A 107,730-nucleotide genomic window follows, 5' to 3' on the forward strand; every position below is an offset into this window, starting at 1 on the left:
CTGACGGGCAAGGCAGAGCCGCTGGCGATGATGAATGTGCCGGTATGGAAAGTGCGCTCCCCCAGCCAGGTGATCGAGGTGCCCGAGCACATCCGCCTGACCATCAAGGGCAAAGAGCGGGCCTGGCGAGTGCCCCCTGTTAACCGGCGGGAGGTTCTGCGGCGGGATCACCACACCTGTCAGTACTGTGGCAGCACCCACAACCTAACCCTGGATCATGTCGTGCCTCTTTCTCGCGGGGGATCCCACACTTGGGACAATGTGGTGACTGCCTGCGAGCGCTGCAACCAGCGCAAGGGCAACCGCACGCCCGAAGAGGCGGGCATGGTTCTGCGCAGCAAACCCCGCGCCCCCCTCCACCCGACGGTGGCTTTTGCCGAGCAGTTTTGGCGCGAACAGCAGAGCCGGCAAGAGCCAATCTACGGCTACAGCGCAAGTTAGAATCGGCAAATTTCGGTTGTTATCGAGGAGGATCCGCGTCGGCCATGATGACCGTAATGGAGTTTTTTGCCCTCAGCGCTGGCGAGTGGATGTGTCAGCGTACCAGCCATCACTTGGCCTTTCGCCGCTCTGAGGGGGGGAGATCGCGGATGCAAATTGCTACCCTTTCGCCCGCCGATCCGGCAGTTATCCAGGTTTGTGAGCTGTTCAAGGTGGATCCACGGCGGGCCGTGGGGGCGGCGCGAGTGCAGTGGAATGGGGAGCAGGAGTGGGACAACGAAGAGTACAAAGGCGATGTGGTGCTGGTTCCCATTCCCGATCCCGACAACCCCATGCGGGGGCAACTGTTGCGGGATCAGGGCTATGCCGAGAAAGTGCCGGTGGCCGGCACCTACGTCATGGGATCGGACGGCGCCCTCACCCTCTACACCGAGTACGAGATGACCGAGTCGGAGGAGCGCATCTGGTTTGCCAGCCCCAACCTGCGCCTGCGGGCCAGCACCGTCAAGCGCTTCGGCGGCTTCAGCATGGCCTCTTTCTGCTCCGAGGTGCGCAAGCTCTCCGCCAGCCCTTCCCCCATCTCGGCTGTGGCTGAATCCCGCTCTCTCTAGGCTGTGGGCTGACCAGAAAGCTTGCCGGCGCCGGATCCCTGGCTTACTGGGGAGAGCCTCAGCCGGCAAGGGATGGGCTAAAACCTCTGTTGGTGGGTCATTTGTAGACGGAAAACCCGGGCTGTGGCGGATCTAAGCGACTTTATCCAGGGTATTGAGCAGCTCATCGAGCTAGCCCAGAAGCTGGACGAGAAAAAAAACACGGGGGGGCTGCGAACCGAAGTGCGCATCCAGGCCCGATCCCTGGGCAGCTCCATCCCCCCTTCTGGTTCTATCCCCCGCCGCCGCAGTGCCCAGACGGGGGATCCCTCCTGGAGCAGCGAGCCTCAGGTGATGTCCACGTCAGGCTGGCGCGAGCCGCCCAAGGCTGACCCTACGCCTGAGGCCACTGTCGCCGACCCCCCCGGCAGCCCAGACACCTGGCCGGGACCGCGCCTCAAGGATGTGGGGGGGTTGAAGGAACAACTGCAAGCTTTGCGGGAGCTGGTGGAGATCCCCCTCAAGCGGCCCGATCTGCTGGCCAAGTTGGGTTTGGAGCCGCCCCGTGGCGTGCTGTTGGTTGGCCCCCCTGGCACTGGCAAGACCCTGACGGCCCGCGCTTTGGCCGAGAGCCTGGGGGTGAACTACATTGCCCTCGTCGGCCCGGAGCTGATCGGCAAGTACTATGGGGAGGCGGAGGCGCGCCTGCGGCAGGTATTTGAAAAGGCGGCCAAGTCGGCCCCCTGTCTGGTGTTCATCGACGAAATCGACGCCCTTGTGCCCAACCGCGCCGCCGTCGAGGGAGAGGTGGAAAAGCGCCTGGTGGCTCAAATGCTGGGGCTGATGGACGGCTTTGTGGCCCAAAAAGGTGTTGTGGTGCTGGCGGCCACCAACCGGCCCGAGGCCCTGGATCCGGCGCTACGGCGACCGGGCCGCTTCGACCGCGAGGTCATTTTCAAGGTGCCGGATCGGGAGGGGCGGCGGGAGATCTTGGCCATCCACACCCGCGGCATGCCGCTGGCAGAAGATGTGGACTTGGACAGCCTGGCGGATCAGACGCTGGGCTTTGTGGGGGCAGATCTGCGCGGCCTGTGCCAGGCGGCAGCCTATGCGGCCTTGCGGCGGCAGGTGCCGGATCTGGGATCCCCCATCCCCGACTCCTTGACAGTTTCGGCGGCGGACTTTCAGCAGGCCCTGCAACAGGTGAAGCCGGCGGTGTTGCGCTCAGTGGAAATCGAGTCGCCCCAGGTGAGCTGGGATCAGATCGGCGGCCTGGAGCAGGCCAAGCAGGTTCTGCAGGAGGCCATCGAGGGATCCCTGCTGCACCCGGAGCTGTACGAGCAGGCCCAGGCGCAAGCGCCCAAAGGGATCCTCCTCAGCGGCCCTCCCGGCACCGGCAAGACCCTGCTGGCCAAGGCCATTGCCTCCCAGGCCAAGGCCAACTTCATTGCCGTCTCCGGCCCAGAGCTCTTGAGCAAGTGGGTGGGATCCTCCGAGCAGGCGGTGCGGGAACTCTTTGCCCGTGCCCGCCAGTGCGCTCCTTGCGTGATTTTCATCGACGAGATCGACACCCTGGCGCCGGCGCGGGGCAGTTACTCCGGGGATAGCGGCGTCAGCGACCGCGTCCTGGGCCAACTGCTGGCCGAACTGGATGGGATCCGCCCCAGCCAGGGAGTCTTGGTGGTGGCTGCCACCAATCGCAAAGCCAGTTTGGATCCCGCCCTCACCCGCGCTGGCCGGCTGGAGCTGCACCTAAGCGTGGAACTGCCGGACCGCGCCGCACGGCGGGAAATCCTGGCCGTGCACAACCGCAGGCGGCCCCTAGGGCCAGATGTGGATCTGGAGGTGTGGGCCGAGCGCACGGAAGGCTGGAGTGGGGCCGATCTGGCCCTGCTAAGTAACCGTGCTGCCATTGCTGCCATTCGCCGCCACCGCGCCACTGCCGCGGCAGTGGATCCCAAGGCTCTGGTCATCCGCCAGGAAGACTTTGCCCAGGCCTTTGCCGAGCTGCAGCAGCAGCGCCAGGCCACCTAGAAGACCGGGATCCCTTGCCATTCCGGCTGCCGGTGGGCGTGGGCCGCCTCGCCGCAGGTGCGGGGAGTGGGAAGGATCTTGTCGGGGTTGGCGAGGCGCTGCGGGTCGAACACCTGCCGCACCCACTGCATGCTCTCCAAGTCTGTGGGCGTAAACATCTCCAGCATGTAGCAGCGCTTGTCGGCCCCGATGCCGTGCTCGCCAGAAATGCTGCCCCCCAGACGCACGCAGAGCTTGAGGATCTCGCCCCCCAGCTTCTCCACCTGCTCCAGGGATCCCGGCACCGACTCGTCGTAGAGAATCAGCGGATGGAGGTTGCCGTCGCCGGCGTGGAACACATTGGCCACCGGGTAGCCGTACTGGCGGCTGAGGCGCTCGATTTCTTTGAGGACATAGGCTAGCTGGCTGCGGGGGATCACCCCATCCTGGACGTAGTAGTTGGGGCTGAGCTTGCCCATGGCGGCAAAGGCCGCCTTGCGCCCCTTCCACAGACGCGCCCGCTCTTCTGGGCTGGAGGCAACTTGCACCTGGCGCGCCCCGTTTTTCAGGCACAGGGCCTTTACCTGCTGGCTGGCTTCCTCCACCTCCAGCTCCAGGCCGTCCACCTCCACCAGCAAGATGGCCGCCGCATCCCGTGGGTAGCAGCCCAACTGCACCACATCCTCCACAGCATTGATGCTGAAGTTGTCCATGATCTCCAGGCCGGCGGGGATGATCCCGGCGGCGATGATGTCGGAAACGGTGGCTCCTGCCGCCTCGACGCTGTCAAAATCCGCCAGCAAAACCTGCACCTGGGCCGGCGCCTTGAGCAAGCGCAGGGTAATCTCGGTAGCAATGCCCAGAGTGCCCTCGGAGCCGACGAACAGGCCCACCCAGTCGTAGCCGGGCATCTCCGGGATCTTGCCCCCCCAGCGCACCACTTCCCCATCCGGCAGCACCACCGTCAGGCCGAGGATGTGGTTGGCCGTCACCCCGTACTTGAGACAGTGGACGCCGCCGGAGTTTTCCGCCACATTGCCGCCGATGGAGCAAACCGACTGGCTGGAGGGATCCGGCGCATAAAAGTAGCCCTGGGCGGCCACCGCTTGGGTAATCCAGGCGTTGATTACTCCCGGCTGCACCACCATGCAGCGGTTGTCTAGGTCAATCTCCAGGATCTGTTTCATCAGGGTGGTGGCGATGACGACGCTATTTTCCAGCGGCAGCGCCCCTCCCGAAAGGCCGGTGCCGGATCCCCGCGCCACGAAGGGCACCTGGTAGCGGCTGCACAGCTTCACCACCTGCGCCACCTCCTCCGTGGTGCGCGGCAACACCACCAGAGCCGGCCTTTGCCGGTAGCTGGTCAGCCCGTCGCACTCGTAAACCAGCAGCTCCTCCGGCCTGCTGATCACCCGCCGGGGATCGAGAATTTTTTTGAGCTCAGCCCTCAGTTTGAGCCAATCGAAGGTGAGGCCAGCTTGCAACGGGTGAGAGGAGCGAACAGCCATAGGGGGCGGCAGAACATCTCGTGAGGGGGATATCGTCACTATAGTCTGGATAGTCTGGCCGGAGAGCCTATGCAGTCCCGCAACGCCGAACAGATCCTTGAGCAAGTGCGGCAGCTCTACGACCTCTACCCCTTCCCACCACAGCCCATCGGCACCGTTCCCCCGCCGGGGTGGAACTGGCGCTGGAGCTGGCCCCAGGCCTATGCTTTTTGCACCGGATCCCATCCGGGCCGGCGCAAGGTGCGCATCCTGGATGCCGGCTGCGGCTCTGGGGTAGGGACAGAATACATCGCCCACCAAAACCCGGAAGCGGAGATCTGGGCCTTTGACCTAAGCGGCCGCGCCCTGGAGATTGCCAAGGCCCGCTGCCGGGCTTCCCAGGCGCCGCCGGTGCAGTTTTGCCAGCTCAACGTTTACGACATCGACCAACTGCCGGGGCAGTTCGACTTCATCAACTGCGTGGGCATGCTCCACCACCTGCCGGATCCGCTGGCGGGGCTGCAGGCGCTGGCGAGCAAATTGGCCCCTGGCGGGATCCTGCATTTGTTTGTCTATGGCGAGCTGGGCCGCCACGAAATTCGCTTGATGCAAAAGGCCATCCGCCTACTGGTCGCCGGCTCCGAACACCAGCCCCTGGCTTCCGCAGAACACCTGCAACAAGGGCTACAGGTAGGCCGCCGCCTCTTCCGGATTTTGCCGGAGAGCAACCGCATCCAGCAGCAGGAACGCGCCCGCTGGGCCGTTGAGAACGTGGACGACGAATGCTTTGCCGACATGTACCTGCACCCGCAGGAAGTGGACTACAACATTGAGACCCTGTTTGAGCTGATCCGCGCCTCCGGGCTGCAGTTTTTGCGCTTTTCCAACCCGGAGTTCTGGCGGCTGGAACGGGTGTTGGGCCAGGATGAGGCCCTGCTGGCCCAGGCGGCTCAACTGCCAGAGCCGGAGCGCTACCGCCTGATCGAGCTGCTGGATCCGGTGGTGGCCCACTACGAGCTCTTCCTCGGCAAGCCTCCCCTCCCCCGCTGGGAATGGACTAGTCCGGAGGCGGTGGCCTCGGCTGTTGCCCACCTCAGCCCATGTCTAGGCCTGTGGCCGGGCCGGAGCATCTTCAACTACGCCTACGAGGCAATCTCCCTCAGCGAGGAAGCCTTCGCCTTCCTGCAGCAGGTGGACGGGATCCGCACCGTCCAAGCCCTTCAAGACAGCCTGGAGTCTCCCCTGGGCTGGCCGCAGTTGCAGCAGTTGCTGCGCTGGCAAGTGCTGCTCTTGGAGCCACGGGAGGGCTGTCTTTGAGTGCCTCTGAGCAAATGTGGGCAGCCAAGACCGGTGGCAGCATTTGCCTTCTTGGACTTTCCTGCTCTATGCTGGGAGGCTGTGACCTTTTCTCCAGCCCCACCCATTCTGGGGGTACTGCCATGCCCAAAATCAAAACTCGCAAGGCAGCCGCCAAGCGCTTTCGCCTCACCGGCAGCGGCAAGTTTATGCGCCGCCGGGCCGGGCACAACCACCTACTTGAGCACAAAACCAGCAACCGTAAGCGCAAGCTGGCGGGTGTAGCCCTGGTAAGCAAGCAGGATCTGGCCAATGTGCGCCTGATGCTGCCCAACACCCACTAGCTGGGTCCTGTTCGCGCTACGCGCCGCTTCCCCGACGCCTCGGCACGTTGGGGACGGGTTGAAGTCTCAAGGTTTGCCGGGGGCTCGCCAACTTCTATATCCGTCTGTATTGGGTTACTGCCATGAGAGTCAAACGCGGCAATGTTGCCCGCAAGCGTCGTAAGAAGATCCTCAAGCTAGCCAAAGGCTTCCGCGGAGCCGGCTCCAAGCTGTTCCGCACTGCCAACCAGCAGGTGATGAAGGCTCTGCGCAGCGCCTACCGGGATCGCCGGCGCAAGAAGCGGGATTTTCGCCGCCTGTGGATTGCCCGCATCAACGCGGCCACCCGCGCCCAGGGCCTGCGCTACAGCGAGTTCATCGACGGCCTCAAAAAAGGCAATATCCAACTGAACCGCAAAATGCTGGCCCGCTTGGCCTTCCTGGATCCAGAAGCCTTTACCCAAGTGGTGGAAGCAGCTCGCCAGGCCCGCGCCTCCTAAAGAGATGGGGTCTCGGTCTCCGTTGGCCGCAGCAATCCAGAGGTCTTGCATGGCAGCCGGCCTGGCCTTGGCTTGCTTGGGGAGGGGGATCCCTGCGGCTGCCCGCCCCTGGCCAGAGATTGTGCGTTCGGGTCAGGTGCGAATTGCGGTCAAAGACAACCTGAGGCCGTTGGGCTTTCGCGATCCCATGGGCAAGCTGCAGGGGTTTGAGATCGAGCTGGCCCGCGAGCTGGGATCCCGGCTCTTGGGATCCGCGGAGGCGGTGGAGCTGGTGCCGGTAGCCAACGTGAAGCGGCTGCAGGCAGTGGCCGCTGGGGAGGTAGATCTGGCTATTGCCCAGCTTGGCATTACGCCGGATCGGGCGCGACAAGTGGAGTTTACCTCGCCCTACTATCAGGATGGCCCCAGCTTGGTTGTGGCCCGTTCCCACAACTGGGAAAGGTGGTCGGATGTGGGCGGCGCGCGGATTGCCGTCCTGCGCGGATCGGCTGCTATTCCTTACCTCCAGCGCTACCTCCCAGGGGTTGAGTTGGTGGCGGTGGATTCCTACCGGGAAGGGGCGGAATTGCTCCTAAAGGGAGCGGTGCAGGCCTGGGCAGCGGATCGCTCGGTGCTGGCCGGGTGGCTGGCGGAGCACCCCCAGTTTCAGTTTTTGGGATCCCCGTTGGCGGCGGTGGGGCTGGGCATTGCCCTGCCCAAGGGGCTGGAGCATGCTGAATTGCGGCTGCGGGTGCGCCGCGAGCTGGAGAACCTGCGCGCTGAGGGCTGGCTGGCGGAGCGGGCCAGAGCCTGGGGTCTGCCCTAGTGCAAAAAGTGACGGATGCCAGTGCAGACCATGGCGATCCCAGCAGCATTGGCAGCAGCAATGGAATCGGCATCGCGGAGACTGCCTCCCGGCTGGATGATGGCGCGGATCCCAGCACGGGCTGCCGCCTCCACACTGTCGGCAAAGGGGAAAAAGCCGTCGCTGGCCAAAACCGCTCCTGCTGCCTGCGAGCCGGCCTGGCGAAGGGCAATCTCGACGGCGCCTACCCGGTTCATCTGGCCTGCGCCAATGCCGAGGGTCTGCCCCTGCCGGGCAACGACGATGGCGTTGGATTTCACGTGTTTGCAGACCGTCCAGGCAAACTCCAGATCCGCCCACTCTTCCGGTGTCGGCTGGCGCTCGCTCACCACCCGCCAGGACGGGCGGCGGTCGGATCCCTGGGCCAAGTCAGCCTCCTGCACCAGGAAGCCCCCAGCCAGGGTGCGAACGGTTTGGGCCGGCCCAACCGCAAAGTCCGGCAGAACCAAAAGCCGCAAGTTCTTTTTGGCTGCCAGTTGCTCAGCCGCCTCGGGGGTGCAGTCCGGGACAACCACGCATTCCAAAAAGGGCTCCGCCAGCCGCCGGGCAGCCTCCCCATCCAAGGTTTGGTTGAGGGCGACAATGCCCCCGAAGGCGGAAACGGGATCGGCGGCCAAAGCCGCCTCAAAAGCGGCAGCCAGAGTTGGGCGAACGGCTACCCCACAGGGGTTGTTGTGCTTGACAATCACCGCCACCGCTGGCCTAGGGCCGTTGGCCAGCCCTAGGCTCAGTTCTGCCGCCAGGGCGCGGGCCGCCTCTAGATCCAGCAGGTTGTTGTAGCTGAGCTCCTTCCCCTGCAACTGTTTGGCCCGATGCCAGCCGGGAGCAGCCGCATCCACCACATACCAGGTGGCGGCTTGGTGGGGATTTTCCCCGTAGCGCAGGCGTTGCCAAGGGATCCCTTGCAGTTGAAAAACCTGCTCGGCAGCGGTTGCAGGAGCTGGAGCTTGAGAGGGGCGGGACAGCTCTGAGCGAGTTAGGTAGTCGACAATGGCGCGGTCGTAGGCCAGTACCTGCTCGAAGGCGCGGCGGGCACACTGGAAGCGAAAGGCCAGCCGCTCCGCCTCGCTGGAGGGGCTAGAGAGCAATTGCAAATACTGAGGGTACTGGCTGGGATCGGTGAGCACGGTAACGTGGGGATAATTCTTGGCTGCCGCCCGCGCCAGCGTCGGCCCGCCGATGTCGATCTGTTCAAAAGCCTCCTCCAGCGACACCCCTGCCCGGGCCACCGTCTGCTCGAAAGGATAGAAATTGACCACCACCAACTGGATGGGAGGGATCCCCAGCGCCTCCAGATCCGCCCGGTCTTCGCGGCGCTCCAGGCGGGCCAGAATGCCCCCGTGAATGCGGGGGTGCAGCGTTTTTACCCGTCCCCCCAAGATCTCCGGCGCGCCGGTATGCTCCGAAACAGGGGTGACCGGGATCCCAGCTTCTGACAGCGCCTTGGCTGTGCCTCCGCTGCTGAGCAGCTGAAAGCCGTGCTCCTGCACGAGGGCCTGGGCCAGCGGGATCAGGCCGGTCTTATCGGAGACACTTAGGAGAGCCAAAGGTGGGAAGGGCTGAGCAGACATCGGTTGTTAGCGATCTCAAGAGAGCAGAGTTGCCTAGGAGATCCCAACAGGTGGAGATCCCACGCCCCAGCATAGCGCCCCTGCCGGGAGGGGGATAGGACTACTGAGAGGTCGGAGAGGTGGCTGGGGTTCACGTGGGATGATCCAGGATGCCAGAAGGTGCAATTCCAGCCACTCAAAAGGGATCCCAGCCCTGCCGAGAAAGTGCTATGACAAGATGAGCGTGAATTGCCGCTAGAAGGGGGTAACTAGGATCGTATGGATAGAGTCTTGCAGCTCCTGATCCAGGGTTGGTACTATTCCATCCCCCTGTTGACGTTCTCAGTCTTCTCGGTGGCCTGTTGCATCGAGCGGGCCTTGTTTTGGTGGAAAGTCACCCACCGGCAGGAGGAGGTGGTGCGGCAAGCCCTGAGCCAGTACCGCCGCAACCCACGCGCTGCCCAGTACCTGCTGGAGCAAAATGCGGATCTCCCCATTGCCCGCATCTTTTTGGCCGGCCTGGAGCTGAACGAAGCCAGCCCCGAAGATTTTAAGCTGGCCCTGGAGACAGCCTTGGCGGCAGAGGTGCCCCTGCTGAAGCGCTTCAATACGGTCTTCGACACCGTCATTACCGTTGCCCCCTTCCTGGGCCTGCTGGGCACCGTTACCGGCATCATCCAGATCCTCAGCTCCATCCAACTGGGGGATATCGGCGGCACCGATACGCAAGGGGTAGGGCAGGGGATCGCCGAAGCCCTCTACTCGACCGCTTTTGGGCTGATCGTGGCCATTCCCACTTTGCTAATCTCCAACGTCTTCCGCTCTCTGTACCTGCGGCAGCTCTCCAAGATCCAGGAGTACGGCGGCGAGCTGGAGTTGCTGCATCGCCAGCGGCAAGAGATGCAAGCCCAACAGCTTTCCCAGTATTCTTACGCCAAGCCCAGCCCCAGCGGCAGCTCCACTCTTCCTCCCTACTCCCCCCTTGAGCCCTCCTAGCCTATGCGCATCCCCGAAGAAAACTTTCGATCCGGCGAGATCAACATCGTGCCCCTGATCGATGTCATCTTCTCGATCTTGGTGTTTTTCGTCATCGCCAGCCTGGTGCTTACCCGCTCGGAGGCCCTCGATGTCAATTTGCCAGAGGCCTCCACAGCCGAAGCCCGCCGCCAGCCAGACGTTACGGTGAGCATCACCGCTGAAGGCCAAATTGCCGTCAACCGCAAGGCGATTGCCAATCTTGCCGCCCTGATCCCAGAGGTGGAACGCGTCCTGGCCGAGAAGCCGGCTGAAGGGCGCCGCCTGGTGGTGATCAACGCCGATTTGGCTCTCTCCCACGGCAAGGTGGTGGAGGTGATGGATACCCTGCAGCGACTGCCCAACGTCAGCCTGGCCATCGCTGCCCGCCGCCCTGCCAATAACCGTTGACAGGCTCCCCTCTGGGGCCGGGGGTGAGGGCCATCACCCTGCCCCCAGCAGTTGGATCAGGAGCGCTTTTTGCACGTGGAGGCGATTTTCTGCTTGATCCCACACCCGGGACTGGGATCCCTCCAAGACCTCGGCGGTGATCTCCTCTTCCCGGTGCGCGGGCAGGCAGTGGAGCACAATGGCCTCGCGAGCCGCCTGTTTCAGCAGCTTAGCATTGACCTGGTAGGGCAGGAAGTCGGCTTTGCGCGCCTCGGCCTGGTCTTCTTGGCCCATGCTGGCCCACACGTCGGTATAGACCACCTGGGCTCCGGCGACCGCTTCGTAGGGATCCCGCAACACCCACACCTGCGATCCCTGGGCCAAGGCTTGCGCTTCTGCTACTACTGCCGCATCTGGCTCGTAGCCGGGGGGGGTGGCGACGCGGATGTGGATCCCGCTCATGGCACAGCCCAGCAGCAGGGAATGGGCAACATTATTGCCGTCGCCGCAATAGGCCAAGGTCAGGCCCGCCAGTTGGCCGAAGTTCTCCTGGATGGTAAGCAGATCGGCCAAAACTTGGCAGGGGTGAAACTGATCCGTGAGGGCGTTGATCACGGGGATCTCGGCATATTCGGCAAAGATTTCCAGCTCCCGCTGGTTGTAGGTGCGAATGGCAATGGCGTCCAGGTAGCGGGAGAGAACGCGGGCCGTATCCTGCAGAGGCTCGCCGCGGCTCATCTGCATCGCCGTCGGCACCAGATCTAGGGTGCTGCCCCCGCACTGGGCCATGGCAGCGGTAAAGCTGACACGGGTGCGGGTAGAAGCCTTCTGAAACAACAGCCCCAGCACCCGGCCGCGCAGATCCACCCGATAGGGATCCCGCTTCAGTTGCGCCGCTTGGACCAGCAAGGCCGCTAGCTCCGCCGGGCTCAGGTCGCTGAGTTTGAGCAGATCCCGCCCGGCTAAGTTGATGGATCCTACAGCTTGCAACCCCGCCATCGCGCTTCACCGCCTCCGCAAACAACTTCCGGCCCGCGCTGCTGCCTGCTCGCCAGCGCAAGGCCGCTACTCAGCAAGGTCTCGCAGCCTGGGCCCCAACGCTGGCTAGAGGGAAGAGGAACGCATTGGCTCCTTGGCCTGTTGCTGGCGGGCCGAGATCTGCGCCTGGAGGGCCTGGATAGCGGCGGCATATTGCGGGTCGGCGGGAGTCGCCACCAACTCGCGATCCCGGCTGAGGCGATTGAGATCTTCTTCGGACAGTTCCACGACAATGTCAGGGGTGATGCCTTTGTGATCGATATCGGTGCCTTTGGGGGTGCGATAGCGGGCGATGGTCACCGCCAGGCCCGACCCATCGGAGAGGGGATGCACCGACTGCACTAGGCCCTTGCCAAAGGTTTGCGTGCCCACGATCACGGCGCGCCGGTTATCCTGCAAAGCCCCCGACAAGATCTCGCTGGCGCTGGCGGATCCTCCATCCACCAAGACAGCCAAAGGCTTGTCGGTGAGGGCGCTGTTGTTGGCCGTGAGGCGATCCTGCTCCCCTTGCCGGTTCACCGTCGAGACAATGCTGCCCCGGTCGATCCACATGCGGGCGATCTCGGCGCTGGAGTAGAGCAGCCCCCCCGGATTGGCCCTCAGATCCAGCACATAGGCGGCCACTCCTTGTTTCTCCAGCTCGCGAATGGCCTGGCGCACCTTGTCGGCGGCATTGCCGGAAAACTGGGTGATGCGGATGTAGCCAATGGGCAGGCCATTTTCCTGGTGAACCGCATAGCGCACGGTGGCCAGCTCAATTCTCTCCCGCACCAGGTCGAACACCTTCAGCCCTTCCCCCTCGCGGCGGATGGTCAGCCGCACCCGTGTGCCCGGCTCGCCGCGAATGAGGCTGACGGCGGTGTTGGTGTCCATCCCTTCGGTGGATTTGTCGTCGATGCGCACGATTACATCTTTGGACTTGATCCCGGCCCGGTCGGCGGGGGATCCTTCGATGGGGGAGATCACCACCAGCTCGTTGGTCTCTTGATCCATGCCCAGCGTGATCCCCACCCCGGTCAGCTCACCGGATGTGTCAATTTGCATGCTGGCGAACTGGTCGGGATCCAAGAAGCGGGTGTAGGGATCGTTCAGTTTCTTCAGGGCTTCGCGAATGGCTGCATAGGCATCTTCTCGGGTGGCATATTCTCGGCTGAGCAGATCCCGCCGCACCGCCTCCCAGTCGACGGAGTTGAAGGAAGGGTCGACGTATTCGCGATTAACAATCTGCCAAACTTCGTCCACCACTTCCTTGGGATCCCGGCGAAACCCTGCCCAACCCGGCATGGATAGCTGCACCCCGACAAGCGACACGGCTGTGACCACTGCAGCCGTTGCACTCACCACAAACCCACGCTTTCTCATTGGCTCTCCTGGAAGACAAGGTCTAAAAGTCGAGATTAATCTCCAGCTTTTGGGGGTTTCGCCCAGAGGCTCTTCCCTGCCCCAACCTTATCTCAGGGACAAAGCAGTGCTGCCTGCCCCAGCCGGTGGTATCCAAAGTTTGGTAGGCTGCAAATGGTACAGCCCAACTGTGCCCAACGTAGCACAGGGATCCCTGCAAAGGTGCTCTCGCGATCACATTTGCAAAGGCGCTTTTTCTTCTGGAGTCCATGTCTCTTGTAACCGACTCTCCCAGCCTGCCGGAAGCTGCTGCTGACTCGCCCCTGCTGGCCCAGGTGCAGTTGGCTCGCGCTGCCGCTCGATGCACGGCTACCTTGCCCACTGCCATTAAAAATGCCGCCCTAGAGGCCATGGCCACCGCTTTGCTGGAACACCAAGAGGCCATCTTGGCAGCCAACCAGGCGGATTTGGAGCAGGCAGCGGAGCAGGTCAAGGCCGGTGAGCTGTCCGCCTCGGCCTACGCCCGCTTGAAGTTGGACGCCCAGAAATTGGCCGACGCGGTGGCCGGGGTGCGGCAGGTGCTGCGGCTGCCGGATCCGGTGGGGCAGGCCTTGCTGATCCGGGAACTGGATGAGGGGCTGGTGCTGGAGCGGCGCACCTACCCTCTGGGAGTGCTGGGGGTGATCTTCGAGTCGCGGCCCGATGCTCTGGTGCAAATTGCCGCCCTGGCGGTGAAAACCGGCAACAGCGTCCTGCTCAAGGGTGGCTCGGAGGGGCTCTGCTCCTGCCAGGCATTGATGGCGGCCATCCAGGCGGGGCTGCAGCAGATCCCCGAGTTTCCCCAGGGATCTTTGCAGTTGCTCACCAGCCGTGCCGAGGTCAAGGCCCTGCTGCAACTGGAAGGGCTGGTGGATCTCATCATCCCCCGCGGCTCCAGCAGCTTTGTCCGCTACATCATGGAAAATACCCGCATCCCGGTGCTGGGCCATGCCGATGGCCTCTGCCACTTGTACGTAGATCGGGCTGCCGATGTGGACATGGCGGTGAGGCTAACCCTGGACAGCAAAACCCAGTACCCCGCCGCCTGCAACGCCATCGAAACCCTGCTGGTGCACGCAGAGATCGCCCCCCGGTTTTTGCCCCTGGCCGTGCAGGCGCTGCGCGAGAAGGGGGTGGAGTTGCGCGGGGATCCCCGCTGCCGCCAACTGGTGCCCGATCTGATCCCGGCCACCGAGGACGACTGGAGCACCGAGTATGCCGATTTGATCCTCTCTATTAAAGTGGTGGGCTCCCTTGACGAGGCCATTGCCCACATCGAGCGGTACGGATCCCGCCATACCGAGGCCATCGTGACCGAAGATGCCGCCGCTGCCCAGCGCTTCCTCGACGAAGTGGACGCAGCAGGGGTCTTTCACAATGCCTCCACCCGCTTTGCCGATGGCTTTCGCTACGGCTTGGGGGCAGAAGTGGGCATCAGCACCCAAAAGCTGCCGCCGCGCGGCCCGGTGGGTTTGGAGGGCTTGGTGACCTACCGCTACCAACTGCGAGGGCGAGGCCATCTTGTAGCCGACTATACAGGCCCCCAGGCCCGACCTTTTCAACATCGAGATCGCCTGAACACCACCGGTTTGTCTTAGGGATCAGGGCCTGCTGCAGCGGCCGACTGTACAAAGCAATCCATGACGGAAACCGTTCTGCTCGTCTGGGTGGCTCCAAGTTAAGGTAAATTAGAAGATAGCCTTGTGATTTGCAAAGGTTGTGCTTTGTGCCCCGCTGTGGTGCAACAATAGACCACCGAAGGCTACTGGGTTTTGAAATTTGCTGTCGGCTTGAGCGCCTTTGACCTAGCACCTTGCTTTTTGGCTGCCTTTTGTTATTTCGATAGGAGCTTCGCTGCATCATGCCCGTTCGTCTGTATGTCGGAAATCTGCCGGAAGAGGTGGATCGTCAGGCATTGGAGAAGCTCTTTAGCTCTGCAGGTGAGGTCATTTCCACCAAGGTGATTCGGGATCGGCGGACAGGCAAATGTCGCGGCTTCGGGTTTGTAACCGTGAGCACCGAAGAGCAGGCGCAGCAGTACATCGAAAAGTTCAACGGCCACAGCTTTGGCGATGTCAACCTGCGCATCGAGATTGCCCAGCGGCGGGAGAAACGGGAAGACGCCGAAGCCAGGGCAGCAGCCTCCAGCTCCCCAGCTAAGGAGTCTGCCAAAGATGCTGGCAAGGATTCTAGGGCGCCCGGGGATCCTGAGCCCCGAGGTTCTTCCAAAGGCTCCAAAGAGTCTGGGGAAAAGTCCGCTCCCAGCAAAAAGCAACGCCAGCGGGGCAACAAAGGGAGTGGAGGCAATGTCGTTGCCGAGACTGAAGGGGCCTTTGAGCCGGATCCCCGTTGGGCCAGTCAGTTGCAGCGGATTAAGGAGCAGCTTCTCCAAGCGACCAACTCCTGATCCCCCCAAAAGCGTGGTGGACATCGCCGCCATCTGGCGTTAGCCTGGTTGAGCTGTACAGCTCTGGGCATACTCGAGAGGGGGTTTTGGGATGGATAGTCTGGCAAGGGTTTTTCGCGCGTGGGGACAGTGCTTGGCCAAAGCTGGGTTCCTCGGCGCGCTGCTGGTTTGGCTGGGGATGAGCAGCGTTGTCCAAGTTGCCCTCGCAGCTCCAGCCGATTTGGAGGAGCAGGTGCTGCAGATCATTCGCAAGCACCCCCAGGTGATCCTGGAGGCGGTGCAGGAGTACCAGCAGCGGCAGTACCAAGAGCAGCAGCAACAACAGCAGAAGTTGGCGGAAGAATTTGGCCGGCAGTTGCGGGAGAACCCGCGTGCCGTCATCGGAGACTCTCCTCAACTGGGATCCGACGCTTTGCGGTTGGTGTTGGTGGAGTTTTCCGATTTTCAATGTCCCTTCTGCGCCCGCGCCCACGACACCCTCAAACAGTTCATGGCCGAGCACGGGAATGAGGTGACCTTGGTGTACAAGCACCTGCCCTTGACCAGCATCCACCCGGAGGCGATGGCGGCGGCTCGCGCGGCCTGGGCTGCCCACCGTCAGGGCAAGTTCTGGGAGTTCCACGACGAGCTGTTTGCCAACCAATCCCAGCTTGGGGATGAATTTTATGTAGCTACCGCCGAGAAGTTGGGCCTAAATGTGGAGAAATTCAATCGGGATCGGCGCAGCCGGGCGGCGGAGCGCGCCATTCAGCGAGATATGGATCTGGCCTCTCAACTGGGCATCGGCGGCACCCCTCATTTCATCTTGAACGGCCTTTCTTTTTCGGGGGCGCAGCCTTTGGAGGTGTTTGAGCAGACGCTGCAACAGGCCAAGCAAGCCCTCTAGCCCGGTTAGAGCCTCAAGTCCAGATGTCGAGTCCCTATCGTTGCCCAGAGTGCGGAGATAGTTTCCTGTTTCGGCCGGATCCCTGCCCCACCTGTGCCAGCCGAAAACGCCAGAAACAGAAGGCTGCCCGCGCCAGGGAAAAACGGGGCAGCTACGACCTGACGGGCCAGGTGGCCGCCGCCGAGTTCTGGCAACTGTTGCGTTGGTACCCCTGCTGCCCTTGCTGTGGCAAGCCCTGGCCGGAGGTGGGATCCGCCCCTGTCCAGGATCACATCATCCCCCTTAGCCGTGGGGGGCCCAACACGGCTGCCAACCTGCAGCCTCTTTGTCCAGCCTGCAACGGCTGGAAGGCGGATTTTCTCATTTGTTTTGACAGAGCCGTGCCGGGGCGGGTGCGACCCTTGCCTCAGCACCTTTGGCCCAGCTTTCGGCGTTGGCTCGGCCTCGGCGGCGTCGAGGAAAAGCAAGCCCGCGAGCGGCAGTTGGATTGGTTGGATCCCGGCCTAGATCTTGGCGGCGGGGATCGCCCCCAACTGGTGCAACAGTTGGCCTATCCCTTGGCCAGCCCAGCCCAATTGCAGGCGGAAACCTTGCGCCTCACGCTGGCGGCGATCTCACTGGAAGAAGGATCCCTGGCGATTCCAACCAGTGGTGCAAAGGGCAGCGAGGCCCAAGCAGCCCGATGGAGCTATTCCCAACAGCCGCGAAACGGTTCCTAATCTCCCCTCTCCCTGAGGGAGAGGGGCTGGGGGTGAGGGAATCCCTGAGGGAGAGGGGCTGAATCCGGCTGCCGCTACTCGACGGGCAGGATGCGGGCGTCAAACCCTGCTTCAGCCAGAGCACGCCGCGCCTGTTCGGCATTGGCCCGTTGCCGGTAGGTGCCCACCTGAATCACTGAGCCGCGCACAAAAGCGTCAGGGGCAAACTGCTGGAGCTTGGGCAGCGCCTCTGCCCCGGCGGATACCACCACCCAAAATCCGCCCGTGCCTTCTGCGCGCAGGGATGCGGCAGAGGGGGTGGGATCCTGAACCAGAAGCGGTCGAGAGCGGCGCAGATCGGCGGGGAAGATCCCGGCTTCGTAGCCTTGGTCGGCCAAGTACCGCACCTGTTCGGCGGCAGCAGCGGGGTCGGCAAACCCGCCGGTGCGCACCACCCGCAGGTCGTCGTAGATCAAGGGCAGGGATCCCTCTAGCAGTTGTTGGAGTGCAGGCCATTTTTCACCGCTGGGATCGGCCACCAACACCCAGTAGCGCTCCCCCTGAGGTGGGTTGGAGTCGGGATCCCCCACAGCTTCCTCTCCTGCCAACGACACCGCCACCGCCGGCAGGCCCTGGGCGGTCAGCCAGCGGGCCTGATCCTGCGCCAGCGACAGGCGGGAGAAGGTGCCCGTCTGCAAAGCCGCCTGGCCGCGGTATTGCACCACAGCAGCCCCTGGAAAGAAGCGGCGCACCCGCTCTTCCAGCCGGGGATCCCCAGTAGGGTTGGGCACTTGGGTGGCAAAGGGCCGCTGCGGATCGAAGGGGGGAGCCGTTGGCGCTGGCGGGGCAGGACTGGGGGAGGGAGCGGGAAAAGCGGGCGGCAGGGGCGGATCCGTCTCTTGGCGGCTCACCACCCGCACCGGCAACCCCAGCCGTTCCAATTCCGCTTGGCGGCGTTGGGCGTGGTTGCGGTTGATGAACGTCCCCGCTAAGATGAACACTTGTCCATCCCCTTGCACGAAATAGGCGTCCGGCACCTGGGCGCGCACCTTGGCCAGCTCGGCTGCCCCATCGGCCAACACGTGAACTTGGTAACGCGTCAGCGCCAGAGCAGCAGGCAGGGCGAGGGCAAAAGCTGCCAGAGATCCGGCCACGAGCGCCGTCGCCATCGCCGGTCGCAGCCAAGGGACGCATGGAAGGAGGCCTGTACAAGTCGTCCCCCCTGAGGCAAGCCACAGGCGAGCAATCCATCTGCGGCGGTTACGCAGCCCAGCGTTCACGGGAGAAGCGCAGATTTAGTGTACCTCTAGTAGCGCAGATTTAGTGTACCTCTAGTATAGACACGCCGCTGGCCGAGGAGGGTTTGACAACCCCTGTCACCTGCGGTCTTCAGAAGCGACGGCGACGATAGCGCTGGCGACTCGGTCGGCGGAGGGCCGGGGATCCCCCCAGAGCAAAGCGGATGATCTCCGTCTTGTACTGCTGTGAGCCCTCCGTGTAGCGGGCAAGCTGGATGGCGGATCCCTGGCCGGAGGGGAGGGCTGGCAGAGACTGCTCCGGCGTTGCGGCTTCGATGGCGATGAAAAACCGCAAGCGCAGCAGCACCTCCAATTTAGACAGTCGCTCGGTCTGTTCGGGCACGAGGCGGCCCAGAGAGATTTGGAGGCGCGGCCCGCGTCGCCGGGATCCGGGGCGGCTCCAGAGCTGTTGGGCCAACGTCCACAGAGAGGCCTGCTCAGGAGATTTGACCAACAGCTTCAGTCCCGCCAAGGGGTTGAGGCCATAGGTAAGCAGCAGAGAATACATGGGCAGCGGACTGAGGAGCAGAGAGGCGTTTTTGGGTTAGGGTCAAAAGATAGCTCATAGGCCAACTGTAGCACTGCTACCCGCTATCTGAAGACCGATGGCCATGGCCGGGATCCCTGACCAACGCTGGCTGTTTCAGCCTGTGAACCCACTGGCTGCCCAGAGCTTGGCTGAGGCGGTGGGGGTCTCGCCCGTCTTGGCTCAGATCTTGCTCAATCGCGGCCTCTCCAGCCCTGCTGCCGTGCAGCAGTATTTGCAGCCGGATCCCGTCCACCTGCCCCCGCCCAGCCAAGATTTTGCCGATTTGCCGCTGGCGGTGGAATTGCTGGAGGGGGCGATTCGCCGACAAGAGCCCATTGCCATCTGCGGCGATTACGATGCCGACGGCATGACCAGCACGGCTCTGCTGCTGCGGGCGCTGCGGGGCGCTCCAGTGTATTACCGCATCCCCAGCCGCCTCAGGGAGGGCTATGGCCTCAACAACCGCATGGTGCAGGAGCTGCACCGCGAGGGGGTACGCCTCATCCTCACCGTGGACAACGGCATTGCCGCCCATGCGCCCATCCAACTGGCCAAAGAGCTGGGCTTGACGGTGATCGTGACGGATCACCACGACTTGCCCCCCCAGTTGCCCCCTGCCGACGCCATCCTCAATCCCAAACAGCTCCCCCTCTCTTCTCCCTATCGGGGGATGGCCGGGGTGGGGGTGGCCTACCTCCTGGCCCAGGCCTTGGCAGAGCGCCGCGGGGACGAACATTTGGAGCGGGTGGCGCTGGAACTGTTTACGGTGGGCACCATTGCCGATTTGGCGCCGCTGACGGGAGTTAACCGCCTTTGGGTGCGGCAGGGGCTGGCTCTCTTGCCCACTTCCCAGGTGGCCGGGATCCGCGCCCTCTTGGCGGTGATGGGAATGACGGGATCCCCAGAGGAGCTGCGGCCAGAGTGGGTAGGGTTTGGCCTGGGGCCGCGCATCAACGCCATTGGGCGGATTGGCCGACCGGAGCTGGGGATCCAGTTGCTGACCACCGACGATCCGCAGCAGGCAGAAAAACTGGCCCGCCGCTGCGAACGCCTCAACCAGGTGCGGCAGCAGATGTGTGGGCGCATCGAGGCGGAGGCCCTGGAGCAAATCGCCCGGCAAGGGCGGGATCTGCAGCAAGAGCGAGTGTTGACGATTTTGGGATCCCCGCAGCAGCGCTGGCACAAAGGGGTAATTGGCCTGGTGGCCTCGCGGCTGGCGGAGCGTTTTGGCTGTCCGGTGTTTATCGGCAGCCAGTCGCCCCAGGGGGAGATTACCGGCTCGGCGCGGCAGGGGATCCCGGAGTTCGACGTGTTTCAGGCGTTGGAGTTTTGCAAAGATTTGTTCAGCAAACACGGCGGCCACCCGGCGGCGGGGGGATTTAGCCTGAGGGCGGAAAACTGGCCTCTTTTGGAAGAGCGGCTTCGGCAATTTGCCCAACAGCGGTTGCAGCCGGAACAAATCCGTCCCCTGGTGCAGATCGACGCGGAGGTGGCACTGGCGGATCTCACCTTCGACCTCTACCGCGAGCTGCAGCGGTTGCAGCCCTGTGGCATCGGCAATCCGGAGCCGGTCTTTTGCAGCCGCAACCTGCAGGTGTTGCAACAGCAGCGATTTTGCCCACAGCCTGCCCAAAGGGGGGAGGATACCCCCGGCCACCTGAGGCTGCTGCTCCGGGATCCCGTCAGCCGGGGCCTAGACGGGGCAGGATCCTCACTTGCTGCCCCAGCCAAAGCCCGCAGCCGTCCCCTGTGGGCCATTTGGTGGGGAGGGGCCGCCGCCTATCCCCTGCCGGCGCAGATTGACATCGCCTACACCCTCAAGGCCAAAAGGTGGGGGGAAGAAACCCAACTGGAGCTGGAGATTCTTGGGATCCGGCCTGCCGCAGAAGCCAGCTCTGCCGATCTTTCGCCCGCCGCCGTCGCTCCCACCCTCTCCGATGCCAAAGCTGGCGCCCAGGCAGCACCCTCCCCCCTGCTGATCTACCGCCCTGCCCCCCAGCCCACCCAACCGCTGCGTTGGCAGGCTGTATCTCGATTTTCTGCCCTCCTGCCCCAGGCGCGGGGAACGATCCTCCTCTACGGCTTCCGGCGCCCTACGTTTGTCCTGCCACCGAAGCAGCATCCCTCCCTGACCCTCCACTACGACCGCCCCCAAGCTGGCCATCGCTACAACCAACTGTGGCTGTGGAGTTGGCCTCCCTCTTTGGATCACCTCAAGTGGTTGCTCTCCTGCACTCCCGGCGACGCGCTGCTGATTGTCCTGCACCACCAGGCGGTGCCTCTGCCCTCCGCCGCTGCCTTACAACGGCAATTGCGCCACTACCTGCAAAACCAAGCCCAGGTGGATCTGTTACGCTTGGCCCAGCAATGGTGGCTGTCGCCAGCGCTGTTAGTGGCCGGCCTGCGCTCCCTGGGGTATGCCTGTCCAGAGTTTGGCCCGACAGGATCTTTGGAAGAGGAGCTGGAGGCCCAGCGGGCCTGGTACCGCAGCTCTTGGCAACAAGTGGCTGCCCTGCTGCAGGGATCTCGTCCGCAATAGACCCCTCGCTTCCCGCCAGCCTATGGGAATTAAACTGCTCCTCGGCTCCGACTACCACGGCAACGACCGGCTGATCCGGCAGGCCCTTGACCATCTGCCCCAAGTGGATGCTTACATCAACTGCGGCGATTTCTGTTCCAAGGCCGGCAAGCCCTCCTGCAAAGCCACTCAAGGCTTTCACCCCACAGCCCAAGCCGAGGTGGCCCAGTTGCAATCTTTTCTGGCGGCGGTGGACAGTCTGGGCAAGCCCTGGCTCTTTTTGCCCGGCAACCACGATCCGGCAGCCTCTGTTCTGGAGCCGCTGGCTGGCAGTTGGGGGCGGGCGATTACCCAGTCCTGTTGCTTTGAGTGGCTGGGGCTCCAAGTGCTGGCGGTGCCCTGGACTCCCCCCTGTGGTTGGAGCTGGACCCTCACCCGCAGCCATCTGCAGGAGCTGCTCACCCTCTACGGTCAACCTCCTCGCCCCATTGACCTGTTGCTCAGCCACGCGCCGCCGCGGGGCCTGTTGGACGAAGGCGGAAAATGGTACCACCGCCGCATGCCCACCTTGCGCCCCTTGGTGGATCACCTGCAGCCGCGCTACTACATCTGCGGCCACATGCACTGGGACGGGGGCAAGGTGGAGCGGTGCGGATCCACCCTGGTGATCAACACGGCGCTGCACAACATGGTTCTGGAAATCCCCTGAGCCCCTGGGCAGCCCCCCCACTGTCTGCTGGTTTCCCCTAAGATACCCTTATGGCACGCCCCTTGATCTTGGCCAGCAGCAACTCCGGCAAATGGCGGGAGTTCAGCACCTTTTTTCAGCTCCATGCCCCTGCCTGGGAGCTGCGCCCCCTGCCTGCCGAGCTGACTGTGGAAGAGAGCGGCAGCACCTTTGCCGAAAATGCCCTTCTCAAGGCCAAGGCCGTGGCAGAATCGCTGGGGGAGTGGGCCATTGCTGATGACTCCGGCCTGGCGGTGGCAGCCCTTGGCGGCGCCCCCGGGATCCACTCCGCTCGCTATGCCCCCGACGATGCCGCCCGCATCCAGCGGCTGCTGCGGGAGATGGAAGGGATCCCCAACCGCCAAGCCAGCTTTCACTGCGCCATTGCCCTTGTCGATCCCCAGGGCCAGGTGCGGGCCTTGGTGGAGGGCATCTGCCACGGGGAGATCCTGGCTCAGCCGCGGGGCAAGGGAGGGTTTGGCTACGACCCCCTCTTTTGGGTGCCCGAAGTGGGGCTGACCTTCGCCGAGATGAGCCCGGCGCAAAAAGAAGCGGTCGGCCACCGCGGCCAGGCCCTGAGAGCCCTGAAAGAACAGCTCCTCATCTTGGAGCGCAGTCTAGGCTAGCTTGAAGGTACGGCTGCATTCTCCACGAGGGGGGCCGAGACAATGGCAGCAGCCTGGGCCAGAAAAGGTTTCACGAGGCCGCGGGGGGGATCCCTTGAACCCTAAGGCTGCAGCTCTGTGGATCCTACCTGTCAAAAGGTTTCCTCGGTACAGGAAGATGGGAGTGCCAGTTTTGCGTTGGGAGCCTGAAGAATGACCTTCTCTGAGGAGCGCGATCCAAGCCGGGATCCAAACCGTATTCCAGACTCAACGGCTGCTGCCGGCGAGGGAAGCCGCGGCCAAGCTCCCAACAGCCCAGAGTCCCAAGGCCGGCGTTCCCCGCCCCCCTTGCCGGAGGACGGCTCTACTCCCTCCACTGGAGGTGCCGAAGACTGGCTAGAGGATGAGGAGAGGCAAAACGATGGCAAGACGTCCGCTGCTCGTCTCTCTGGGCGCGGAGGACAGAGGGCCAGCTCAGCCCGAGAAGCTGCCGCCGGATCTTCGCGGGGTGCCGAGACGGAGTCCTCTCGGCCCCGGCCCAGCCGTGCCGGACAAGCCTTGGTTCCCCGGCGCCCTATCTCCAGCAACTGGGGTTACGACGGATCCGCCCGCTCTGCCGCCTATGCCGGCTCCTACCGGAGCGACTCCAGCCGTTCTGCAGCTTACGGCTACACCCCCAGCTACGGGGGCAGGGGGGGATATGGAGGGGGAGGACGCAGCAGCAGCTCTTCAGGGGGAGTCTCCTCCTCAGATCTGACCATCCTGCTGGTGGTGGCCCTGCTGGCCTTCTTCGGCGGGTTTGCCATCCGCAACATCTTTGCCGAGTCGGGCGGCTTTGACGATGAGCGCCCCATCCGCGCTGCCAATGTGCCGGCGGCCTTCCGGGATTTTTGCTTTGCCTACAACGGCACGGCTTCCTTTACCGTGGTGCAACTGACCAGCGTCTCTGCCCTCACCATGGCTTCGGTGCCCATTTACAAGATGGACACCTGCACCATCCCTGTCAGCCAAACGGCCAATGCCCTCCAAGCTTTGGGCATCCGCGGGCGGGCAAACACCTTGGGCCCGCAACTGGGCGGATCCAACCTCACCCTGATCCAGCTCCCCTTGGCCAGCAGCTTGGCCCGCGCCGTCTACAACCAGTTTCCCAGCTTAGCCACTCAGGGTAATGAGGCCCAGGTTTTGTCCCAACTGGAAACCGCCGTCAACAACGCGCTCCGCTCCAACGTGGAGGGGCTGGCCCTGCAAAACCTGGAGCCCACCAACATCCCCGACGTGTACGTGATGGTGCCGGGCCACTCCTTTGATTTGCAACCGCAGCTTAATCTGCGCTAGCCCCCTGACGGCGCCGTGTTCATTACTCTAGAAGGCGGGGAGGGGGTGGGCAAAACCACCCAGCAAGCCCTCTTGGCCGAGCGGCTGCAACGAGAAGGCTACGCCTGCGTGTCTACCCGCGAGCCGGGAGGGACGGCGCTGGGCGAAGCGCTGCGGGAGCTGCTGTTGCACGGGGATCCCTTGACGCCGCTGGCCGAGCTGCTCCTGTACGCTGCGGATCGGGCTGAACACGTGAACAAGGTCATCGCGCCGGCTCTCGCGGTGGGACAAGTGGTGATCTGTGATCGCTTCACCGATTCCACCTTGGCCTACCAGGGCTACGGTCGAGGCCTGAACTTGGAGCAGATCCGCCAGCTCAACCACTTGGCCACCGGCGGGCTGCAGCCGCAGCTTACCCTGTGGCTGGATCTTGCTCCCGAAGTGGGGCTGGCGCGCTCCCGTCTTGGCGACAAGCTCGAACAGGAGCACCTGGAGTTCCACCGCCGGGTTTACCGCGGATTTCAAGCTCTAGCCGCCGCAGAGCCGCAGCGGATTGTCCGCATTGACGCCGGGGGATCCCCCCTGGAGGTGGCTGCCCGCATCTGGTCGGTGGTCAAGCCTCGCCTGCTGGCAGCAGTCCCAAGGCCCTAGACGAAAGGTTAAGATTTGGTTAAAAAGGGGGGAGCAGGGGGCGGCTCAAGCTAGCCTGGGTAGGCTAGGGCAAGGGGGTCTGCCGCTCTTTGGAGTGGTTGTCGTGGGTAGAAGAGACTTGCGGTGGACATCATTGCTGCTGAATCGAAAACTGAGAGCCTCGGCAAGGCGGAGTCCTCGGAGTCACTCTTGCTCTCGTCTTCAAGCTTGCCCCCGCTAGCTGCTTTGGCCCACCAACTGCTGAGCCAGCAATGGCAGCGGCTGCAGAAGCATGTGGGGAGAGTGCTCAAGCACCACCCGGAGGCGGCAGAATCCCTTCATCAGATCCGGGTGAGCTTGCGCCGCATCGGCACCTGGGCGGAAGTGTTTCAGGGATCCCTGCGCCTGCCCAAGCCGCTCAGGCCCAAACGTTTGCGAAAGTTGATCAAGACGCTGGGCCAGCAGCGGGATCTGGACGTGTTGCTAGAAATCCTCCGCGAACCCTGTTGGCAAGGGATCCCGGCAGACCAGCAGGCGGAGCTAGAGGAGCTGAAGGAAAAGCTGCAGCGGCGCCAAGCTCAAGCCGAGAAACACTCCCGCCGCATTCTGGCAGAGGAGGACTTCCTGAAGTTCCAGGCTGCTTGCGAAGAGTGGCTGGTTTCTCCTCGCTACTGGCCTGCGGCCCAGCTTCCTGTGCAGGAGAGCTTGCCCCATCTTTTGGCGCCGCTAGTAGCGGCGTGGTTCCTGCAGCCGGGTTGGCGGATCCCGGCCTTCCCCGAAACCGAAGCTCAGGCTGAACAACTGCATGACCTGCGCAAAGCCACCAAACGCCTGCGCTACCAGCTAGAGTTTTTTGCCCCCTTCTACGGAGAGACCCTCCAAAGCTGGGTGAAGGCCCTCAAGCGTCTGCAGGAACAGTTGGGCCGCTTTAACGACTTGCAAGTTCTCCAGGCCCAGCTACCTGCCGACTCAAGCTTGCAGAACTGGCTGCAGGAACAACAGAAGCTGGCTCTCCAAGATTGGCCCACGCAGCAACAGCGTTACTGTAACCCTGCCGAGCAGCAGCGGCTATATCAGTTGCTCTTCTTGGTTGGGGAGAACAGCAACGGGGAAGTCCAGGTGGTAGGCTAGAGCAGGGGTTTGAACCGCAGTTGGCTGAACAGGATCGCTCCAGATCCACGGCTAGGTGTAAGGGCGACGTCCAGCTCCACTAGGTTTGAAAATGCCCATGAAAAAGAGAATTGCCACGGCCGTTGCTTTGCTCTGCTGTCTACTGGCCCTACTTTTCTTTTGGCGCTTAGGAACTGCTGCCCGAAAACAAACCCTCCAACTCTACATCTGGTCGGAATACATTGACCCAGCCATTCTCACGGCCTTTGAGAAAGCCACTAACAGCCGCGTAGTGGTAAGTGTGTACGAGTCCAACGAGGACATGATTGCCAAGCTGCGGGGGGGCGGCGTCAGCCAGTACGACATTGTCGTGCCCACCGACTACGTTGTGCCCAACATGGTGGAGCTGGGCCTGCTGCAGCCTCTCAACAAAAACCTCATTCCCAATCTCCGCAACCTGGACGAGAAGTTTGTCGGCTTGCCCTTTGACCCAGAAAACACCTACACCGTTCCCTACCAGTGGGGCACCACCGGCATTGGCTACCGCAAAGACCGCCTGCCGGAAAACTTTGAGCGTTCCTGGGGGCTGATCTTTGATCCTAAGCAGCAGTACGGCCCCTTTGTGATGATCGACGAGATGCGCTCTATGCTTGCGGCTGCCGCCTTCTACCTGGGCTTTGACCCCAGTACTACCGTTCCCGCAGAGCTGCAGCAGATTCAGGAGCTGTTGATTCAAGCCAAACGCCGCAGCGCCGGTCTCATTGGCGGGGTGGGCGGCAAAAATCAACTGGTCTCCGGGACAGCCAATGTGGCGGTTGTCTACAGCGGTGATGCCCTGCAAGCTGCCGAAGAAAATCCCAACATTGGCTACTTTGTCCCCCGCGAGGGCGCTCACATTTGGCTGGACGTGATGGCCATCCCTGCCAAAGCCCCCAACCCTGAGCTGGCCAATCGCTTCATCAACTTCATTTTGGATGCCGAGGTCGGCGCTCAACTGAGCAACTACAACCGCTTCGCCACCCCCAACGCTGCTGCCCTACCCAGGATCAACCCCCGGGATCGCCAAAACCCAGCTATCTATCCCGATGAGACGACCTTTGCCAGGCTAAAGTACCTCAAAGTGCTGTCGCAGGAGCAGCTACGTCTGGTTGACGCTGTCTGGACTGCCGTCAAAAGCAGCTAGGGATCCACTGCCTGCGGCTTGTTAGCTCTCGACACAAAACTTGACAGTTTTTAATACTTGAGCCACATTGGAGATGTCACCCACTGATGGAGTTAAAACCATGGAGAACCAAGAAGCTAAGTTTGGCTTTACCCCCTTTGCCGAAAAATGGAATGGCCGTCTGGCGATGTTGGGCTTTGTGATTGGCGTGGCCACCGAGTTGCTGACCGGCCAAGGGATCCTCTCTCAAATTGGCCTGATGTAAGCCCAACCCGCCCGATCGATCGGGTTGAAGCACTAGCTAGATACTGTCTGCCCGGCTGTCCTCTCCCAGATTGATCAAGCAGCCGGGCTTTTGCCGCAATTTCGAGCCAGAACGAGGCCCAAACAGCTGCACCAATTTGCTCCTCTTGATCCCCATCTCCCCTCTTCCTTTGGGAGAGGGGCTGGGGGTGAGGGCGACAAGTCTAAGAAGCCCTAGGCCTCCAAATCCTGCAAGTACTGGCGAATGTCGGCCAAGATCCGCTCCAGCTCCTCCAGCTTCTGGGAAGCGCTGGCCCAGGCTAGCTCATCAGCCTGGGATCCCGGCTGGGCCAATCCCACCCCTAGGTGCTCCAGCTCGCGGGCTGCTTGAGAAAAGGCATGGGCCCCCACGTTGGCGCTAGCCCCTTTGAGGCGGTGGGCAACTTTCCGCAGCTCTTCAGGGTCACCTTTCGTAACCGCTTGGCGCAGGTGCGGCAACTGGTTCTGGCAATCTTGGACAAACACCTGCAGCAGCTCCCGCTGAAACTGGCGGTCTCCGCCGGTAACTCGATCCAAGTAGGCGGCGTCGATGGGGTAGGGCAGCGTGGGAGCAGAGTTGCCGTTGGCGCCCTCAGCAGAAGGGGGATCGGGCGAGGCAGGCCCATTGGCTGCTCCTGTTGCGGAGGGAGCGATCCTTTGGCTCCAGTGGTTGAGCACTCTTTCCAGATCCTCCTTCAGCACCGGTTTACTGAGATAGTCGTCCATGCCAGCTTGCAAGCAGCGCTCCCGATCCTCCTGCATGGCGTTGGCTGTAATGGCGATCACCACGGTGCGGTGGCCGGATCCCCGCTCCTGCTGGCGTAGGCGGCGGGTGGCCTCGTAGCCATCCATCACCGGCATTTGGCAATCCATGAGGATGAGGTCGTACTGGACTCGCTGCAACAGATCCAGCACCTCCTGTCCGTTGGCCACCACATCCGCCATATAGCCCAGGCTCTGGAGCTGGCGCAGGGCCACCTTCTGGTTGACGGGGTTGTCTTCGGCCAAGAGAATGCGCAAAGGTTGCTGGGGGCGGCTGGCCGAGGGCGCACTTTGCGAAAGGGGTGGGCCCATGCCCAGCAGCGAGGTGGCCAGGCCGGAAGACTTGCCCAGGGCCATGACCAGAGCTTCTTGCAACCGCGTTTGTTTGACCGGCTTGGTCAGGTAGGCGGCAAAGCCGATTTCGGCGGCGCGGCGGGAGTGTTCTCCCAACCCCAGCGAGGTCATCATCACCAGTTGCGTCTGGGACAATTCGGGATCCGCCTTGATCCAGCGGCCCAGGGTCTCCCCATCCACCTCCGGCATCTGCATGTCCAAAACCGCCAAGGGGAAAGGGATCCCTTCCCGCGCAGCCTGGCGCAGCTTGTCCAGAGCTTGATAGGCGTTCTCGGCCTCTTCCACCACCATGCCCCAAGCGGTGGCCTGGTAGCGGACAATCTTGCGGTTGGTGGCGTTGTCATCGACTACCAACAGCCGCTTGCCCTGGAGATCGACAGGGATGCGGGCGGGCTGCTGGGAGATCTGTCGGGCGTAGGGCTGTCTTTCCAGGGTGAGTTCGAGGCTGAAGGTGCTGCCGCGGCCCTCCTCGCTCTCCAGGAAGATCCGACCTCCCATCAGCTCTGTCAGTTGCTTGCAAATGGCCAGGCCCAGCCCTGTGCCCCCGTATTTGCGGGTGGTGGAAGCATCCACCTGGGTAAAGGGCTGAAATAGCTTGGTTTGAGCATCCTTGGGGATCCCGATCCCTGTATCCCTTACCGAAAGCCGGAGCTGGACGTGGGTGGCTGTTTCCTGCATCAGCTCGGCCTGGATGACCACCTCCCCCTGATGGGTAAACTTAATGGCATTGCTTACCAAATTGTTGAGGATTTGCCGCAGGCGCGACGCATCCCCCCGCAGATAGCGCGGCACTTCCGGCGGCACGAGCACCGCCAGCTCCAGGCCCTTGGCATGGGCAGTGGGGGCAAACAGATCCGCCACCTCTTCCAGACACGAGCGGAGATCGAAATCCAGGATCTCCAGCTCCATTTCCCCGACCTCCAATTTGGAGAAGTCCAGGATGTCGTTGATGAGGGTGAGCAGCGCATCGCCGCTGACGCGGATTGTCTCTACAAAGTCTCGCTGTTCTGCATTGAGGGGGGTCTCCAGCAGCAGGCCCGTCATCCCCAACACCGCGTTCATGGGGGTGCGGATCTCGTGGCTCATGGTGGCCAAGAAGCTGCTTTTGGCCTGGGCAGCCTGCTCTGCTGCTTTGCGGGCTTGTTCCAGCTCCAGGCTGCGCTTTCTCTCCCGCTCCAAAAGGGCTGCCTGGGTGAGGGCAATGCCAATTTGGTTGGCCAACTGCGACAGCAGCTCCATCTCAAACGGCTGCCACTGACGCGGGCCAGAGCACTGGTGGGCCAGCAACAACCCCCACAACTGCTGCTCCAAAAACAGCGGCACCACCATGTTGGCCCTGACCTGCATTTTTTGCAGCAGCTCTAGGTAACAAGGCTCCAGTCCTTCACTTTCCACATCGCTAACAACACGAACGCGGCCCTGGCTGTAGAGCTGGGCGTATTTCTCCTGAAAACAGGGATCCTCGATCACCTCTCCTGCCAGCGAGGGGATCCCCGGCTGAGTTTTCTCGTTGGAGATGATCCCAGAACCATCCGGCTGGAAGCGGTAGACCAAGACTCGGTCGGCTTTGAGCAGGGCTTGGATTTCTGTTACCGCCGTCTCTAGGATCTCGGCGATATCCAAAGATTCGCGGATCTTCAAGCTGAGATTGGCTAGCAACTGAGCCCGGCGGTTTTGCCGCTCCAATTCCTCTGCCGCTTTCTTCTGCTCGGTAATGTTGCGGAAGATGCCCCGCGTAGCCACCATTACCCCATCTTCAAAGCGGCAGTTGACATTGCCCTCCACCCAAACGGTTTCACCGCTGGCCGTGAGGAAAGCTGTCTCTACCCTCTCCAGTTTCTCCCCTGCTAGAAGCTTCTGGAAAAGAGCCTGGCAGTGCTCCCGGCAGTCGGGATGGAGAATGTCGAAGAGGGTCATTTGATAAACTTGAGCTTCGTCATAGCCCAAGGTCTCTTTCCAAGCGCGGTTGACATATAAAAAGTGCCCTTCAGCATCCACGCTTTGGATGAGGTCAGTGGCATTTTCAAAGAGATCCCGGTAGCGCTCTTCGCTTTCTCTCAAGGCCAGCTCCGCCAGCTTGCGGTCGGTGATGTCGATGCCGGTGCCCATGACAAACTCCACCTCGCCGGCAGCGTTGATTAGGGCGGTGTTAGACCAAGAAATAAGCCGCAGTGCCCCTTGCTTGGTGCGCCAAAAATTCTCATGGCGATTCAAAAAGAGGGAATGATTGCCCTTGAGCTGTTCAAAAGCTTGCTTCACACCAGGCACATCTTCCGGCGGGATCAAACCCAAATCCCATAGCAGCCGGCCCTTGACCTCTGCCAGCGAGTAGCCAGAAAGCTGCTCGGCAGCGCGGTTGAAGCGCAGGATACGCCCTTCTGGATCCATGACCACCACCAGCGCCCCTGCTGTATCAATAACCGCGTTGGTAAAATCCCGCTCTTGCTTGAGGGATCGTTCTGCCTCTTCTCGCTCGGCAGTCTCCCGGCGGATGAGGAAGTAAACCGAGGCCAAAACCAGGTAAGTAAAAATGAGCCCGCCAAAAGCAATGAGATTGGTTCTAACCCAGGCAAACTGAAATTCCTGGCTGCGTTGCTGCAGAAGGCGATTCTCCTCCTGCTGCAGCACCCGAATCAACTCGACAATTTGCTCCATTAACCTTGGCCCTTCGCTGCTTTCCAGGGCTTCCTGGGTGGCGAGTAGCCCCTCTTGCTCCCTCAGCCGGATCAAGTCTTGGATGACTCGTAGCCGTTGCTCCAGCAGCAGCTCTAGGCGCTTCAGGCGCTCTTGCTGCAGGGGGTTGTCAGCAGTGAGCTCTTTCAACAAGCGCAGATGGGTGGAGGTGGCTTCAAGGCTGGCTTGGTACTCACTGAGATAGCGAGGATTATTGGTCAGAAGATAACCATATTGACCGGCCTCGGCGGCGCCGGTTTCCGCCAGCAATCCTTCCAAGTTTTGGATCACTTTTAGAGTGTGGGCCACTCGTTCTGTAAGCTGCGGCAGTTGAGAGGCATTCCGCTGAGCTGAGTAGGTGATCCCGCCCAAAAGCAAGGCAGCCAGGCCAAAACCGGCGGTAACTTTGAGGAGAAAGCGGTTTTTGCGGGCAGGTTTAGTATCCCCCGACTTAGGCAGCAGAGGCGTCTGAGCCAGTTCCCTCAAAGTACGGCGCAGCTCCAGTTGGGCCACCACCTGATGGGCCAGGGCTTGTAATTGCTCCAGTTGTTCTGGGGTCAGGTGCCGAGGCTGATAATCGACAACGCAAAGCGTGCCCAGGGCCTGCCCTTCTGGAGTTACCAAGGGAATGCCAGCATAGAAGCGGATGTGGGGCTCTTGCGTAACAAACGGGTTGTCGGCAAAGCGGGGATCCTGAGTGGCATCGGGCACCACCAGCGGCTCTTGGGGAGACAAGATGGCGTGGGCGCAGAAGGCCACATCCCGTGGGGTCTCCTGCACATCGACGCCGAATTTGGCTTTAAACCACTGGCGGTGTTCGTCGATAAGGCTGACCAGAGCTATGGGCGTGCCGCAGATGTAGGCGGCAAGGCGGACGATCTCGTCAAAGGCAGTTTCAGGCGCCGTATCGAGAATCTGATACTGCCGCAGGGCAGCCAGCCGCTCTTTTTCGTTGGGAGGGAGGGGGGCTTTGGGCATAGGTCAAGCCGAAGAGACGGGATCCCGCGCCGCTGTTGGGGAAGTTCAGCAGCCTGGTAAAAGAGACAACCCCAGCATAACTCCCAGGCCGCCTTGTCGGAATCCGTTCCTCAGGACAACTTTCTCCTCAGGAGGATCTTCTCCAACGCTGAGCATCGGATCCCGCTTATAAAAGTACAGCTTTGTCTAGTTTTGTTCAATATATCGGAGTGGACTGCTTCAACCTCGCCCAACTGAGGGTATGTTAAGCTAACTCTCTGGATTGGGGTTGACAAAAAAGAGGTCTATTAACTAAAACACAGGGCGGGCATGATACTTCCAGGAAGAATCTGTAGAAACTCCTGCATGCATCCTGTTGGGGAGGGTTTCAGTGCAAAAAGTTCAAGAAAGTTTGGTCGCTGCCTTAGCCATTGATGGGGCCATAGGCGTTGCGCTCGGCGACTGGAAGAGCGGCATGTGCCTGGGGTTTAAGGGTACCAACGCCCCTGCTTTTCCTGAACGAAACTTGGAGTTAGCCGTAGCAGGCATGACCGAGGTTATTCGGTCTAAGTTTCGAGTTTTGGAGTCTGTAGGCGTTAAGGAGGATCTGGAAGAGATTCTCATTGTTCTAAAGGCGCAATACCATCTTGTCCGAGTAGTGAGGTCTGTCCGAGGGCTGTTTTTCTATCTTGTTATGGATCGAGAGAAGGGTAACCTGGCTCTTGCCCGCATCAAGCTAGACCAGATTGCAGAGCAGCTATCAATCTAGTCCAGGTCAAGGCTCTTGTAAGTAAAGGCAGAGCTGAAAAAGGCTCTGCTCTTTTTTGCCCAAGCAGTTAAATCTCTCCTATCTAGTTCTGCCCAGCCTTGCGGCGTAGCTCCTGCTTCTCGCCTTGCTTCTTTCTTTTCTAGCAAGCGTGAATTACGATATAGCTGGGTTAAGTGTGGAACACTGCTGGCCTCATGTCAAGTTATCTAGATAGCTGTGACAACAATGCTGGCAAGTAGTCAAGTAGTAAGGTAGGAAATGGGGAATACACCTATGGCTACGCTGGAGGAGATTTTTCTGGAGGCTCTTGCTATCGGCGGAGCGCTGGGTGTTGCCCTGGGAGATTGGAGAAGCGGCGCCTGCTTGGGAGCTAAGTCTGCAGATGCCTCTGCTTTTCCTGAGCGCGATCTATCGCTGGCCATAGCCGGCAACTCGGAAGTGCTGCGCAGCAAACTCAGGGTTGCAGAGGCTCTGAACCAGCGGTTACAGGAGATCATTATAGTTTCCCAAGAACAGTATCATTTGATCCGTTTAGTCAACAGCCGCGGGCTGTTCATCTACCTGGCCTTGGATCTAGAAAAGGCCAACTTGGCCTTGGCTCGTATCAAGTTGGAGCAGCTTGCAGAGCAGTTGGGCCAGTTGCCGCTCAAAACTTCAAGGATAATCTAAAAGCTTTTCTCTCCGTAAGCCCCTGGCTGAAGAAATCCAGGATGCTCAGCCCTCTAGATTTAAAGTTTAAAGATATTGTTAACCCTCCTGGGTGCGTGTTAAGCTTTGCAGAAGAGCAGGAGGGCTTTAGGCTGTGCAAAACATTCAGAATGCTCTAGTGAAAGCCTTTCCATCGACGGAGTCTTGGGAGCTGCTTTTGCAGACTGGAGAAGAGGTGAATGCTTAGCCTATCAACTCAGCACGGACGCCAGTGGTTTTTCGCAGGCTGAAATGATGTTGCTGGTAGCCAGCAGCTCAGAAGTGATTAGAAACAAAGCTACGCAAAGTGAAAAATCTGGGGAAAAAATTGCGGAAATAATTTTCGTTTACGAAGAGTTCTTTTACATCATCCGAGTGGCTAACGCCATAACTGGCCTGTTCTTCCTTCTAGTTTTAGAACAAGACAAGGCCAACCTAGCCCATGCTCGCCTGAAGCTTGCTCAAATAGCCTCTGAGAAAAAACTAGGCCCATTGTCTGCTCAGAAGCCCGCTTGCTGCCCAAACCCTCAATGCGGAACCGGGGACTTGAACCCCGATGGCATTGCTGCCACTAGAACCTGAATCTAGCGCGTCTACCATTCCGCCAGTTCCGCAGGGATCTATAAGTCTGCCCAAGAAAAGGGATCCCTGTCAAGGGCAGAGGCAGGTTCTGCAAAGGGATCCTACTCTTATGCTAAGCTCGGCTGCGCACGCAATGGATCCAGAGCGCTAACTTTGGCGGCTTTTACTTTTGTTTGCGAGGGCACCTGCCCCAACACGCAGGCGCGGGCGGGATATTTCATCACCCCCCACGGCGAAATTCCCACCCCTTGCTTCATGCCGGTGGGAACTCTGGCCAACGTGAAGACCCTCACCCCTGCCCAGCTTAAGGAAACCGGTGCCCCCATCCTTCTCTGCAACACCTACCACCTCCACCTGCAGCCTGGCGAGAGCATCATCCAAGAAGCAGGGGGGCTACACCACTTTATGGGCTGGCCGGGCCCCATCCTCACCGACTCGGGGGGTTTCCAGGTCTTCAGCCTCAGCGCCATTCGCAAAATTGACGAGGAAGGGGTGACCTTCCGCTCCCCCTACGACGGGCGTCTGGTTCGCTTTACCCCTGAGCTTGCCATTCAAATCCAAAATGCCTTGGGCGCGGACATCATCATGGCTTTTGATGAGTGTCCCCCCTACCCTGCTAGTCCAGAAGCGGTAGCTGCAGCGGTGCGGCGAACCAATCAGTGGCTGAAGCGCTGTGTAGAGGCCCATCGCCGTTCAGATCAAGCCTTGTTTGGCATTGTCCAGGGAGGGGTTTACCCAGAGCTGCGCCACCAGGCGGTGGAAGAGGTCTGTCGGTTGGATCTGCCGGGGTATGCCATTGGCGGGGTGAGTGTAGGAGAGCCAGTGGAGCTGATGCACGCGGTGGTACGACAAACAGCTCCTCTGTTGCCGGCGGATCGCCCCCGTTATCTTATGGGGGTAGGCACCTATGCCGAGATGCGGGCGGCAGTGGCTGCTGGAGTGGATTTGTTTGACTGCGTGATCCCCACCCGTTATGCTCGCCATGGTACGGTAATCAGCCGGGGCAAACGCTGGAACATCAAGAATGCCGAACACCGCCGCAGCCTAGATCCCATTGATCCCGACTGTCCCTGCTACACCTGCCGCCACTTTAGCCGCGCCTACCTGTGTCACCTCATCCGCGCAGGGGAGCTTCTGGGCTACACTCTGCTTTCTATCCACAACATCACTGAGCTAGTGCGCTACATGCAGAAAATGCGCCAGGCCATCCTGGAAGGTAAGTTTCATGAGAACTGGGATCCGTGGCGCGAGGGCTGAGCCTCCTCGGAAAGCTTCGTCAATATCAGTAAATGTTCGTGGGTTAGGCTTCCTAATCGCTACAATGAGCGAAGAACCTAGTCTTAACCTCGGAGAGGAGCATGGCTATTCGCACCCTGCAAAGTGTAATTGAGCAGCATATTCCTGGGCTCCCTGGCCTCATCGCCGTCTTGGTAGGGCGGGTCACGGATGGCAAAACGGTAGCCAAAGTAACTTACGCCCGCGATGCCCAGGAAGAACAGGCGCTGGAACTTTTGGGCACCTACGCCAGCGATTTGCTCCAAGCCAACAACCGCCTTTGCCAAACGGTCAGCCCTGAGGAGGAGACGGATTACCTCACAACGGGCTCATCTCATGTGCGGGTGATCCTGAAGTCTTTCCCCAAAAGTCACTACTTTGTTTTGTTTTTGACCCGCTCCATCACCGACCTCAAAGCAATTTCAGAGCGGATCAAAGCTATCCTCATCGACGGCAAACCGCTGCTGCCTCCTGTTCAAGACGGCACCCTATCCACTGCTCAGGCTTTGATTAGCTACGCCAAGCGCTACGCTCCGGATCCCAACTTTGTCATGCTGCGCTTGTCCCTAAAAACGGGCATTGACCGCATCCGCCTAGAAAAAGGCACCCTAAACCCCCAGGAGCTCCGCATTCTCCACAAAGCGGTATCTGAGGTATTGGGGGTAGAGCGCTTGCCTATTGCCTTGCCTAGCTAAAGGCTAAGGTTGTAGAAGTCGTCAACTGTTGCCCCTTCCTATCGCCTCGAGCTCAAGCCACCTATGTTGGAGCATCTACGCCTTGACCGCGAGCGCAAGCTCATTTCTCTCTTTGGCGAGCCGGTGATTTTCCACTGCCACCACTACAACCTATTCCTGCAGCAGACCATTGAGGATCCCGACTGGATTGACGGGGTGAGCATCCTGCGCAAGGCAGCTCAGGAGATCTTCTACAGCTTGCTCCAAGGTGCTTTTAAGACTTTGGGAGTGCAGCAGGCAGCAGAGCGGCTGGCGGTGGCATCCCAGGTGTTCAGCTTTCTCGGCTTGGGGCGACTGGAGCTGCAGGCCAGCCCCAGCGGCGGCGAAGCCCAGCTCACCCACTCCCACTACGCAGAAGGCTGGCTGAGCAAGTACGGGGATCAGCTCAACCGCACCCGCCCTATCGACCACTTGGCCGTGGGCTATGTGGCAGCGGCGCTGGATGCCACTTTTGCCGAGCTGGGCAGCTACACGGCAGAGGAAACGGAGTGCATGGCGGTTACGCGCAAGGATTGCTGCGTGATCCAGGCTACTCGGCTGTCGCGGCCTCAATCTTTGATCCCTAGCCCCGGCATGGGCAAGCTCATCGAACGTCCCGCCGATCTGCCCAAGCCGATAACAGCAGTGGACTACGACGCAGTCAACGAGGCCTTATGGAGCTTGCCTTTAGCTGGGGATGAACGAGGCCAGATTCGCGCCTTTAACGTGCTGCTCACGCGCATGCCCGCCAACTACTACAACCGCATCCAGTACCGCTTTTTGGAAGAGCTGAAAGCAGTGCAACCCGGTCTGCAGCAGGTGGCAGAGGATCTGATCCGCGAATCGGGCCATGTCTGTATGTTCTACACCTTTGGCAACCTCATGGAGTCGCTGGAGTGGGAGACTCTTGTGGGGCCAATGCTGGAAAAGGATACCGACTGGATCCACGGGGCCTATGCCGTAGCCAGCAGTTTGGGCTGGGGGCGCTGGCAGGCGCTGGAGGTGGTGAGCAATCATTCCTGCCGGGTAGCGATTGACGGCAACTACGAGACCAACTACTTTTTGGCTTCCCACCCACGGGCAGATTATCCGACCTGCTATTTTGCCCAAGGGGCGGTGCCGGCGCTGATGAATCTGGTCTACAACGGCAACATTCAGCAGAAGCCGATTCTGGATCAAGTCTTCTACAACCGCCTCTTCCAGCGAGGTGGGCTGTTTTGCGGGAAGGAGACCAAAGCCAGAGAGAAAGGGGATCCCTGGTGTGAGTTCTACGCTGAGCGGATTTAGGGATCCATGCAGGTGCGCATCCTCAGGCGGCGGGAGTGTGGAACGGGCTGGGCCACAGACCTGCTGCTGCCGCGCTGCCTGAGCTGGCCGGAGGTGGAAGAGCTGGCCCGGGAGATAGGGGCCACCTGCCGCTGCTTTCAAAAGCAACTGGTGTGGTTGGATCTGCCGGCAGGACGGATTACGGCTTCTTTGCGGGTGCCTCGCCTAACTTTGCGGCTCTACGACGCCGCTGTTGAGGCCCAGATCCTAAACCACTTGCAGCAGTTGGTGAAGTCGGTTGATCCTAAGATCCAGGGGCCATAGCAAGCCCTCTACAGTACTCTCTCGATACAGCTTGTTAAAGAATTAAGGGGTATAGAACGTAATCCCGGCGCCTAGACAGGTACAGCCTTTTAATTTAAAATAGGGTACAGGTATTCAAGAGGAAGGAGAGAAAGGAATGCCGACTCATTCTTTGGATTTGCGGCAAAGAGTTGTAGCAGCCTATCAGGCAGGTAACACCTCCATCCGCCAGGTAGCTAAACGCTTCATGGTGACCAAAAGAACAGTACACCGCTGGGTGCGTCAGTACCAACAAACTCAAGATTTAGCTCCTAAGAAAGCAGGCACCAAGCGAGTGGGCATTTTGGAACAACATCGGCAGGAAGTGATGGCAATTATTACAGAACACCCAGACTTCTACCTGTGGCAGTATCAAGAACTGTTGCGCGAGCGCTTAGGAATCAATGTAAGCATCGTCACGATACATAATTTCTTGAAAAAGCAAGGAATGGCTCTAAAAAAAAGACCTACCGCAGTGCAAAAGTCAAATAAGAGGAGGTGCAAAGGGAACGACTAGCTTATAGTTAAGAAGTCAGGAATATTCCAGCAGAGGATTTGATTGCCATCGACCAGACGGCAGTCTGGGAGGGAATGGAGCGGAGAGTATCTCGGAGTTTACGTGGTCAACGGGCTTATCATTATCGTCAGAGATACAAGGGTGAAAAGTATACAGTTATTGGAGCTATTTCCTTGAGAGGTGTAGTTGGCTGTCGTGTCATCAAGGGTGGGATGAAGAAAGGAGATTTTTTGGAGTTTTTGAGAAGCGAGCTATGTCTGAAGCTAGATGCGAGGAAGGTTGTGATTATGGACAATTTAAATATCCACAAGAGTCGGGAAGTTGAGGAATTGATTAGGGGGACAGGAGCACGAATCCTATACCTGCCTGTGTATGCGCCGGAGTTGAATCCCATTGAGATGATGTGGTCGGTGTTGAAGCATTTTATTCGGCAGCTTTGCAGAATTGGGAAATATAGCATGGAGCAGATAGTGAAGACTTCTTTACTACTGATCAATCCATCCTCCTTCCGAAGTTGGTTTGCTAAGTGCTGCTATTGTACCCCTTGAGCCCTTAACAGGCTGTACTCAATAAAGCAACGGAAAAGCAACGGAGAGGGTGGGATTCGAACCGACGGTGGCGTGAACCACGGCAGTTTTCAAGACTGCTTCCTTAAACCGCTCGGACACCTCTCCAATTCTCTGGGATCCCCAAACCCTATTTATGCTACGCAATTGGCTTCAGGCTGTGCAATTGTACTCCGCACCGAGTAGCGCGATGGGCGAGAAAGCAGACCCTGCCATGGTTTAGCATAGCAACGCTCGCCTTGGCCCAGGCCGCCCCAGCAGGGATCCCTCAGTCTGCAACTGCTGCTATGCTACGGGACAGGTTAGCGGATCCCTTGTCGCTATGCCCTCGCGTCGTTCCAAGTCGGTTTCAGATTCCAGGCCAGAGATAGGAGGGGGGCGTCTTTTAGCCCTGAAAAATCAGATCGAGGCAATCCTCTACCTGAAGGGACAGCCGTTGGCCCTATCGACGCTGGCCCAGTTGGCCCACTGCAGCCGCGAGGAGGCCTACGATGCGCTGTTGGAGCTGATGGAAGACTACGCCCACCGCGATTCTGCCCTAGAGGTGCTGCAGGTGGAGGAGGGGTTTGCTCTGCAGTTGCGGGAGCCTTTTCTGGAGCTGGCCAACCAGCTCTTGCCCCCTGAAATCGGGGTGGGCGCCACCCGTACCTTGGCAACCATCGTTCTACGTGGCCCCCTCTCGCAAGCTGACTTGGTGGAGTTGCGCGGTCAGGGCGCTTACCAACACGTGGCAGAGCTGGTGGAAAAGGGCTTTGTGACCCGCTATCGCAAAGAAGGCAGCCGCTCCCCCTGGTTGCGGGTGACGGATAAGTTCCATCGCTACTTTACAGTGGAGAGGCTGGCCGAAACAGCAGCAGCTTCCTTCCCCGAAGCCTAAACTTGCCGCCCAACTCGATCCCAACCCCACCGGCGATCGTTCTCTCCCAGAAGAGGAGGTTTCGCCTAGGCCAGCGCAGCGCCCTCCGAAACCGTCTTAGGCGGGTTTAAAGAACCATAAAGTCAAGGATCCCCTCGGCGGGGATCCAGAGAAAGGAATCACGGCTTCGGCGGAGAAGGGATCCCTTCCTGCCAAGGGGGGTGGACTTACTTATTGGGCTGAGGGGTGAGCCGCAGGTAGGGCTTGAGCTCCTTGTAACCTTTCGGGAACTTTTCTTTTAGCACTTCAGGATCCTGCAGCGAAGGCGGGATAATGACGTCGTCGCCATCTTTCCAGTCGGCAGGGGTGACGACGCTGTACTTATCCGTCAACTGCAGAGCGTCGATGGCCCGCAAAAGCTCGTCGAAGTTGCGGCCCGTGCTGGCCGGATACGTAAGGATGAGGCGGATTTTCTTGTTGGGATCGATAACGAAAACCGAGCGCACCGTCAAGGGCAGCCCTTCTTGGTTAAGGTTGGTTTGATCCAACATGCCGTAGAGCTGCGAGACCTTGCGGTCTACATCTGCCAAGATGGGGTAGTTCACGATAGCGTTCTGGGTTTCCTCGATGTCTTTCACCCAGCCCAGGTGGGAGTCCACATCGTCCACGCTGAGGGCCAGCACCTTCACCCCCCGCTTTTCAAATTCGGGCATCAGCTTGGCAACGGTGCCCAGTTCGGTGGTGCAGACCGGCGTGTAGTCGGCAGGGTGGGAAAACAACACTACCCAGCTATCCCCGGCCCAGGAGTAGAAGTCAATTTCGCCGTGGGTGGACTTTTGCGTAAAATTGGGAGCTGTATCGCCAAGTCGGAGAGCCATACGCTCTTTCTCCTCAGTAAAGAGTTCAGTCCGGTGAGGCCGGGATCCGGATCCTTGCCATCGATCGATCTACAGTCTATTCTGCCACAAAAACTCCACTTTTCCGAGCGGATTTTAGGATATTTTAAGGTGTTGCCAACTTGCCGGCTAGGGGGAGTGCCCTTTCCCGACGTAAACGATTGTTGCGGGGGAATTAATATTCTGTAAGTTCTTTACAGGCTGCAACGGCGACGTGCTAAGGGTATTGCAGGTAACAGAATCTAGCTTCTCGGGCGAGGCCGTGGGATCGATGGGAAGTGCAGAAACAGCTACAACTTGCAGCTTGGCCACCCTGTGGGCCCAAAAATATGTAGACAAGCTACGGGCGCAGGCGGCCTTGGGCGAGCTGCCGGGCGCCCAACTGGCCGACAAAGTGAAGGGATCCCTGCGCTTTGCCAGCTCCCAGGCCTGGGCCAAGACAGAGCGGCTCTTGGCTGCTGAAATACCCAAGCAGCGGCTGGATCCGGACTTGATCGATCCCTGGCAAATTGCCGAGGATTCTCGGGATTTATTTGAGGCGGCAGCGGAAAGTTGTGGGGAGGGCCTCTCGCCGGCTCGCTTTTCGGTGCAGATCGCGCCGCTCTGTGGCCGGCTGAGGGCCCGCTACAGCGAACGGGATCCGCGGGTGCTGGGCTTTTTAAGTATGCAATTCCACTACACGGGGCAAATGGTCTTGCAAGCCCTATCCCCTCAAGAGCGCGGCCTCTTCCACCCCTACTTGAAGGTCATGGACGACCACCTCTACATGCCCCTCCAGAGGATGTACGAGGGTGCCGCCGCCCATGCAGGCGATACCTTTTCCGCCCCCCTGGCTGCCGTGCAAGAGCTCTTGCCTCTGGTTACCAGCGTGGCAGAGTCCATCTGTGCTGAGGTGGCGCAGCGTTTCCCAGGCTATCGCTGCGAAAGCGGCCCCTTGACGGATCTGGAGGTGCGGATTTCCAGCATCCGCGATGTGGAGATGTTCCAGGTGTACTTGGGCCTCTGCGTCCTGGAAGGCAGTGTGGCGGCTGTCCAACAAGAGCTGTTTCCCCTGTGTGTGATGCTCTACCCTCCTTTGAAGGTGGAGTGGAAGCTGGTGCGGCAGATGCTGGAGCTTTTGGATGAGGCGCTGCGCTTTCAGCTCACCCCGGCCAGCTACACCGTCCTGCTGCCTTATCTGCGAGCCGTGCAGAGCATGTTCTCGCTGGAGGTTTTCCCCGAAAGCGACCCCATCTGGAGCCATCATCCTGACGTGATGCGCTTTATGGGAACGGCGCAGAACCTGTTGCAAGAACTGATGGGTCAAGGAGCTATCTGAAAACCCGCCGGCAGCCCCATTCCCATCCCACTTCTTTACTAAGAGAGGACTAAGAGAGGTTGGTGAGGGCACCCTGCTGCTTCGAGCTCAGGTAGAGCAACTGCGTTGGGTAGGCAAATTCGATTCCCTGTTCCTGAAAAGTTCGCTTCAGAGCCAAGTTGATGCGCTCCTGAACATCCATGTAGAGGTTGTAGTCTGGGCTGAGCACGTAGTAAACCACTTCGTAATTGAGGCTGAAATCTCCGTAGGCGGCGAAGTGGGCGCGGTCAAATTGGGCGTTGGGCTCGGCTTCGATAATTTGTCTCACCAAGGTTGGAATGGCCTGCAGCTTTTCGGGGGGAGTTTCGTAAACAACGCCAAAGCCAAAAACCACCCGCCGCCGCTGCATACGTTTGTAGTTGCGAATTCGGGATCCGGTGATATCGGTATTGGCCATCACGATCTGCTCTCCGCCCAAGCTGCGTAGGCGCGTGGTTTTGATGCCGATGTACTCTACGGATCCCATAAAATCGCCCAAAATTATAAAATCCCCAATCTCGAAAGGCCGATCCATCAAAATAGAGATATAGGCAAACAGATCCTGTAAGACTCCTTGCGCCGCCAAAGCAATGGCTATACCGCCAATGCCCAAGCTGGCCACCAGTGCTGCCACATCAAAACCCAGATTTTCCAGCAGAAACAAGATACCGATAAGGGTAAACACCACCCGGATCAGAGGGGAGAGCAACAGCAAGCTTTGCTCGGTGGTGGCATCGCCTTTTTTGCGCATCAGGTAAATGCGCAGAGCATACTCTACACTGGCGCTGAGGAGATTGATGCCCAAGTAGGTGCCAACGACAGTGGCCAGGATGTCCAGAGTTTGCCGCAGGACGGTGGCCAAATTTAGGCTGCTCAAACAGACGTAAATCAGAGCCAGGTAGAGCAAAGGGATCAGGTAGCGCTCTACTAGTTGAATAGGAGTATTGCCGGGGATCCCGCTGAGTTTAGAGAACCAACCTGCCAAGGTTCGGAGAACCAAGCCCCGCAACACAGTGCGGATGGCGAAGATCCCGACTACAAAGATGAAAAATACCAGCAGGTAGTTCCAAAGGGGGTTGCCCAGCAGTTGGAAGCTGAGAATCTCCTGAAGCATGGCCTTGAAAACCGCCTTCTTCGGTCAACCAACAGCGAATAAAAGCAGCGGGAAAGCCCAGGGCAAAAGAGTCGCCTGGATTTGCTGCTTCTGTAACCAGTACCCTCTGGGTCTTAGCTAACAAAACAGGGACATCATAACACTGTGTTTATCGCTACTTAGCCGGCTGCTTGGAGAAAGGATGCTCGGGATCCACCAGCTCGGCCACAAATTGGTGCAGGATGGGCAGGTAGCGCTCCCCGGCCACTTGTAGCAAATTGTTGGGATCGGCTCCCTCGATGGGCACCAAACGCTTGGGATCCCGTGCCGCTTGGTAAAGGGCTTCGGCATGCCAGAAGGGGATCAAGCGATCCTGGGTGCCGTGCAAAATCAGCAGTGGGCAGTTGATCTGGGCGATGCGGCTGAGGTTGTCGAAGCGATCAAAAGGCAGCAGCGGGATGCGGGTCAAGACGCGAAAAGCAGTTACAAAGGTCGATTCCAGGATCAGACCCCCCACCGGCTTTTGGGCTGCCAAGTAAACCGAGGGCCCGCCCCCCACCGAGCGTCCGTAAACCAAAATCCGCTCCGGCGGGATCCCCTGCTCCACCAGATAGGCGTAGGCGGCCTCAATGTCCTTGTAGGCACCGGCTTCGGAAGGGATCCCTTCGCTGGTGCCGTAGCCGCGGTAGTCGTAGGCCAAGACGGCAAACCCCCCCTGCTGCAGGCCAGCCAGGCGCGGCAAGATATCTCCCAAGTCCTCGGCGTTGCCGTGGCTGTAGAGGAGGGTATAGGTGGCTTCGGGGTTGGGCAAATACACCGCCGAAATCTGCAGGCCATCGGCGGTGGTGAGCTTGAAAATGGCATCCCCATCCTGGTAGCTGGCGGGGCGAGGCAAAAAGATCAGCCGCTCCGATTGAAACCAGCCCAGCCAGAGCAGGTAGCCGTACACCCCCAGGCCAATAAGCAGCAAGGATCGCCCCACCTGCAGCCCCGGGAAGGATCCCAAAATCCAATTCAAAGGCTTTAACATCCCTCGGCTTGGCATCGAGATAATTCTCCTCACCCCCGGCCCCTCCCCCAGAGGGAGAGGGGGAATTGGTGGCGGCGACGTCGGCAACTAAGGCCTACGGCCCGCTGACGCGAAAGGCCTACGGCCCGCTGACGCGATCAGGATTCGGCTGGCAAGGCGGAACATTTCCAAAGGCAAACCCCAATCCAGTTAACCAGAGTATGGGCGACGATGGTCACCAGCAGGTTTCCCGACAGCCACACGCCCAGCCCCAGGAGGACGCCCACGGCGCTGGCCCAGACGGCATAGGGCCAACCCTGCCATCCCAGCCAATGCAAAACCCCAAACAAGAGGCCGCTCAAGAGGATCCCGCCCGTCCACCCCAAGGGACTGGCCACCAGGGATCCCATCAGCACGCCGCGAAACAGCCATTCCTCGCTCCAGCCCGGCAGCACCCCCACCCAGAAGATATCTGACCACTGCAGGGGATCCGCCACCAGGTGCAAGTAGGCGGAAGCCGCCCGGCGATAGGCCGGCCAAAGCCAGTAAGCCCCGCAGCTGAGCAGCGCCACCCCCAGCCCCAGCGCCGTTCCCCAGGCAACGGCCAGCGGATCCCAACGGAAGGGCACGCGCAGGGATCCCAGCCAGATCCAGAGGCCGGCGATCACCGCCGCGATCAGGCTGGTCAGGCCCATCCCGATCAGGATCTGTTGGCGCGTACAGGGTTGAATCTCGGCACTCATGGGAGGGGATTTGGCTTGGCACCCTATTCCCAGGGTAGAGCGAATCTCGACAAGGACGGCTGCCTGAATCCACACTGGCAGCGGGGAACACTCCAAGCTCTGAAGGGCGGGGCCTAGGCCGCCATTGTCTCGGTCAACAGGGTAGGAGCTCTCAACTCCCCGCTGCTTGCCAGTGGAGGTGCTGCCTCAACAACTGGGCGTGCTGGGCCGATCGCTCCACCCAAACGGCCACTTGGTCAGGGCCGAGGGCCGGCCCATCGGCATAGCAGGCCAACCAAGCCCGGTGCAAAGCTTCCGGATCCTCTGGGATCGCCTCGAGATCCCAGCCGGGCATGCCCAATTCCTCAAGCAGCGTTGTCACCTTGGGATCGTAGCTGAGGCCAAAGCAGGCACAGCCCTCGGCTGCCGCCATCACCAGGCCGTGGTAGCGCATCACAATTGCCAATTTCACCCCCCGAAAGACCCCCTTTAAAAGATAGGGATCCCGAATTTCCAACACCTGGCTGTGGCCGGGCAAGCGCTGTTGCAGCCGTTGCGCCAAGCGGTAGTCTGGCCCCAGGTCGGGGGATCCAGGCGGAGCCAGTTGGAAGGGCAGCAAAAGCAGATAAGCTCCGGTGGCAGCCTGGAGGCGTCTCAGGCCCTCAGCCAAAATCTCCAATCGCGCTGGAGTGAGCTGGGGATGCTGCCGCAAGACCACGGCAATGCGGGGCTGAGGCCATCTTTCCCACTCCGGCAGGGTTTTGGAGGGCAGGCCCCAAACCGGATCCGGGGCCACCTGATGGGGGATCCCCCAGGCTCGCAGCCATTGAGAAGCAACGGCGTCGCGCACGCTGATGGCTGTACAACCTGCTAGAGCGCGGCGGGCCAGCTCGCGGATCCAGCCCCGCTGCAACGGCCCGATCCCCTGGGCCCAGGCCAAGGTTTTCAGCCCCCGCCGCTGGGCCCAGAGCATCAGTCCCAGGTAGTAGAGGGGGCTGCGCCAACTGGTGCGATCCTGCAGCAGGCTGCCCCCACCCCAGATAAAAGCTTGAGACTGCCTCAGATAGCGCCGCAAAGCCCAGCCATCGAAGCGCGGGCAGGCCAGTACCCCATAGGTGGCAGCCGTTTCCGCGGGGCGAGGAGAGAGCACCACCGGCTGTACAGGGCCGGACAACTGCTGGAGTTGCCGCAGTAGGGCCAGCAACAACGCCTCGTCGCCGGCATTGCCGTAGCCGTGGTAGCCACAGATCAAAACCCATGGCCCCTGCATCGAGCCGATTTGCTCAGGCAAGTTGCGCCGGGATCCCCAATCAGTAGCAGTCAAGGTTGGTCGAACTCGGCCCGTTGCATCGAGAACCTAATCCAGCCTACAGCTTCCTTCCGGGATCCAGAGCGCTGCCGGCGCAGACATCTCCCTTGCAGCGGAAGGTCTCAGACAGGTCTTCCTTGATGTTCTCCCCACGGCTATAGCTTGCTTCCGCGCAGCGCTCTGCCAGGGGGGTCTTTCTCAGCTTGTGGGATGGCTCCCACTTGCCGAGCTGCCCAGAGCATGCGGTTTGCATCGCAGGGGACGCCGTAACCCCAACTCCCAGACCTATGGCCCGCTTGCGGGAAGGGATGTGGAAACACCCCAGATACTTCCTCTTCTTGCCGCAGTTTCGTATCTCGGCTATTGCTCTAGCCACCTGGCAAGACGCTGCCCTGGATCTTCTGGCCCTGCCAACACTGCCAATGACAAGAGTCCTGGATATCGAGATAGCGCTTCCAGGCGCAAGATCTCAACGCGGTGGGACAGGGATCCCTTTTGCAGAAAAGTTTGCTAAGCAGTTCTAACTGAGTTTTTCGCACGTCGATAACAATCTTGCCGCCCTTCTGGGGCGAGATAGCGGCGAGGCAGCCGCCTGCCCTGCGAAACAGCATGTCGAGATCCGGGCTGGTAGGGAACTGGGGATCCCAGCAGCCAGCAGACAAAGCACTCGGAAACCCCCCACGCTCACCCGGATTTGGCCCACTCAGAGAGGGAAAGGATCCCCTGCCGGCCTAAGAAGCGCCGCCCTATAATGGGTCAGACTTGCGGTCGCTCCGCAACGCTGAAGTGACGGGGTTTTTGAGGTGACCTACGGTCGCAGACCATCGGCCCGCTGGGCTAGGAATTCGGCTTCGCAGCATCCTTACAGCCGCCCCTTTCCGGGGTATGACGAGTATGCCGACGCCGCCCGACCCGCTCGCCCCTCCTGGAGAGCTCAGGCCGCCGCCACGGTGGGCAACCTGTTGCTGGGATCCCTGCTCTTGGGATCTACAGCGACGGCTGCCGGCTTGATGGGGTTGGCCATCAGCTTCCGCAACCTGCCCGATGTGCATCAATTGCGGGACTACGTGCCGGTGGCCACCACCCACATTGTCGATATTCGCGGCGAGCCGATTGCCAGCTTGCACGGGGAAGCCAACCGGGAAGTGATCTCGCTGGAAGAGGTCTCGCCGGAGATGAAAAAAGCCCTGCTGGCCATTGAAGACAGCCACTTCTACACCCACCCCGGCATCAACCCGGTCAGTTTGGGCCGGGCGCTGCTGGGCAGTGTTGAAGGGGGGTTGGGCTCGGCAGGAGGCGGCTCCACCCTGACGATGCAACTGGTGAAGAACCTGTTTTTGAGGCCGGAGCGCACCCTCAGCCGCAAGGTGGCCGAGATTGTGCTGGCGGTGCGGCTGGAGCAAGTCTTTACCAAAGACGAGATCCTGGAGATGTACCTCAACCAGGTGTACTGGGGGCACAACCTCTACGGCATCCAGGCGGCGGCCCGCAGCTACTTCAACAAGGATGCGGCGGAACTGAACTTGGCGGAAGCAGCGATGTTGGCCGGGATCCTGCCGGCCCCGGAAATCCTCAGCCCCTTTCGCAACCTGGAAGGGGCCAAGCGACGGCAGCGGCTGGTGCTGGATCGCCTGGTGGAGCTGAACTGGGTTACCCCGGAAGAGGCCCAGGCGGCACGGGAGCAAGAATTGACCTTGGGCCGCATCACCTCCTTCCAGAGCAACGCCCCGGCGGTTACCGACGCCATCGAGGCGGAGCTGCGGCGCCGCTACGGCGAACAAGCCCTACTGCAGGGAGGGCTGCGGGTGCAGGCCACCATCGACCTGCGGCTGCAACGCCTGGCAGAGCGCATTGTCAACGAAGATGGGCCCCGCATCGGAGCTGCTCGCCGGGCCGACCAGATGGCCCTGGCGGCGGTGGATCCCCGCACCGGCTATGTCAAGGCCCTGGTGGGCGGCATCAACGCCCAACGGGGCCAATTTAACCGCGCCACCCAAGCCTTTCGCCAAACGGGATCCACCTTTAAGCCCTATGTGTACTACGCGGCTCTGGCTACCGGCCGCTACGGGCCCAACAGCATCCTCTACGACACTCCCATCACCTATCCTGGCTCGCCTCCCTACAGCCCGAAAAACTACGACAACACCTTCTACGGCCCCCTCACCTTTGCCCGCGCCTTGGAGCTCTCCCGCAACGTGCCCACCGTCAAGCTGGCAGATGAAGTCGGGATCCGCAACGTCATTGCGGCAGCCCAGGCCACGGGCATCAGTGCCGAGATGTTTCCCAACTTGGCCACGGCCCTGGGCTCGGCCAGCGTCAGCCCCCTGGAAATGGCCGCCAGCTATGCGGTGTTTGCCAATGGCGGCTACCGGGTGGAGCCAACTCTCTTGGCTCAGGTGGTGGATCGCAACGGTCAGATTCTCTTCGAGGCCAAGCCCCAGCCGCAGCGGGTTTTGGATCCCTGGGCGGTGGCCACCCTCAACCAGATCCTCAAGGGGGTGGTGACCCAGGGCACGGGGACGGCGGCCCGTCTGGACGATGGGCGCCCGGTGGCCGGCAAAACCGGCACCACTTCCGATTTTCGCGACGCCTGGTTCATCGGCTATGTGCCGCAACTGTCCACCGCCATTTGGATCGGCAACGACAACAACTCCCCTATGTTGCCGGGCACGGCAGGAGGCGCCTTTGTCGCCCCCACCTGGAAGCGCTTCATGAGCGAGGCCCTGCAAGGGATCCCACCCCAAGACTTCCCCAGCCCCCAGCAATTTCTTCCCCCCCGGCCATGAGCTACAGCGAAGAGCGGCTGGCGCGCATCGAGCGCACGGTGGAGGCCAATGCCCAGGCTATCGCTCAACTGACCCGACAGAACCAAGAGGTGCTGCAAACCATTGCCGGCACCGAGGAGCGCATTGCCAGAGCCGAGGAACGCATTGCCAAAGCCGAGGAACGCATTGCTGGCGCCGAAGAACGTCTGGAGGCCGAGGTCAAACGGTGGGACGAGCGGTTTTTCCAGCTCAGCCGCGATACCCTCAACTTCACCCGCAATGTAGTGACCATCGCCGCCATCACAGCGGTTTTGATCCCCCTGCTCAGGGATGTCGCTCCCCTGCTGATCGAGCTGCTGCGGGAGGGATCCCGTTAGCTCTGGCCCCCTGCTTGGAGAGGAGGGGACGGTCTCAGCCTGCACGGAAATGGCGAGGGGATCCCAAAGCGTAATCATTCTGAGTTACACTAAGACTGCAAAGAAAGGTAACGCCGTTGTCCGATTTATCTTTGCCTTCGCTGCGTCCTTTCTTGCATTCTTTGCACAAGACACAGAGGACAGACGATTATGGCTTTTGAACTCCCGGCTCTGCCCTACCCTGCCGACGCCCTCAAGCCCTATATGTCGGCGGAAACCTTCTCCTACCACCACGGCAAGCACCACGCCGCCTACGTGGCCAACCTAAACAAGCTGATCGAAGGCACCGAGCTGGCCAATAAGTCGCTAGAAGAAATTATCAAGACCACGTTTGGGGATCCCGACAAAGTGGGCATCTTCAACAATGCCGCCCAGGTCTGGAACCACACCTTTTTCTGGGAATCCATGAAGCCAGGTGGGGGCGGCGCGCCGACGGGGCCCATCGCCGACAAGATCAACGCCGATTTTGGCGGCTACGACAAGTTTGTCGAGGCCTTCAAAACGGCGGCGGCCACCCAGTTTGGCAGCGGCTGGGCCTGGCTGGTGCTGGACAACGGCACCCTCAAGGTTACCAAAACCCCCAACGCCGAAAACCCGCTGGTGCACGGCCAAGTGCCCCTGCTCACTTTGGATGTCTGGGAGCACGCCTACTACCTGGACTACCAAAACCGGCGGCCCGACTTCATCAGCGCCTACCTGGAGCACCTAGTGAACTGGGATGCCGCCAATGCCCGGCTGGCTGCTGCCTGACTGACTCTCTTCTGGGATCCTCTGACGGGGGATCCCATCGAGGACTAGCCTTGCCCAGCTCTTTGCTAGGGGATCCTCAGGGATCCCTTTTTTTTCGGCCTAGTCCTTCCCCAAGCGTTCCCGCTCTTCGCGCAGGCGTTCCAGGAAACTGGGCGTGGGGTTTTGGGCAGGGGTGGGGGAGGCAGCAGGAGGAGCGGCCCGATTGATGGGGGGAAACAAGGGTTGGTTGATGGGCTGTGGGGGGAGAGGCTTGGCTGGGACACGAGCTGGAGAAGGTGGAGCAGCGGGTGTGGGCACTGCAACCGGTCGGGGCGGGGGCGCAGCGGGGACAGGGGTGGGTGGGGGGGGCGGCGAAGTGGGCGGGGGTGCTGGGGCGGTTGCCGGTGTGGGCGTGGGTTCGGGTTGAGGAGGGTCTTGAGGGTTGTCCCGAGCCGGATCCGGATCATCTTCAAACGCTGGCTCACCCGCTGGATCCCGCAGCAGCCAGTCCAGCAGCGGCTCCGGGATGGCTTGCTGCCCATCGGTGGCAGGGGGCAGCGGAACAGCAGGCGGTCTCTCCATGCCTGTGCCCGGATCCAAGAGCAGACGCAGGCCCCAAAAAGTGCTCCCGGCAATGGCGGCCAAAAGGGCTATCCCTCCCCAGAGGGGGAGCGGCCTACCTTTGGGCTCCGGCTGGGCGCTGAGCCGATGGGCGCCTTCCTGACCATCGAGGGCTGCCAGGGTGCGCTCGGAAAAGGGCGAGGTTGTTGGAGGGGGGGTGAGGGCAGAGCCGGCGCTGCTGTCAGATTGCAGGGATCCCTCCAATTGGTCGCTGAGGAGCTTCATATTCGGGGGCCGCTGGCCGGGATCTTTAGCCAGACAAGCAAGCACCACTTCCTCCAGCGCCGGCGGGATCTCATGGGGCAACTGGGAGCGGTCGAAGGGCCGAGGCTGTTGGTAATTGTGGGCCTCGTACCAACCGGGAAAAGAATCGGTCTTCGGTTTTAGGGGGTGTTGACCGGTCAGCATGCGGTAGAGCACCACGCCGAACGAGTAGATATCGGAGCGGGGATCCAGTTCCTCGCCGCGCACCTGTTCGGGAGAGGCGTAGCGCACTGTGCCCAAAAAGCCGGTGGTTTGGGTGCCGAGGGCCAGGGAAACATCGCTGAGCAGCTTGGCAATGCCGAAATCCAGGATCTTGACCGTCTCCCCCAGGGTCTCATCTTTCAAGACAAAGAGATTGCTGGGCTTGATGTCGCGATGGATCACCCCCTTGATGAGGTGGCCATCTTGCTCGGTCTCCAAGTTGTGGGCGTAGTAGAGGCCAGCACACACCTGGCGGGCGATCTTCACCACCTGTTGCGGCGGCAGCAGCGGCTGCTTGAGCAGCAGTTCTCCCAAGCTGCGCCCCGTCAGGTATTCCATCACCAGATAGGGTTGGTTGTTCTCCAGGCCGTAATCCAGCACCTTGACAATGGCCGGGTGCTCCCCCAGCAGCGTGCTGATGCGAATTTCCTGCTGAAAGCGCTTGAGCAAGTGACGACGGGTGTTTTCATCGCCTGCCAAGTTCTGGTGCAACAGCTTCACCGCCACCGGGCGATTGAACAGGCGGGTATCCACAGCCTTGAACACCTGCCCCATGCCCCCTGCCGCAATGCTCTGAACCAGTTGATAGCGCTGACCGATCACTTTTCCAGGAGCAAGCTGGTTCATAAGCGGCCCAAGAGCATGTACCCTCCGATTTTAATGGGTGTCTCTCGAAAGTTTCTCTCGCCTCTTTGCGGGCGCCACCGCCAGGCTGTCTTCATTCCCAGCGTGTTTTTGATGTATTTTGAATGCTTGTTAAACGTCCTGTCGGAGATTGAAGACTGGACGAAGGCTGCGAGCGATGGGGAGCTATCTGGATCTGGATGAATCTGATAAACTCAGGCGGGCGCTTTGCCGAGTCTCTGCGTTGGTGTCTGTCGGGTATTTATGCGAGCTAGCTGGCTGCAAATCTCAGGGATCCCTCTGGCCACGCTCGGCCCGGTGAAAAACCCGGTGCTGGTGTTCCTGATCATCCTGACGATCATGCTGGTGGCGCCGCTGCTGTTTGAGCGGCTGCGCCTGCCGGGGATCATCGGCCTGATCTTGGCCGGCTTGGTGGTGGGGCCCTACGGCTTGGGCATCCTGCAGCGGGACGAGACCATCATCCTGCTGGGCACGGTGGGGCTGTTGTTTCTCATGTTCATGGCCGGGCTGGAGACCAGCCTGGAGGATTTAAAGCTCAACGCCGGCAAGGCCAGCATCTTCGGGGCGTTTACCTTCCTGTTGCCCATGCTCATTGGCACGGTAGCCATGCTGGCCATTGGGTATGACTTCCTGGCGGCGGTGCTGGTGGCCTCCTGCTTTGCCTCTCATACCCTGATTGGGCTGCCCATTGTCTCCAAGCTGGGGTTGATGCGCCTGCAGACGGTGACGGCAACTTTGGGGGCCACCCTCATCTCCAATGTCCTGGCCTTGTTGGTGCTGGCGGTGGTGGTGCGCGCCCACCAAGGGGAGCTGACGCCGCAATTTTGGCTGACGTTGATCCCTTCCATTGCCCTCTACACGTTTGCCACCCTGTGGGGGGTGCCTAAGCTGGGCAGTTGGTTCTTTCAACGCTTTGGTCACGACGAGGGAGCAGAGTTTACTTTCGTGATCGCCACTTTGTTTGTGGTGGCCTACGGAGCGGGGTTGATCGGCATTGAGCCGGTGGTGGGAGCCTTTCTGGCCGGGACGGCCATTACCCCCATCATCCCCCAGCTCAGCCCCCTGATGAACCGGATCCAGTTTATCGGCAACACCCTGTTTGTGCCTTTTTTCTTGATCTCGGTGGGGATGCTGATCAATCCCGGCATTCTCTTGGGGGAGCCGCGCACGCTGCTGGTGGGCGGAGTGATGATCGCAGCAGAGGTGGTGAGCAAGTTTCTGGCCGCTTGGATCCCGGCCCAACTGTTTGGCTGGCGCTTTGCCAGCACGATGATCATGTTCGGTTTGTCGATGGCGCAGGCAGCGGCTACTTTGGCGGCGATCACGGTGGCCTTTAACGTGGAGTTGGTGGATGAGCTGACGGTGAACGGCACCATCGCCATGATCCTGGTTACCTGCATTGCCTCGCCTTGGATCGTGGCCCGCTGGGGCGAGCAACTCCAGCCTGCGGAGGTGGCGGCAGAAGCCGGCGACTTGCCCAAACCGGCCTGGGGATCCCGCGTCTTGGTGCCGGTGGCCAACCCCGATACCGAAAGCAACCTGCTGCGGTTGGCGTTGATTTTGGCCAAAAAAGATGGGGGAACGCTGCTGCCGCTGCACGTCTTGTCTGACCGCGCCGGGATCTCGCCGGCAGCTTTGGCCCGGCAAGAGCAATTGTTGACCTTTGCCGAAGCTCTGGCCCACAGCGCCGTGGCCCGAGTGGAAGCCATTCGCCGGGTGGATGACTCGGTGGAAAAAGGGATCATTCGCTCGGCGGCGGAACGGCAGGCAACCTTGGTGATCCTGGGCTGGAAGGGCTACTCCACCTATGCGGAGAACTTTTTCGGCAGCATCATCGACGCGGTGGTGCGGCAGGTGGGGATCCCAGTCTTGATCACGCGGTTTCCGGTACCCATCGAGACGGCGCGCCGCATCCTCTTGGTTGCACCGGAGCTGGAGGTCTCTCCCGGATCCCTGCAGCAGACCATTGGGCTGGCGCAAACGCTGGCCGGCGAATTGAAAGCAGGTTTGCAGATCCTGCTGGTGCAAACCCGACCTGGGCGGAAAAGCTCCCCAGCCTTGCCGGCAGAAAGCTATGCCCACTTGCCGGTTCAGCGGGTGCAGGGGGGGGTGGTGGCGGAAGCCTTCAAAGCGCTGCAGCCAGGAGATGTGTTGGTATTGGTTCCCAGCGAAACCGGCAACCGGTCGCGTCTGGGCCGAGAGCCGGAGACCATCGCCCGCAACCGACCCAGCCTTCCCATCATCGTGGTGCATTTGCCACGGGATTCAGCTCATCCCTTGCGCCAAGGAGATGGGGTTCTGGCGGCCGCAGAGCCCACTTGACAGGGATGGCATTGGGGTGTTGTCTGGCGGACTGGAGCTCTTGTCTCAACGACGCCCCGGCTCCCCTGGTAAACTGGGATACCCCAGGTTCGGAGCAGTCGTGAGCCAGAAGGGAGGCCCAGAGCCATAGACTATCTTGATTGAGGAAGTGGGGATGGTACCCTACGGAGCACAGGAGCATGACTCTAGTCAATAATAAGCTCAACTATACTGAAAATGATGTATAATATGTTCAGTACGGATTACTACCAGTTGATCTTTCTGTTTACTTTCGAGTCTGCCAACATGGTAGCCAAAGCAAAGCAGAAAATTGGTAGTAAGACGACACGGAAACTGCGCTTTGGGTATTCTACTCAAAGCTTTGCGGGATACCGCCATTCTGGTTGGAAACAAACAGAATGCTATCGCTGCATAGTTGAACAGTGATGTTCAGCAGTGTTCAGCGTAAATGTATCAGTATGGTTGCCTATTTGCTAGAAGTCGGCTGTGAAGAGCTCCCAGCCAGTTTTGTGGATTCGGCTCTGGAGCAGTGGCGAACCGGGATCCCGGCCTCTTTGGCGGAGGCCCATTTGCAAGCGGAGCAGATGCAGCTTTTCGGTACGCCGCGCCGCCTGTCGGTTCTGTTGCAGGGGTTGCCCACCCAGCAGCCGGATCGCACTTTGGAGGTGAAGGGGCCGCCAGTGCAGGTGGCCTACCAAGATGGCCGGCTCACCCCCGCCGGGGAAAAATTTGCCCAAAAACAAGGGGTGGATCCCGGCAGCCTGGAAATCCGGCAAGTGGGCAAGGGATCCTTTGTCTTTGCCGTGCAGCGGGTGCGGGGCCGACCGACGGCGGCGGTGCTCCAGGAATTGGCGCCCACCTGGATCACCAGCTTGAGCGGCGAACGGCTGATGCGCTGGGGCTATGGAGACCTGAAGTTTCCCCGTCCCATCCGCTGGCTGGTTTCCCTTTGGGAGGATCAGGTGTTGCCTTTGCTCTGGCCTACCTCCGAGGGAAATCCTTTGCCGGGCCTGGTGGCGGGGCGGGTGAGCCGGGGGCACCGCGTTTTGGGATCCCAGCAGGTTGTCCTGGAGCGGGCCGAGAGCTACGTTCAGCAAATGCAAGAGGCGGGGGTCAGCCCCGATCCAACAGCGCGAGAGGCATACATTCAGGCTGAGGTGACCAAGCTGGCCAGGCAAGTGAATGGGGAAGCGCAGATCCCTGCTCCTTTGCTGCGGGAGGTGGTGCACTTGGTGGAGTGGCCGACGGCGGTTTTGGGGCGCTTTGAGCCAGAGTTTTTGCGCTTGCCCCCTGCGGTGATCGAGACGGTGATGATCACTCACCAGCGCTATTTCCCAGTACGGGATGGCCGGGATCCCAGAAAATTGCTGCCCTATTTCATCACCATCTCCAACGGCGACCCCCGGCAATCGGAGCGGATCGGGGCAGGCAACAGCCGGGTGGTGCGGGCACGCCTGGCCGATGCCCGCTTTTTCTACGAAGAGGATCGGCGGATCCCCTTGGCGCAGCGGGTGGAACGCCTGCAGGCGGTTACTTTTGCCGAAGGGCTGGGATCCATGCGGGACAAGGTGGAGCGCATCCGCCACATCAGCCGCCTCATTGCCGCTGCCCTGAACTTGGATCCCCAGGAGCAGGCGCTGGTGGATCGCACGGCTTACCTGTGCAAGGCAGATTTGGTTACCCAAATGGTGTACGAGTTCCCAGAGCTGCAGGGGATCATGGGCGCCGAGTACGCCCGCCAGGACGGCGAGCCTGAAGCCGTGGCAGAGGGGATCGAACAACACTACTGGCCCCTGGGGGCAGGGGAGGCCTTGCCCGCCTCTTTAACCGGACGGGTGGTGGGCTGGGCGGATCGCCTCGATACCCTGGTGGGCATGTTTCGCTTGGGGCAGATCCCTACTGGTTCTTCGGATCGCTTTGCCCTGCGGCGGGCCGCCAACAGCCTGGTGTTGATTGCCTGGGATGCCGGCTGGACCTTTGACTTCAACTCCCTGTTGCAGAGGGTGGTGCAGGACTACGCGGCAGGCGACGAGAAGACCTTGAAGGCTTTGCAGGAGTTTTTGCTGCAGCGGCTGCAAATCCTTCTGCAGGAGGAAAAGCGGATTGATTACGACCTGGTCAGGGCAGTGGTTGGGGATCCAGAAGCGCTGCAAGAGGGGGAGCCAGCAAAGTCCGACCTCCCTCGGCGAGCCTTAGCCAACCTGCCCCTCACCCTGCTGCGGGCTGAGTACCTGCAACACCTGCGAGCCACCGGGGAATTGGCGGATCTCTACCCCACCCTCAATCGCTGTGCCCGCCTGGCCGCCCAGGGAGACTTGGACAGCGCCGTGCTGGATCCGGCAGCGGCTGTGGATGCCGACCTGTTGCAGGAGGCGGCAGAACGGGAGCTGTACGAGGCTTGCCAGAGGGTTTACCGCCTGGGGGTGGAGCCAGCCCTCCAAGGAGACTTTACCCCACTGGTGGAGGGCCTGCAGGCAGCAGCCCCCGCAGTGGATCGTTTTTTCGAGGCGGTTTTGGTCATGGATCCGGATCCCAGGCTGCGGGCCAACCGGCTGAACCTGTTGGGGGTATTGCGCAACCAGTCCCGTTTGCTGGGAGATATGGGAGCTGTGGTCATGGCAGGAGAGGCTGCGCCAGCAAAGAGCCACTAAGGAACCAGTAACTGGGCGCAATCATCCTTGGGGGCGGGAGATTCATCCAAGAAAGCTTAAGCATTGCTGCAAGGCCCGCTGCACTGAGCCCAGGTAGCCCTCTCCAAACAAGTTGAGATGGTTGAGCCAGTGGTAGAGCTGGTAGAGGGGCTTGCGCTGGCAATACCCCTCGTCCAGGGGATAGGCCTCTTGATAAGCCCGGTAGAACTCTGCCGGGAAGCCGCCAAAAAGCTCGGTCATCGCCAAATCCGTCTCCCGATCCCCGTAGTAGGTGGCTGGGTCAAAAATCACCGGCGAGCCGTCGGGCAAGGCGCCGTAGTTGCCGCCCCAGAGATCCCCGTGCAGCAGAGACGGGACGGGTCGGTAGTCCAGAAAGAAAGTCTCTAGCTCCGCCATTACCCGCTCGGCTTGCGCCACCCACGCGCCGCGGTAACCCCGCTGACAAGCCAGCTTGACCTGGTAGAGCAGTCGCTGTTCCCGGTAGAAGTCCAGCCAGTTCTGTCGCCAACTGTTGATCTGCGGCGTCGAGCCGATGGTGTTGTTGCGATCCCAGCCGTAGTGGCCGTTGGGGGAGAGCGTGCGGTGTAACTGGGCCAACTGGGATCCCAGCAGACTCCCCGTTTGGGGGCGGGGCGAGGTCAGCTCCAGATATTCCAACACCAGGTAGGCTTGCCCACCGACGGATCCCCAGGCCATCGGCTGCGGCACCCGCACAGCCTTGGCTGCCGCCAAAGTTTGCAGGCCTGCCGCTTCCGCCGCAAACATCTCCAGCGCTCCCTCTCCTCCCCGTGCCACTTTAACAAAGTAGTCCCTAGTTTCCTGGGCAGAAAAAGCTTGGAGCGCACAGGAGAGCCGGTAGGCAGCGTTGATGCTGCCCCCGCCCACAGGACGGTAGTGTAGAGGACGCAAGGGATCCCCTGTGATTTCAGAAAGGTGCTGAGCGACAGCCTGCCAAAAGTTCTGCATCAGTACCCTATTTTCCTTCCGTGGGCGTCGCTGCCTCAGGATCTAAAACAGCTCCTGCCCCGTAGGAGTCGATGTCAACCGCTTGGGATCCCCCCACCGCCAACAGCTCCATCAGGGATCCCAGCCGCCACCAGATCAATCCTGCTGTGCTGAAGACAAGGATCCCGCCCACCAGAGCAGCCAAGCCCAAAGATAGGCCAAACACGTTCAAACAGGCAGCCACAAAGCCGAAGGTAAACACACAGCAGAGAGTATAGGTGAGGATCACCCCCGGCGTGCGGTAGCGAATCTGCCCCTGGCTCTCTCGGTTCTGCTGCCAAAGAGCTACCTGGTACTCCAACTTGTCTTTAAAGATGATGCCGAAAATAACCGCGAAGAAGCTGAGCAGGGCAATGGCCGAGTAGATAGGGGGGTTGACAAAGCTACGGGAAAACTCGCCGCCAGCGTAAAGAGACTCCATGAAGCTTACCTGATCCCAGTCCTCCTTAGCTTAACATTTCTTAGCATCTTCTGCTGCGGAGTCAGCATCTAAGAGAAATCGGAGCAGGTCGAGCCGTCTCAGCTACCCCCTCTCAGACAACCACCTGGGGCATCAGTTGCTCAACCAATAGGAGCAGAGTATTGGCCACAGAGGCCGGCTCTTGGGCATTTAGGGTCGTGTGGGGAATCGATTGGTTGTTCAAGATCAGCAAAATGTCTTCTGGATCCCAGGCATTGGGGTGATCGACATGGGTGATCCCAATAACCGAGGGAACATCTGTCCTCGCCTTCATGAAAGCTTGAATAGCCTGAGCGTTGCGAAACTGACCGGGCAGGTGGGCGGGCACCAAAAGGATGTACCCATGGGCGCGCCGGATCAAAATATCCCACATAAAGCTGAAGCGGGCCTGGCCGGGGGTGCCGTAGAGATGCAGCCACATCTCTTCTTCCTCTTCTCCGATCCTCAGGCGGCCAAAGTCCATGCTGACCGTTGTGCTCTGCTTCAGCTCTGCCACCTCATCGGTGGCCTTGCGATCTGTATCGACCACTTCGATCTCACTAATGGTGCGGATAAAAGTGGACTTTCCAGCCCCCACCGGCCCGGTTACGACGATGCGGAGAATGTTGTCCATAGTCAGCCCCTGCCCTAAACCCCTAGCCTAAATCTGCCCCTAGAGCCCTTGCCGAATTAAGAAGCTAAGTTGCTGGCGCCGGTGGCAATAAGACGCTTAAACAACGCCTCGCTCATGCCCGTTTCCTGCTGCACAGCGTTGTAAGCCACCTCCAGATAGGCTTGCTCGATAAAGGAGAGATCGATCATGCAGACCTTGCTCAGGCTCATCCGCAGTTGCTCGGGCTTGCCCTCTTTGACCAGCCGGCGGCTCACCTCCTGCACAACCGTGGCCATGGCCGGCACCACGTGTTGAGGGCCAATGCCAACGCGCACATGAACTAGGCCAATTTTCCAGCGGCGCTCGGCGTACTGGGGGCCCCAGTTGTCCATGCCTGTAAACATTTCCTTAAACCAGTCCGTAAAAGTCTGGCCCAGCCGTTGCCGGTTGTGCTTAGCAATAACAGCTGCCATCTCAGCATCGCGATCCAAATAGCCGTAAAAGGCATCCGACATTTCTGTGGCGATGCTGCTGCCCCAGTCGGCACTTTGCTGCAAAATCTTCCTGTCTTCGTCTGTAAATTCGGTGCGCGAGATCAAGACTTGCAGCAGCTCCAAAGGTTTGATAGTCATAGTTCCCTCAAAATCAAGCGAAAATCAAAACCCAGCTTCCCTGCTTAGCTTGCCTACTTCATCGCTTCTGCAATGCTTGCGGCCACTCGCTTCATTTCCAAAAAGAGCAAGCCTTGCTTAACTTCATGGCTGGCTAGCGTCAGCAAAACGGCGTCAGGTCCGCAACTGGTTAAAACGCCGTACCCTTTTTCTCCCTGCACAAAAATTCTCTCTATGGCTCCGCGGCTCAGCTCTTTCCCAATTCGTTCCCCCAGAGAAAGCATAGCCGCCGACATGGCCGATGCCCTTTCTTCGTCCATGCCTGCCGGCAATGCAGAGGCCAGAGGCAAGCCATCTGGCGTGACCACTGCTGCTCCTTGAACTTCCGGCGTGCTGGAAACGTAATTCTGGAGAATTGCTTGCAAAGAGGATAAATTAGCCATCCTTTCTCTCCCTGCTTTCAAGACTTTTTGTCATTTTTTCTCGTATCTATTTGCTGATACTTCTATCTGCTGTAGAAATAGTACTGCAAAGATCTGCCAGAAGATCTCCTCGCTCAAAAATCTCTCACTTATCCCGAACCCCCCTCAGCAAAGTAGCCAGCCGCGAGACGAGGGAGGGCTTAACCCGGTCGCTTCCCTGTGAGAAAGAGGGTAGTTTGGTGCTCGGCTTTTCCTTCGCAGCTTCCAAGCTTTCTGCCACCGCCGTCAACTTGTCCGAAACCAGCAAAGAGGGAACAATGGCCGTTGGGCCATCACAGGGGCTGATGAGCCCCAGCTTGGCCAGGCGGGCGCAGGCATAGCGCACTTCCAGAAGATCTGCCCCCAACGCCCGGGCCAACTCAGCCAGGTTGCGAGAGGGGGAAACTCCCTCCAAGACTCCCCACTCCAAAGGCGAAAGCCTGTACAAGGGCAGCTCGCTGCTGGTGCGCCAGAAGTAGCTGTCCGGCTGCGGCAGACTTTCTTCAGGACGCTGGTCCAGCTTGAGCTGCTGCAGCGCTTCCAAAACCACGGCACTGGCACCCTTGCTCAGGCCGGTCATCTCGCGATAGGGCAGGCGCACACTAGGCAAGAAGCTGAACTGGCCCGCTTCCAGGGCAAACAAGCTGTAGAGACCTACCTGCAGTTGGTGGCGAAAGAGCTTGGCCAAAGCCACAGGCGAAATTAACCCCTGCCGCTGCAGACACCGCCCCAGCGGCTCTTCCGGGCCACAGAAAGAGGCCAGCTTTTCCACCACCCGCTCGCTAACCAGGCCGGAGCGGGCCAGCAAACCCTCCAAGCGATGTTCCTCTTCGGGGGGCAGAGCTGCAATCACCCGACCTTGGTAAAACCAGATTTTGTAGATGCCGTTTGGGGCCCAGACGGAAAGTTGACCTGTTTTGCTGCCTTTTTCGATGAGCTGCAACAGATCGGGAAGGGAAAATTCTTGGAGGTCTCCAACGATAGCCATGGCAATTCTTTAGCCTCCATTAAGTTGAATATTGGCGCTTTCAGGGATCCTCACGGACACCACCATTCTCATTCCCTGATTCCCTGTCAACAACCGTGTAGCGACGGCAAAGCCATCTTCGCTCAAGTACTCAACCTGGCAGCAATTCTACTGATGAACGATCTTTTTGGAGAGATAAAGTCTAAGCGTTGAGCTGCGTAAGATTTTGGCATCAATTCCTATTACTTTTGTGTTGCTTTGGTCCAGATCTGTTACAGCCATCCAGTTCATCTTTACCTAAATTAACTTCGTAAAGCCGGCGTAGGAGCATGCAATAGAATTTTACTCTACCGGCTTATTTTTCGCGCATGGTTTTGAGGAGAGTAGATAGGCGGCTGACCAAGGAAGGCTTGACCGGCTCCTTCTCTTCCCGAAGGTTGGGGAGAAGCTTAGAAGCCGCCGCAAGCGCAGGCTGGGGTGAAGCGGCCGAGCTGTCGCAGGGGCTGAGCAACCCCAGCTTGGCCAGGCGGGCGCAGGCATAGCGGACTTCTAAGAGATCTGCCTTTAGGGCTTGGGCCAACTCAACCAGGTTGCGAGCGGGCGAAACCTGCTCCAAGATTGCCCACTCCAGGGGCGAGAGTTTGTACAAGGGCAACTCGGTGCTGGTACGCCAGAAGTAGCTATCTGGTTGGGGCAAGTCTTCTTCCGGACGCTGATCCCACTTGATCTGCTGCAGCGCTTCTAGAACTGCAGCGGTGGCACTTTTGCTCAAGCCCGTCATCTCTCGATAAGGCATGGGTACGCCGGTCAGGAAACTGAACTGCCCCACTTCCAGAGCAAAGAGGCAGTAGAGACCCACCTGGAGCTGATGGCGAAAGAGCTTGGCCAAATCTGCAGGCGAGATCAACCCCTGCCGCTGTAAATAGCGCCCCAAAGGCTCTTGCGCACCACAGAAGGAAGCCAACTTTTCCACGACCCGATCGCTAACAAGAGCGGAACGGGCTAACAACCTCTCTAAGCGGTGCTCCTCTTCGGGGGGCAGAGTAGCAATGACCCGACCTTGATAAAACCAGATTTTGTAGATGCCGTTTGGGGCCCAGATGGAAAGTTGCCCTGTTTTGCTGCCCCTTTCAACTAGCTGCAACAAGTCAGGCAGAGAAAATTCCCGGAGGTCTCCGACTATGGCCATGGCCAGCCTCTCTCGCGTAGTGTTTTAGGGATCCCCGCAGCACATCCTATTCTCGACCAAATATTTTTCCCGGACAACTGTGCAGTCGCGGAAAAGGCTGACTTTCCCGCTACCCGACCTGGCAGCAGTTACCCTGAATCCCGAGTCGTTGACTCGACCAGCTATTTCTCGCGAATGCTCCTAAGAAGCATGGAGAGGCGGCTGACCAAGGAGGGCTTAACCGGCTCCCTTGTCTCTCCAAGGTTATTTGCTCCCGAAGCCTTAGAAGTGCCCGCCAGAGAAGGCTGAGGCATAGCTATTGGGCCTTCACAGGGAGCGATGAGTCCAAGCTTAGCTAAGCGCGCGCAGGCATAGCGCACCTCCAACAAATCAGCCCCCAATGCCCGCGCTAGATCAGCTAGCTTGCGGGAAGGAGAGACCTGCTCCAAGATCGACCACTCCAGCGGCGAAAGCTTGTATAGAGGAAGCTCAAGGCTGGTGCGCCAGAAGTAGCTGTCCGGCTGAGGCAAGTTTTCTTCCCGACGTTGATCCTGCTTCAGCTGCTGCAGCCCTTCCAAAACTACGGCCGAAGCCTCCTTGCTTAAGCCAGTCATCTCTTGATAGGGCAACGGTACGTTGGGTAAGAAGCTGAACTGGCCCGCTTCCAAGGCAAAGAGGCAGTAGAGCCCCACTTGCAGTTGATGGCGAAAGAGCTTGACCAAATCTACAGGGGAGATCAACCCTTGCTGCTGCAGGCAACGCCCCAGAGGTTCCTCCAGACCCCTGGCAACCAACTGGCTAATCACCTGGCTGTCCACTAGCCTAGAGCCAGTCAGCAGGTTTTCCAAGCGATGCTTTTCTTCAGGGGGCAAAGCGGCAATCACCCGGCCTTGATAGAGCCAGATGCGGTAGATACCATTGGGCGCCCAGACAGACAATTGCCCCGATTTCTTACCCTTCTCCATCAAATGCAATAGGTCGCCCAGGGAGAATTCCTGAAGATCCCCTAGCATTGCCATACTTTTACTCCCCTTGCCCCTCTAGGATCAGTTTCCCCAGTATTTTCACGGATCTTGCTCTGTTAGGCAAAAAACCAAAGAGTGCCCTCATGGGCTAGTCTGAACTTAATCATAAGCCCAGGTTGCAAAAGGTTAAAGATGATGCATTTTTTAGTCAGAGTTAGTCGAACTTGCTAAATTTTCCTAACTTGTATGCAGCAGTTGCTATGTCAGAAGCTCGGTAAAAACTCGGAAGATTAACAAATATTTAACAATCAATGTTCGGTTGTTCGCAGCCTCTAACACTTTTTAGCTGTAGCTACTCGAAAATTCACGGGGCACAAATGTTCTCCTCAAGAGAATCGAATTGAGGGTTACACTGAGGGAGCTCAAGGCCATGAGACCCCCAGCCATTGCCGGGCTCAGGCCAATGCCAAAGGCGGGCAGGAGCACCCCTGCTGCCAGCGGGATCCCCAGCAGGTTGTAGCCAATAGCCCAGAGGAGGTTTTGCTGGATCTTGTGAAAGGTGGCGCGGCTGAGACGGATGGCTTCCACGACGTCCCAGAGGCGGTTGCGCATGAGGATGATATCGGCAGTCTCCAGAGCGGCAGCAGTAGCAGAGTGCAGGGCAATGCCCACATCGGCCTGGGCTAAAGCCGGTGCATCGTTGATGCCATCGCCCACCATGGCAACTCTCTGGCCCTGGGCCTGCAGATCTCGGATGACTTGAGCCTTGTCGGCTGGCTGCACCTCGGCGATGACGCGGATCCCTGGCACCTGCAAAGCTTGGGCCACCTGGTGAGCCACCTCGGCTCGATCCCCAGTCAGTAAGACCACCTGTAGGCCCATTTTCTGGAGCTGTTGCAGCGTTGCCTGGGCATCAGGCCGCAAGGGATCCTGGGCCGCCAACAGCCCCACCAGGGATCCCGCCACGGCCACCCCCACCACCGTTTTGCCAGCTTGCAGCAACACCTCGGCTTGGGCCTGCGCTTGCGGGGAAATCGGGATCCCTAGGGCGGCCAGCCCCTCTAAGGAGGCCAAGATGACCTCTTGCCCTTCCACCCGCGCCGAGGCCCCCAGGCCTGGCTGAGTGTAAAACTCGTCGGCAGAGAGCAGGGGTAGTCCTCGCTCGCGGAGGGCCCCCAAAATGGCCTGGGCCAGGGGATGGCGGGTGCCGCTTTCCACCGTGGCCGCCAGTTGCAGCAGCCGAGCCGGATCCAGAGAGGGGTCGAGGGCCAGGCAATCTGTTAGGTGCGGATCCCCCTGGGTGAGGGTGCCGGTTTTGTCGAAGACAACCGTTTGCAGGCGGTGGGTTTTCTCCAGGACATCGCCGCCGCGGATGAGCAGCCCCCGCTCCGCGCCCAGGCCGGTGCCCACCAGAATGGCCGTCGGCGTCGCCAATCCGAGGGCACAGGGGCAGGCCACCACCAGCACCGAGATGGCCAGCTTAAGGCTGAGGAGCAGAGGGGTGGGGTGGGGCGGGTGATCCGCCAGGTGCAGAGGGGAGTGAAGGCCGACCCCCCTCAGGAACTCGCTGCCCCACAAGGGGATCCCAACCCAGTACCAGAAGGCGAAGGTGAGAAGGGCCAGCACCACCACCCCGTAGGTGAAGTAGCCGGCCACCCGGTCGGCCAGGCCCTGGATGGGGGCCTTGCGGGCCTGGGCTTCTTCCACCAAGCGGATGATCTGGGCCAGGGTGGTGTCTTTGCCGGTGCGCGTAGCTTGGCACAGCAGCAGCCCCGATTGGTTGACCGTCCCGGCCACGACCGGATCCCCTGGCTGTTTGAGCACGGGTAGGGATTCCCCGGTGAGCATGCCCTCGTCCACCGTGGCCTGGCCGGCAATTACTTCCCCATCCACCGGGATCTGCTCGCCAGCCCGCACCTGCAGCCAGTCTCCCACCTGCACCTGTTCCACGGGGCACTGCTCTGCCGCCAGCTCGCCTTTGCTCAGGTCTTCGGCTGGGGATCCTGACCGTTGAGAGGGTCGGACTCGCCAAGCAACGCTGGGGCGCAGGCTGAGCAGCGATTGCAAACTGCTGGCCGCCCGCAGACGGCTCTGCTGTTCCAGGGCCCGCCCCAGCAGGATGAAGCTGAGCAGCATCACCGGCTCTTCAAAGAAGCACTCCCAGCCCACCTGCGGGGCCAGCAACCCCACCAGACTGGCCAGGTAGGCGGATCCGGATCCCAGGGTGACTAGCGTGTTCATGTTGGGGGCCAGCCGCCGCGCCGCCCGCCAGCCGTCCAGGACAAGGCCGCGGGCCGGGCCGACAAAGGTCAGCGTCGCCAACCCCCAGTGCAGCCAGACGTCGTTGAGGACGGGCAGGCCCAGGCGGGCAAAAAGATCCAGGTGTCCAGCGGCAGAAATGAGCAGCAAAAAAACGGCGGTGAGGGCCTGGCGAAGGTGGTCTTGGGCTTGCCGCCGTTGCCGCGCGAGGGGATCCGCAGGCGCGTCCAGGGCATTGTCCCATCCGTCGGGGGAAGGAGCCTGAGCTTGGGGAAAATCGCCCCTGCCGGCGGCGCAAGAGCTGGGAAACCCTGCATCCGTCAAGATCCGGGCCAAATGCTCGGGATCAGGCTGGATCCCAGGGGCAAGTTCCACAAGAGCTGATTCGGTAACCAGGTTAACGCTGGCTTTGACCACCCCCGGCTGATTCAGCAGGGTCTGCTCGACGACCCGAACACAGCCGGCGCAGCTCATGCCCCCAACATGGAGCAGCAGGGATCCGTTCCCAGCCAATTCTGAGGGCCTATCCTCCACAGCGGGCTTGGCTGGCTGGGTTTCTTCCCCAGGGTGCGGCGCCTCTGCAGGGGCCATCACAGGGACTCCCTCGACCTCGCTTTTTGGCGCCATCGGCAAAATCAGGAATGAGGGGTACTCTCCCCATCCTAACGCTGGGATCCCCGCCACTACCCCCTTTGAACTCGCCGCTCAAACTCCTCGCGGGTGGCATCCACCAGTTGCACTGCCTCTGGATAGAGATTGGGGTGGTTTTGCTTGAGCCAACTCAGGAGGCGCGCCAACTGGGCGGCGCAGAGATCCAGATCGGCCTGAAAAATCACTGCCGCCGCCATGTGCTGGGCGTATTCAGGGGGATGGCCCTGCTGCGTCAGCTCCGCCGTCAAGGCGGCCAGGGCCTGCTGGCGAACAGAGGGGGCGGAGCCTTCAGAAGTGGACATGGGCAGGATCCCTTAGTTGGAAGAGTAGCGGCGCAGGGCCAGGGTCACGTTATGCCCCCCAAACCCGAAGGCATTGACCAGGGCCACGTCAACGGCCATCTGCCGTGCCCTGTGGGGGACAAAGTCCAGCCCCTCGCACTCGGGGTCGGGGTTATCCAAGTTGAGGGTGGGGGGAACCCAGCCGTGGTGGATGGCCAGGGCCGTCGCCACGGTGGCAACGCCGCCTGCTCCCCCCAACAGGTGGCCGGTCATGGACTTGGTGGCGCTGATGGCTAGGCGAGGGGCATGCTCACCAAAAACTGCCCTGATGGCCTGCACCTCGGCAACATCCCCCACAGGCGTGCCGGTGGCATGGGCATTGATGTGCTGCACCTGGTCAGGCTGGATCCCGGCATCTTTAAGGGCTAGCCACATCGCACGGGCGGCACCTTCGCCAGCGGGGGCGGGGTTGGTGATGTGGTGGGCGTCGCAGGTGAGGCCGTAGCCGACGATCTCGGCATAGATCTTGGCGCCGCGGGCGCGAGCATGCTCCAGCTCCTCCAGCAGCAGGATCCCTGCCCCTTCCCCCATGACAAAGCCATCCCGATCCCGGTCAAAGGGCCGGCAGGCCTGCTCCGGGGCGTGGTTGCGGGTGGAAAGAGCTTTCATGGCGCTAAACCCGGCCACCGACAGAGGGGTTACGGCTGCCTCCGTACCCCCCGCAATCACAGCCTGTACCTCTCCCCGCTGCAGGAGCCGGAAGGCATCACCAATGGCGTTGGAGCCGGAAGCACAGGCTGTTACCGTACAGAAATTGGGCCCCTTGGCGCCAAAGCGAATGGCCACGTGGCCTGCTGCCATATTTGCAATCATCATCGGCACCATAAAGGGGCTGCAGCGATCTGGCCCTTTCTGGAGATAAATGGTCTGCTGCTCTTCCAAGACCCGGATGCCGCCGATGCCGCTGCCCAGCACCACCCCCACCTGCTCAGCATTGAGATGGGTAATCCGAAATTGGGCATCCTCTAGGGCCTGCTGAGTGGCAGCCAACGCCAGGTGGACAAAGCGATCGGTGCGCTTGACGTCCTTGCGATCCAGGTAGTCGAGGGGATCAAACCCCTTCACCTCCCCGGCAATGCGGCACTCGTGGCGAGAGGCATCGAAGTGGGTAATTGGCCCAATACCAGAGCGGCCTGCCAGCAAGCTCTGCCAGAACTCGCCAGGAGAATTGCCAAGGGGGGTTATCGCCCCTAGCCCCGTGATGACAACACGGCGATGGAAGTTGGATGGGATGGACATAGGAGCGGCGGCAGGGTCCACGACAACCATGAGCAGTTTCGACCCGGTACCCTCCGGTTAGAAGGAAGGCAAGCCGGCAGAATTGCCCTCTCCCAGGCTAGGCAGCTTTCTTAGAGAGGATGTAGTTGACGGCATCCTGCACAGTGGCAATGCCCTCCGCATCTTCATCGGGGATTTCCAGATCGAACTCCTCCTCGAAGGCCATGACCAGCTCCACCGTATCGAGGCTGTCGGCTCCTAGGTCGTTCTGGAAATTAGCTTCCAGGGTTACTTTGTCGTCCTCTACGCCTAGTTGATCGGACACGATCTTGCGAACACGGCTGTAAACTTCATCTGCGCTCATGCTTGGAACCCTAGATATCGATCGACTGAGAGTGTCTTGGCTAAGCCAACCGGCAGCTATCGAAGTATCCCCTATTGTATCGGACAACGGATCCCCTCTTGTGAAGAGGCTTGCTTTTGTCGCTGCAGAGAGGTGGAGAATTGAGCTGTGGCCCTTTTCGATTGTCGCAAAGAGAAGCTAGGATAGCCTACTGCACCTTTTGATTTGGATTCCCAAGGAGAACTGGCTTCCATGCCCCGCGCCTATGAGACAATGCTGATCGTGCGCCCCGACCTCTCGGACGAACCCTTGCAACAACTCCTCACCGAGCAGGAATCGCTCCTACGAGAAAACGGGGCAACTGGCCTGGAAATTACCAACAGAGGCAAGCGCCGCTTTGCCGGGTTTGAGATGAAGAAGTTCAAGGAAGGCCTCTACATCCAGTTCAACTACGAGGCCGAGCCAAGGACAGTGGCCACCTGGGAGAAAAATCTGCGCATCAACGAGAGCATCCTGCGCTACATGACTCTGCGCGTGAACTAGGTTGACGGGATCCGGGTCTGGAGGCATGGTAAAGGTAGTTGAGCTGCCTTCTTTTAACGCCCCAATAGACTTTACAGTGGCTCTGTTATGAACTCGATTGTCTTGATGGGGGAAGTGGCCAGCGAGCCGGAGCTGCGCTACACTCCCGACAACCTGGCCGTTACCTCACTGGTGCTGCGCTTTCCCAGCTTGCGCCCGGAGGAGCCACCGTACCAAGTGCGGGTTGCCTCTTTTGGAGAGCTGGCCCAGCGGGTGGTGGACACCTGCCGCGTGGGGGATCAGATCACGGTGGAGGGCCAACTGCACATGAATGTGGTGGAGCGGGATGGGCGTAAGGAAAAGTTGGCCGAGATCACCGCGCGTCGCGTCCACAAACTGGGATCGGCGCGGGTTCTCTCTCTGACAGGGATGGGTGAGTCTGCAACTGTGGACTCCTCTGAAGGAGGGGGGGCTTCCCCAGCGGAGCCGGACGATATTCCGTTCTAGCGGTGCAAGTTTTGCTGGGATCCCCTATGTTGCCAAGACTGGGCGCCGGTGAGCCCTTGGCATCTCTGCAAGTGATCGGCCACTCGGTGCAGGGGCGTCCCATTTACCTTTGGCAGCTCACCCAGGGGATCCGCCCCTTGCTGCTGGTCGGCGGCGTACATGGCGATGAGGTGGAAGGCTATGCCCTGATCGAGCGCTACGTGGCTTCTGGGAAATGGAGATCCTTGGAGGGCAGGGCTGCGCTTTGGGCGATCCCATGCCTGAACCCGGATGGCTGTGCCCTAGGGCAACGGCTCAACGCCAACGGCGTGGATCTCAACCGCAATCTGCCCACGCAAGATTGGATCGCGGCTTCTTTGGAAGCTCGCTATCCGCCGGGAGCGGCCCCAGGCTCCGAGCCGGAGACACAAGCGTTGTTGGCGAGTTTGGCCCAGATTCGACCCCGATTTGTCCTTTCTACCCACTCCTGCCAGAACGATCCCTACGTGAACTACAATGGCCCTGCCCTTGAGCTGGCTCAGGTGATGGCTGCTCGCAACGGCCTGCCGGTAACCGACGACATCGGCTATCCCACCCCTGGCTCTTTGGGCACCTGGGCGGGGCAGGAACGGCGGATCCCCACCCTGACGCTGGAACTGCTGCGCAGGCGGTGTTAGAGTGGACAGCCCAGGAGGATGAGTTCTGACCTGTGTCAAGATCTCTGAACTTTCATTGCCAATCCGACAGGTCATCCGAGATGCCCGCGGTTTTCTCGCCCAGTTCTTTTACAACACAGATAGATGAGGGCAAAGAAAAAAGGAACTTGGAGTCGAAACCGAAGTCAAGCCTTGTCTTTTGCCCATCTGTTAGCCATTTGGAGGAAGTCGGTATGTTCAGCAGGATTTTGGTGGCGGTGGATCGGTCGGAGCTGAGCCAGGGAGTGTTTCAAAAGGCCGTCCAACTGGCCAAGGCCATGCAGGCCGAGATGATGATCCTCCATGTTTTGTCCCAGGAAGAGCCCGGTGCCCCAGAGCCGCCCATGATCTTGGGGGTGGATTACAGCTCCACCATCAGCGCTGAGCTGTGGCAGTCTTATCGGGAGCAGTGTGCCATCTTCGAGCAAAACCAGATGGACTACCTGCGCTCGCTGGTGGAGAAAGCCGCTGAGCAGGGAGTTCGCGCCGAGTACCGCCTCAACTACGGCAACCCCGGTCGGGTCATCTGCGACTTGGCCCGCTCTTGGAAGGCGGACTTGATTGTGGTGGGCCGCCGCGGCCACTCCGGCCTGAGCGAGCTGTTTTTGGGCAGCGTCAGCAACTACGTGCTCCACCGGGCCCCCTGCTCGGTGTTGACGATCCAGGGCGAGGCTCTGAAAAAAGCAGCCTCAGCCAAAGAAGAGACAACCACCGCCTCTGCCAGCTAAGAAAAGCCCGCCGGCCACCGCTAGGAGCCTGAGGAAGACCCTCCCCGTTGGTCCCTTGTCTCCTCCGCTTTGCCCTCCAGCAAGCGGTTCACTTCGGTTTCCACGCTGTTGAAGGTGCTGAGGTCGATGACGGCAATATCCGGCTGATAGCTGCTTTGTACATAGGCACGCAGGCCGGCAGACGTCAAGCTCAACCTCAAGGGATCCCGACCGTCCTCGCCCTTGGCCTCAAAGGTCAGCTTCAGATCTGGCTCGGCCAAGGCTTTTTGGGCGTCTGGATCCGTCTCCGGCAGGAACTCCTTGGCGCGGGCGGCATTGAGGCTGGAGAAGAGGGAGCTGAGGTTGACCGGCTGGCCCGGTTGCTCCGGATTTTCCCAGCGCAGATCCAGGGATCCCTTCTCCTGGGGCAGAGGATTGAGGGTAACCCGCTCCCCTTGGGATTCCAGGGTAACTGGGCCCACCTGGTTGGGGTTGAGGCGGGCGATGCGGTGATCCCGCAGCTCCTCGAAGTCGGAGCGGAGAATGTCGGCGGTGCTGGTGAGGAGGGTGGCCACCGCCGGGTGCTCGGAGGTGATGACGTACACCTGGCCCTCTTTTTCCGCTCCCAAGACCACAGTCAGGGTCTTGCCATCCTTGAGCTTAACGGTTAGCTGGGCAGAAGGCTTCTCCAGACCATAAGGAGCCAGCTCCGCTTTGGTTTCAGCCGGAAACTCCACCGCTTGCAGGCGAGACAACGTATTGAGCAGACGGTCGACGTTCAGGTCATCGGCAGGCAGCTCGCGGGGCTCGACGATCTGCCACGTATTTTCTTGTCGCTCCAAGCGAACGACCTCTGGCTCTGCCTCGGCCAACTGCACCTGCAGAGACTTCACCGCCGCTGTGTCAAAGCGCAGCAGAGTTTTGTCCCGCAAAGCCAGCAGAGAAGGCAAGAGGGATCCCTTCTGGGTGCTGGCCAAGAGCACCACCTCTCCCCCTTCTGGCCTGGCGTAGAAGCCGGAGCCGTCGAAGTTGTCGTTGCCAATGTCCAGGCGGTAGGGATCCCCCTCTTGGGGGAAGAGGGCGATCTGGTGGCGCGGCTTATCTAGGCCGAAGGCCGCCAAATCCTCAGCCCCTTCCAGCGTGATTTGAGGCGTGAGGCGGGAGAAGCTGTTGAGCAACTGCTCCACCGGGAAGTCCAGCGCCGCCGACTGGATGGGACGGATAATGCGCCAACGGGATCCCTCTTCTGCCTCAGGAGTGCGCTCCAAAAGGATTTCCTCCGGTTCCCCCTCTTGCTGCTGGCGAATCTCGATGCGGGCAATGGTGTCGGGGGCAAAGTGGAAAAGCCGCGCCCGCTCCGCTTGCTGCTGCTGGCGCAGTTGCTGGAAGTTGTCAAAGAGGAAATACCCCAGCAGAGCAGCCACTGCCAAGCCCAAGAGAATCCAGGTGCTGCGCTTGAACATGCTCGTCCTCCTTGGCCCTATCGTCTTTGCCACCAGAGCACGGCCCCCGATCCCAACGCCACCAGCGGCAGGAGCACCGTCGATCCCAGCACCAGCCAGCGGAAGTTCTGGCCGGTCACGGCAAGACGGCGGTCGGTGATGGATTTGGGGCGAATGGAGATCTGTTCGGTTCGCTCAGTGAGCCAGTTGAGGGTGTTGAGGAAGAGATCGCGGTTCCCCTGCTGCCTCAGGTTGCCGTCGAGGGCGAAGTTGACGTTGCCGATCACCACCAGCCGAGCCTCGGTCGGCCCCTCCTGGGATTCTGAGGTCTTCTGATCGCCTTTCACCTGGCGGGTCAGGGCTACGCCCAGGGTCAGGGGGCCGGGCTTGTCTTGATCCGGGTCAAATTGCAGCGGGCCGGCCTCTAGGTTGGGGCTGGTCTCTCCCCAGCTCTGCGGGCTGGTGCGCAGCAGAGGCGTGGCCTGGATCCCTTCGCGGACCTCAGTGTCTACAGAACGGGCCAGGGGGAAGAGGGTCATCAGCCGCTGTTCTGCCAGGGGAGCGGTGATGGGGTGATCCCCGTAGGTGGTAACCAGGGCCACCGCCGGCCCCGTGCCCAAAAGCTGGCTGACGCTGCTCACCTCAATGATGAAGTCATCCCCCAAAACCACGCCCCACTCCTCCAGCAAGGGATCCAGGCCGGCATCCACCCGTGGCCCAATCAAGAGCAGCAGCCGCCCCCCTTTGGCCAGGTAGTCCTGCAGCTTCTCCACCTCGCCGGGGAAGAGAGCCCGCTGCGGCCCTGCCAAGACCAACACATCCGCCTCCTCTGGGATCTGCGACTGCACCAGGTTCAGCGGCTCCACCCGGTAGCCCTCCTGGCCGAGGGCTGCCACCGCCTGGGCCAGGGTTGGGGTGCCCTCGCGAGCTTCCAGGCTCACCTCCCCATGCCCCTGTACAAAATAGGCCACCACTTCGCCGCGGTTAACCACCTTGGCCAGCACAGGGGTGAGCTTACTCTCCAGCTCAGGGGCGGGCGGCTGGGGCAGTTGTTGGCGGTTATTGCCCGATTCGACCACCAGGGTGTTATTTTGGGTAACCTGCAGCCGCTGGACAGTGAGGGGATCGCGGTTGGGATCCACAAACTCAAACTGGAAGCGCTCGGGGTTGAGGCGGCGATAGCGCTCCAGCTGTTCCCGCAGGTTGGGATCGGGGGCGGTGGTGACCACCCAGACTTTCATTGGCTGGGCCAGCCCTTGCACCAATTGCCGCGTCTGGGGGGAGAGGGTAAACAGCCCCTCTTCCGTGAGATCCAGGCGCAGGTCGTAGCGCACCGCCACGACGTTGAGCAACACCAAGATCACGGCCATCGCCGCCGCCGCCACCAGGATGTTGGCGTTGGTCTGGGTGGAGCGCAGGCCCAGGAACAGGCTCACTTCCTTCCGGTGGGTGAGGCCCCAAACCACCACCAGGGCCAAGCCCGTGGCCATCAGGCTCAGGGGCACCGCCGTCCAGCCGGTGAGGGCAGCTCCCACCAGCAGGCCGATGGCCACGACGCCAAGGCCGACGATCCCCGTCCAATCTGCCAATGCCTGCCAAGCTTTCATCACCGCACTCCTCCCAACGCAACCCTAGCTCTGCTGCCAGCGCAGGCTTTCCACCGATTGCACCGTGGCAAACAGCCCCAGCACGATGATGCTGAGGAAAAGGACAACACTGCTGCTGCTGAGGATCCCTTGCACCCAGTTGCTGTACTGCTGCAGCAGCGAGACATGCCTCAGAGTGGCGGCAATCCAGTTGCTCTCCTGGCCGGCTGCCGCGTCGATGACCCAGAGCAGCAGGATCAGCCCAAAGGTAGCCACCGCCGCAATAAGGGTGCTGTCGGTCAGGGAAGAGATGAACAACCCCAGGGCCATGACGCTGCCGGCCAGCAGAGCAAGCCCCACATAGCCCATCAGGGTCAGGCGGTAGTCCACTGCTGGGTTGGCGCTACTCAGCACCAGCACGTGGTAGACCAGCGGCGGCAGCAGCAGCGTGATGAAAAACACCCAGACCGCCAGCCACTTGCCCAGGGCCACCTCCAGGTTGGTGATGGGGGAAGTGGCCAGCAGCTCCATGGTGCCCCGCCGCCGCTCCTCGGCGTAGGAGCTCATGGTAAAGATGGGCAATAAAAATAAGGAAAGCGTGCCCAGCAGATTGAGAAACTGCTGCGACAGGATGGTGGCGGCATCAAAAGGGTTCTCTTGGCCAAACTGGGCAAAGAGATCCACCTGCTGCGAGAAGTTGATCACCCGCACCAAGATGTTGACGAAGAAAAACCCCGCCAGTCCCCAGAACACCGCCGCCACCACGTAGGCAATGGGGGAGGTGAAGTAGCCGCGCAGCTCTTTGCGAAAAATGGCAACCACGCCGTTCATGCCGCTTCCTCCAACGCGCCTTCGGATCCCTCTTGGGTAGTGAGCTGCAGGAAAATCTCCTCCAAAGAAGCCTGGGGACGGCCGATCTCGTAGAGGTCGATCCCCGCCTGTACCAGGGCCCTGGCCACCTCCGGGATCCAGCCTTCTGCAGAAACATGGCTCTTCAGGTGCACCTGCCAGCGAGGGGGATCGGATCCCAGGGCCTGCAAGCTCACCACCTCCACCTGGGGCAGGTTCTGCAGGGCCGCTCGGATGGCCGTTTCCTCAGGAGCGCCCACCACCAGCTTCGCCTGCTGCCGATCCTGAAGGTGGGCCGTCAGCTCGGCGGGCGTGCCAATGGCCGCCACCTGGCCGCGGTTGATGATCACCACCCGGTCGCAGGTCATGCTCACCTCCGGCAGGATGTGGGTGGAGAGGATGATGGTGTGCTCTCCTGCCAGGCTCTTGATGAGGTTGCGCACCTCGATAATTTGCTTGGGATCCAGCCCAATCGTGGGCTCGTCCAGGATGATCACCGGCGGGTCGTGCACCAGGGCCTGGGCCAGGCCCACCCGCTGCTTGTACCCCTTGGAGAGCTTGCGGATCAAGGTGTGGCGCTTGTCTTCCAGGCTGCAGCGGCGGATCACCTCGTCCACCCGTCGCGGCCGATCCCCGGCGCTGACCCGTTTGATCTGGGCGACAAAGTCCAGGTAGCTCTCCACCGTCATGTCCGGGTAGAGGGGCGGGTTTTCTGGCAGGTAGCCGATGCGCTGCCGCACCGCCATAGGGTTTTCATGCACATCGAACCCGGCCACCCGCGCCGTCCCCTCGCTGGCAGGCAAATAGCCAGCCAAAATGCGCATAGAAGTGGTTTTGCCGGCGCCGTTGGGCCCCAGAAACCCCATGATCTCGCCGGCGTTGACCTGGAAAGAGATGTCGCGGATGGCTGTAAAGCTGCCGTAGGTTTTGCTCAGATGTTCCACTTCGATGGCAGCCTTGGTTGCAGGAGCAGTGGATAAACCTGTCATCGGCGGCTCCTAACCTAGAGGGTCAGCGGGAGTTGGCCAACAGCCCAAGTCCGGAGATGGGAAAGCGCGCAGCCCTTCTCTTGTGAAATAGGCGGAGGTTGAGAGCAACAGAGGCAGCAGCGCCGAGGCCATCAGCAAACTTAGCACAGCAGCGGCAGGGATCCGCAAACACAGCCAGCTCCTTCCCCCCTTTGGTGGGGACTCAAGGTACCAAGGATCCCCACTCCTCCAGCCCCAAGACCCGGCTCTCCCCTGGGCGGGCCGGCACCACCTCGCCAATGGGAAAGGCTTCGGGGAGCAGGGATCTCAGCCGATTTTCCGCCTCAGGAGGGATCACCAGCACATAGCCTACCCCCAGGTTGAAGGTGTTGAACATCTCCAAGGTCTCCACTTGGCCTTGCTCCTGCAGCCAGAGAAACTCCGGTGGGATGGGCCAACTGTGGGGCTCTAGCCGCGCCGCCTGCTCCGGAGCCAAACAGCGGGGCAAGTTTTCTGGGATGCCGCCGCCGGTGATGTGGGCCATGCCGTGGAGGGGGATCCCTGCTGCCTGCAGCCGCTGCACTGCCTGGACATAGATGCGGGTGGGAGTGAGAAAGACCTCCGCCAAAGGCCGATCCCAGCCAGGGGGTTGGTGATCCCAAGGCCAGCCCCGCTCGGCCACAATGCGCCGCACCAGGCTAAAGCCGTTGCTGTGCAACCCGCTGCTGGGCAAGGCCCACAACCGATCCCCAAGCTGCACCCGCGAGCTGTCGAGAACGTCTGCCCTCTCGACGATCCCGACGCAAAAACCCGCCAGGTCGTACTTGCCGGGCGGGTAAAACCCCGGCATCTCTGCCGTCTCCCCCCCCAGGAGTTGGCAGCCGGCCTCCTGGCAGCCCTCCAAGATGCCGTCGATCACCTGCCAAAGCGCTTCCGGCTCCAGCTTGCCGGTGGCAATGTAGTCCAGGAAAAACAGCGGCCTGGCCCCCACCGTCAGCACATCGTTGACACACATGGCCACCAGGTCGATGCCCACGCCGCGGTGCTGCCCCCACTGCTGGGCGATCTCCAGCTTGGTGCCCACTCCATCAGTGCCGGCAACCAGAACCGGGGCCCGGTAGCCCGCCGGTAGCTCCAACAAGCCGGCAAAGCCGCCAATGCCGCCCAAGGTTCCTGAAGAACCTGAAGACTGAGCTTGAGAGCCTTCAACGCGCTCCCGGATCCCCTTGACAAAAGCGCGTCCGAGTTCAATGTCAACCCCTGCTGAGCGGTAGTCCAAGATGCCGAAAATCCTTATGCTGACGGGACTTGGGCTTTTGCCCTTGGCCGGGCAAGCTTGTCAACTTCGAAACCTATGGTACATTAACTTCTGTTTTACTGTCGCATTGGACGTTGTACAGGAGTTTCGAGAGGAGCGCGGCCTCATGCGAAATTGGAAGCGGCTTGGACAGGGACTGGCTCCCGCCCGCCAAGTGGGCTTGGTCGGCTGTCTCTGTGTTACGGCCTTCAGCTTGCCGGCAGGTATGTTGGGCAGCCCAACCTCGCGGGCGCAAGCCTCAACTCGCAGCGGCTCCCCTAGTGCCAGAGCAACCCAGCTATCCCCCAAAACCCACTCCCTCTCCCCGGCAACTGACCTTGTCTCTCCCCCCCAACCCAACGCTCCCCCGCCAGCCAAACTCGGCACCTTGAACCCCCAACACTCGCAGTCTCTTTCCCTGGCTCGCCGGGCAATCCCTTCTCGGCCAATGGAAGAGCCCATCCTCAAGATCGGCGAACAGGAGCAGTCGTCCAGCCAGCCTGTCTCCACCCTCTACGACTACCAGATGGACGGGCGGCAGGTGGTCACCGTCTACGTTCGGGATCTCCCCGTTGTCAGCTTTGTCGAGCAGCCCGGGTTGGAGTCGCCGCTGCTGCGGGCCAGCTCCCTCGTGGCCCGGCTCAACCAAATGGCCCAGGGATCCCTGAAGGACACGACCATTACTCTGGCTTGGGCAGAGCCCCAATCCGGGGATCCCCTCTACGCGGTTCGGGTAAACGACGAGGAATTGCTGCGCATCGACGAAGGAGTGCTGCTGCTGGATAACCAACGCCCGGTGGATACAGCGGTTTTGGCTGCCAATCGTCTGCGCCGTCTGCTGCTGGATGCCCCTCCTCTTGCCCCTTCGGCCCTGCCCCAGCCGGCCACCCTGACTGCCGCCAAAGCCACCGCTGCCCGCCGATCAGAAACTCAGGCCCAGGCGCAACCGGACTCTGTCCGAGTGGTCGGGCCTGTGCAAGAAGGGATCGCCTCCTGGTATGACCTGCACCCCACCCGCCACGAGATGACAGCTGCCCATCCCACCCTCCCCTTCGGCACCGAGGTGCGGGTAACCAACCTGGACAACGGGCGCCAGGCTGTCGTGCGCATCAACGATCGCGGCCCCTTCATCCCCGGTCGGATCATCGACCTTTCCCTGCGGGCGGCGGAGGCCCTGGGGATGGTGCGCTCGGGGCTGGCGCCGGTGCGCCTGGAAGTCGTGCAGCGCTAGCTAAGGCACGGGCGAAAAGCGCTTGGAATCGGGCGAGTAGTGCCAAGCAATGCCGTCCGGATCCCGGCTGCGGCTCCACTCGGGAAACCCACTCTTGAACTTCCAGTAGGTGATGGCGGAGACCACCACCCCCAGCCGCTCTGCCAACTGAGTTTGGTTGAGGGGGCGCAGCGTCGCCCGCGGCACTGTAATCGCCTCCTCGGCAGCGGCAGGGCTGGGCGGCGGGGCAGGACAGGCCGCCGCTGCGGGGGGCTCGGAGAGGGTAGCCGTAGCTGTGGCTGGCGGCTTCTCCCCTTCTAGCAGGCGACTCCGGCTGGGCTCCTGGGCCCGCAACAAGCTAAACTGGCTCAGCAGGCCGACATTTTCCAGGTTTAGCAAATCTTCCAGGTTAGAAGTCTGATGAATCAGTTCCAGCTCGCGGTGAAACTCTTCCTCCAGCACCCGTAGGTAGTGCTGCCGCTTCTGCTCCGACTCTGCCTCCTTGAGCAATCCTAGGGCAAACTTGAGGTTCGAGAGGGGCTCACTCAGATCTTGCAAGAACTTCTTGAACAAAGTGCCCTTGACCTCTGCAAACTGCTGCAACTGCTGCAGCTTCTGTCGCAGCTCCTCCAGCCTTTTCTCCTCCAGCCTGCGGCTTTCTAGGCTCTGCCGGTGGTTGTGCAAGGCAATTTCGATGGCGGTGTAGAGCTCCCGCTCTTTGAAAGGTTTGATGATGTAGCCAAAAGGCTGTGTCTCCTTAACGCGAGAGAGAGTGTCCTCATCAGCGTAGGCCGTCAGGTGCACCACCGGAATGTTGAAGCGCTCGGCGATCCGCTTGGCGGCTTCAATACCGTCGAGATCCCCTTTCAAAACGATGTCCATCAAGACCAAGTCCACCGACATTTCCTCCAGCCATCGGATCGCTTCTTCGCCAGAGGACGCGATGGCCGGCACCGCATAGCCAAATTTTTTCAGGACGTTGGCGATATCCTTGGCGATGATCTTCTCGTCTTCGACAACCAGAATGCTGCCTTTGGCAAGCATGGGAACTTTCTTCAAGGCTGGCTCCTCGGAAAGGTAATGATGAAAGTGGTACCCGACTTGTTTCTCAATTCTATCTTGCCCTGGAGCTGATCGGTGAGAGTTGCAACCAGTTGTAAACCCAAAGATTGAGTTTCCTTGAAATCGAAGTTGCTGGGCAGGCCAATGCCGTTGTCAGAGACGCGCAACTGAGTATAAGTACGGGTTTGCTTAAAGTGGACGTCGATCTGGCCGCTGCGGCCTTTGGGAAAGGCGTATTTGAGGCTGTTGGTGACCAGCTCGTTGATGATCAGGCCACACAAAACTGCCTCATCGAGGTTGAGGCGGATCCCTTCGGCGCGGATGCTGGCGCGAATGATCTCGGGGTTCACGCCGTAGGAGTGGAAAAGATTAGAAATTAAATTGTGGAGGTACTGCCTCAAATCCACAGCAGCCAGGTTGTTGGACTGGTACAGGCCCTCGTGGATCAAAGACATCGCCTGAATGCGGCTGCCGGCGTCCTTAAAAACGCGGGCATACTTGTGGCTTTTGATTTGATCCGCCTGGAGCCGCAGCAGGCTGGAGATGATTTGCAGGTTATTTTTGACGCGGTGGTGGATCTCCCGCAGCAGAATCTCTTTTTCCTGCAGGGCCGCCTGAATCTGCAGCTCCGCCCGTTTTTCTTCGGTAATGTCTTCAGAGATGCCGATGATGAAGAGGTTTTTGCCTTCGGGATCCCGCACTGCTGAGACTGCCAGGCGACACCAAACCACCTTGCCGCTGCGGTGGATATAGCGTTTTTCCAGGTGGTAGCGATCCCGTTGGCCGTTCAAAACTTCCTGGAAGAGTCGCCAATCTTCCTCGAGGTCGTCCGGGTGGGTGAGGTCGCAGAAGCTCTTGTTGACCAATTCGGCGCCGCTGTAGCCAAGGATCTCTTCCAGGGCGGGGTTCACCTTGAGGTAACGGCCCTGCCTATCGACGATGGAAATGCCCAGGGCCGACTGCTCAAAGATGCCCCGCAAACTCAGCTCGCTTTGGCGAAGGGCTGCCTCGGCTTGCTTGCGCTCGGTAATGTCCAAAATTTGGCTGAGAAAGTAGCTGGGATCCCCTTGGGCGGTGCGCACCAGGGTGATGCGGAGAAGGGCATAGACAATTTGCCCGTTCTTGTGAATGTAGCGTTGCTCCTGTTCGCAGTGGTGCACCTCGCCGGCCAGCAGGCGGTTGGTGCTCTCCAAGGTGACGGCGATGTCGTCGGGATGGGTGATGTCGAGGACGGTTTTCCCCTCGAGATCTTCTAGGGTGTAGCCCAGGGTTTCGGTAAAGGCGGCGTTGATTTGAAAATAGGTGCCATCCAGGTGGGTCATGGCCTTGGCGATGGGGGACCACTCAAAGGATTGGCGGAAGCGTTCTTCGCTTTCTTTGAGGGCCACTTCTGCCTCGACGCGGGCGCTGATGTCGATCACCTGGTTGAGAAACTGGGTGGGCTGGCCGGCTCCATCGGTAAGCAGGGCGGCCTGGAACAGCACATGGACAACTTGGCCGGAACGGTGGATGTAGCGAATCTGCCGCTGGCTGATGGAGACTTTGCGTGTCAAGAGAGCCTCGTTAGCCGCCAGCAGTTGGTTGACATCGTCGGGGTGGAGGATGTCCAGTTGTTGCCGACGCTGCAACTCTTCGGGGGTGTAGCCGACGATCTGGGCAAAGGCCTCGTTGACCTGGATAAATCGCCCCTGCAGATCCACCAGAGCAATGCCGTTGGGAGCCAGCTCAAAGATCTGCCGGAAATGATTGGCGCTCTGTTGCCAGGCTTGCTCTATACGACGACGTTCGGCTTCCAGTTGCTTGGACTCGGTGATGTCTTCGGCGATCCCTGCCACCCGGTAGACCTTGCCCTCTTTGTCGAGGATGGGAAAGGTGCGTTCTCGCAGCCAGAGGAGGCGGCCATCGGGGCGGCAGAGGCGAAAAACCACATCGGTGGGTTGGCCCTGAAGTTGGGCTTGAAAAATGGCGGGGAACAGCCAGCGATCGTCAGGGTGAATGCGGCGCATCCAGGCCTGGGGATTGGCGTAGGCCTCTGCAGGGGAAAGGCCCCAAATGGCTTCACAGGCGGGGCTGACGTAAATCAGCTCTTTGCCGCAGAGCGTTGAAATCCAAAACAGTTGCTGGCTGTTCTCAGCCAGTTGCAAAAAACGATGTTCGCTCTCTCTGCGGGCTTCTTCCAGTTGCTGTTGCCGTTCTTTAAGCTGGCGGGAGGCTGTAATATCGGTAACAAACCCTTCAAAATAGAGGGGCTCCCCCTGCTCGTTGTACAGGGCGCGGGCGTTTAAAGAAATCCAGATTTTTTTGCCGTCCTTGCGGCAGACCTGCTGCTCCGCGTGCACGACCTGGCCTTCCTTCAGCATGCGCTGTACGAACTCAGATCGCTGCTCTGGATCGCCGTAGATCTGAGTGCCGATATCGGAGACGTGGCGCATCAAATCTTCCGGGGATTCGTAGCCGAAAATATGGGCCAGAGCCGGGTTGGCCACCAGATATTTCCCTTCTGGAGTGGTTTGAAAAATCCCTTCGACGGCGTTCTCGAAGATCGGCTGGTAGCGGGCGGCGGTGCTGCGGCTGTGCTGCAGTTGCGTCTGGAGCTGCTCGAGGGCTTGTCGCTGCTCCTGGGCCTGGAGCAGGATGTGTCGCAGGCTAAGGGCGATGAGGTCGATCTGTCCCCGTTCGGGGAGGCTCAGTTGGCGGGGGCGCCCCCCCAGCAGGTAAAGTGTTGCCAGCCGCCTCCCTCCCTCATCCAGCAGGGGAAAGGCTTCCTGAAAGGGCCAAGATCCGCCGATGGGGTTGGGCGGCTCGTTGCCGGGGATCTGCTGGGGGTTGGGGTAGAGGATCCCTTTTGCAGGCGAGTCGGAATGGGATCCCGGCTGGACCAGTTCTAGATAGACCCAGGGTACGTTCAGCAGTTGCCCCAGCAATTGCAACAGCGGGTACAGCGCCGCAGCGGACTCTGTCTTCAGTTCAGTTGGAAGGGACAGCTCTTCCCTGGCGGCGGCCTGCCCGGCAACACAACCGTTCACAACGGATCTTGGTGACCTAGAAATGGGAGGCGACATGGGAAAAACTCGGCTGGGAAGCTAGCTCTACCCAGTCCATCAGGATAGATGGGGGGTACCTGTTGAGTTGGTCTTCACAGGGCAAAAAGCAAGGGATCCCCTCCAGGTACGCCCGTTCTGCACCCCCTATCTATACTTTAGCGATGCTCTGGAGAAACTTTAGTGAAACATGCTGCTGACGGAGCTGTCTTCGTGAATGCGCCAGATCGCTTCTCCCAGCACGCTCGCCACCGAGAGGACGGTTAAGCCTGGAAAATGCCGCTCTGGAGGGATGGGGATGGTGTTGGTGACGATCACCTCTTCAAACAGCCCGCCCTGCAGGCGTTCGATGGCGGGATCGGAAAAGACCGGGTGAATGGCGCAAGCGTAAACCGCCTTGGCTCCCGACTTGCGCAGCAACTTTGCCCCTTCGGAAATGGTGCCCGCCGTATCGATCATGTCATCCACAAGGATGGCGATTTTACCGCGCACATCGCCAATGAGGTTCATGACTTCCACGTCGTTGTGAGCCTGGCGGCGCTTGTCGATAATCGCCAGCGGGGCTTCCTTGAGTTTTTTGGCAAAGGCGCGAGCCCGCGCTACTCCCCCTACATCGGGAGAGACGACCACAATATCCTCGTCGAGCAGGCCTTTTTCTTTGAGGTAGGCCTGCAGAACCGGCTGGGCATAGACGTGGTCGAGGGGGATGTCGAAGTAGCCCTGGATCTGGGCCGAGTGGAGATCCATGGCCAGCACCCGGTGGGCTCCCGCCTGGGTGATCATGTTGGCCACCAGCTTGGCGGTGATGGCTTCCCGTCCGGCGGTTTTGCGGTCGGCGCGGGCGTAGCCGTAGTAGGGCAAGACGGCGGTGATCTGGCGGGCCGAGGCGCGGCGGCAGGCGTCGATGATCACCAACAGCTCCATCAGGTGATCGTTGACCGGGCGGCAGGTGGGCTGCACCAAGTAGACATCGGCACCCCGAATCGACTCCTGAATTTGGATGTACAGCTCGCCATCGGCAAAGCGCTTGCGCAACATCGGGCCCAGATCCATGCCCAAGTAACGCGCCACCTCTTGAGCCAGAGCCGGGTTAGCGCTGCCTGAGAAGATTTTGAGGCGGTTGCTATCCGAGATGGGTGGCAGGGGGGAAGGGCGAAGAAGGGGTGCAGGGCGAACCACAGATCGATGCTGAACTCGTCCGCAGCCAACGCCTAACGGCGAGCTGTCGCTATCGTAGCACCAGCACTTGCAACCTCAGCAACTGTATTCTTGGGGATTTTCTGGGGAGGCAGGTTACTATGAGCAGAATGAAGGTCGAGCTGCTGCACATCCACAAGCGTTTTGGGGCGGTACAGGCGAACCGCGATGTGTCCTTGCGGGTGGAGGCGGGCACAATCCACGGCCTGCTTGGGGAGAATGGGGCCGGCAAAAGTACCTTGGTCAAGATCCTGAGCGGCTTTCTGCGCTGCGATCAGGGGGAGATTTGGATTGATGGGCAACCGGTTCGCATCAACAGCCCTGCAGCGGCCATTCGTCTGGGCATTGGCATGTTGCACCAGGATCCCTTGGATTTTCCTTCTCTGACGGTACTAGAAAACTTTATTGCCGGGCAGCGGGGGCGCTTGGGTTTGGGGCTGCGAGAAAGCCGGAAACGTCTTGAGAAAGCCTGTGAAGAGTTTGGTTTCAACCTCAACCCCGATGGAGCCATCGGCAGCTTGACGGTGGGGGAACGGCAACAACTGGAAATGCTGCGGTTGCTTTCCCTGGGGATCAACACCTTGATTTTGGATGAGCCAACGACGGGCATTTCTGCAGCGCAAAAAGATCTTCTGTTCGCGGCTCTGAGAAGGTTGGCGGAGCAGGGCAAATCGGTGATCTTCGTCTCCCACAAGCTGGCCGATGTGGAGTGCCTTTGCGATCGGGTGACGGTGATGCGGCAGGGGGAGGTGGTAGGGGAGCTGCCTGTTAGGGGTGAAGACATTGCCCTGTTGGAACAGCAGTTGATCGATTGGATGTTCGGGCGGGAGTTGACACCCCCAGCTCGGCCCCATTCTCCGCAAAGGAGAGCGGATCCCCTGTTGGAGTTGCGCTCCCTGGTGGTGCGGCATGAGCCGTTTGCCTTGGCTTTGCCAGATCTGGCGGTGCAGCCGGGGGAAGTGATTGGGTTGGCCGGTTTGGAAGGCAGTGGGCAACGCTCTTTCCTGCTCACCTGTGCAGGGTTGTTGCCGCCCAGGCGTGGCCGGATTCTGTTGGGGGGGCAGGAGATGACAGGCCGTCCTTACGGCGACTATCTGCGCTGTGGGGTGGGGTTTTCTCCGGCGGATCGGCTGCGGGAAGGGCTGATCCCCGGCTTAACCTTGCAGGAGCATTTTGCCCTCCAGCAGCAGGATCCCTGGATCAACTGGGCTCTGGCCCGTCAGCAGACCCAAGCGGCCATCGAACACTTCAGCATTCGGGGTCACCCCTACAGCCGGGTGGAGCAACTCTCGGGGGGCAACCAGCAGCGCAGTCAGTTGGCTCTCTTGCCCACACCCCTGAGTCTTTTGCTGATGGAGCACCCAACGCGAGGGTTGGACATCGAGTCGGCGCTGTGGGTCTGGGGGCAATTGCTGGAACGCACCCAAGCGGGTACGGCTATTCTTTTTGCCTCGGCGGATTTGGACGAGATCCTGCAGTACAGCGACCGAGTGATGGTGTTCAGCGGCGGACAGGTCTCGGAACCCATTCCGGCGGCGGAGCTCACCGTTTCACGCCTGGGACAGATGATGACGCTTCCCGTCTTGCGCAGCACTCACAGCAGCGAGATCCCAGGGATCCCAACTGAGGTTTAGAGGGCTGGTCGCATCAGCAGGAACTGACACTCTGCCGGAGCAAGAGCATGACTCTAGTCAATAATAAGCTCAACTATACTGAAGAAAATAATGTATAATATGTTCAGTACGGATTACTACCAGTTGATCTTTCTGTTTACTTTCGAGTCTGCCAACATGGTAGCCAAAGCAAAGCAGAAAATTGGTAGTAAGACGACACGGAAACTGCGCTTTGGGTATTCTACTCAAAGCTTTGCGGGATACCGCCATTCTGTTTGGAAACAAACAGAGTGCTATCGCTGCATAGTTGAACAGTGATGTTCAGCAGTGTTCAGCGTAAATGTATCAGAAGGATTTGAGAACGGCATGGCAACCGGCTAGAGCAAGGCTTAGAGTAGCAGTAGCCCCAAGCCTTTTGCTCAAGGAATCTGGCCATGGGATCCCAGGATCGCGCTCCGCCCTCAGGAACAGAGGAGCCGCAATCTGACCGTTCGCGCTCCTCGGACGACGTCCTTTTGCAGCTCACCGTTCGGGGATCCCGGCAGCAAGTCTTGCAGGGTTTGCGGGCCTGGCTGGAGCTGAGCTTGCTGACTCCAGAGCACTTTCGCTTGCTGGTGGAGCAGTATCGGCTAGAGGGGGAGGAACCAAGGTCAGCGGCAGTTTCCCCCAGCGACGAGATCCCGGCTCGTCTTGGCTCGGCCTACGTGCTCTGGATTTTGGGTTTGTTTGGCATCTGTGGCCTGCACCGTTTTTATCTGGGCCGCTGGCGGACGGGTTTGCTCTGGCTGTTGACCTTTGGGCTGCTGGGGATCGGTCAGCTCCTGGATTTGATTTGGATCCCAGGGATGGTGCGAGAAAGAAATGCTCGCCTGGCCGGATCTGGGGTTGAGGAACCTGCGGTCGAGGGGGGAGAAGAGCCCCAAGCTGCCCCTCAATCCACTCGCGCTACTCGGACGGAGTCCTTGCCCCCCCCTACCCCGGCGCTGGCTGTTTTGCTGCGGAACTTGCTGTCAGAGCTGAGCGTGGCTTGGCTGTTGCTGCTGGGCCTGTTTTTGGTGGTGGTGTCCTCGGGGGTGCTGGCGGCCAGCCACTGGGAGCAATTTTCTCCAACTGCTCAGTATGGGGTGCTCTTGGCCTATACGGCGGCTTTTGGGGTAGGTGCTGGATGGATCCAACGGCAGGAAGGGCTGCGTCTAACCGGTCAAACCTTGGAGGCTATTGCCCTGCTGCTGGTGCCGGTGAACGTGTGGGCCCTGGATGGGCTGGGGATCCTTTGGGGGATCCGCATCCTGGCGCTGGGCTTGCTGCTGGGGATCCCGTTGGCGGCTGGGCGGCAGGTGCGCTCGCTGGGTTCAGGTGCCGGCTTTCGCGACAGCGGTGTGGAGCCCAATGCCTTTTACGGAACCTTGGTGAACTTTTTGGCCCTCTCTGGCTTGCACGCTTTCTGGAGCTTGGGGCCGCAGGAGCTTCGCCCTGCTTTTGTCCTGGGGATCCTGTATCTGGGGATCCTCAGCACCGTGATTTACACCTGGAGCCGCCGGTCTCGGGAATTACGGGGCTCCAAGATCTGGCTAATCGGGGCTGCCGGATCCCTGTTAATCCTACGGGGGCTGCTGTCTGGGCATGTCCAAGTGCCGCAGTTGGGGTTGGCGGTGGCCCTATTGGGTTGGCTAGCAGCGGAATGGCCCCAGGGATCCCCGGACGTCGTAGCAGAAGGCGCTCAGGAGGGGATGCTCTCCCGCTGGTGGGAGGGGAGCTGGGTGCTGTTGGTGGTGGGCTGGCTGCTGGCTGCCATTGGCTTGGCGGAGAGCCCTTTCAGCGGCTGGCAGTTGCTGGGGATTAGCCTGCTGGGGATCCATGTCTTAATCGGGCGCTTGCGCCGACACACCCAGTCGCCCCAGCGGGACGAAGTCCTTAGGGTGCATTTGACGTTGCTGTTCTTGCTGGGCCTGGAAACTTGCTGGGCTTTTTGGCAGGTGTGGCCAGCAAGCTGGCGGCAAGAGGTTGTAGCTACAGTAACCAACTGGTTTCAGCCCCTTGATTCCCCTTGGGGCTTGCTGGGGTTGGCGCTGCTGCCCTACGAGGTGCTGTGGCTGGGGTTGGCGGCCCGCTGGCAGAGGAGCGGTCCAGAAGCCGGTGAGACAGGCTTTTCTGGGCTGGTGGAACCAACAGAGCGCTTGGTTTTGGGGCTAGGGGGATCCCTGCTGCTCTTGAGCCTTCCCTATCCGGCCATTCGCTTTTGGCACTTGCTTTTGAGCGCCGGGATCCTGGCCTGGTGGCTACAACAAAAGTCCAGATCAGGAGAAACTTCCAACTTTCTTTGGGTACTCCTGACCCACGCCTACGGAGTGGGGGCACTGCTAGCCGGGATCCGCTGGCTTTTGCCCGACTTGTTCGCGCCAGCGGTGCGGAGCACTAGCTTGTCCGCTTGGGGAGTGGTTCTGCTGTTGGTGGGCCTATTGCAATGGGCAGGGCGGGTGGCTCTGGGTGGGTCAGGGCGCTTTTGGGGATTGCCCGTGGGGCTGTGGCAGCGAAGTGCAGATGGCATAGGGCTGGTGCTGGTGGGATCCAGCTACTTGGCGTTTTTGCTGCAACGGTTCCTTGATTCGTCTGCGACTGGTGAACAATCCATGGGCTGGCTGTGGCTGCTGGTGCCTCTTGTTTTAACGGCAGCTCAGGTATTGGCCCTGCCCCCCCTGGAGTTCATGCCCCGCTGGCTGCAGATCCCAGAGCAAGGGGAGGTGGGATTCCTTTCCTGGCGGCAGGGGATCCCGGAGCGCGGGTCTTTGCGTTTCCCGGCAGTTCTCTCCCTTTTGCTGGCCCAGTTACTCACCTTTGGAAGGCCGGGGGTTGAGTTTCTGGGTCTGGGCTTGGGGTTGCTGCTGATGGCCACTCAGGTGTGGGTGTGGGCCTCTTTCCCCTCCGCCGACCATGAGCTCCACACCGCCAACGCAGTTGTTCCAGCAGAGGTGCTGTTGACAGTGACGTTTGGCTGGGGGTTCGGTCTGGTGGGAATCCATCGGCTGTTCCCCGCTTTAACGGAGTCAGAATGGCTGACGGCCTTGGGGGTGCTGCTATTGTTCGCGACAGCGGTGCGGAGCACTAGCGGCTGTCGCTACAGCCTAGGGACTCCGTTCCACTACCTCTCTCCCCGCCTTCGGGCAGCTTACCGACCGGTGCTGGATGGCTTTGGCTTTCTGCTGGGGATCGTACTTTTACTTTCCCTAACGTTGCAGACATTGCAGCCAGAAGCAGGTCGCATCGGTGGTGGAAAGTACCTGGATTCCCCAGTGGCTCTGACCCTGGCCTCTGGGACTGTCCTGGTGGCCATTGTTTTGCGGCTTTGGGTGGAAGTGGCTCCCGCTTTTTATCGCGACGGCGGTGTCCATCCTGCTGGCTTGGAGAGCGAAAGCCCGTCTCCTTCCAGGGCGGAGGATGTCTCAACTGGCGGCAGCGGTCAGGAGGCTTCGTCGGCCATCTCATGGTCTGTAATGGAGGGGCTGTCCTATGGGCTGATCTGGGCTTTGGAGCTGTTGGTGGCCAGCAGCCTCTTGTGGGTGGTACGGGGATCCCGTCCTGTTGCCCCTCTGCTTGCCGTCATCAATCTAAGCCTGGGGATCCTCTTTTGGATTGGGCCGGAGAAACTCCTCTTTGAGCGGCCCGATCGCGCTGGTGGGACGGAGTCCTCAGGGGGACAACTCCTGCAGCGGGTCAAGGCTCTGAGTTGCTGGGGGACAGCGCCGCTGATCTATGCCGGCTTGGGCTGGCTGGGATCCCATCTCGAACTCGAATGGAGCGAGCTGACAGGTCTGGGCAGCTTAGGTCTCTCCATCGTGCTGCTAGGCGTGGGGCGCCGACAGTCACCGGAGCAGCACCCCTGTCGCGAACAGGAAGGCCCTCCTCCTACCAACCGGAAGGGGATCCTGGGAGCTTTCGGAATATCGCTGGCGGCCTACGAGAGCTGGGTCTACTTTCTCGGCCAGCAAACTGGGGAATTCTGGGAGGACGAAGCGGCGGTGCTGACAGCTTTGCTAGGGCTGCTCTTGGCAGTGGGCTACTGCCTCTGTCCATCTTGGCTGGTGGCGACCCTGCGGCTGAAAGCGGCCTGGCTGCAGCGGATAGGTGCCGGCAACTGGGGCTTGGCCAGCCTCGCCCTTTGGAGTTTCGCTCTCAGCCCTTGGGGGAAGGGGCTCTGGGTGCTGACGGGATCCGGCCTGGTGGCCTATGCCGCCGGACAGGCGAGAACCTCAACTCTAGAATCTCCAACAGAGCGAAATTGGGTGCCAACGGTCTGGGGTTACCTCAGCGCATGGCAGGGGGCTGGGGTTCTGCTGGGCGGTGTGTTCCTGGGGCTGCCGCAGCTATCCATAGCGCGGTGGGCCGGATCCCTGCTCTGTGGGCTGGGGCTGGTTTACCACGGCTTGCCCTGGCGACGGTGGGGCTGGCCGGCGGCTCCTTGGCAGAATACAGCCTTGGTGCTGCCCCTGGCCGCTTTTCTGGTAACCGCGGGAGGAAATAACACCCTTAATCTGCTGCTGGGGGCAACCTACTATGCCCTGCTGGCTATCTGGAGATCCCAAGTGCGCCTGGGCTATGTCAGCCTGTTCTTGAGCAACTGGATCCTGTGGAGTTACGGCTGGCATCAGGATTGGGCTTCCCTGACGTTCTATGCCCTGCCCCTGGTGGGATCCCTGCTCTATGTGGCTCAGGTGGATCCGGGATTACAGGAAGCCAGCGGGCGACAGGGGCGACATTGGCTGCGGCTGGTTTCCTTGGGCACATGGCTGCTGGTGGTGATGGTGGAAACCCACGGGCAACGGTGGACGGGCTTTTGGCCGGTAGGGTTGGGTTTGGCCTTGGGTCTGCTGGGCTTGGCCTTGCGGGTAAGAGCCTATCTCTTCGTGGGCACGCTGGCCTTTGGGCTGGGGATCCTGCGGCAGGGATGGCTGTTGGTAACAACTGATGCGCTGCTGCTCTGGGCCACTGGGATCCTGCTGGGCCTGCTTCTGATTTGGACGGCAGCCAATCTTGAAAGGCGTCGAGAAGAGGTGGGATCCCGCCTCTCCGCTTGGCTAGGGCAACTGCAGAGCTGGGAATAGCTCCCCCCGTGGGAGAGGGGTCGAGAGTGAGCCAGTGGGGCAAGGGGCATGTCAAACTGGTGCTGGCCTTGCTTTGGAGGATGGGGTCTATTGCTGGGCAACGTTGACCCAAAGGTGTCTTCTCAGCCTAGGTGGAAAAAGCTTCTGCGGCAGATCTTGGCTCCTTGGCGCGAGTTCGATGGCATGTTGCTGGCCACGGTGCTGGCCTTGACAGGCATCGGCATTCTTGCCATCCGCAGCGCAGTCTGGGAGCGTCCCATCAGCCACTACTGGCTGCAGCAGTTGATCATGGCCGGGATCAGCCTGGTGTTTTTGGCGATGGTGGCGCGGATCCCCTATGAGCGGCTGCTGCGCTGGCACTGGTTTACCTATGGCCTGACCTTGGCGGGCTTGGTTGCAGTGCTCTTTTTCGGCACGGCAGGAGGGGGGGCGGAGCGGTGGATCTCCATTGCCGGCGTCCAGGTGCAGCCTTCCGAGTTTGCCAAGTTGGGGGTCATTATTACCCTGGCGACCATTTTGCACCACTGGCCGATCAAATACTTCAGCCAAATTTGGGTGGCCGTTGCCGTCATCGCCCCTCCTTGGGTTTTGATCTTCCTACAGCCCAACTTGGGCACGGCCCTGGTGTTTGTGGCCATCTTGCTGGCCATGCTCTACTGGGCCGGGGCCAAGGGCAGTTGGATCCTTTTGCTGCTGTCGCCGGGGGTGGGGGCCATCCTCTACGGCCTGCACACCCGCCCCGAGCTGAGCTGGATGCTCTGGGTCTGGCTGATCTGGTGCTTGGGCATGGCGAGCCTGGCGGCTTGGCGGCTGCCTTGGCGGTGGACAGGAGCGATGACCTTTGGAGTGCTCAACCTGCTCTCCGGGCATCTGGGCCAGGCGGCCTGGCACATCCTCAAGCCCTACCAGCGGCGGCGGCTGGAGATCTTCATCGATCCCATGCAAGAGCCCTGGGGATCTGGCTACCACCTGATTCAGTCCCGCATCGCCATCGGGGCCGGCGGGCTCTGGGGCCGTGGCATCCAGCAGGGCACCCAAACCCAACTGGACTTCATCCCCGAGCAGCACACCGACTTCATTTTCTCGGCCATTGGGGAAGAGATGGGCTTTGTCGGCACCCTGACGGTGCTGATTCTGTTTTGGATTCTCTGTGCACGGCTCATCTGGATTGCCCAGGGGGCCAAGGACAATTTTGGCTCCCTAATTGCCATCGGGGTGCTGGCCATGATCCTCTTTCAGGCAGTTGTCAATATCGGCATGACCATCGGCCTGGCCCCCATCACCGGCCTGCCCCTGCCTTTTTTGAGCTATGGCCGCTCGGCTCTGCTGACCAACTTTCTGGCCATTGGCCTGGTGGAATCGGTGGTCATGCACCGCCAACGCACCACCTTATTCAGGTAATTTCAAGAGTTTTCTTCCCCCTCCTTTTCTGGCGACGCTGGCTCAGGTCGGTAGCCATGCCGCTCCGCAGCGCTCTCCTATCCGCGCGCAACGCTGCTGACGAGCCAGGGATCGACCCCTGCTTCTACTCCCTCCTAGTCTTTTCGTCCTCTCTCCTGGAGGGCCCTGGCGCGGTTGAGATCTCGATGCACCTACCCCACTTGCCTATGCGGTGGGGTAGTCAGACGCTGCCCAAAACCCCCTCCCGCCTAAAGAGCTGGCACGACTGCAACGCCTGCGGCAAGGGGTGTAAATTGCCAACGCGCCAGCACTAAGATGGGGACATCGAGTCCTGGGTTGTCAAGCTCCCATGTCGCCTCTCGATCCCGCGCTTTACTTTGACCACAGCGCCACCACTCCGCCTCGGCCGGAGGTGATCGAGGCCATGCGGCTGGCGATGCAGGAAAGTTGGGGCAACCCCTCCAGCTTGCACGCTTGGGGCGAACGGGCGGCCATGGCCATGGAACGGGCGCGGCAGCAGGTGGCCGAGCTGCTCAACTGTGAGCCGGAGACGCTGCTGTTTACCTCCGGCGGGACGGAGTCCAACAACCTGGCCCTGTTTGGGGTGGCGCAGCGCTACTCCACTCCCCAGCACCTGATCATCTCCAGCGTCGAGCACGCCTCGGTGGAGAATGCCGCCCGCCGCTTGCAGGCCCAAGGCTGGAAGGTAACCCGCCTGCCGGTGAACGCCGCCGGCCAGGTGGATCCCCAAACCCTGCTCCGGGCGCTGCAGCCCACCACCGTGCTGGTCTCCATCGTCCACGGCCAGAATGAGGTGGGATCCCTGCAGCCCATTGCCGAGCTGGGCCGCCTCTGTCGCCAGGCGGGAGTTCTCTTCCACACCGACGCGGTGCAGACGGTGGGGCGGATCCCCTTGGATCTGGCGCAACTGCCGGTGGACCTGCTCTCCCTGTCTGGGCATAAGCTTTACGGGCCGCAGGGGGTGGGGGCGCTCTACGTACGCCCGGGGGTGGAGCTGCAACCGCTGCTGCGGGGGGGCGGGCAAGAACGGCGGCTGCGAGCTGGCACCCAGGGGATCCCTGCCATTGTCGGTCTAGGGGTGGCAGCGGCCTTGGCAGCCCAAGAGCTGCAGCAGGAGACGGCCCGCCTGCGGCAGTTGCAACGGCAGCTGGCCCAGTTGCTGGCCTCTGTGCCAGGTTTGCGGCTAACTGGCCCCTCGGATCTGGAGCAACGCCTGCCCCACCACCTCAGCTACTGCACTGCCGCCATGCCGGGGAATGTGCTGGTGAGGGAGATGAGCCGCCAGGGGATCGCCATCAGCGCCGGCTCTGCCTGTAGCAGCGGCCAACGGATCCCCAGCCGCATCCTTTTGGCCATGGGCTATTCCGAGGCCGAGGCCCTGGGATCCATCCGCCTCAGCCTGGGCAAGGCCACCACCCAAGCCGCAGTTGAACAGGTGGCGCAGTCGCTGCGGGCTCTTCTCCTCTCGGCTGCGGGCGCTGGATCCCTTGAGGAGAAGGCAACCCAACCCCTGCCAGCGGCTCCTGCCGCTGAATTGGCGGCTGGGCTAAGGTGATAGAGAGTTACAGGGCTGGTCGTTATGGCTGAGATGAGTCCCTATCAAGTGTTGGGAGTCAGCGAAGAAGCCTCCTTTGAGGAGATCCAATCGGCGCGGGCACGGCTCCTGGCCAGCTTGGGTGCGGATGAACAGCAGCAGGAGCGGGTGGAACAAGCCTACGACGCCATCCTGATGCAGCGCCTGCGCCTGCGCAAGGAGGGCAAGATCGCCGTCCCCGACCGCATTCGCTACGCTGAACAGCGGGCTGCCCGTCCAGAGACAGAACCGAGTTTGCCCCGTCCCGCTGCCCAAAATCCCCCCTGGATCAGCCGCTGGCTGGATAGCCCCTCTGCCCCGGATATGCTCTGGCCCGCCGTGTTGCTGGGAGGACTGGTGGGTTGGGTTGTCTTGGCTCCCGATGAGTATCCCTCCCTGCAACTGGCGCTGGGGCTGATGGCCTGTATCTATTTCCTGTACCGCAAAGAGCGCCGCTTCCTTCGCGCTTTTCTCTTGGCGCTGGCAGGACTGAGCCTGGGACTGATGTTGGCCTACGCCATTGCCCTTCCCCTCACCGGCGGCGATGCCCCCGGCGCCCTGTTGGTGGGGATCACGTTTGCGGTGATGTGGCTGGTCACCAGCTTTCTGCGCTAGCTGGGGGGCTTCAGGTACACATTCCTACATATGTGCTGCCTGTCCATCTAAGTCGTTCCCTAACTCCCCTCTCCCTGAGGGAGAGGGGTTGGGGGTGAGGGCAGGAGCGCTTGGGTCGGCCCCTAGTTGGATTTGACCAGGCGGGGATCCGTCAAGGTCTTATCTGCCGAAGCGCCGCTGCCGCGACTGATAGCTGAGCAGGGCTTGGTGAAAGGCGGCGCGGTCGAAATCCGGCCAGAGGATGGGGGTGAAGTACTGCTCGGTGTAGGCCATCTGCCAGAGCAGGAAGTTGCTGATGCGCATCTCGCCGCTGGTGCGGATCAACAGGTCGGGATCCGACAAGCCAGTGGTGTAGAGAAATTGGGAAAAGAGGGCCTCGTCGATCTGATCCGGTTGCAAAAGCCCCTGCTGCACCAGGGTGGCAATCGAGCGGCAAGCCTGCACGATCTCCTGTCTGCCGCCGTAGTTCAGGGCCACCGTCAGGCAAATGCCCTCGTTGTGCTGGGTGCGTTCCACCGCATGCAGGATCGTGTCCTGCAAAGATCGGGGCAGGGCCGACAACTGGCCGGCAAACTGGATGCGCACCCCCTGCTGCACCATTTCCGCCAGTTCCTGCCACAGCACCTGCTCGAACAAGGTCATGAGGAAATCCACCTCCTCGCGGGCGCGGCCCCAGTTCTCCGTGGAGAAGGCGTAGGCGGTGAGGAGGGGGATCCCCCAATCGTGACAGCAGCGGAGCAACTCCTTCAAAGCCGCTACCCCGCGCTGATGCCCGACACTGCGGGGCAAGCCTCGTTTTTGCGCCCACCGCCCGTTACCATCCATGACCACTGCCACATGGCGGGGCAATAACTGCGGATCTAGGTCGGCAGGCAACTGCAGAAGATGGACAGGAGAAAGGGTCATGCGGATCAGTCTTTAGGAAGGGTTTTCTCAGGTTTGCGAAGGAGTTTGGCTAGATCTGGCAGGGATCCCCACCAGCGCAACAGCCCATTGTGAATCCACGGGTGGGCCCACAATCCCTGCAGAGGAGCATCCCGTTTTTTGGCTTCGCGCGGATGGCGCAACCGCTGCACCAGCAGTTCGTGGAGCTTGGCACTGGTCAGAGGTCGCTCGAGGCGTCCGCCTTCTGCCAGTGAGATGGATCCCGTCTCCTCTGAGACCACAATACACAAGCAATTGGCCTGTTCTGTGATCCCCATCGCCGCCCGGTGCCTCGTGCCCAGTTGGCGAGAGGCAGTTCGCTCCGAAACCGGCAGGATCACCCCTGCCGCGCGAATCCGATCCCGATGGATAATTACAGCCCCATCGTGCAGGAGCGTCGAGGTCTGGAAGATCGTCTGTAAGAGCTCCCGGGACACCCGCGCCTGGAGAGGAACCCCTTTATCGGTGAACACCCGCGAGTCAATGGGCTGATCTGGCTCGATGACAATCAGCGCCCCTGTCCGATTTTGGGAGAGTTCTCGCACCGCCTGCACCACCTCCTCCACCAAATCCTCCTTAGGGTCATCCTCGTCATCGTCTGTGCTGTTCGGCCACTCAACGCAGATGGCCCTCGCCAGTTGCTCCAGGAGCCGCCGAAACTCCGGCTGAAAGAGTACCCCCATCGCCACAGCCGCGGCCAGGAGCAAGCGATCCAAAATCAGGTGCACCAGCGGCAGCGAGGCGGTGGCCAGATACAGGACCAGCAGCACCATAAACCCCCGCACCAGCACCCCGGCCCGGCTCTCGCGGGTGTAATAGAGGGCCAAAGCCAATAGCAAGACGGCCAGAGCCCAGTCCAACAGGCTGAGAACATTAAATTGCTGTAGCCAAGCCCATAAGGCCGCCAGCATGCCGAAAAACCCCGTTCACGCTCCCCTCGTTGCGGACCCTTTGCCTACGCCATCCTGCGCCCCAGAACCTTTTGGCTCCGGAACCCCTGTTGGACTGCGGCCCCCTGACCAGCCTACCACTCACCTCCTACCTGTCTTCCAGTCTTTCCTGCCCCAGAGCCAGCGGGGTCGCCGCTGCAGAGAAAGCCGGGCCCCGCCCTCAACGGCAACGGTTACAGGCAGCCGTCTCTGCCCTTCACCGCTGCAACCGCTCCGGTAAGATGTCCTGACGGATCAGATCTGCATAAGTTTCCCGCCGCAGGATCAACTGGGCCTTCCCTTGGTTGACCAGCACTGCCGCGGGCCGAGGGAAGCGGTTGTAATTGGAGGCCATGCTGTAGTTGTAGGCCCCGCTGGTCAACACAACTAGGACTTCGCCGGGCGCTGGGTTGGGCAAAAGCACATCTTTCAAGAGCACATCCCCCGACTCGCAGTGTTTGCCGGCCACTGTCACCCGCTGGGTGGCCTCGGCCTCAGGGCGGTTGGCCAGAAGGGCGGTGTAGCGGGCTCCGTAGGTGATAGGGCGGGGGTTATCGGACATGCCGCCGTCAATGGTGACGTAGAGACGCCCTTCGGGAAGGTCTTCGCTGGGCGGGATCCACTTCTTGCCCCCCAAAGTGTAGGCGGTTACAGCCGCTGGCCCAACCACAGACCGTCCAGGCTCGCAGAGCACCTTGGGCAGCGGGATCCCGGCGGCGGTGAAGCTCTGCTGCACTGCAGTGGCCACGGCTTCCACCCACTCCGGAATGGAGGGGGGATCGTCGGATTCGACATAGCGGATCCCTAGTCCGCCGCCCACATTCAGCTCCTGCAAGGGCAGCCCCTTCTCCAGCCCTTGGCGCCAGACCTGGGCCAGTACCCCTGCCAGATCCCGGTGGCCTTGTAGGTCGAAGATCTGGGATCCGATGTGGGCGTGGAGCCCGACGCATTGCAATTGGGGATGGGCTGCCAAAAAATCAAATACCTCCGGCAGTTGCCACTGGCCGATGCCAAATTTGCTGTCGGTTTGGCCAGTGCGGATGTACTCGTGGGTGTGGACGTCAATGCCGGGGTTGACCCGCACCAACAAGCGGGCCGGTCGTGCAGGGGTAGCCAGAGCGGCCAGTTGCTGTAGCTCGTAGAGGCTATCGGCCACCAGGGTGCAGCCCACCTCCAGGGCCATGGCCAGCTCCTCCGCCGACTTGGCGTTGCCGTGCAGGTAGAGCTCCTCACCCCTGGCTCCTGCTTGAATAGCGGTATAGAGCTCCCCGCCGGAGGCCACGTCCAGCCCCAGCCCTTCTTGTAAGGCCAAAGCGCAGATGGCCAAGCAGTTCCAGGCTTTCGTAGCATACAAGACCTGGGATCCCCCAGGGTAGCAGCGGGCCCAGGTGTCGCGGTAGAGCCGGCAGGCGTGTCGCAACGTCCACTCGTCCAGGATGTAGAGGGGAGAGCCAAACTGGCGCACCAGCTCTACCACGTCGCAGCCGCCGATTTCCAGGTGGCCCTGGCTGTTGGTGCGGCTGGTCAGGGGCAATAGCGACTGGTTGGGAGAAACTTGTTCGACGGAGGTGGAAGTGCCGAGGGTTGAAACCATAGGGACAAGTGAAGGGACTGTCCTCCACCCTATCAAGTTTGCTCTCCAGTTTGGCCAAATGCCCTCAAGCCCCTTGTTGCCAGCAGCCCCCGCAAGGTAGGGCATGATGTCTTGCCGGGAACTCCCTCCCTGTTTAGCTCCCGTCCCCAAGACAGCTCTTCTCGCCTGGATTCGATCTTGGGCAGCACTTTCTGCTAATATAGGAAGCCAGTGTCCAAGGGTCGATGCCCGAGTGGTTAAAGGGGGCGGACTGTAAATCCGCTGGCTTATGCCTACGTTGGTTCGAATCCAACTCGGCCCACCATGCCGCCCACGTAGCTCAGTGGCAGAGCACCCCCTTGGTAAGGGGGAGGTCACGAGTTCAATCCTCGTCGTGGGCTTACGTGCAAGCTCCAAGTTCCGCCGCTTGAGGTTTCTCTTCCCCTGGCTTGACGATCTCGCCGCTGAGGGAAAAGGCCCGTGTGGCAGTGATGCGCACTGGCACCAGGGATCCCTGCAATTGCTCGGGATCGCCGTCGAAGAAGACGATGCGATTGCCGCGGGTGCGCCCCATGGCCTGGCGGGGGTTTTTGGGATTGGGGCCTTCCACCAGCACCTCCTGCACCTGGCCCAGCAGCCGGGCGCTGCGGGCGGCAGCCACCTCCGCGACCAAGCGGTTGAGCCGTTGCAGGCGGTCGCTTTTTTCCTCTTCCGGCACCTGGTCAGGCCACTCGGCTGCCGGCGTGCCAGGGCGGGGAGAGTAGGCGGCAGTATTGAGGAAATCAAAGCCGATATCCTGAACCAGTTGCAGGGTTTCCTGAAACTGGGCTTCCGTTTCGCCGGGGAAGCCGACGATGGCATCGGCGCTGATGGTGGCCTCGGGCATGTACTGGCGGATGAGCTGGATGAGCTGGCGGTAGCGCTCCTGGGTGTAGCCCCGCCGCATCCGCTTGAGGACGGCGTCGCTGCCCGCCTGGAAGGGGATGTGGAAGTGCTCGCACACCTTGGGCAGCTCGGCACAGGTGGCGATCAGCTCTTCAGTAAAGTAGCGCGGGTGGCTGGTGGCAAAGCGAATCCGCTCAATACCTTCCACCGAATGGACAAAGCGCAGCAGGCTGGCCAGGTTGGTCTTGGGATCCAGATCCCGCCCGTAGGCGTCGATGTTTTGCCCTAGCAAGGTGACCTCGCGGTAGCCGGCCCGGGCCACGTCCTCAATCTCGGCGCGGATGGCCTGCGGCTGGCGCGACTGCTCCCGTCCCCGCACCAACGGCACAATGCAGTAGGTGCAGCGCTCGTTACAGCCGTAGATGACGTTGATCCAGGCTGTCACCCGGCTATCCCGGCGGGGCTTGGTGATGTCTTCCGGGATCTCGACAGGCTCGGTGGCCACCACCTGGTTGCCCGCCTCCACCTGGGCCAGCAGATCCCCAAGGCGGTTGACGTACTGGGGGCCCATGACCAGATCCAACTCGGGGACGCGGCGCAGCAACCTTTCCCCCTCCTGCTGGGCCACGCAGCCGGCCACGATGAGCTTGATGGCTGGGTTTTTCCGCTTGCGCTGCGCCTGGATGCCCAGGTAGGAATACACCTTTTGCTCAGCGTTATCGCGGATGGTGCAGGTATTGAAGAGAACTAAGTCTGCCTGCAGCTCGTCTTCGGCGGGCACATACCCCAGCGACTCGAGGATCCCGGCCATGCGCTCGCTATCGGCCCGGTTCATTTGACAGCCGAAGGTGATGGTGTAATAGGTGGGAGCAGCCATGGCAAGACCAGAAGACAGGGTCAGCAATCTCTACCTTTTTTGAGCTTAGCGGATCCTTATGGGGCGGTAGCGGCAACGTAAGGGTTGGGGGGCAGATCCCTCTCCCTTGGCTCCCTCTGCGCGGCCCAGGCTGGTTTGCTAAGCAGTGTCCCTCAGCAGAGTAGCCACTGAGCTAGGGCGCGTCAGTCGGGCATGAGGGCGTGAACTTGCTTGCGGCCGTTGGGGTAGAGCAAGGCGCGCTTGGGGCCGTGGATGGGATCCTCCACGATAATGGTTTGGTCGCGGCTGGCTCCCAGGGAGACGATGGCAATCGGCACCTGCATCAACTGGGCCAAAAACTTCAGGTAGTCGTAGGCTTCGGGAGGCAAGTCCTCAAGGGAGCGGCAGTCTTTGGTGGAGCACTTCCAGCCGGGCAGGGTTTCATAAATGGGCTTGCACTGGGCAAAGACGCGGGCATCGCTGGGAAAGTGACGGATCTCGCGCCCCTGGTACTCATAGGCCACGCACACCTTGATCTCGTCTAGGCCGTCCAGCACATCCAACTTGGTGATGGCCAAGCAATCCAGGCCGTTGATCCGCACGGCGTAGCGCCCGATTACGCCGTCGAACCAGCCGCAGCGCCGCTGCCGCCCGGTGGTGGTGCCAAATTCGGCTCCCGCCGCCCCCAGGTAAGCGCCAATCTCGTCCTTGAGCTCGGTGGGGAAGGGGCCTTCGCCGACGCGGGTGGTGTAGGCCTTGGCTACCCCAATCACCCGGTCAATGCTGGTGGGGCCGATCCCGGCCCCCACGCAGGCGCCGCCGGCGATGGGATGGGAGGAAGTGACGTAAGGGTAGGTGCCGTAGTCGAGATCCAACAGCGTGCCCTGGGCCCCCTCAAAGAGGATGTTCTGCCGCTCCTCGATGGCCTGGGTGAGGAGTAGGGCAGCGTCGGTGACGTAGGGGCGCAGCCGCTCCGCGTAGGCCAGGTATTGCTCGATGATCGGCTCGGGATCCAGAGGGGGTAGGTTGTAGATTTTTTCCAGCAAAACGTTCTTGTAGGGAATGGCCCAACTGAGGCGCTCCCGCAGTTGGTCGGGGTACATCAAGTCCACGACGCGGATGCCCATGCGCTCGGCCTTGTCGGCGTAGGTAGGGCCAATGCCTCGCCCGGTGGTGCCCAGCCGGTAGATGCCGCGTCGCTCTTCCTCGGCCACGTCGATGACGCGGTGGTAGGGCAAGGTTACGTGGGCTGTCTCGGCGATGTAGAGGTTGTGGGTGGAGATCCCCAGTTGGTGCAGTTGGTCGATCTCGGCCAGCAACACCTCAGGGTCGATCACCGTGCCGCTGGCGATGATGCAGCGCTTGTCGGGGTAGAGGATGCCGGAGGGGATCAGGTGCAGCTTAAAGATTTGGCCCCCCACCACCACGGTATGTCCTGCGTTAACCCCGCCTTGGTAGCGGACGACCACATGCGCCTTTTCACTGAGGAGGTCGGTGATCTTACCTTTTCCTTCGTCGCCCCACTGGGCACCGACAACCACAACGTTTGCCAAGGGCTTCTCCTACAGTCTCTGAACGGCACAAAAAATCCCCTTTGCGGGGTCGCTGCACTAATTTACCGCATTGCTCCAGGCAGTGTTGAGGGCTTCGGACAAAAACGTTAACAATCGATTAATTTCGACCCCTCGCTAGGGCAGCAGCCCGCTCCCTTTAGCTCCCCGGCTTGAACAGGCCAATGGCGGTGACCTGGTTGGATCCCGCCGCAAAGGCAAAGGACAGGCCAAGGGCGTCGTAGTTGACATAGTAGCGATCGTCGCGCAGATATTCTCGGCTCCCCTTGGGGTAGGGCACCACCTCGTTGTAGCCGTTCTCGCCAGGCCCGCCGTAAATGGCGATCACTTCCGAGTAGGTGGAGCCGATACGGATCCCTTCGCCAGTCATGGCTTCGGGTTGGGTGGTGTAGATGCGGTCGGCAAAAAAGCTATTGAGAACGCCCGGACGGCGGTAGGCAAAGAGGATGTAGTCCTGCAAGTAGAAGATCTTCAGGTCGCTGTTGGGCTGAAATACATTTGCCCGCGATTCGGCCGGGATCAAATCCACGTTGCCCAAGAGGTGGGTATCGACGTTGCGGGTATCCATGCCCAGGACAAAGCGACCAACACGGCCCTCTTGCACCAGGACGGTGGGGCGGGGGGGAGGGCTGGGGCGGCGGGGCAGGGCCAGCGCTTCTAGGGCGGCCTTTAGCCAGGCGTTCTCATCCCCCTCCACCTTTTGCAGGGGCACCAAACCCTGGGCTAGGGAGCGTCCATCGCCTGTCTTCCAGGTGGCCACGGCCAGTTCCACCGCCGCGCCAGAAGGAAGGGCAAAGAAGCGGGTCTGGCGTTCGCTGCCTTGAGTGGGTTGCCCTACTATAACGGTGCTGCCGCTGGCTCCCAACTGGGCCGCCAGGAGGGTGGCCCCCTGGCGGGTGTTGCCGTCGACCAGGACGGCCGATGGGATCCCAGCAGCCAGTGGCAGGTTTTCGCTGTTCCAGGGGGTAGGCTGGCCAAAGCGGTCTTCGGTAACCAGCAGCGGCTGCACGGAGCGGGGCAAGAATAGGCGTGCCACATCCGCTATCACTTGCGGGTCATAGCCCACCGAGCTGCGCAGGTCGAGGACAATGCCTTGGCTGTAATCCTGGGTGTAGAGGGCTTGGCGGATCTGCTGGGCTGTGGCAGGGGTGAGCTCCGGCACTGCCAGGTAAACCTGGCGCGGCCCAATCTGACGCGCCTGCAGGGGTGGACGAGGGCGGTTGAGCAAGTCCCTGAAGCTTTGGGGATCCCAGAAGCGATCGGCGGGATCCCCGTATTCGCGCAGAACCTCTCGAATCAGCTCGTACTCGACTTCGATGGGCGGACGGGGATCGCTGTAGGTGCGGGCCAACAGGCGGGTGTAGAGGTCGTTGTAGTTAACCGCAGCGGCTTGCTTGCCCGCCTGCCAAGACTCGTTGATGAACAACTCCACCAGATAGCGCAAATCCTGGCCCATTGCTGGCAAAGGAGGAGCTGCCGGGATGCCCAGATCGGGCGACGCACCCTGGAAGGGAGAAATCGGATTCGCAATCGGATCCTCAACTGAGGGCATGACCGGCACAGGGGGCAAGGCCGCTTGCCCCATCACTCTGCCAGAAAGGACTCCGCTGAGCGCCCCGACTGTGCCCCACACCTGAACTGCCCGCGCAAATCCCTTCATGGTGGCCTGCCCTTGTTTGCAGATGCTGTGAATAGGATAAACTCTGGGCAATCTCCTCTACCACTGTCGGCAGGGCCAAATACTTGTTTTTTAAATCATGAGACACTACTGGTTGTCTTGCCCTCTTGCCTCTGTCTGGGCGTTTCCCGGTTCGGATCCCGAAGCAGCGCGGGTGTGCCCTAGCTCTCGGCAGACCAGATTGTGCGGATAGGCAGGGTGAAGCCGGGCAGCACGTCTTCTCCCGACAAGGTTTCTGGGTCTTCCAACAGTTCCGGCGCCTGTCCTGCTCGGTAGATCATCACCCGCTTGGCCTTGGGATCCAAAAGCCACCCCAAGCGACAGCCGTTGTCTATGTACTCCTGCATCTTGGCCTGGGCTTGAACCCAAGAATCGGTGGGCGAGAGGATCTCCACCACAAAGTCAGGACACAGGGGCAAGAATCCCTGGCGGGTCTGGGGATCCAGAGCCTCCCACTTTTCCAGCGGGATCCAGGCCAGGTCAGGAGAGCGGTCGCTGCCTGAAGGCAGAGAAAACCCCGTGGAAGAATCAAAGGTTTTGCCTCGGCCTGATTGGCGATTCCAGAGGGTTAGCTCTGTGGTGATCTCTGCATTCCAGTGGCCAACTTCACCGCCAGTGGGGGACATGATCACCAGCTCTCCTCGGGCAGTGCGCTCTAGCTTTAGCTCAGGATTGGCCGCACATAGCCGGATAAAATCCTCTCGCGTCAGAGTCATCAAGGGGCTGAGATTGAGCGTCAAGGCCGTCATGGCATGAACTGGACATTCCCATGCAAAACTGGATTCCAGAATAACCCCCTGCTGAAGGGCAATAGGAAGCAATTGGGAGCCCTGGCTCTAGTTTATAAAGTCTCAGTCTGGTTTGGCTCTGATTCAACGTTTTCCAGGTCTTGAGAGTAGGGGAGAGAGTCTTGCTCTGGGCAATTTCCTGCTCGAAGTGTGTCCGGGCTTGAGGATGGATCCCTGCTGCGATGGCTTGCTGCAATACGTGACGACGCACCTCTTCAGTGTGCCTGTCAAGCACCATTTTCAGAGCATAAAACCGGTTGATGGCAAGCTCGTTGAAATGGGCCAGCGCCGCTGCGGCAAAGGATCCCTCTGCACCCCGATAGAGGTATCGCACCAAGGTATCGGCGGCTTCTATGGCCAGTTCCCCTTCCAGAGAATGCAGAGCTTCTAGATTCTTTTCCACTTCTGCCAGGGAGTTGCCACAGGATACCCGTGTCAGACCCATCGATACCCAGCCCACCAATGGCTGTCGAATCTTGAGCCAGCCGTTGAGTACTTCCATGACCCGCACTTCGGTTCCATTGGGCAGTTGACCGATAACATTGCCTGCGGCTACAGCGGGTGTCGATCGTACATTAGTCGGCGGATTGGGATCCTCTATCTGAGTAATGCAGGGCAGGGGGACATCTGTGTACAAGGTGTCGTCGATCTCAACCTCCTTGCCGGCACTGCGAAGTGTATCAATTAGCCGACTGACAACATCTTTGGGCACATCTAGCACTGTCGAGAGCCAACTTGGATTAATGCTTAGCCCTGGCTCCCAGCCCGCCTGAGCCACCACTACCCACTGACCACCGTGTTTTTTAAGCAAATAGCAGCCATCAATTACCGGAAGGTCGCCAACTTCGGCAGAGGCTTCGGCTAGGGCATAGTTTTCGACAATGGCGATTGCTCCGGTTTCCAGAGGATGAACCGGCACACCGGGAGATCGAGCTGCTGCTTGTCGGAGATACTCGTTGATCAATGGGTCGGTGAGCACAGCTTGCCTTATGGCCGCACGGTCGTCAGCGCTGCTTGGGTTTAGGGTGGCTGAGGATGGCGAGGTTTGCACAACCCAAGTTCTCGCTGTGGCAGCAGGCAACACTGGCAAAACTTGAAGGGAAGCTGCAGGAGTTTCTGCCTTGGATCCGCCATTGTCCAGGGATTGCGCAGAGGCATTGCCGACCAAAAGCAGCAGCGTTGTTGCTATCGACAATGCTGATGGGATTTTCCTCAAGCTCAATATCGATCGGCAGCTTTGGGATAGAAGAGCTTGCATTTTCATCAACATCTGCTGAAATGGTTTGCCCTGCGGAGTTTTTGGAATCTACGCTCTTCTCTAGATAGCAAGCGAGATGGGATCCCGCCGCGATTGCCGCCTGCTGGGTGCTTTAGCCGACGTGAGCGGTGGGGTTGACTAGGCCGATCACTTGAGTGTAGGCGCCGCGAGCTTGGGTCACTCCAATGGTGCGCTCCGCTTTTTCAAGCATGGGACGGCGCAGGCTGACCACCAAGAATTGCGCCTGGCGGGATTGCTGCCAGATCATGTCGGCCAATTTTTCTACATTGGCCCCATCCAAAAACATGTCCACCTCGTCAAAGGCATAAAAGCTAGAGGGGCGATAGCGCTGCAACGCAAAAATAAAGCTGAGGGCCGTCAAGGATTTTTCTCCGCCCGACATGGCGCTGAGACGACGCACTGGCTTGCCTTTGGGGCGGGCCACCAGGGTCAAACCCCCGGCCAACGGATCCTCTGGGTTCTCCAATTCTAAATAGCCCTCTCCCTCGGAAAGCTGGGCAAAGATGGTCTGGAAATGGCCGTTGATGGCATGGAAGGCATCCAAAAACGCTTGGCGGCGCAGGGTGGAAAAGTTCTCGATGCGCAGCAACAATTCGGTGCGCTCTTGGTGCAGGGTTTCCAGTTTGGCGTTGAGATCCCCTAGGCGGGCCTGGATCTGTTCGTATTCGGCGATGGCCAACATGTTCACCGGCTCCAGGGATCGCAATTGCTCTTCGATTTTGCGTTTTTGCCGTTGCAGCTCGTCCAGGGTCAGGTGGGGGGGCAGGGGGGGAAGGGGATCCGGCAGCTCTTGGGCCGCGGCTTGCAGTTGGGCTTGCAGTTGGGCAAGGATGGCCTCTTTTTCCTGCTGTTGGGTGAGGGCGTGGTAGCGTTCCCATTCCAGGCGTTGGAGCTGCTGCTGTTGGGCGCGCAGTTGAAATTCTTGCCGCTCCCGCTCTTGGCGCAGGTGGGCGAGGCGGGCTTCGATCTGGCCCATCTGTTGCCGTTGCTCGGCAATGTGCTGCTGGATGTGGGCGAGAGTGGCCTGGGCCTGGGCGATTTGCTCTTGAAGTTGGGCCTGACGCCGTTCGCCCTCTTGCAGGCGCTCCTGGTGGTGCTGGATCTGGGCCTGCTTCAGGTGTTGCTGGCTGAGGTTCTCCTGCTGCTGTCGCTCCAGGTGGGCCAGGTGGTGTTGCAGCTCCGCCAGGTGGCTCTCCTGCTGCTGTACCGCCTGCTGCAGTTGCTGCCAGTGCTGGTTGACCGGGGATCCCTCCAGTTGGCTGAGCTTGCGGGCGAGATCGGCCAGGCGCTGTTGCAAGGGATCCCAGCGGAGTTGAATCTGGTGCAGCCGCTCTTGGATCTGCTGGCTTTCGCTTTGCCATTGCGCCAGGGATCCCTGCAGGTGTTGCAGGCGGGCCTGCTGGTTTTGGCAGTCGGCCTGGTGCCGCTCCAGGTATTGCTGGGCTTGCAGGGCGTCCTGGCGGGCCAGGAGCAGGGCCTGGGCCAGTTGTTTTTCGCGGGCTTGGGCGGCTTGGAGGCGAGGGGCGAGGGCGGCCAGCAGCGCTTCCAGATCGGCCAGGCGGGCGCGCAGGGCTTCCCCTTCCGAGTGTTCGCCCGCAGAAAAATGGATCCCAGCTCGTTGGGGGCCGGTGCCGCCAGTGATGGCTCCCGAGGTTTCCAGCAGCTCCCCTTCCAGGGTGACCATGCGGTGCTGGCCGATGTAGGGCCGGGCCAGCTCCAGGCTCTGGAAAACCAGGGTGGAGCCGAACACAAAGCCAAAAACATCTCGGTAGCGCTCTTCAAAGTGCACCAGGCGGATGGCGTAGTCGATCAGACCGTTTAAGTTGAGGGGGGCGGGCGGGCGGGCGGGCTGCAATTTGTTGAGGGGCAAAAAGGTGGCGCGCCCCAGTTTTTCCCGCTTTAAGAGGTTGATCGCGCTGACGGCGACGCTTTCATCTTCCACCACCACAAAGTGCAGTCGGTTGCCTGCCGCAATCTCCAGCGCCAGTTGATACTGGGGATCCACCTGCCCCAACTGGGCCACCAATCCCAAAACCCCCGGCAGGCGGGCGCTCAGGATGGCCTGGGTGGCGCGGGATCCCTGGGATTCTTGCAGCAGTTGGCGGCGGGTCTCCCACTTGTCCAGTTGCCGCTGCTTGGCGTGGAACTCGGCGGCCAGCCGCTCGTGGGTGGCGCGATCCAGCTCCAGGTTGGCTTGCAGTTGCGCCAGCTCTTGCGCCAGGGCCTGCACCTGGGCTTCCGACTGTCGGCAGGCCTGTTCCAGCTCGGCGGTGAGGGCCAGGTGGGATCCCAGCCATTCTTCAATCTGGGCGATCTCAGTTTGGGTGTCTTGGACTTGTCGCGCCAGTTGCCGTTGGCGCTCTTGCAGGCGAATTTGCTCCTGTTGCAAAGGCTCTTGTTCGGCGCGGATCTCTTCCAGGTGGCGGGTGAGGTAGCGCTGCTGCTTGACCCAGGCCTCGGCAGATTGGGCCAGGGCCCGCAGTTGTTCGCGGCTTTGTTCTAGGCTGATTTGGGCTTTCTGCACCTGGGCTTGCAGGGATCCCTGGGCCTGGGCCAGTTGCTCCTGTTGGCTTTGCAGGCGTTCCAGCTCTGCCTGCAGGTGCTGCTGTTGGGTTTGGCGCTCCTGCTGCAGGCGCTGCGTTTGCTCGATTTCCTGCTGCCAGGCGGCGATCTGTTGGCTGAGCTGTTGCCGTTGCACTTCGGCGGCAGCGATCTGGGCTTGCAGGTGCAGGTATTCTTCCTCTCCGAGGGCGTGGATGCGGCTTTGCAGCTCGCTCAGGGCGGCTTCCGCCTGCTGTAACTGCTCGCTCAAGGTCTGCACCTGAGCAGTGGCTTGCTCCTGAGCCTCCAGAAGCTGCCGAATGGCTGCCTGGGTTGCTTCCACTTGGGCTTGCAAATGCCGCCAAAGCAACACCCGTTGCTGTCGCTCCAGCGTTTGCCACTGCAGCCGCAACTGCTGGTACTGCTGCGCCTTTTCGCTTTCCCTGAGCAGCCGCTCTCCTTGGGCTTGCCATTCCTGCTCGATGAGCCGGAAGCGCTCAATTTGTTCGCGCACCACCTCCAGCTTGGCGTTGGCCTGGGCGATCTTGCGGTCGAAGGTGGCCACCCCCGCCAATTCGTCGAGGATCTGCCGCCGCTCCTTGGAGTTCATGGAGATGATGCTGGTAACATCCCCCTGCAGGACCACGTTGTAGCCGTTGGGGTAGATGTGCATCGCCTCCAGTTGCTCGTGCAGCTCGCTCAAGGTGCAGGGCACATCGTTGATGTAGAAGGTGCTGGTGTAGGGCAGGGAATCGGGATCCTCTCCCTTGCCGGGGCTGACCCGCAGCCGACGGCTGACTTTCCATTCTCTCGGCTGGCCGTCTTCTCCCGGCCCCAGATCGAAGGTGACGGCGACGTGGGTCTCTACCCGCCGGTTGCTGCTGAGGCTGCCAGAATGCACCAGATCCGAAAGCCTCTCTGCCCGCATCCCCCGCGAGGACGATAGCCCCAGCGCGAACAGGATCCCATCCAGGATGTTGGACTTGCCGGAGCCGTTGGGGCCGGAGATGACCGTAAAACCCGGCAACAGGGGCAGCGAGGTCGTGCTGCCAAAGGACTTAAATCGGGTCAGCTCGATCCGCTTGATGTACATCCCGCCCCATATCTAGCGCAGCCAGCAGCAGATGATGGCACCAGGCTAGCACGGGTAGCGCAGCCTGCCCAGCTTCTAAGAAGGCTCAGGATCTGGGCTCGGGCTGACGAGCAGATCGGCCTTTTGCAAAAGACGATGCACCTCTGCCTGTAGCTCTGGCCACTTATAGGTGAGCAGGTTGGGCTTGGAGATGAGCAGTAGCCGGTATCCGGGTTTCAGGTTTGGGCACAGGGGCCGCAAGATTTCTCGCAACCGGCGTCGCAGCCGATTCCGCTTGACAGCAGATTTGCTCACCTTTTTCCCGATCACCAGCCCCACCTGGCTGGGGATCCCTTCGCACCCCGCCGGCATCGGCTGAAACAAAAGGATCAAGCCTGCACCGGAACGGCGCTGCCCCGCCTGGTAAAGCGCCTGGAAAGCTCGCCGATCTCGCAAGCGATAAGGAGCAGGCAGCATTGGGCACTGAAAGGGAATCCCAGGCAGGAGTCAACCCGTCTTGGACGCCGACACCCCAAGAGTTTGAGATGGGATCGGCTCTGCTAACCCTTAAGAAACCGCCAGGCGATAACGCCCCTTGGCCCGCCGCCGCCGCAAGACCTGCCGCCCGCTTGCCGTGCGCATCCTGGCCCGAAACCCAGAGACGCGAATGCGTCTGCGATTGGTGCCACGAAGGGTACGCTGAGTCATGGTGGAGACCAACTCATCCTGTCAACAAGGCCTGCTGCGACTGGCGAGGGAGAAGCCCAGTTCACCGGCAGACAATTAGCAAAGCTTTATCGTAGCAGACTCGACGGAAAATCGCTAGATTGGCCGCCTCACGCCGAGCAGCTAAATTGGGGATCCTACAATCCCAGTCGA

General features: G+C 60.6%; 88 protein-coding genes, 4 tRNA genes and 2 pseudogenes (1 of these 94 cut by a window edge). 48 read left to right on the top strand and 46 right to left on the bottom strand.

Going from position 1 to position 107,730, the window contains the following annotated elements:
• The 3 genes from CYA_RS13125 to CYA_RS13135 form a co-directional block, all read left to right on the top strand.
• A protein-coding gene (locus tag CYA_RS13125; RefSeq protein ID WP_011431578.1) for an HNH endonuclease crosses the window boundary here: on the top strand, positions 1-441 show its 3' portion. Its footprint begins 102 nt before the window's first position; only the last 441 of its 543 coding nucleotides appear in the window; its start codon lies beyond the left edge, outside the window; the stop codon is at positions 439-441.
• 47 nt (positions 442-488) lie between these two features.
• A complete protein-coding gene (locus tag CYA_RS13130) occupies positions 489-1,052 on the top strand; it encodes a phycobiliprotein lyase (RefSeq protein WP_011431579.1) in 564 nt (187 codons plus the stop codon).
• Positions 1,053-1,175: 123 nt separating this feature from the next.
• Positions 1,176-3,065 (top strand): AAA family ATPase, encoded by a 1,890-nt coding sequence (locus tag CYA_RS13135; RefSeq protein WP_011431580.1) that lies wholly within the window; start codon positions 1,176-1,178, stop codon positions 3,063-3,065.
• On the opposite strand, the gene glcD is transcribed toward CYA_RS13135, so the two are convergent.
• On the bottom strand, positions 3,062-4,552 hold the full coding sequence (glcD, locus tag CYA_RS13140) for a glycolate oxidase subunit GlcD (protein WP_041438676.1): 1,491 nt from the start codon (positions 4,550-4,552) through the stop codon (positions 3,062-3,064). The two genes, CYA_RS13135 and glcD, sit on opposite strands and share 4 nt — an antisense overlap.
• Before the next feature lie 69 nt (positions 4,553-4,621).
• Here glcD and CYA_RS13145 point away from each other — a divergent pair, with 69 nt between their 5' ends.
• The 4 genes from CYA_RS13145 to CYA_RS13160 all read left to right on the top strand — a co-directional run bounded on the left by CYA_RS13145 (position 4,622) and on the right by CYA_RS13160 (position 7,455).
• Entirely contained in the window at positions 4,622-5,848 is a 1,227-nt protein-coding gene (locus CYA_RS13145; RefSeq protein ID WP_049749799.1) for a class I SAM-dependent methyltransferase, read from the top strand.
• Positions 5,849-5,970: 122 nt separating this feature from the next.
• Positions 5,971-6,171: a 50S ribosomal protein L35 gene (gene rpmI, locus CYA_RS13150; protein WP_011431583.1), complete on the top strand. Its 201-nt coding sequence runs from the start codon at positions 5,971-5,973 to the stop codon at positions 6,169-6,171.
• A gap of 122 nt (positions 6,172-6,293) precedes the next feature.
• The gene (rplT, locus tag CYA_RS13155) at positions 6,294-6,650 is read left to right on the top strand and encodes a 50S ribosomal protein L20 (protein WP_011431584.1); all 357 of its coding nucleotides are present in this window, start codon (positions 6,294-6,296) and stop codon (positions 6,648-6,650) included.
• A 49-nt stretch (positions 6,651-6,699) separates the two neighbouring features.
• On the top strand, positions 6,700-7,455 hold the full coding sequence (locus CYA_RS13160) for a transporter substrate-binding domain-containing protein (protein ID WP_071813541.1): 756 nt from the start codon (positions 6,700-6,702) through the stop codon (positions 7,453-7,455).
• Here the strand turns inward: CYA_RS13160 and purH are convergent.
• Entirely contained in the window at positions 7,452-9,065 is a 1,614-nt protein-coding gene (gene purH, locus CYA_RS13165) for a bifunctional phosphoribosylaminoimidazolecarboxamide formyltransferase/IMP cyclohydrolase (protein ID WP_011431586.1), read from the bottom strand. The genes CYA_RS13160 and purH overlap by 4 nt on opposite strands.
• Positions 9,066-9,347: 282 nt before the next feature.
• On the opposite strand from purH, the gene CYA_RS13170 reads away from it, so the two are divergent.
• Both CYA_RS13170 and CYA_RS13175 read left to right on the top strand, forming a co-directional pair.
• Complete coding sequence (locus tag CYA_RS13170; protein ID WP_369781495.1) at positions 9,348-10,040, top strand: MotA/TolQ/ExbB proton channel family protein; 693 nt, start codon at positions 9,348-9,350, stop codon at positions 10,038-10,040.
• A gap of 3 nt (positions 10,041-10,043) precedes the next feature.
• Positions 10,044-10,469 (top strand): ExbD/TolR family protein, encoded by a 426-nt coding sequence (locus tag CYA_RS13175; RefSeq protein ID WP_011431588.1) that lies wholly within the window; start codon positions 10,044-10,046, stop codon positions 10,467-10,469.
• Between the two features lie 33 nt (positions 10,470-10,502).
• Here CYA_RS13175 and argF read toward each other — a convergent pair whose 3' ends face one another.
• Together argF and ctpC are read right to left on the bottom strand one after the other, a co-directional pair.
• Positions 10,503-11,420, bottom strand: coding sequence for an ornithine carbamoyltransferase (gene argF / locus CYA_RS13180; protein ID WP_187147178.1), 918 nt, complete (start codon positions 11,418-11,420; stop codon positions 10,503-10,505).
• A 132-nt stretch (positions 11,421-11,552) separates the two neighbouring features.
• A complete protein-coding gene (gene ctpC, locus CYA_RS13185; protein WP_011431590.1) occupies positions 11,553-12,848 on the bottom strand; it encodes a carboxyl-terminal processing protease CtpC in 1,296 nt (431 codons plus the stop codon).
• A 248-nt stretch (positions 12,849-13,096) separates the two neighbouring features.
• Here ctpC and CYA_RS13190 point away from each other — a divergent pair, with 248 nt between their 5' ends.
• From CYA_RS13190 to CYA_RS13205, 4 genes are all read left to right on the top strand, one after another.
• Positions 13,097-14,464, top strand: coding sequence for a glutamate-5-semialdehyde dehydrogenase (locus CYA_RS13190; RefSeq protein ID WP_011431592.1), 1,368 nt, complete (start codon positions 13,097-13,099; stop codon positions 14,462-14,464).
• A gap of 263 nt (positions 14,465-14,727) precedes the next feature.
• Complete coding sequence (locus CYA_RS13195; RefSeq protein ID WP_011431593.1) at positions 14,728-15,273, top strand: RNA recognition motif domain-containing protein; 546 nt, start codon at positions 14,728-14,730, stop codon at positions 15,271-15,273.
• A gap of 133 nt (positions 15,274-15,406) precedes the next feature.
• Positions 15,407-16,159: a DsbA family protein gene (locus CYA_RS13200; protein ID WP_228375373.1), complete on the top strand. Its 753-nt coding sequence runs from the start codon at positions 15,407-15,409 to the stop codon at positions 16,157-16,159.
• A gap of 23 nt (positions 16,160-16,182) precedes the next feature.
• The gene (locus tag CYA_RS13205) at positions 16,183-16,878 is read left to right on the top strand and encodes an HNH endonuclease (protein ID WP_011431595.1); all 696 of its coding nucleotides are present in this window, start codon (positions 16,183-16,185) and stop codon (positions 16,876-16,878) included.
• A 74-nt stretch (positions 16,879-16,952) separates the two neighbouring features.
• Here CYA_RS13205 and CYA_RS13210 read toward each other — a convergent pair whose 3' ends face one another.
• Positions 16,953-18,026, bottom strand: a complete 1,074-nt coding sequence (locus CYA_RS13210; protein ID WP_187147160.1) for an SPOR domain-containing protein — start codon at positions 18,024-18,026, stop codon at positions 16,953-16,955.
• Between the two features lie 220 nt (positions 18,027-18,246).
• Entirely contained in the window at positions 18,247-18,663 is a 417-nt protein-coding gene (locus CYA_RS13215) for a hypothetical protein (protein WP_011431597.1), read from the bottom strand.
• A gap of 97 nt (positions 18,664-18,760) precedes the next feature.
• Here CYA_RS13215 and recJ point away from each other — a divergent pair, with 97 nt between their 5' ends.
• The 8 genes from recJ to CYA_RS13255 all read left to right on the top strand — a co-directional run bounded on the left by recJ (position 18,761) and on the right by CYA_RS13255 (position 27,015).
• A complete protein-coding gene (gene recJ, locus CYA_RS13220; RefSeq protein WP_228375374.1) occupies positions 18,761-21,223 on the top strand; it encodes a single-stranded-DNA-specific exonuclease RecJ in 2,463 nt (820 codons plus the stop codon).
• Positions 21,224-21,245: 22 nt separating this feature from the next.
• The gene (locus CYA_RS13225) at positions 21,246-21,911 is read left to right on the top strand and encodes a metallophosphoesterase family protein (protein WP_011431599.1); all 666 of its coding nucleotides are present in this window, start codon (positions 21,246-21,248) and stop codon (positions 21,909-21,911) included.
• A gap of 50 nt (positions 21,912-21,961) precedes the next feature.
• Positions 21,962-22,555 (top strand): RdgB/HAM1 family non-canonical purine NTP pyrophosphatase, encoded by a 594-nt coding sequence (gene rdgB, locus CYA_RS13230; protein ID WP_011431600.1) that lies wholly within the window; start codon positions 21,962-21,964, stop codon positions 22,553-22,555.
• Positions 22,556-22,747: 192 nt separating this feature from the next.
• Positions 22,748-23,869 (top strand): hypothetical protein, encoded by a 1,122-nt coding sequence (locus CYA_RS13235; protein WP_011431601.1) that lies wholly within the window; start codon positions 22,748-22,750, stop codon positions 23,867-23,869.
• 15 nt (positions 23,870-23,884) lie between these two features.
• Positions 23,885-24,499 carry a dTMP kinase gene (gene tmk / locus CYA_RS13240; RefSeq protein ID WP_011431602.1) on the top strand — a complete coding sequence of 205 codons (615 nt, stop codon included), beginning with the start codon at positions 23,885-23,887 and terminating at the stop codon, positions 24,497-24,499.
• A 189-nt stretch (positions 24,500-24,688) separates the two neighbouring features.
• A complete protein-coding gene (locus tag CYA_RS13245; protein WP_228375375.1) occupies positions 24,689-25,609 on the top strand; it encodes a CHAD domain-containing protein in 921 nt (306 codons plus the stop codon).
• A gap of 97 nt (positions 25,610-25,706) precedes the next feature.
• The gene (locus CYA_RS13250; RefSeq protein ID WP_011431604.1) at positions 25,707-26,771 is read left to right on the top strand and encodes a polyamine ABC transporter substrate-binding protein; all 1,065 of its coding nucleotides are present in this window, start codon (positions 25,707-25,709) and stop codon (positions 26,769-26,771) included.
• A gap of 73 nt (positions 26,772-26,844) precedes the next feature.
• Complete coding sequence (locus CYA_RS13255; protein ID WP_011431605.1) at positions 26,845-27,015, top strand: chlorophyll a/b-binding protein; 171 nt, start codon at positions 26,845-26,847, stop codon at positions 27,013-27,015.
• A gap of 212 nt (positions 27,016-27,227) precedes the next feature.
• Here CYA_RS13255 and CYA_RS13260 read toward each other — a convergent pair whose 3' ends face one another.
• Entirely contained in the window at positions 27,228-31,799 is a 4,572-nt protein-coding gene (locus CYA_RS13260; protein WP_011431608.1) for a GAF domain-containing protein, read from the bottom strand.
• A 370-nt stretch (positions 31,800-32,169) separates the two neighbouring features.
• Here CYA_RS13260 and CYA_RS13265 point away from each other — a divergent pair, with 370 nt between their 5' ends.
• Together CYA_RS13265 and CYA_RS13270 are read left to right on the top strand one after the other, a co-directional pair.
• Positions 32,170-32,547 (top strand): hypothetical protein, encoded by a 378-nt coding sequence (locus tag CYA_RS13265; RefSeq protein ID WP_011431609.1) that lies wholly within the window; start codon positions 32,170-32,172, stop codon positions 32,545-32,547.
• A gap of 273 nt (positions 32,548-32,820) precedes the next feature.
• The gene (locus tag CYA_RS13270; protein WP_011431610.1) at positions 32,821-33,216 is read left to right on the top strand and encodes a hypothetical protein; all 396 of its coding nucleotides are present in this window, start codon (positions 32,821-32,823) and stop codon (positions 33,214-33,216) included.
• 549 nt (positions 33,217-33,765) lie between these two features.
• On the opposite strand, the gene CYA_RS13275 is transcribed toward CYA_RS13270, so the two are convergent.
• A tRNA-Leu gene (locus CYA_RS13275) sits at positions 33,766-33,848 on the bottom strand.
• 121 nt (positions 33,849-33,969) lie between these two features.
• Between CYA_RS13275 and tgt the strand changes: the two genes are divergently transcribed.
• The 5 genes and pseudogenes from tgt (at position 33,970) to CYA_RS14500 (ending at position 38,477) form a co-directional block, all read left to right on the top strand.
• Positions 33,970-35,073 carry a tRNA guanosine(34) transglycosylase Tgt gene (gene tgt, locus CYA_RS13280; protein WP_011431612.1) on the top strand — a complete coding sequence of 368 codons (1,104 nt, stop codon included), beginning with the start codon at positions 33,970-33,972 and terminating at the stop codon, positions 35,071-35,073.
• 101 nt (positions 35,074-35,174) lie between these two features.
• Entirely contained in the window at positions 35,175-35,786 is a 612-nt protein-coding gene (locus tag CYA_RS13285; RefSeq protein WP_011431613.1) for a hypothetical protein, read from the top strand.
• Between the two features lie 63 nt (positions 35,787-35,849).
• Complete coding sequence (locus CYA_RS13290) at positions 35,850-37,091, top strand: hypothetical protein (protein ID WP_011431614.1); 1,242 nt, start codon at positions 35,850-35,852, stop codon at positions 37,089-37,091.
• A 6-nt stretch (positions 37,092-37,097) separates the two neighbouring features.
• A complete protein-coding gene (locus CYA_RS13295) occupies positions 37,098-37,394 on the top strand; it encodes a hypothetical protein (RefSeq protein WP_011431615.1) in 297 nt (98 codons plus the stop codon).
• A gap of 136 nt (positions 37,395-37,530) precedes the next feature.
• Positions 37,531-38,477 (top strand): annotated as a pseudogene (locus CYA_RS14500) (IS630-like element ISSoc15 family transposase).
• 41 nt (positions 38,478-38,518) lie between these two features.
• Here CYA_RS14500 and CYA_RS13310 read toward each other — a convergent pair.
• Positions 38,519-38,603, bottom strand: a tRNA-Ser gene (locus CYA_RS13310).
• Between the two features lie 214 nt (positions 38,604-38,817).
• On the opposite strand from CYA_RS13310, the gene scpB reads away from it, so the two are divergent.
• Positions 38,818-39,372 carry an SMC-Scp complex subunit ScpB gene (gene scpB / locus CYA_RS13315; protein ID WP_011431618.1) on the top strand — a complete coding sequence of 185 codons (555 nt, stop codon included), beginning with the start codon at positions 38,818-38,820 and terminating at the stop codon, positions 39,370-39,372.
• 206 nt (positions 39,373-39,578) lie between these two features.
• Here the strand turns inward: scpB and CYA_RS13320 are convergent, their stop codons facing one another.
• Positions 39,579-40,229: a peroxiredoxin gene (locus CYA_RS13320; RefSeq protein ID WP_011431619.1), complete on the bottom strand. Its 651-nt coding sequence runs from the start codon at positions 40,227-40,229 to the stop codon at positions 39,579-39,581.
• 289 nt (positions 40,230-40,518) lie between these two features.
• Between CYA_RS13320 and CYA_RS13325 the strand changes: the two genes are divergently transcribed.
• Positions 40,519-41,565, top strand: coding sequence for a hypothetical protein (locus CYA_RS13325; protein ID WP_099834729.1), 1,047 nt, complete (start codon positions 40,519-40,521; stop codon positions 41,563-41,565).
• Between the two features lie 49 nt (positions 41,566-41,614).
• Here the strand turns inward: CYA_RS13325 and CYA_RS13330 are convergent, their stop codons facing one another.
• From CYA_RS13330 to csaB, 4 genes are all read right to left on the bottom strand, one after another.
• Positions 41,615-42,697 carry a mechanosensitive ion channel family protein gene (locus CYA_RS13330; protein ID WP_011431621.1) on the bottom strand — a complete coding sequence of 361 codons (1,083 nt, stop codon included), beginning with the start codon at positions 42,695-42,697 and terminating at the stop codon, positions 41,615-41,617.
• Between the two features lie 154 nt (positions 42,698-42,851).
• A complete protein-coding gene (locus CYA_RS13335) occupies positions 42,852-43,694 on the bottom strand; it encodes an alpha/beta hydrolase (protein WP_228375376.1) in 843 nt (280 codons plus the stop codon).
• 149 nt (positions 43,695-43,843) lie between these two features.
• Positions 43,844-44,428 (bottom strand): CPBP family intramembrane glutamic endopeptidase, encoded by a 585-nt coding sequence (locus tag CYA_RS13340; RefSeq protein ID WP_011431623.1) that lies wholly within the window; start codon positions 44,426-44,428, stop codon positions 43,844-43,846.
• A gap of 151 nt (positions 44,429-44,579) precedes the next feature.
• On the bottom strand, positions 44,580-45,731 hold the full coding sequence (gene csaB / locus CYA_RS13345; protein WP_228375377.1) for a polysaccharide pyruvyl transferase CsaB: 1,152 nt from the start codon (positions 45,729-45,731) through the stop codon (positions 44,580-44,582).
• Between the two features lie 788 nt (positions 45,732-46,519).
• Here csaB and CYA_RS13360 point away from each other — a divergent pair.
• The 3 genes from CYA_RS13360 to CYA_RS13370 all read left to right on the top strand — a co-directional run bounded on the left by CYA_RS13360 (position 46,520) and on the right by CYA_RS13370 (position 49,647).
• Complete coding sequence (locus CYA_RS13360; protein ID WP_011431626.1) at positions 46,520-48,502, top strand: transglycosylase domain-containing protein; 1,983 nt, start codon at positions 46,520-46,522, stop codon at positions 48,500-48,502.
• Entirely contained in the window at positions 48,499-48,858 is a 360-nt protein-coding gene (locus CYA_RS13365; protein WP_011431627.1) for a hypothetical protein, read from the top strand. The genes CYA_RS13360 and CYA_RS13365 overlap by 4 nt, the downstream gene beginning before the upstream one ends.
• A 189-nt stretch (positions 48,859-49,047) precedes the next feature.
• Complete coding sequence (locus CYA_RS13370) at positions 49,048-49,647, top strand: superoxide dismutase (protein ID WP_011431628.1); 600 nt, start codon at positions 49,048-49,050, stop codon at positions 49,645-49,647.
• Between the two features lie 99 nt (positions 49,648-49,746).
• Here CYA_RS13370 and CYA_RS13375 read toward each other — a convergent pair whose 3' ends face one another.
• A complete protein-coding gene (locus CYA_RS13375) occupies positions 49,747-51,339 on the bottom strand; it encodes a serine/threonine protein kinase (RefSeq protein WP_011431629.1) in 1,593 nt (530 codons plus the stop codon).
• A gap of 261 nt (positions 51,340-51,600) precedes the next feature.
• Between CYA_RS13375 and CYA_RS13380 the strand changes: the two genes are divergently transcribed.
• Positions 51,601-53,679, top strand: coding sequence for a cation:proton antiporter (locus CYA_RS13380; protein WP_011431631.1), 2,079 nt, complete (start codon positions 51,601-51,603; stop codon positions 53,677-53,679).
• A 452-nt stretch (positions 53,680-54,131) separates the two neighbouring features.
• Positions 54,132-56,330, top strand: coding sequence for a glycine--tRNA ligase subunit beta (gene glyS, locus CYA_RS13385; RefSeq protein ID WP_206338318.1), 2,199 nt, complete (start codon positions 54,132-54,134; stop codon positions 56,328-56,330).
• A gap of 42 nt (positions 56,331-56,372) precedes the next feature.
• On the opposite strand, the gene CYA_RS13390 is transcribed toward glyS, so the two are convergent.
• The 12 genes from CYA_RS13390 to CYA_RS13445 all read right to left on the bottom strand — a co-directional run bounded on the left by CYA_RS13390 (position 56,373) and on the right by CYA_RS13445 (position 67,392).
• Positions 56,373-57,296, bottom strand: coding sequence for a fructosamine kinase family protein (locus tag CYA_RS13390; RefSeq protein ID WP_011431633.1), 924 nt, complete (start codon positions 57,294-57,296; stop codon positions 56,373-56,375).
• 7 nt (positions 57,297-57,303) lie between these two features.
• The gene (locus CYA_RS13395) at positions 57,304-57,756 is read right to left on the bottom strand and encodes a hypothetical protein (RefSeq protein ID WP_011431634.1); all 453 of its coding nucleotides are present in this window, start codon (positions 57,754-57,756) and stop codon (positions 57,304-57,306) included.
• A gap of 112 nt (positions 57,757-57,868) precedes the next feature.
• Positions 57,869-58,408, bottom strand: coding sequence for a GTP-binding protein (locus CYA_RS13400; protein WP_011431635.1), 540 nt, complete (start codon positions 58,406-58,408; stop codon positions 57,869-57,871).
• Between the two features lie 56 nt (positions 58,409-58,464).
• Positions 58,465-59,019, bottom strand: coding sequence for a protoglobin domain-containing protein (locus CYA_RS13405; protein ID WP_011431636.1), 555 nt, complete (start codon positions 59,017-59,019; stop codon positions 58,465-58,467).
• A 53-nt stretch (positions 59,020-59,072) separates the two neighbouring features.
• Entirely contained in the window at positions 59,073-59,441 is a 369-nt protein-coding gene (locus CYA_RS13410; RefSeq protein WP_011431637.1) for a roadblock/LC7 domain-containing protein, read from the bottom strand.
• Positions 59,442-59,565: 124 nt separating this feature from the next.
• Positions 59,566-60,447, bottom strand: coding sequence for a DUF4388 domain-containing protein (locus tag CYA_RS13415; protein ID WP_011431638.1), 882 nt, complete (start codon positions 60,445-60,447; stop codon positions 59,566-59,568).
• 334 nt (positions 60,448-60,781) lie between these two features.
• Positions 60,782-61,615 carry a DUF4388 domain-containing protein gene (locus CYA_RS13420; RefSeq protein ID WP_011431639.1) on the bottom strand — a complete coding sequence of 278 codons (834 nt, stop codon included), beginning with the start codon at positions 61,613-61,615 and terminating at the stop codon, positions 60,782-60,784.
• A 161-nt stretch (positions 61,616-61,776) separates the two neighbouring features.
• Entirely contained in the window at positions 61,777-62,613 is an 837-nt protein-coding gene (locus CYA_RS13425) for a DUF4388 domain-containing protein (protein ID WP_011431640.1), read from the bottom strand.
• Between the two features lie 288 nt (positions 62,614-62,901).
• Positions 62,902-65,409 (bottom strand): heavy metal translocating P-type ATPase, encoded by a 2,508-nt coding sequence (locus CYA_RS13430; RefSeq protein ID WP_011431641.1) that lies wholly within the window; start codon positions 65,407-65,409, stop codon positions 62,902-62,904.
• A gap of 92 nt (positions 65,410-65,501) precedes the next feature.
• The gene (locus CYA_RS13435; RefSeq protein ID WP_011431642.1) at positions 65,502-65,771 is read right to left on the bottom strand and encodes a hypothetical protein; all 270 of its coding nucleotides are present in this window, start codon (positions 65,769-65,771) and stop codon (positions 65,502-65,504) included.
• 12 nt (positions 65,772-65,783) lie between these two features.
• Entirely contained in the window at positions 65,784-67,049 is a 1,266-nt protein-coding gene (gene fabF, locus CYA_RS13440; RefSeq protein WP_011431643.1) for a beta-ketoacyl-ACP synthase II, read from the bottom strand.
• 97 nt (positions 67,050-67,146) lie between these two features.
• Complete coding sequence (locus CYA_RS13445) at positions 67,147-67,392, bottom strand: acyl carrier protein (RefSeq protein WP_011431644.1); 246 nt, start codon at positions 67,390-67,392, stop codon at positions 67,147-67,149.
• A gap of 204 nt (positions 67,393-67,596) precedes the next feature.
• On the opposite strand from CYA_RS13445, the gene rpsF reads away from it, so the two are divergent.
• The 4 genes from rpsF to CYA_RS13465 all read left to right on the top strand — a co-directional run bounded on the left by rpsF (position 67,597) and on the right by CYA_RS13465 (position 69,802).
• Positions 67,597-67,914 carry a 30S ribosomal protein S6 gene (rpsF, locus tag CYA_RS13450; protein WP_228375378.1) on the top strand — a complete coding sequence of 106 codons (318 nt, stop codon included), beginning with the start codon at positions 67,597-67,599 and terminating at the stop codon, positions 67,912-67,914.
• Positions 67,915-68,001: 87 nt separating this feature from the next.
• Positions 68,002-68,400: a single-stranded DNA-binding protein gene (locus CYA_RS13455; RefSeq protein WP_011431646.1), complete on the top strand. Its 399-nt coding sequence runs from the start codon at positions 68,002-68,004 to the stop codon at positions 68,398-68,400.
• 26 nt (positions 68,401-68,426) lie between these two features.
• Positions 68,427-69,056: a M14 family zinc carboxypeptidase gene (locus CYA_RS13460; RefSeq protein WP_011431647.1), complete on the top strand. Its 630-nt coding sequence runs from the start codon at positions 68,427-68,429 to the stop codon at positions 69,054-69,056.
• 212 nt (positions 69,057-69,268) lie between these two features.
• Entirely contained in the window at positions 69,269-69,802 is a 534-nt protein-coding gene (locus CYA_RS13465) for a universal stress protein (RefSeq protein ID WP_041438695.1), read from the top strand.
• A 20-nt stretch (positions 69,803-69,822) separates the two neighbouring features.
• Here CYA_RS13465 and CYA_RS13470 read toward each other — a convergent pair whose 3' ends face one another.
• The 5 genes from CYA_RS13470 to purM all read right to left on the bottom strand — a co-directional run bounded on the left by CYA_RS13470 (position 69,823) and on the right by purM (position 75,905).
• Entirely contained in the window at positions 69,823-71,244 is a 1,422-nt protein-coding gene (locus CYA_RS13470; protein WP_011431649.1) for a DUF4340 domain-containing protein, read from the bottom strand.
• Positions 71,245-71,261: 17 nt separating this feature from the next.
• A complete protein-coding gene (locus tag CYA_RS13475) occupies positions 71,262-72,830 on the bottom strand; it encodes a GldG family protein (protein WP_011431650.1) in 1,569 nt (522 codons plus the stop codon).
• A gap of 24 nt (positions 72,831-72,854) precedes the next feature.
• On the bottom strand, positions 72,855-73,640 hold the full coding sequence (locus CYA_RS13480; RefSeq protein ID WP_011431651.1) for an ABC transporter permease: 786 nt from the start codon (positions 73,638-73,640) through the stop codon (positions 72,855-72,857).
• A complete protein-coding gene (locus CYA_RS13485; RefSeq protein WP_011431652.1) occupies positions 73,637-74,647 on the bottom strand; it encodes an ABC transporter ATP-binding protein in 1,011 nt (336 codons plus the stop codon). Before CYA_RS13485 ends, CYA_RS13480 begins: the two co-directional genes overlap by 4 nt.
• Before the next feature lie 202 nt (positions 74,648-74,849).
• The gene (gene purM / locus CYA_RS13490) at positions 74,850-75,905 is read right to left on the bottom strand and encodes a phosphoribosylformylglycinamidine cyclo-ligase (protein WP_011431653.1); all 1,056 of its coding nucleotides are present in this window, start codon (positions 75,903-75,905) and stop codon (positions 74,850-74,852) included.
• Between the two features lie 145 nt (positions 75,906-76,050).
• Between purM and CYA_RS15655 the strand changes: the two genes are divergently transcribed.
• Positions 76,051-77,154: a septal ring lytic transglycosylase RlpA family protein gene (locus CYA_RS15655; protein ID WP_011431654.1), complete on the top strand. Its 1,104-nt coding sequence runs from the start codon at positions 76,051-76,053 to the stop codon at positions 77,152-77,154.
• On the opposite strand, the gene CYA_RS13500 is transcribed toward CYA_RS15655, so the two are convergent.
• The 3 genes from CYA_RS13500 to CYA_RS13510 all read right to left on the bottom strand — a co-directional run bounded on the left by CYA_RS13500 (position 77,155) and on the right by CYA_RS13510 (position 82,415).
• Entirely contained in the window at positions 77,155-78,177 is a 1,023-nt protein-coding gene (locus tag CYA_RS13500; protein WP_011431655.1) for a response regulator, read from the bottom strand. It abuts the gene before it with no gap.
• An 11-nt stretch (positions 78,178-78,188) separates the two neighbouring features.
• A complete protein-coding gene (locus CYA_RS13505) occupies positions 78,189-81,221 on the bottom strand; it encodes a PAS domain S-box protein (protein ID WP_228375379.1) in 3,033 nt (1,010 codons plus the stop codon).
• A gap of 195 nt (positions 81,222-81,416) precedes the next feature.
• Positions 81,417-82,415, bottom strand: a complete 999-nt coding sequence (locus tag CYA_RS13510) for a ribose-phosphate pyrophosphokinase (RefSeq protein WP_011431657.1) — start codon at positions 82,413-82,415, stop codon at positions 81,417-81,419.
• A gap of 119 nt (positions 82,416-82,534) precedes the next feature.
• Between CYA_RS13510 and CYA_RS13515 the strand changes: the two genes are divergently transcribed.
• The 6 genes and pseudogenes from CYA_RS13515 to CYA_RS13540 all read left to right on the top strand — a co-directional run bounded on the left by CYA_RS13515 (position 82,535) and on the right by CYA_RS13540 (position 92,755).
• Positions 82,535-84,067, top strand: a complete 1,533-nt coding sequence (locus tag CYA_RS13515; RefSeq protein WP_011431658.1) for an ABC transporter ATP-binding protein — start codon at positions 82,535-82,537, stop codon at positions 84,065-84,067.
• Between the two features lie 102 nt (positions 84,068-84,169).
• Positions 84,170-84,353, top strand: a pseudogene (locus CYA_RS15785) (hypothetical protein); the annotation flags it as partial.
• Between the two features lie 127 nt (positions 84,354-84,480).
• Entirely contained in the window at positions 84,481-89,145 is a 4,665-nt protein-coding gene (locus CYA_RS13525) for an NINE protein (RefSeq protein WP_011431659.1), read from the top strand.
• Between the two features lie 90 nt (positions 89,146-89,235).
• Positions 89,236-90,546 (top strand): rod shape-determining protein RodA, encoded by a 1,311-nt coding sequence (gene rodA / locus CYA_RS13530; protein WP_011431660.1) that lies wholly within the window; start codon positions 89,236-89,238, stop codon positions 90,544-90,546.
• Positions 90,547-90,895: 349 nt separating this feature from the next.
• The gene (locus tag CYA_RS13535; protein WP_011431661.1) at positions 90,896-92,122 is read left to right on the top strand and encodes a cysteine desulfurase family protein; all 1,227 of its coding nucleotides are present in this window, start codon (positions 90,896-90,898) and stop codon (positions 92,120-92,122) included.
• 33 nt (positions 92,123-92,155) lie between these two features.
• A complete protein-coding gene (locus CYA_RS13540) occupies positions 92,156-92,755 on the top strand; it encodes a CPP1-like family protein (RefSeq protein WP_099813293.1) in 600 nt (199 codons plus the stop codon).
• A gap of 159 nt (positions 92,756-92,914) precedes the next feature.
• Here CYA_RS13540 and CYA_RS13545 read toward each other — a convergent pair whose 3' ends face one another.
• From CYA_RS13545 to lysA, 3 genes are all read right to left on the bottom strand, one after another.
• Positions 92,915-93,661: an isoprenyl transferase gene (locus CYA_RS13545; RefSeq protein ID WP_011431663.1), complete on the bottom strand. Its 747-nt coding sequence runs from the start codon at positions 93,659-93,661 to the stop codon at positions 92,915-92,917.
• 5 nt (positions 93,662-93,666) lie between these two features.
• Positions 93,667-94,590, bottom strand: coding sequence for a diadenylate cyclase CdaA (gene cdaA, locus CYA_RS13550; RefSeq protein WP_011431664.1), 924 nt, complete (start codon positions 94,588-94,590; stop codon positions 93,667-93,669).
• A 235-nt stretch (positions 94,591-94,825) separates the two neighbouring features.
• Positions 94,826-96,202, bottom strand: coding sequence for a diaminopimelate decarboxylase (gene lysA, locus CYA_RS13555; RefSeq protein ID WP_011431665.1), 1,377 nt, complete (start codon positions 96,200-96,202; stop codon positions 94,826-94,828).
• 218 nt (positions 96,203-96,420) lie between these two features.
• On the opposite strand from lysA, the gene CYA_RS13560 reads away from it, so the two are divergent.
• Together CYA_RS13560 and CYA_RS13565 are read left to right on the top strand one after the other, a co-directional pair.
• Positions 96,421-96,506, top strand: a tRNA-Tyr gene (locus CYA_RS13560).
• A gap of 4 nt (positions 96,507-96,510) precedes the next feature.
• Positions 96,511-96,582, top strand: a tRNA-Thr gene (locus tag CYA_RS13565).
• Here CYA_RS13565 and miaB read toward each other — a convergent pair.
• The 8 genes from miaB to rpmH form a co-directional block, all read right to left on the bottom strand.
• Positions 96,582-97,943 (bottom strand): tRNA (N6-isopentenyl adenosine(37)-C2)-methylthiotransferase MiaB, encoded by a 1,362-nt coding sequence (gene miaB / locus CYA_RS13570; RefSeq protein WP_011431666.1) that lies wholly within the window; start codon positions 97,941-97,943, stop codon positions 96,582-96,584. The genes CYA_RS13565 and miaB overlap by 1 nt on opposite strands.
• Before the next feature lie 182 nt (positions 97,944-98,125).
• Complete coding sequence (locus CYA_RS13575; RefSeq protein ID WP_011431667.1) at positions 98,126-99,475, bottom strand: adenylosuccinate synthase; 1,350 nt, start codon at positions 99,473-99,475, stop codon at positions 98,126-98,128.
• Positions 99,476-99,632: 157 nt separating this feature from the next.
• Positions 99,633-101,153, bottom strand: a complete 1,521-nt coding sequence (locus tag CYA_RS13580; protein WP_041438701.1) for a S41 family peptidase — start codon at positions 101,151-101,153, stop codon at positions 99,633-99,635.
• A gap of 179 nt (positions 101,154-101,332) precedes the next feature.
• A complete protein-coding gene (locus CYA_RS13585) occupies positions 101,333-101,920 on the bottom strand; it encodes a Uma2 family endonuclease (protein WP_011431669.1) in 588 nt (195 codons plus the stop codon).
• Entirely contained in the window at positions 101,838-103,229 is a 1,392-nt protein-coding gene (locus CYA_RS14330) for an SH3 domain-containing protein (protein WP_083759183.1), read from the bottom strand. Before CYA_RS14330 ends, CYA_RS13585 begins: the two co-directional genes overlap by 83 nt.
• 100 nt (positions 103,230-103,329) lie before the next feature.
• The gene (gene smc, locus CYA_RS13595; RefSeq protein WP_011431671.1) at positions 103,330-106,872 is read right to left on the bottom strand and encodes a chromosome segregation protein SMC; all 3,543 of its coding nucleotides are present in this window, start codon (positions 106,870-106,872) and stop codon (positions 103,330-103,332) included.
• Positions 106,873-106,947: 75 nt separating this feature from the next.
• On the bottom strand, positions 106,948-107,328 hold the full coding sequence (gene rnpA, locus CYA_RS13600; protein ID WP_011431672.1) for a ribonuclease P protein component: 381 nt from the start codon (positions 107,326-107,328) through the stop codon (positions 106,948-106,950).
• Positions 107,329-107,418: 90 nt separating this feature from the next.
• Entirely contained in the window at positions 107,419-107,559 is a 141-nt protein-coding gene (gene rpmH / locus CYA_RS14335) for a 50S ribosomal protein L34 (protein WP_011431673.1), read from the bottom strand.
• Between the last annotated feature and the right edge of the window lie 171 nt (positions 107,560-107,730).

The organism is Synechococcus sp. JA-3-3Ab (assembly GCF_000013205.1).
Taxonomy (GTDB): domain Bacteria; phylum Cyanobacteriota; class Cyanobacteriia; order Thermostichales; family Thermostichaceae; genus Thermostichus.

Coding starts and splice junctions, on each gene's coding strand:
- CYA_RS13130 (WP_011431579.1), top strand. CDS start 489: ATGACCGTAATGGAGTTTTTTGCCCTCAGCGCTGGCGAGTGGATGTGT.
- glcD (WP_041438676.1), bottom strand. CDS start 4,552: ATGGCTGTTCGCTCCTCTCACCCGTTGCAAGCTGGCCTCACCTTCGAT.
- CYA_RS13145 (WP_049749799.1), top strand. CDS start 4,622: ATGCAGTCCCGCAACGCCGAACAGATCCTTGAGCAAGTGCGGCAGCTC.
- rpmI (WP_011431583.1), top strand. CDS start 5,971: ATGCCCAAAATCAAAACTCGCAAGGCAGCCGCCAAGCGCTTTCGCCTC.
- rplT (WP_011431584.1), top strand. CDS start 6,294: ATGAGAGTCAAACGCGGCAATGTTGCCCGCAAGCGTCGTAAGAAGATC.
- CYA_RS13160 (WP_071813541.1), top strand. CDS start 6,700: ATGGCAGCCGGCCTGGCCTTGGCTTGCTTGGGGAGGGGGATCCCTGCG.
- purH (WP_011431586.1), bottom strand. CDS start 9,065: ATGTCTGCTCAGCCCTTCCCACCTTTGGCTCTCCTAAGTGTCTCCGAT.
- CYA_RS13175 (WP_011431588.1), top strand. CDS start 10,044: ATGCGCATCCCCGAAGAAAACTTTCGATCCGGCGAGATCAACATCGTG.
- ctpC (WP_011431590.1), bottom strand. CDS start 12,848: ATGAGAAAGCGTGGGTTTGTGGTGAGTGCAACGGCTGCAGTGGTCACA.
- CYA_RS13190 (WP_011431592.1), top strand. CDS start 13,097: ATGTCTCTTGTAACCGACTCTCCCAGCCTGCCGGAAGCTGCTGCTGAC.
- CYA_RS13195 (WP_011431593.1), top strand. CDS start 14,728: ATGCCCGTTCGTCTGTATGTCGGAAATCTGCCGGAAGAGGTGGATCGT.
- CYA_RS13205 (WP_011431595.1), top strand. CDS start 16,183: ATGTCGAGTCCCTATCGTTGCCCAGAGTGCGGAGATAGTTTCCTGTTT.
- CYA_RS13210 (WP_187147160.1), bottom strand. CDS start 18,026: ATGGCGACGGCGCTCGTGGCCGGATCTCTGGCAGCTTTTGCCCTCGCC.
- CYA_RS13215 (WP_011431597.1), bottom strand. CDS start 18,663: ATGTATTCTCTGCTGCTTACCTATGGCCTCAACCCCTTGGCGGGACTG.
- recJ (WP_228375374.1), top strand. CDS start 18,761: ATGGCCATGGCCGGGATCCCTGACCAACGCTGGCTGTTTCAGCCTGTG.
- CYA_RS13225 (WP_011431599.1), top strand. CDS start 21,246: ATGGGAATTAAACTGCTCCTCGGCTCCGACTACCACGGCAACGACCGG.
- rdgB (WP_011431600.1), top strand. CDS start 21,962: ATGGCACGCCCCTTGATCTTGGCCAGCAGCAACTCCGGCAAATGGCGG.
- CYA_RS13235 (WP_011431601.1), top strand. CDS start 22,748: ATGACCTTCTCTGAGGAGCGCGATCCAAGCCGGGATCCAAACCGTATT.
- CYA_RS13250 (WP_011431604.1), top strand. CDS start 25,707: ATGAAAAAGAGAATTGCCACGGCCGTTGCTTTGCTCTGCTGTCTACTG.
- CYA_RS13255 (WP_011431605.1), top strand. CDS start 26,845: ATGTCACCCACTGATGGAGTTAAAACCATGGAGAACCAAGAAGCTAAG.
- CYA_RS13260 (WP_011431608.1), bottom strand. CDS start 31,799: ATGCCCAAAGCCCCCCTCCCTCCCAACGAAAAAGAGCGGCTGGCTGCC.
- CYA_RS13270 (WP_011431610.1), top strand. CDS start 32,821: ATGGCTACGCTGGAGGAGATTTTTCTGGAGGCTCTTGCTATCGGCGGA.
- CYA_RS13285 (WP_011431613.1), top strand. CDS start 35,175: ATGGCTATTCGCACCCTGCAAAGTGTAATTGAGCAGCATATTCCTGGG.
- CYA_RS13290 (WP_011431614.1), top strand. CDS start 35,850: ATGTTGGAGCATCTACGCCTTGACCGCGAGCGCAAGCTCATTTCTCTC.
- CYA_RS13295 (WP_011431615.1), top strand. CDS start 37,098: ATGCAGGTGCGCATCCTCAGGCGGCGGGAGTGTGGAACGGGCTGGGCC.
- scpB (WP_011431618.1), top strand. CDS start 38,818: ATGCCCTCGCGTCGTTCCAAGTCGGTTTCAGATTCCAGGCCAGAGATA.
- CYA_RS13320 (WP_011431619.1), bottom strand. CDS start 40,229: ATGGCTCTCCGACTTGGCGATACAGCTCCCAATTTTACGCAAAAGTCC.
- CYA_RS13325 (WP_099834729.1), top strand. CDS start 40,519: ATGGGAAGTGCAGAAACAGCTACAACTTGCAGCTTGGCCACCCTGTGG.
- CYA_RS13330 (WP_011431621.1), bottom strand. CDS start 42,697: ATGCTTCAGGAGATTCTCAGCTTCCAACTGCTGGGCAACCCCCTTTGG.
- CYA_RS13340 (WP_011431623.1), bottom strand. CDS start 44,428: ATGAGTGCCGAGATTCAACCCTGTACGCGCCAACAGATCCTGATCGGG.
- CYA_RS13365 (WP_011431627.1), top strand. CDS start 48,499: ATGAGCTACAGCGAAGAGCGGCTGGCGCGCATCGAGCGCACGGTGGAG.
- CYA_RS13370 (WP_011431628.1), top strand. CDS start 49,048: ATGGCTTTTGAACTCCCGGCTCTGCCCTACCCTGCCGACGCCCTCAAG.
- CYA_RS13375 (WP_011431629.1), bottom strand. CDS start 51,339: ATGAACCAGCTTGCTCCTGGAAAAGTGATCGGTCAGCGCTATCAACTG.
- CYA_RS13380 (WP_011431631.1), top strand. CDS start 51,601: ATGCGAGCTAGCTGGCTGCAAATCTCAGGGATCCCTCTGGCCACGCTC.
- CYA_RS13390 (WP_011431633.1), bottom strand. CDS start 57,296: ATGCAGAACTTTTGGCAGGCTGTCGCTCAGCACCTTTCTGAAATCACA.
- CYA_RS13395 (WP_011431634.1), bottom strand. CDS start 57,756: ATGGAGTCTCTTTACGCTGGCGGCGAGTTTTCCCGTAGCTTTGTCAAC.
- CYA_RS13400 (WP_011431635.1), bottom strand. CDS start 58,408: ATGGACAACATTCTCCGCATCGTCGTAACCGGGCCGGTGGGGGCTGGA.
- CYA_RS13405 (WP_011431636.1), bottom strand. CDS start 59,019: ATGACTATCAAACCTTTGGAGCTGCTGCAAGTCTTGATCTCGCGCACC.
- CYA_RS13410 (WP_011431637.1), bottom strand. CDS start 59,441: ATGGCTAATTTATCCTCTTTGCAAGCAATTCTCCAGAATTACGTTTCC.
- CYA_RS13415 (WP_011431638.1), bottom strand. CDS start 60,447: ATGGCTATCGTTGGAGACCTCCAAGAATTTTCCCTTCCCGATCTGTTG.
- CYA_RS13420 (WP_011431639.1), bottom strand. CDS start 61,615: ATGGCCATAGTCGGAGACCTCCGGGAATTTTCTCTGCCTGACTTGTTG.
- CYA_RS13425 (WP_011431640.1), bottom strand. CDS start 62,613: ATGGCAATGCTAGGGGATCTTCAGGAATTCTCCCTGGGCGACCTATTG.
- CYA_RS13430 (WP_011431641.1), bottom strand. CDS start 65,409: ATGGCCCCTGCAGAGGCGCCGCACCCTGGGGAAGAAACCCAGCCAGCC.
- CYA_RS13435 (WP_011431642.1), bottom strand. CDS start 65,771: ATGTCCACTTCTGAAGGCTCCGCCCCCTCTGTTCGCCAGCAGGCCCTG.
- fabF (WP_011431643.1), bottom strand. CDS start 67,049: ATGTCCATCCCATCCAACTTCCATCGCCGTGTTGTCATCACGGGGCTA.
- CYA_RS13445 (WP_011431644.1), bottom strand. CDS start 67,392: ATGAGCGCAGATGAAGTTTACAGCCGTGTTCGCAAGATCGTGTCCGAT.
- CYA_RS13455 (WP_011431646.1), top strand. CDS start 68,002: ATGAACTCGATTGTCTTGATGGGGGAAGTGGCCAGCGAGCCGGAGCTG.
- CYA_RS13460 (WP_011431647.1), top strand. CDS start 68,427: ATGTTGCCAAGACTGGGCGCCGGTGAGCCCTTGGCATCTCTGCAAGTG.
- CYA_RS13465 (WP_041438695.1), top strand. CDS start 69,269: ATGTTCAGCAGGATTTTGGTGGCGGTGGATCGGTCGGAGCTGAGCCAG.
- CYA_RS13470 (WP_011431649.1), bottom strand. CDS start 71,244: ATGTTCAAGCGCAGCACCTGGATTCTCTTGGGCTTGGCAGTGGCTGCT.
- CYA_RS13475 (WP_011431650.1), bottom strand. CDS start 72,830: ATGAAAGCTTGGCAGGCATTGGCAGATTGGACGGGGATCGTCGGCCTT.
- CYA_RS13480 (WP_011431651.1), bottom strand. CDS start 73,640: ATGAACGGCGTGGTTGCCATTTTTCGCAAAGAGCTGCGCGGCTACTTC.
- CYA_RS13485 (WP_011431652.1), bottom strand. CDS start 74,647: ATGACAGGTTTATCCACTGCTCCTGCAACCAAGGCTGCCATCGAAGTG.
- CYA_RS15655 (WP_011431654.1), top strand. CDS start 76,051: ATGCGAAATTGGAAGCGGCTTGGACAGGGACTGGCTCCCGCCCGCCAA.
- CYA_RS13500 (WP_011431655.1), bottom strand. CDS start 78,177: ATGCTTGCCAAAGGCAGCATTCTGGTTGTCGAAGACGAGAAGATCATC.
- CYA_RS13515 (WP_011431658.1), top strand. CDS start 82,535: ATGAGCAGAATGAAGGTCGAGCTGCTGCACATCCACAAGCGTTTTGGG.
- CYA_RS13525 (WP_011431659.1), top strand. CDS start 84,481: ATGGGATCCCAGGATCGCGCTCCGCCCTCAGGAACAGAGGAGCCGCAA.
- CYA_RS13535 (WP_011431661.1), top strand. CDS start 90,896: ATGTCGCCTCTCGATCCCGCGCTTTACTTTGACCACAGCGCCACCACT.
- CYA_RS13540 (WP_099813293.1), top strand. CDS start 92,156: ATGAGTCCCTATCAAGTGTTGGGAGTCAGCGAAGAAGCCTCCTTTGAG.
- CYA_RS13545 (WP_011431663.1), bottom strand. CDS start 93,661: ATGACCCTTTCTCCTGTCCATCTTCTGCAGTTGCCTGCCGACCTAGAT.
- cdaA (WP_011431664.1), bottom strand. CDS start 94,590: ATGCTGGCGGCCTTATGGGCTTGGCTACAGCAATTTAATGTTCTCAGC.
- lysA (WP_011431665.1), bottom strand. CDS start 96,202: ATGGTTTCAACCCTCGGCACTTCCACCTCCGTCGAACAAGTTTCTCCC.
- miaB (WP_011431666.1), bottom strand. CDS start 97,943: ATGGCTGCTCCCACCTATTACACCATCACCTTCGGCTGTCAAATGAAC.
- CYA_RS13580 (WP_041438701.1), bottom strand. CDS start 101,153: ATGAAGGGATTTGCGCGGGCAGTTCAGGTGTGGGGCACAGTCGGGGCG.
- CYA_RS13585 (WP_011431669.1), bottom strand. CDS start 101,920: ATGACGGCCTTGACGCTCAATCTCAGCCCCTTGATGACTCTGACGCGA.
- CYA_RS14330 (WP_083759183.1), bottom strand. CDS start 103,229: ATGTTGATGAAAATGCAAGCTCTTCTATCCCAAAGCTGCCGATCGATA.
- smc (WP_011431671.1), bottom strand. CDS start 106,872: ATGTACATCAAGCGGATCGAGCTGACCCGATTTAAGTCCTTTGGCAGC.
- rnpA (WP_011431672.1), bottom strand. CDS start 107,328: ATGCTGCCTGCTCCTTATCGCTTGCGAGATCGGCGAGCTTTCCAGGCG.
- rpmH (WP_011431673.1), bottom strand. CDS start 107,559: ATGACTCAGCGTACCCTTCGTGGCACCAATCGCAGACGCATTCGCGTC.